This window comes from Roseateles sp. T103 (assembly GCF_057219915.1).
The window spans coordinates 112,400-210,562 of the sequence record NZ_JBXVVS010000006.1; the positions used below are offsets into that span (position 1 = coordinate 112,400).

Here is a 98,163-nt window from a genome sequence, read left to right on the forward strand (position 1 = left end):
AGGTGACCGCGGTGGAGGCGGCCAATGCGCCGGCCCTGTCCAACCTGGTCCTGACGCTGCGCCACATGGGGCGTGAAGCCGAGGCCGAGTTGCTGGCGCAGCGGCTGGCGCAGCTCCAGCCGGAGCCTCCTTACAAGTACTACGACCTCGGTCTGGCCGCGCTGCGCGCTGGCGACTTCAAGACGGCCAAGCGCCAGTTTCGCCGTGAGCTGGATCGCATGTCCTATTCGTCCGAGCTGCACTTTCTGCTCGCCATGTCGCACTACGCGCTGGGCGAGCTGAACGAGGCGCGCGACGAGCTGCTGCAGGCTCGCGAGCACAGCGTCGGTGAGCAGGAGCGCCAGCGCTATTCGGCCAAGCTGGCGGCGCTGCGCGCACAGTTGCCGTCCGCCGGGGGCGGACGACAGCGTCAGGCGGACCGGCAGCTCTAGGGCCTAGAGGGGCGTCAGGCCGTGGCGTGCCCGCGCGCGGGCGCAGGCCTCGTCGCCGATGCCCAGCGGCGCACGCAGGCCGAATTCGCGGCAGGGCGAGGGACGCCACTCGTAGATGCCGCAGCTGGCGCGCTGGCCCACCGTGCCGACCAGCGCGGCGCAGCGCGGTTGCGCATGATCGGTGCCGCGCATGCGCGCCAGGCCCGGGCGCAGTTCTACCGCCAGGCCGTCGGGCACGCAGCCGCCGGCGCTTTGCAGCTCTTCACTGCTGAAGTCGACGCGAAACGAGGCGCAGCAGGCGCCACAGCTGGTGCAGGGGTTCTCGCTCATCACAGGGCTGAGGCGGGTTCAGGACTCTGGCGCGCGCACCACGGTGACCGAGCATTCCGATTCGGCCACCACCTGGGCCGAGACGCTGCCCAGATAACGGCGCAGTGCCGAGTTGCCGCGCGCGCCCATGACGATGTGATCGACGCCGGTCTTGCCGGCGAACTCGATGATGGCCTTGGCGGCGTCGGGCGCCTCGAGCACATGGAAGGTCAGCCGCGCGTCTTCCAGCGTGAGCGCCTTGCTGATCGGCCGTGCCCAGTGCTTCAGCGCGATCAGCTGCTTGACGTGCACGCTCTTGCCCTCGCTGTCGGTGAGCTCGTCCATGCCGATGCGCGCGACGCGCATCACGCTGACACAGGCCAGGCGCGCGCCGGGTTCGGTCTGCACGATGCGGCGCACCGTCTCGCGCAGCAGCTCCAGCAGCGCCGGCGAACCCTGTGTGTCGACCGCCGCCATGATGATGGGGCTGCGCGCGATGTGCTCGGCGGCGGAGGCCGCCGGCGCGGCCGGCTCCGCTCCCATCGCAAAGAACCAGCGCTTCAGACGCTTGACCAGGCCGCTGGTATGCATGCGCGTGGCACGCGAGGTCAGCGTGATGCCCTCGGGGTGGCGCAGGTCCAGCGCGAGCTGCGCTGCGCTCTGGTAGCGACGCTCGGCCTTGACCTCCAGGCAGTGCAGCACGATCTCCTGGAACCATTCGGGCAGTTCGGGAACGATTGCACGCGGTGGCACCGGATCGACGTAGAGACGCCGGCGCAGACCGCGCACCGTTTGCGGCTGGCCAAAGGGCCGCTCGCCGGTGCTGAGGTGGTAGAGGATCACGCCCAGCGCGAAGAGGTCGCTGCGCGGATCGTTGCGCACGAACTGCACCTGCTCGGGAGACATGTAGGGACCGGTGCCCATGGGCAGCGAGAACTCTTCCTCCAGCAGGTCGGGCAGGTGGTCGTGTCGCGACAGGCCGTAGTCCACCAGCACCGCCGTGCCGTCGGGGCGGAACATGATGTTGCTCGGCTTGATGTCCAGGTGCACCACATGCTGGCGGTGCAGGTCCTGCAGGGCGTCGGCCACGCGCGCGCCGATGGCCACGACTTCTTCCAGCGGCAGCGGTGCCTCGTCCAGGCGCGGCCGCAGCGAGACGCCGGCTATGCGCTCCATCACGATGTAGGCCTGCCGCGTCCAGTCGCCGCGGGCGACGAAGCGCGGCACATGAGGCCCCTTGAGCACCGGCATCAGCATCTGCTCGACCTCGAAGCCGACGATGCTGGCCGGGTCCTCGCCGCCCATGATGCGCGGCACCTTCATGATCAGCGGTACTTCGGCTTCGCTGCCGTCGGCGCGGCTGACCCGCCACAGATGCGCCATGCCGCCCTGGTGCAGATGCTCCTCGAGCCGGAATCCATCGATCACCATGCCCGGCTCCAGCGGCCCGACGGGTTGCAGGTCTTGCTTGGAGTCGCGGGCTGGTGTGCTGCTCATGGCTGTGTGTTGCTGCTCAGTTGCCATGGCCGAGGCGTTCGGCCAGACGTTGCGCCACGCTGGCAGGCATGCCGGTGGCGAGGATGCGCGCCGCAGCGCTCTCGCAGTCGTAGGGAACCCGCTGGAAGCTCAGCATGCCGGTGCGGGTCTCGAAGCGGGCATAACAGGCGGCCGGATTGCCATCGCGCGGCTGCCCGCAGGAACCGGGCACGACCAGCCACTGCCTGTTGTCCAGCAGCGGGATCTCCACGCCCGGCACGGGCGTGAACTCGCCGGCCTTGCCGGTGCCCGAGAGGTGGTAGAGCATCGGCTCGTGCATGTGGCCGCAAAAGGTGTAGATGCAGGGCGAGGCCTGCATGCTGCGTACCGCTTCGGCGCGGCCCTGGATGTACTCCCACTCGGCGGGCGCATAGGCATTCGCATGCACGAACAGGCAGCGATCGAGGCGCACATGCAGGGGCAGCCGGCCGAGAAAGTCCAGTTGCTCGGCACTGAGTTGCTCGCGCGTCCAGATCACGGCAGCCCGTGCGTCTTCGCGCATCGTGCTGTGCGGACCCTTGACGACGGCGTCGTCGTGGTTGCCCTTCACCGCGATCGCACCCTCGGCCACCAGGGCCTGGACCTGCGACACCAGCCAGCCGGGGTCGCCGCCATAGCCTACGAAGTCGCCCAGCAGAGCCAACTGCTCGCAGCCCCAGGCGCGGGCGTCTGCCAGCACGGCCTCGAAGGCTTCGCGGTTGGCATGCAGGTCGGTGATCAGCGCAATCTTCATGGTGCGAGCATGCTACAGGGCGCTGACAGCTGGCTGATCAGGTGCAGGCCTTATGCTTGTGGCCACAGCCACAGGAGGACCTGCCTATGCAGTTCAACTCGAAGGCCTTCCGAGGCGCAGTCACTGCGCTGGCACTGCTGGCGGCGCTGCCGGCCGGAGCCCAGTGCTCGCGGCCGATCCGCGCGCCGGTGGCTGCACTGGGCTTGAGCGTGATCGTCGAAGATGGCCGTATCGGCGGTGTCTATCCGGACTTGCTGCGCAGTGCCGGTGGCGGCTGCAGCTTCGAGTTCTCGGTGGTGCCGCGGGCCAGGGTGGAGGCTCTGTTCGAGGCCGGGCAGATCGACATGCTGGTGCCGGCCAGCCGCAGCGCGAGGCGGGACGAGTTCGGCGTGTTCGTGCCCTTGATCCAGTCGCGCGCCACCTTGCTGTCGCTGCAAAGCGAGCGTGCGCCGATCGGGAGCCTGGCCGAGTTGCTGGCCGAGAAGGGCCTGCGCGTCGCGCTGGTGCGCGGTTTCGACTTTGGCGGCGAGTACCAGCGCATGGTCGAGGAGCTGCGCAAGCAGGGGCGCCTCTTGCTCGACCGCGATCCGGTCTCGGTTGCGCGCATGCTGGAGGCCGGCATGGCCGACGTCACAGTGATGGCGCCCTCGATCCTGAGCGGTTCCATGATGACCGATACGCGCATTCGTCACCTGCTCGGTCGCTTGAGGGTGGAGCCGCTCGAGGAGTTCCCGTGGACGGAGGCAGGCGTCTACCTGTCACGCAGCGCCTTGAGCGAGGCGGACCGCAATGCCCTGACCGTCCTCTTCGATCGCATGTCGCGCAGCGGCGCGCCCTGGCGCGCCTTCCAACAGTACTACCCGGCGAGCAGCCTGGAGGGCAGCATACGGCCACGCCGCAGCGGCTCAGCCGATCCGGCCCAGTAGCAGGTACTCCATCAGTGCCTTCTGGACGTGCATGCGGTTTTCGGCCTCGTCCCAGACGACCGACTGCGGCCCGTCGATCACCTCGGCGGTCACCTCCTCGCCGCGATGCGCGGGCAGGCAGTGCATGAAGAGCGCATCGGGCTTGGCCGCGGCCATCATCTCGGCATCGACGCACCAGTCCGCAAAGGCGGTGCGCCGCGTCTCGTTCTCGGCCTCGTAGCCCATGCTGGTCCACACGTCGGTGGTGACGAGGTCGGCGCCGCGGCAGGCTTCCAGCGGGTCCTTGAAGACCTTGTAGCAGCCGGCGTTCCGGATGCCTGCCACCGCGGGGTCGATCTCGTAGCCGCTGGGGGTGCTGACGTGCACGGTGAAGCCAAGGATCTCCGCCGCCTGCAGCCAGGTATTGGCCATGTTGTTGCCGTCGCCCACCCAGGCGACGACGCGGCCTTTCAGGCAGTCCATGTCGATCGCGCCCCGGCGGTCCATGCCGCGATGCTCAATGAAGGTGAACAGGTCGGCGAGGATCTGGCAGGGATGGAACTCGTTGGTCAGACCGTTGATCACCGGCACGCGCGAGTGCGCAGCGAAGCGTTCGATCTTGCTCTGCTCGAAGGTGCGGATCATCACCAGGTCGACCATGCGGCTGATCACGCGCGCGCTGTCTTCGACCGGTTCGGCGCGGCCGAGCTGGCTGTCGCCGGTGGTGAGGTGCACCACCGAGCCGCCCATCTGGTACATGCCCGCCTCGAAGCTGACGCGAGTGCGCGTACTGGCCTTCTCGAAGATCATCGCCAGCGTGCGGTCGACCAGAGGCTGATAGCGCTCGTAGTTCTTGAAGCGGCGCTTGATGATGGCCGCGCGGTCGAACAGGTGGGCGTACTCCTCGGCGCGAAAGTCCTTGAACTGCAGGTAGTGACGCATCAGGCTGTCTCCAGGCTTCATGGCTTGGGCTGGCTCAGGAAGGCCTTGACCAGGGGCACGAGAATGGCAACAAGCTGCGCTGCCTCGTCCTCGCTCATGATCAGCGCGGGGACCAGGCGGATCACACGCTCAGCGGTGACGCTCATCAGCAGGCCTGCCTCGGCGGCCTGGGCGAGCAGGGCGCCGCAAGGGCGGTCGAGCTCGATGCCCAGCATCAGGCCCTGGCCGCGCACCTCGACCACGCCGGCCACGCCGGCGAGCTCGCGCTGCAGTGCGGCCTTCAGGGCGGCGCCGACCTTGGCGGCGTTGTCCAGCAGCCCTTCCTCTTCCATGATGCGCAGCGTCTCCACGCCGGCGCGCATCGCCAGCGGGTTGCCGCCGAAGGTGGTGCCATGGTTGCCGGGCTGCAGGATTTCTGCAGCGCGCGGGCCGCACACCACCGCGCCGACCGGCACGCCCGAGCCCAGGCCCTTGGCCAGCGGCATCACGTCCGGCACGATGCCGGCCCATTGATGGGCGAACCACTTGCCGGTACGGCCGATGCCGCACTGCACCTCGTCGAGCATCAGCAGCAGGTTGCGCTCGTCGCAGATGCGGCGCAAGGCCTGCAGGAATTCGATGCGGGCCGGGTTGACGCCGCCTTCGCCCTGGATGGTTTCCAGGAAGATCGCGGTGATATTGGGATGTGCCTGCAGTGCGGCCTCAACGGCCGGAACGTCGTTGAGCGGCACGCGCACGAAGCCCGGCACCAGCGGGCCGAAGCCGGCATGGACCTTAGGGTTGGCGGTGGCCGACAGCGTGGCGATCGAGCGGCCATGGAAGGCGCCCTCGAAGACCAGCACTTCCGGAGGCGTGATGCCGCGGTCGTTGCCGAACTTGCGAGCGATCTTCAGCGCGGCCTCGTTGGCCTCCAGACCGGTGCTGCAGAAGAAGGCCTTGCTCAGGCCCGAGAGCTCGCACAGCTTGGCGGCCAGCTGCTCCTGCAGCGGCACGAAGTAGTAGTTCGAGGTGTGGATCAGCTTGCCGATCTGCTCTTGCAGAGCCGGGACCAGCTTGGGATGAGCATGGCCCAAGGTGTTGACCGCAATGCCGGCCAGTCCGTCCAGGTATCGTCGGCCGTTGATGTCCCAGACCCAGCAGCCCTTGCCATGCGACAGGGCAAGGGGTACGCGGCCATAGGTTTGCATCACATGCGGCTCGGACGGGACGGCGGCGCTCATCGACTCTCCAGTTCTACCAATGAAACGAGCGCGCTCGATCGGCGCGCTCGGTTTGATTCTAAGGCGGCCCCGGCACGTCTGGTCCGTAGCGCCAAGAACTGCCGCAGCAACCGGATGCCGGCATCTGGATCTGCTGCGGCGCAGCACAAGCAGGGCACAATAGCGGCTTCGCCGCAAAGCCCGTGGCGGAGTGCTGCGCCCGACGGGGCGCGATCAAGCCGAACACGTCGACAAGCGTCCTTTCGTATGAGTCAGCCCCCAAAACCGCGCGAAGTGTTCATCCAGGGCCTCACCCAGGATGGACGGACCTTCCGTCCAAGCGATTGGGCTGAGCGTCTGGCTGGAGCGATGTCCTCGTTCAGGCCGGGGGGCATGCGGGGCGGGCCGGGCGCCCACATCGGCTACTCGCCCTACTGCGTGCCGCGCGTCATCAATGGCGTGAAGTGCGTCATCGTCAACGAGGCCTTGCGCGACATCGAGCCGATGGCCTGGGACTTCGTCATGAACTTCGCGCGGGACAACGGTCTGCAGGTCGCCGAGGCTTGCCTGCTGCCGGACGTGCCGGTCAAGCGCTGAACAGTCGCTGCTGCGGCCCCTCACGCCTGTCGATCAACTTTGAACCGCGTTTGGGTGACGCAGGCGCGCTCATTGCGCGAGGGTGGCTTGCTATGGTGGTCGGCCCTTGCTAAAAGCTGGCTTTGATCGGCATCTGTGCGCATCTCTCCTGCGCGCGATCTGCACCCAATCAGCTCACGACGCGATGCGAATCGACGACACCTTCAGTGTGCAGGACCAGTGCCTAGGGCAGCGTGCTGCCGCCGCTTTCGTATTCGTGACAAGGGCTCCCGCTGCCTGCGAGGCTGGATGATGGCGGGCGAGGTCGGGCGAAAAACCTGCTGGGTGATGCTGCGCGGCTTGGGCCGTGGAGGCGGTCACTGGGGTAACTTCCCTGATGTCTTTCGTGCCGAGATCGCTCGGCAGCTCGACGAGGTTGAATTGGTGACGCTGGATTTGCCTGGTGATGGTGAACTTCACCAGCTGACCAGTCCAAGCCGGGTGCCAGCGCTTGTGGATGCCTGCCGGGAGGAACTCCGGCGGCGGGGGCACCGGGGGCCTTTCCACTTGCTCGCCATGTCTCTGGGAGCCATGGTGGCCTGCGATTGGGCCACGCGCTATCCGCATGAGGTGAGCGCCACCGTGCTGATCAATACCAGCCTGCGGCCCTATAGCCCGCTCTACCGGCGCGTGCGACCGGTCAGTTACTGGAAGCTGCTCGCGCTGGGTCTGCTGCGCCTGGGGGTGCGCTGGCGTGAAGCCCGGGTACTGTCCCTGACTTCGCGCTTGGTGAGCGAGCCTGACTCGGTGATCGACCATTGGGTCGAGTTGCACAAGGCGCAACCGCTGGCGCTGCGCAACGGTGTGCGGCAGCTGCTGGCTGCGGCCCGATTCCGCGCCAGTCGTCTCGCCCCGTCGGTGCCCATGTTGTTGCTGTGCAGCCGGGGTGACGAACTCGTCGACTGGCACTGCTCGCGCGCGCTCAGCCGCGCGTGGGGCGTGCCGCTGCGCATGCATACGAAGGCGGGGCACGATCTGCCGCTGGACGATGCGCCTTGGGTGGCCAGCGCAGTGTCGGATTGGCTCCGGCTGCGTGCGCAGCATGAGGCCTTGCGCGGTGCCGGGGCGCGTGATTGCGGCATGGCCGCTGGCTCGAAGGGGCGCTGAGGACGGGCTGAAAAGCAGAAAAGCCCGCCGAGGCGGGCTTTCCCTAGGGTCTTTGCACCGATCAGGGAAATCAGGCGGCCAGTGCCTTGATCTTGGCCGACAGACGGCTCTTGTGGCGTGCGGCCTTGTTCTTGTGGAAGATGCCCTTGTCGGCCACGGAGTCGATCACGGCCTGAGCGGTCTTGAACAGCTCGGTGGCCTTGGCCTTGTCGCCAGCGACAACAGCCTTTTGCACGTTCTTGATGACCGTGCGGAATTTGGAGCGCAGAGCCGTGTTGGCGGCGTTCAGCTTGACGTCTTGGCGAGCGCGCTTGCGGCCCGAAGCCAGACGAACGGTCTTCTTAGCTTTGGAAGAGGTTGCCATGTCGTGAATCTACCCGGATGGTGCAAAGACCGCGAGTGTAGCACTTTTGACTGGCCTTGGTACAAGTGAAGGCTGCGCAGGGCCGTGGCGGCGGGGCGCGCAGGGATAATGCGCCCGCCTTGCCTTCCCCCCGGGCTTGCCTACACGCCATGAACCTGCTTCGATCTGCTTCACTGATCTCGGTGATGACCCTGGCCTCCCGTGTAACCGGGCTGGTCCGGGAGCAGACCTTGGCGGCGATGTTTGGTGCCAGCACGTTGACGGATGCCTTCCAGGTGGCGTTCCGGATTCCGAACATGTTGCGGCGCCTGTTCGCGGAAGGCGCCTTTTCGCAGGCCTTCGTGCCTTTGCTGGCCAGCACCCGAGCTCGGGATGGCGATGAGGCAACGCGCGATCTGGTCAATGCCGTGGCGACGCTACTCGCCTGGGTGCTGCTGCTGACCTGCGTACTTGGGGTGCTGGGCGCGCCGCTGCTTGTCTGGCTGCTTGGCGCCGGGCTGCCGACGCAGGGGCGCGAGGCCGCAGTCGTGATGACGCGCTGGATGTTTCCCTACATCGGCTGTATGTCATTGGTGGCCTTGGCGGCCGGGGTGCTGAACACCTGGAGGCGCTTTCTGTTGCCTGCCGCGACACCGGTTTTGCTGAACCTGAGCGTGATCGGCGCAGCCTGGTGGCTCTCGCCTTACCTGGAGCGTCAGGGCATTCAGCCGATCTACGCGCTGGCGATGGGCGTGATGCTTGGCGGCGTGCTGCAGTTGGCGGTGCAGGTGCCAGCTCTTGCTCGCATCGGGGTGCTGCCGCGGATCGGCGTCACGCCGCGGGCGCTGCGTCGTGCTGCCGCACATCCCGGTGTGGGGCAGATGCTGAAAGCGATGGCGCCCGCCTTGCTGGGGGTCGGCGTTGCGCAGCTGTCGCTGGTAATCAACACCCAACTGGCCATCTTCGTCGGTGAAGGAGCGGCGTCCTGGTTGACCTATGCCGATCGCTTGATGGAGTTCCCCACTGCCTTGCTCGGCGTGGCGCTGGGCGTGGTGCTGACACCGCAGCTTGCTGCGGCCCAGGCCAAGGGAGAGGCGCAGGCCTATTCGGAGCTGCTTGACTGGGGCTTGCGCATGGTCTTGCTGCTGGCGCTGCCCTGCGCAGTGGCGCTGCTCGTCTTCGCGGCGCCGCTGGTGTCAGTGCTCTATCACCGGGGTGCGTTCGGTGCTGCCGATGTGGCTCAAACATCAGCGGCGGTGATGGGCTACGGCGTCGGCCTGCTCGGCCTGGTGGGCATCAAGGTGCTGGCGCCCGGCTACTTTGCAAGACTCGATACCCGCACGCCTGTGCGCATCGCTCTGTTCGTGCTGCTGCTGACGCAGGCGATGAATGCCGTGCTGGTGCCCTGGCTGGGCGTTGCGGGGCTGGCCTTGTCGATCGGACTGGGGGCCTTGATCAACGCGGCCTGGCTGTTGCGCGGGCTGCTGCAGCTCGGCAGCTACCGCCCGGCAGCCGGCTGGACCGGCTTCGCGCTGCGCATCGTTGTCGCTTCGGCTGTGATGGGCGCGCTGCAATACCTGCTGGCGAGCAAGCTTGATTGGGTGCAGCTCGGACAGCACGAGCTGTGGCGAGCTCTCGCCATGGCGGGCAGCCTGCTCGCTTCAGCGGCGGTCTACTTCGCCGTGCTGGCCGTGCTGGGCCTGCGGCTGAGGCAGTTCGCGCGCAGGGCCTGAGGCGGCGGGGCCGATATCCCGCACGTACACTCGACGCATGAGCTCTCCGCTGCGCCTGCGTGCGCCGACACCCCACGAGTATTTCTCTGCCCTGGTGGCTGAGGACGCTGGGCTGAATCTGCTCGAAGCTGCCGCCTCGCTGGCCCAGGATGAGGACCCCGGTCTGGATGTCCAGGCGGTGATCCATGAGGTCGACGCGCTCTCGGCGCGGCTGCACCGAAGACTTGCGCCCGATGCGGCGCCCCTGCACCGGCTGCGCATGCTCAAGCACTTCTTGCATGACGAGATGGGCTTTGCCGGCAATGCCAACAACTTCTACGACGCCGGCAACAGCTATCTTCACCAGGTCCTCGCGACACGCCGCGGCATCCCCATCACCCTGGCCGTGATCTATCTCGAGCTGGCCGGTGCCATCGGGCTGCGCGCGCAGGGCATCGGCTTTCCGGGGCACTTCCTGCTGAGGTTGCATCTGCCCCAGGGTGACGTCGTGCTGGATCCGCTGACTGGCGACTCGCTGTCGCGCGAGGATCTCGAGGAGGCCTTGCTGCCTTACCGGGCGCAGGGCTCGGGCGAGATCGGAGCGCTGCCGCTCGAGCAGCTGTTGCGGCCGGCAACGCCGCGGCAGATCCTGGCGCGCATGTTGCGCAACCTGAAGGAGGTCCATCGCAGCCACGGCCACTGGGAGCGTCTGCTTCGCGTGCAGCAGCGACTGGTGCTGCTGCTGCCGCAGGATGCGGCAGAGCGCCTTGAACTCGCGGGCGTCGAGGAGATGCTGGGTTTGTGGGGGCTGGCCTGCGGCGACCTCGAGCGCTATCTCGCGCTGGCGCCAGATGCGGGCGATCGTCTCGAAGTGCTGGCGCGTCTGGCCGGCTTGCGCGGACGGTCCGGGCCGAGCTTGCACTGAGCGCAAGCGGCTGCAGCGCCCGGTGACGCTTAGAATCGCGGCGCTTCGAACCTGCTGTCACCGATGAAGTCTGCCGCTACGCCCTGCAGGGCGCCATTGCGCTCTCGCCATGTCCTGGAACCCTTGTCGGGCCCGCCGGCTAGAGGTGCCCGGATTTGAAGCAGATTCCGCTTTCGCTGGGGCCGGAGCCTGACTTCAGCTTCGCCAACCTGTTGACCGGGGCAAACGCGGCGGCGCTGGAGCAGTTGCGCGGCCTGAAGCCCGGCGCGCCTCCTGTCTTCATTTGGGGACCGGCAGGTTGCGGCAAGACGCATCTGTTACGCGCGTTGGCCGGTGCCTGGCAGGCGGCCGGTGCGCAGGTAGGCTGGTACGACGCCAGCACACGCACCCCCTGGGATTTGCCTGCCAACGCCAGCCTGCTGCTCCTGGACGATTGCCAGGATTTCGATCAGGTCCAGCAGCATGCAGCCTTTCAACTCTTTGTCGAGGCGGCGACGCAGGGGCTGGCCGTCGTCGCCACCGGTACTGCCCCTCCGGTGGATCTGCCGCTGCGTGAGGACCTGCGTACCCGCTTGGGCTGGGGGCCGACCTATGCATTGCAGCCGCTGGCCGAGCCTGAGGTGCGCGCCGCGCTGCGGCGCGAGGCGGACCGACGGGGCATCTTTCTGTCGGACGAGGTGATGGACTACCTGCTAACGCGCTTCGCGCGCGACCTGAAAAGCCTGATGACCCTGCTCGACCGGCTCGACGAATTCGCATTGGCGCACAAGCGCGCCGTCACCGTGCCGCTGCTCAAGCAGATGCTCAGCACCGCAGACAATCCGACCCCATGAACCTGACCCTCTTCGATCTTGACGGTACGCTGATCCCGCACGACTCTGACCACGCCTTCGGCAGCTTCATGGTCGACATCGGCTGGGCCGATGGCGAGGCTTGGCGGCGCCGCAACGATGAGTTCTTCGCCGAATACCAGGCCGGCGTGCTGAATCTGGACGCCTATATCGACTTCGCCACCTCGGTCTGGCGCACGCGACCGCTGGAGGAGGCCTTGGCCGCGCGGCGGCGGTTCATGGCCGAGGTGATGCAGCCCATGCTGACCGAGACGGCGATGGCGCTGGTGCGCCGCCACTCCGAGGCTGGTGATCTGCTTGCCGTGGTGACGGCGACGAATGAATTCGTCACTGCGCCGATCGCGGAAGCGTTCGGAATCGAGCACCTCATCGCGGTGAAGCTGCAGCGCGACGCAGCCGGGCGCTACACCGGTGCCATCGACGGTGTGCCGTCCTTCCAGGCGGGCAAGATCAAGCGTGTGGACGAATGGCTGGCCGGGCTCGGGCGACAATGGGCCGATTTCGAGCGTGTGACCTTCTACAGCGATTCGATCAACGACCTGCCGCTGCTCGAGCGTGTCAGTCGACCGGTCGCCACCAACCCCACTCCGGCGCTGGAGGCGATTGCCCACGAGCGCAGCTGGCCTGTGCTGAGACTCTTCGCATGATCAAGAAATTCATCGACAAGCTGCTGGGCAAGCCCTCGGCCACGGCGCCCAAGACCTCCAAGAGCCCGCTGGGCAAGCGGCAGGACGTGCCTGCCAGCGAGCATGGCATCGACCCGGCCTTGCTCGACGAGCGAGCGGTACGCGTGGTGCAGACCCTCAAGGATGCCGGCTACGAAGCCTATATCGTCGGTGGCGCGGTGCGCGATCTGATCCTCGGCCAGCGGCCGAAGGACTTCGATGTCGCGACCGATGCCACGCCAGAGCAGGTGAAGAGCCTGTTTCGCCGTGCCTTCATCATCGGTCGGCGATTCCGCATCGTCCATGTGGTGTTCGGGCGTGGCCGCGAGCACGAGGTGATCGAGGTCTCCACCTTCCGTGCGCTGCTGGGTAGCGACGAGGCCGAGCAGGTGGCTGGCAATGAGAAGACGTCCAAGGACGATCTGGTCGGCAAGTCGCACGCGGTGGATGCCAGCGGCCGTGTGCTGCGCGACAACGTCTGGGGCCCGCAGATCGAGGACGCGGCGCGGCGCGACTTCACCGTGAACGCGATGTACTACGACCCACAGCGCCAGCTCGTGGTCGACTACCACGGCGGCATGGCGGATGCGCGCAAGCGCGTGCTGCGCATGATCGGCGATCCGCTGACGCGCTATCGCGAAGATCCGGTGCGCATCATCCGCGCGGTGCGCTTTGCTGCCAAGCTGGGCTTCGAGCTCGAGCCCAAGACACGCGCGCCGATCAAGGCGAATGCGGCTCTGCTTGCCAACGTGCCGATCTCGCGCATGTTCGACGAGATGATCAAGCTGCTGCAGACGGGGCATGCGCTGGCAAGCATCGAGGAACTGCACAAGCAGGGCCTGGCTCGCGGTGTCTTCCCGGTGCTGGATGCAGTGCTGGACGAGCACGGCAAGCTGGGTGACGGCGTGCGCGGCCGTTTCGTACGGCGTGCATTCGAGGATACCGACAAGCGTGTCGCAGAGGGGCGCAGCGTTGCGCCGAGCTTCATGCTTGCCTGTCTGCTTTGGCATGAGGTGCAGTCGCGCTGGGCCAAGCTGCGCGAGAGCGAGGCGCCGATACCGGCACTTCAGCAGGCCATCGACCAGGTCTTCGACGCGCGCATTGGCGACATTTCTGGACGCGGCAAGCTCGCGGCCGATATGCGCGAGATCTGGATGATGCAGCCGCGCTTCGATCGCCGCAGCGGCAGCGGTCCGTACAGTCTGGTCGAGCAGGCGCGCTACCGTGCCGGCTTCGATTTCCTGGTGCTGCGCGCCGATGTTGGCGAGGTCGACTTCAGCCTGGTGGACTGGTGGGAGGACTTCGCCCTCGGCGACGAGGATGAGCGCAAGGCTCTGCTCGAGCAGGTGCGCGAGAGTCAGCGACGTGGGCCCAAGGTGCATCGTGTGCCGCGAACGCAAGGCGCAGAAGCGCCGCCGGCCGTGGCGGAACCGGCGCCGGAAGGGGAGCCGCTGCCAGTGGCGGCAAAGAAGCGTCGTCGTCGTCGCAAGCCGAAGTCATCGGCGAACGGGCAGGGTGGGGCTGGCGCTGCATCGAACGATACCGCTGCATGACGCTGCGGCCGGCGCCTGGGCCCGCTACCGCCTTTGTCGGGCTGGGCGCGAACCTGGGCGACACCCGCGCCGCGCTGTGCTCTGCGCTGGCGGCGCTGGCGGCATTGCCGGACACCGTGGTGACGGCAGTGTCTTCGGTCTATCGCAGTGCGCCGGTCGAGGCTGATGGCCCTGACTTCCTCAACGCCGTGGCCCGCATCGAAACCGCGTTGCCCGCGGCGCGTCTGCTGGCCGCACTGCACCTGATCGAGGCGCAGCATCAGCGTGAGCGCCCCTACCGCAATGCGCCGCGCACGCTGGATCTGGACCTGCTGCTTTACGGCGACGAGTGCAGCGACGACGCGACGCTGTGTCTGCCCCATCCTCGCTTGCATCTGCGGGCTTTCGTGCTGCTGCCGCTGCTGGAGCTCGCTCCGGCTATGACCGCGCCCGGCATCGGCCCCCTGATCGAGCGATTGCCGGCAGTTGCCGAACAGGCCATCGAGCGCCTTGCCGACCCGCTGCGCTGAAGCTGCTGCGCCGGGCAGTGCCGGGCGAGCCGGTACACTCGCTTAGCAGATGACGGTTACGCCGTTGTGACATTTTGATGACAAGGGGTGCCATTGGCTGCCGTGAGCTGCAGCCAATGGCGGCAGGAGAGTCCGCAATGCTGTTTGGCAAGTTGCTGCCCCGCGAGGGCAATTTTTTTGAGCTCTTCAACGAGCACGGCGCGAAGATCGCTGAAGGTGCGCGCGCCTTCATGGCAATGATCCAGAACTACGCCGATGCGGACTTGCGCGAGAAATACGCCGCCGAGGTGGATGCCGCCGAGCATCACGCGGACCGCATTACCGCGGAGGTCAACCGGTTGCTGCACCGCACCTTCATCACACCCATAGACCGCGAACAGATCCACGGCCTGATCAACGCCATGGACGATGTGCTGGATCTGCTGCAGGACTCCAGCGAAACGCTGTCGCTCTACGATGTGCGCAGCATCCCGGACGAAGTGCTGCGGCTGGGCGAGCTGTCGGCCCGCTGTTGCGAGCGGGTCCAGCATGCGGTGTCGCTGCTGCCCAAGCTGAGCCAGCCGCAGACGGCCGAGGCGGCGATCAAGACCTGCGAAGAGATCGACAAGCTGGAATCGGATGCCGATCGCGTGATGCGCTCGGCGATGTCCACGCTGTTCCGCGAGCAGGAAGACGTTCGCGAACTCATCAAGCTCAAGGCGATCTATGAGCAACTGGAGTCCATCTCCGACCGCTGCGAGGACGTGGCCAACCTGATCGAGGGCATCGTCCTCGAGAACTCTTGATCGGTCGGGATCCCCATGGACTCGATACAGACTGCGTTCTGGGTCGTCGCGCTGCTGGTCGTGCTGGCGGTGATGTTCGACTTCATGAACGGCTTCCACGATGCTGCCAATTCGATCGCGACGGTGGTCTCCACCGGCGTGCTCAAGCCGCAGCAGGCGGTGCTGTTCGCCGCCTTTTTCAATGTGCTGGCGATCGCGTTCTTCCAGCTGAAAGTGGCCGCCACGGTGGGCAAGGGCATCGTGGAGCCCGGTGTGGTCGATCACCATGTGGTCTTCGGGGCGCTGATCGGGGCGATCGCCTGGAACATCATCACTTGGCTCTACGGAATTCCGTCGAGCTCGTCGCATGCGCTCATCGGCGGCATCGTCGGCGCGGTGATCGCCAAGGCCGGTGCGTCCAAGCTCATCGGTGCCGGCGTGCTGAAGACGGTGCTGTTCATCTTCGTGTCGCCGCTGCTGGGCTTCTTGCTCGGATCGCTGCTGATGGTGGTGGTCGCCTGGTTGTTCCGGCGGACTTCGCCCTTGCGTGTGGACAATTGGTTCAGGCGCCTGCAACTGGTGTCGGCCGGCCTCTACAGTCTCGGGCACGGCGGCAACGATGCGCAGAAGACCATCGGGATCATCTGGATGCTGCTCATTGCGGCAGGCTATGTCGGCGCGGGTGACTCGATGCCGCCGTCCTGGGTGATCTGGGTCTGCTACATCGCCATTGGCGTCGGCACCATGTTCGGCGGTTGGCGCATTGTCAAGACCATGGGACAGAAGATCACCAAGCTCAAACCCGTCGGCGGCTTCTGCGCTGAGACGGGGGGCGCGATCACGCTGTTCCTGGCCACCTCGCTGGGCATCCCGGTGTCCACGACGCACACGATCACCGGGGCCATCGTCGGCGTGGGCTCGGTGCAGCGGGCATCGGCGGTGCGCTGGGGCGTGGCGGGCAATATCGTCTGGGCCTGGATTTTCACCATCCCGGCCTCGGCCTTCATGGCCGGCGCGGCCTACTGGCTCAGCTTCACCTTGTTCTGAGCCTGCGGCAGCTCAGCGCGTGGGTTCGTCCGGCGTTGTGGCGACCTGGAACTCGAAATAGCGCTGGGCGCTGAAAGCGATCGTCGCCATCAGCGCCGCGCCGCCGATCAGCAGGGCGGCCACTGCTGCCAGCACCGCGCCCCAGCCGCTGGATGGGCCCTCCCGGCCAGCGTTGTGCCTCGCGTCCCAGTTGGCGTCCTTGGTCAGGCTGTAGATGATGGCGCAGAGCGCAGCTTGGCTGAGCATCAAACCCAGCAGCGGTAGCAGCAACCAAGCCAGGCGATCATCCTGGCCGAGCACCTCCATGCGCTGCAGGCCATACAGCCCGAGGCTCATCGGGATGGGGTGCAGCCAGGCGAGTTTGTCCGTCGTGCCGTGGAGATAGAGCCGGTGCACGCCGAAGCCGCCCAACAGCAGGGCCAGCCAAGCGGCGATGGTTTTGGACTTGTAGGCGCTGAGCTGGCTCATGCCACCTCCGGGCTGGTCTGTGCGCCTTCACCGAGCTGCCGCTGCATCAGCACCACGTCCAGCCAGCGACCGAACTTCCAGCCCGAGTCCTTCAGCACGCCCGTGTGCTGGAAGCCCAAGGCGGCGTGCACGCCGATGGAGCCCTGGTTTCCGGCGTCGCCGATCACGGCGACCATCTGCCGCGCGCCAGCCGCCTCGCAGCGTGCGACCAGTTCGGCGAGCAGCAGCCGGCCGATGCCGCGCCCCTTGCTGTCCGGGTGCAGATAGATCGAGTCCTCGACGCAGAAGCGATAAGCCAGGCGGGGGCGGAAGTAGTTGGCGTAGGCATAGCCCAGCACGTGTCCCTGCGATTCGGCGACCAGCCAAGGCAACTGGCGGCTCAGCACTTCCTGGCGACGGCGCGCCATTTCGGCGATGTCTGGCGGCTCGGTCTCGAAGGTGCCCGTGCCATTCAGCACGGCGTCTTGGTAGATGGCCTGAATGGCCGGGAGGTCCGCTTCGGTGCTGGAGCGGATCAGCAGAGCAGCTGCTGGGGCGGGCATGGGATTGCTGACAGTGTTAGGAGATTTTTTCGGTGGGCCGAGTTTATAATGCGCGGTTTTGGCGTTGGCCTTTCCGGCTTTAATGAGTCGGTGGCGTATCTACAGTGCCAAATATGGCGGTTCTTCACGGCTGTTGCTTTACGGCCGTCGGACCGCTCCCCGATCTGCTCGCCCTGAGTGTCTCCTGGTGCGGTGGAACGCTTTAGACAGAGATCAGCAAAGGATTCATCATGGTCGTGATTCGACTCGCACGCGGCGGCTCCAAGAAGCGCCCTTTCTATAACATCGTCGTCGCCAACAGCCAGAACCGCCGTGACGGCCGCTTCATCGAGCGCGTGGGCTTCTACAACCCGGTGGCTTCCGGTGCAGCCGAACCGCTGCGCATCGCGCTGGATCGCGTGAGCTACTGGACCGGCGTCGGCGCTCAGGTCTCGCCGACCGTGGCCCGCCTGCTGACCCAGGCCAAGAAGGCTACGGCCTAAGCAAGCGCGTGGCGTTCGATCTGCAGCGCACCGTGCCGGCCGTCTCCGATGAGGCGGCGTGGCCCGAGGACGCGATCGAGATCGGACGCATCGCGGACGCCTGGGGCATCAAGGGCTGGTTCAAGGTCCAGGCCTATTCGGCCGATGCCCAGGCGCTTTTCTCTTCGCGCCGTTGGTTTCTCAAGCCCGGTGACGACAGGAAACCGGCAGCGGCCCTGCCGCCTGCCGCCAAAGCCGGGACACTGCCTTCCGTGCTGAAGATTCTCTCGGTGCGTGACCACGGCGAGGGCATTGTGGCCAGCGCCGAGGGGGTCGCGGACCGCAGTGCTGCCGAAGCGTTGCGTGGTGCGCGCATCTTCGTCTCGCGAGCTGCTTTCCCCAAGACCGATCCGGATGAGTACTACTGGGTGGACCTGATCGGGCTGGCAGTGCTCAACCGCCAGGGCGAGGCGCTTGGTACGGTGATCGACTTGCTCGACACCGGTCCGCACAGTGTGCTGCGCATCGCGCCGCCCGGGCTGACCCCTCCGATCAAGCCTGACCAGGAGCGCCTGGTTCCCTTCGTCGCCGCTTTCGTTGACCAGGTGGATCTCGAGCAGCGACGCATCCTGGTCGACTGGGGCCTGGACTACTGAGCTGGCGACAAGCCGGTGGCGCACCCATCATGCGCTTCGACGTCATCACGCTGTTTCCCGAACTCTTCGATGCGCCGCTTCGCTGCGGTGTGACGCGTCGCGCTTTCGAGAGTCGTCAGGTGGATGTGCGGCTGTGGCAGCTGCGCGACTTCGCCGACGATGCCTATCGCCGCGTCGATGATCGGCCCTACGGAGGCGGTCCCGGCATGGTGATGCTGGTCGAGCCGCTGGAACGTGCATTGGCTGCTGTCAAGTCCGATCGCGGTGATGCGCAGCCTGCGGTGATCCACTTCACGCCGACAGGCAGGCGTATCGATCAGCGCCTGATCGACGAACTCGCGCAAGGGACTGGTGGCGTGCTGCTCTGCGGCCGCTATGAGGGTATCGATCAGCGCTTTCTCGACCGTCATGTAACGCTTGAGTTGAGCCTGGGCGACTTCGTGCTCTCTGGTGGTGAACTACCCGCGCTGGCCCTGCTAGACGGCATTGCGCGGCTGCAGCAAGGGGTGCTGAACGACGCGGCCTCGCACCAACAGGACAGCTTCTCAGCCGATGGCCTGCTGGACTGTCCGCACTACAGCCGGCCCGAGCTGCTCAGCGGCCTGCCAGGGCAGGTCGAAGACCTGCCGGTGCCACCGGTGCTGCTCTCGGGCCATCATGCGCAGATCGCGCGCTGGCGTCGGGAGCGGTCGTTGGAGCTGACCTGGCGCCGTCGTCCGGAACTGATCGAGGCTGCACGCCGTGCCGGCAGCCTCAGCCAGGCCGATGAGAGGTTCCTGGCCGCATTAAGTCGCCAGGGCTGAGTCCGGCCGGGAGCGGCGCCAGTCTATGGCTATAATGTCGGGCTTTTCGATCCTCTGCCGGGCCGTCAGCGATCGCTGTGCGGGCCGAGATGCCGCGGCGTAGGCCGTGGTGTCGGGACCGCTGCTCTTCCTGCCATGTCGGCGGGCTGGGCCCAAGGCGCCGTCATGATCACTAGGAGAAACCTGTGGACCTGATCCAAACCCTCGAGCAAGAAGAAATTGCTCGCCTGAACAAGACCATCCCGGCATTCGCGCCCGGCGACACGGTGATCGTCAGCGTCAACGTCGTCGAAGGTACGCGCAAGCGCGTGCAGGCCTATGAAGGCGTGGTGATCGCCAAGCGCAACCGCGGCCTGAACAGCAGCTTCATCGTGCGCAAGATCTCCAGCGGCGAAGGCGTGGAGCGCACTTTCCAGCTGTACAGCCCGCTGATCGCCTCGATCGAGGTCAAGCGCCGCGGCGATGTGCGTCGCGCCAAGCTGTACTACCTGCGTGAGCGTTCGGGCAAGTCGGCCCGCATCAAGGAGAAGCTGGCCTAAGCCAGGTTTTGTCTGCGGCCTTGGCCATCGGCCGACAACGCAGACAAAAGCGAGCAACTCGCTCGCCGCATCGAAGCCGCCTCCGGGCGGCTTTGTCGTTTCCGCCCTATGCTGTGGCCATGTCCCGCCCGCTGATCACGAATCCCCAGCAAGTCCCGGTGCTCGCTGTCGACGACCACCTGGCTCCGGTGCCTGTCGAGGCGCTGCAGCCGCAGGCGTTGCGCCACCGCTTCGCTGCCCCGCCGGACTGGCAGCCCGAGTTTCCCGGCGATGGCGGTCGCCTGGCCGAACGCACACCTGCCGAGGCGGCGGTGCTGGTGCCGCTGGTGATGCGCGATCAGGGACCGCGGGTACTGCTGACCAAGCGCACAGCGCACCTGCGCGACCATGCCGGGCAGATCAGCTTTCCCGGTGGCCGTGTCGAGCCCGACGACGCCGATGCCATAGCCACGGCCTTGCGTGAAACCGAGGAGGAGATCGGACTGGCTCGTCGTCATGTGGAGGTGATCGGCCGCCTGCCGATCTACACGACGGTGACGGCCTTCCACGTCACGCCCGTCGTGGCGCTGGTCGAGCCGGGCTTCGATTTGACGCTGGACGACTTCGAGGTTGCCGAGGCCTTCGAGGTGCCGCTGCAGTTCCTGATGAACCCGGCCCATCACCGCCGCCATCGCTTCAGTATGGGTGGGGCGGAGCGGCAGTTCCTCTCGATGCCCTGGCGAGGCGAGGGCAGCGACGCCGGCCCAACTGACGAGTACTTCATCTGGGGCGCCACCGCGGCGATGCTGCGCAATCTCTACCGCTTCCTCTCGGCCTGAGCGCGCCGGGCCCTGCGGGCGGGCCGCTATCATCCCGGGCCATGAACTTCTTCGCGGTCCTGTTCGCGCTGCTGATCGAGCAGCTCAAGCCCTTGCCCCACGGCAATCTGGTTCATCAGGGCATCATCAGCTGGGTGCGCTGGACAGGGCGGAACTTCGATGCGGGTCAGCCACGCCATGCCAAGGTCGTCTGGGTGATCACGGTGTTGGGCCCGGCCCTGCTGACGGCGCTGATCTATGTAGCGCTGCAGCACTTCAGCATGCTGTTGGCGCTGGCGTTCAATGTGCTGGCGCTGTATCTCACGCTGGGCTTCCGCCAGTTCAGTCACTACTACACCGACATCCGCGATGCCCTCGATCGCGGCGACGAATTCGAGGCGCGCCGCCTGCTCGCGGAGTGGCGCCACCTGGATGCCAGCGAACTGCCGCGCACCGAGCTGATACGCCATGTCATCGAGCACTCGCTGCTCGCGGCGCATCGCCATGTCTTCGGCGTGTTCTTCTGGTTCATCGTGCTGTCCACGCTGGGCCTGGGGCCGGCCGGTGCGGTGCTCTACCGCATGGCCGAGTTCGCGGCGCGCTACTGGGCCTTCAAGAGTCGCACGCTGGACGCGCCGACCAACGAGCGCCTGATGCAGCTGTCGCGCTACCTGTTCGGGCTGGTCGATTACCTGCCGGCGCGGCTGACCGCCACCGGCTTCGCCATCGTCGGCAATTTCGAGGAATCGGTGAACAGCTGGCGCCGCGATGCCGGGCTCTGGCTGCAGCCTAACGAGGGCATCATCCTGGCCGCAGCCGCCGGCGCTCTCGGTCTGCAGCTCGGTGGTGCAGCGGCCCCCGGCATCACGCCGGACCGGAGCAAGACCTTCCAGGCTGGCGGTGACGCCGATGCCACCAGCGCCGCGGGTTCGACCGCCGGCCAGCCCCCGCAGCAGGGTCACCTGCAAAGCGTGGTGGGGCTGGTCTGGCGCTCGGTCGTGCTGTGGATGCTGCTGCTGGCGCTGCTGACGCTGGCCAACCTGCTGGGCTGAGCGCGTCCGCGCCCGGCCTACTTCAGCAGGGTCTGCTGCATGAACAGGATGGTCGCGTAGAACTGGAAGTCCGCGTTCTCCTTGCGGGCGAAGCCGTGCCCCTCGTTCTCGGCGCGCAGATACCAGACCGGCGTGCCGTTCTCCCGCACCTTGGCGACGATCTGCTCGGCTTCGGTGTAGGGCACGCGAGGATCGTTCTTGCCCTGCACGACGAACAGCGGCTTCTTGATCTTGTGCGCGTTGGTCAGCGGCGAGATGCGGTGCAGGAACTCGCGCATCGCCGGGTCGCGCTCGTCGCCATATTCGACGCGGCGCAGGTCGCGGCGGTAGCTCTCGGTGTTGTTCAGGAAGGTGACGAAGTGCGAGATGCCGACGATGTCGATCGCACCGGCGACGCGCTCGGCATAGTGCGTTGACACTGCCAGCGTCATGTAGCCGCCGTAGCTGCCGCCCATCACCAGCACGCGCGAGGCGTCGAGTTCGGGCTGCGTGGCGATCCAGTCGAGCAGGGCGCCGATGTCCTTGACCGAATCCTCGCGCTTGAAACCGTTGTCCAGCGCCAGGAAGCTCTTGCCGTAGCCCGAGGAGCCGCGCACATTGGGCTGGATCAGCGCAATGCCTAGCTCGTTGATGAAGTAGTTGTAGCGCGCCATGAAGCCCATCGTCGCCTGCGCCTCCGGGCCGCCGTGGATGGCCACCAGCACCGGGCGCTTGCCCGGGAAGCGCTGGCGGTCGGGCACCGTCAGCAGCCCCGAGATGCTCAGCCCGTCGAAGCTCTTCCAGCGCACGATCTTCTGCTCGGCGAAGCGGCTCGGGTCCAGCCCCGGCGGACTGTAGGCGCGGGTCCATGCCTGCACCTTGCCGCTGCCCAGGTCCAGGCTGTAGAGCTGGCTCGGCCCCTGTGCGTTGCTGATGCTGAAGGCGAGCTGCTGCTGGGCCGGGTGGAACTGGCTGCTGCCCACATTGCCCACCGGCAGCGCCGGCGCCGGCAGCTCGGCCAGCGTCTGCGTGTCGAAGAGTCGCAGCTCGTCGCGACCGTCCACATTGGCCTGCACCGCCAGCCGCTTGCCGTCCGCGCTCAGCGAGGCCGCACTGATGTCCCAGGGGATGTGCGCGCTCAAGCGTGTCAGCTTGCCGCTGGCCAGATCGAGAGCGGCCAGCTCGCGGAACTCGCTGAAGCGGTCGCTGATGACGAACAGGGCCTTGCCGTCCTGGCTGAAGGCCGCCGGCACGTGCGTGGCCTTGAGTTGCGCCTCGTCGTTGCGCGGCAGCAGCTGCTTGCGTTCGCCGCTTTGCAGATCGATGGTCCAGATGCGCGACTCGTTGGCCGAGATGTACTGCGTCATCGCCAGCATGCGCTCGTCGGGCGAGGCGCGGCCGGCGAACCAGCCGCCGCCCGGCAGCACGGCCAGCTGGCGCCGCTGCTGCGGCTGCTGCGGGTCCATCACCGACAGCGTGGTGTCGATGCGCGCGCGGCTGCCGCCCTGGGCCGTGCGGTCCAGCGGCACCGAGCTGTAGACCAGCTGGCCGCTCTTCTTGAGCCACAGGTTCATCGCGTGCCGCTCGTTCGGGTCGGTGAGCAGCACGGCGTCGCCGCCTTCGACAGGCAGGCGGTAGAGCTGGCCGACTTCCGAGCCGCCCGCGCTGCGCTCGAAGACGATGTAGCGGCCCTCGCGCGGCTCGAAGGCAGCGCGGCTGACCGGATCGGCGCCGTCGGTGAGCTGACGGCCGGCCTGCATCGCCTGTTCGACCAGGAAGAGCTGCGCGGTGTTGGCACCGGCCTTGCGGTGGCTGACCAGCATCGCCGCCCGCGTGGGATGCCAGTCGGCGAAACCGTGACCGCGGAAGTCGGTGTAGCGCTCGACGCGCTCGACCAGGCTCAGCGGGATGGGCGGGATGCCCTGTACCAGCAGATTGGCATTGGGCGTCAGCACCGCTGCCGTGGCAGCAGCGGTATCGGCGGGCTTGCCGCTGCCAGGATGGAGATGGGCGCAGCCGGTCAGCGCACTCAGCGCGATCAGGGCCGCGGCCTGCAGCAGGCGCGCTTGTGTTTGGGACATGGCGAGAAGCAAGGACGTTGTCGAAGCGCGCATTCTGGCGCCTGCCCGGCAGTCCTGCTCTCGGTGCTGCCCCGGAGCTTGCGCGTCAGGCGCACAAGCTCCGCAGTGCCTCAGCTCAGGCCAGGGCCTGGATGCCGGCAATGGCCCAGTCGCGGCTGCCGTCGGCCGGGCGAACCAGATGCCAGACCTCGTCGAAGGGCTCGGCGGCTGCCTCGCTCTGTTCGCGGATCAGGCCGTTGAAGCGCACGCTGACGATCTGGCGGCCATCTTCCTCGGCACGATCCAGCACCTGGGCCTGCAGCTGCAGCACGTCGGTACGCTGCTCGCCCTGGCGCTCCAGCAGATCCTGCTGGATCACCGCATACATCTCGGGCGTGGTGAAACGGCGCAGGTCGTCCTGATCGCGCGCGTCGTTGGCGGCCTGCAGGCGGATGAACACGCGCTTGGCGATCTGCTCGAAGGCCTGGGTGTCGAAGCCGTCGTCCTGCGCGGTGGCGGCCGGGGCCGCTGCCCGGGGGGCGGCCACCGGCGCGGGCGTGCCCATGCTACCCAGCGCCTGAGTGGTGCCCGGACCGGCACCAGCGAACTGCATGCCTTGCGGTGCCGCTGCTGCCTTGCGGGCAGCAAAGCGACGCATCACGAAGCCGATCACCACCATCAGCACCAGGCCCAGCAGCAGCATGGTCATGAAGTTGGCGAGCTCCGCGCCGAAGCCCAGGTGGCTGGCCAAGGCGGCCAGACCCAGGCCGGCCGCGATGCCGGCCACAGGGCCCAGCCATGAACGCTTGGGCGCGGCGGCAGCAGCGGCCCCGGCGGCAGCGGGTGCGGCCGCCTGCGCGGGCGCGGCGGCCTGGGCGGGTGGCTGCGTGGGCGCCTGGTTGGGTGTCTGGGCCGGGGCCTGGTTCGGCGCCTTCTGCGCGGGCATGCTGCGTTGCATGCCGCCGCTGCTCAGCTTCTTGGCGTCGGCATGGCCGGCAAACAGGCCCAGGCTCAGCGCGGTGCTCAGAACGGCAACGAGGATTCGGTTCACGGTGTCTCCTTTGGGGTGCTATGCAAGGCCTTCGGATCGCGTCGGCATCGCGGGCGCATGGTATCTGAGGACGATCTGCCCGCGCTCAAGCGTCGCGCACATCGCCCAGGACATTGCTGCCGAAGTCCTCGCGCGCAAGATAGCGCAAGACCTTGGCCGCAGCGCCAGCAGGGCTATCGAGCTGGCCTTCGCTCTTGAACGAGGCGAAGCGCGGCTGGTCGGGGAAGCGTTCCGGGTCGCCGCCGCGCAGCTGCGCCTGCATATCGGTATCGATGATGCCCGGCGCCAGCGAGACGATGCGTGCGCCGCGCTCGCCGTGTTGCGCCTGCTCGTCCAGCGCCACGGCACGCGAGAAGTTGTCCATGCCGGCCTTGGCCGCGCAGTAGGGCGCGCTGCCCGCCATGGCGCGTCGGCCCAGGCCGGAGGAGATATTGAGCACGCGGCGCTCGGCGGACCCGTCGCGGGTGGCATGCAGGAAGGCGGCGGTCAGCAGCACGGTGGCTTCCAGCCCCACGCGCAGCGCGCTGGACAGTTCGGCCAGACCGACGCCGTCCACCGGCCCTGGCGGCGTGATCACGCCGGCGTTGTTGATCAGGCAGGCCAGCTCGATCTTGTTGGCAGCCTGCTCCTGCATCAGCCAGGCCTGCAGCGCCTGGGCCACCGGCAGCGGCTCGGCCAGGTCCATGGCCCACTGCTGCAGCGCGCAGCCGGCGGCGTCGGCCTCGGCCTGCAGCGTGTCGTTGCGCTTGCGCGAGATGCACAGCAGGCGGTGCTGCGGTGCGAGCAGCTGACGCGCCATCGCCAGGCCCATGCCGCGCGAGGCGCCGGTGATGATGTAGAGCTTGTGGGCCATCGGTGTTCCTCTGTGGATGAATCGGTCGTGCTTGTGCTCAGAAAGGTGGCGGGCTCTCCACGCTCAGGCCCAGCTCGGGCAGTTCCAGCCGGCAGGCATGCAGCAGCAGTCGCTCGGCGCGCGCGCATTGTGCCGGCGATGCGTAGAGCGTGTCGCCCAGGATCGGATGCCCCAGCTCGCGCATGTGCACGCGCAGCTGGTGGCTGCGGCCGGTGACTGGCTCTAGCGCGACGCGCGTCGTTTGCTCATCGACGGCGATCACCTGCCAGCGCGTCAGCGCCGGCTTGCCATGCTCGCGGTCGACTTTCTGCAGGGGCCGATTCGGCCAGTCGGCGATCAGCGGCAGGTCGACCTCGCCCTGCGCACCCACCGGCGCGAGCACGCCGTCCAGCACCGCGATGTAGCGCTTGGCGACGCGCCGCTGCGCGAAGGCGATGCTCAGTTCGCGCTGCCACAGCGGCCCGCGCGCCAGCAACAGCAGGCCCGAGGTCGCCATGTCCAGGCGATGCACGATCAAGGCCTCGGGAATCTCGCGCTGCACGCGGTGAATCAGGCAGTCCTGCTTGTCAGCGCCACGACCCGGCACCGCCAGCAGGCCAGCCGGCTTGTCGACGACGAGCAGGCGCTCATCGGCATGGACGATGCGCAGCGGCGCATCCGTCGCCAGGACCGCTTCGCTCATCGCGGACGGAAACGCGCGATCCAGCCCGATTGCAGCGCGGATTCCGGGTTGGAGCCGGCCGCACGCACGGCAGCCAGCGCGGCCTGCTCGTCCAGCCCCAGGCGCATCAGCAGGCAGGCCGCCAGCGTGCCGGTGCGGCCGATGCCGGCCGCGCAGTGCAGCAGCGCCGAATCGCCCAGCCTCAGGCCATGGGCGAGCTGATCGACGGTGGCGACGAAGGCAGCAGGGTCGCTGCCCAGGCCGAAGTCGCGCATCGGCAGGTGCTGCCAGCGGAAGGGCAGGCGGCCCTCGGCGATGGCCTTGTGATAGGCCGGCGAGAGCGCGGCCACTTCCTCCATCGGGTTGAGGCAGACCACCAGGTTCAGACTGCGCGACCGTGCCTCGTCGAGAAAGCTGCCGAAGGATTCGAAGCGTCCGGGCATGGACTGCAGCCAGATGCGGCCGCGTATCGGTGCGGGAAGGGGCAGGGCACGAAAGGGCATGGCCGGGGCGATCAGGAAACGATATAGGCCGCCGCCGCCGTCGCCAGCAGCTTGCCATCGTCGGCGAAGAAGTTCATGCGTGTGGAGGCCACGCGGCTGCCCAGACGCAGCACCTCGGCGCTGGCGTGGAAGCGCGGGCCGGTGGCCTGGCGCAGGTAGTCGACCCGCAGGTCGATGGTGCCCAGCTTGCTGAAGCGGTGCAGTCGCGCCAGCGGCGCCTCATCCAGATGGCGGGCGCCGATCGCTGCCATCACGGCCAGGCCGCCCATCGCGTCCAGCGTGGCGCTGATCACGCCGCCGTGCAGCCGGTTGTAGGCGAAATGTCCGATCAGCTCCGGCCGCATCTCGATATGGGCCTTGACCAACTCCGCTTCCAGGCTGTCGATGCGCAGACCGAGCACGCGGTTGAAGGCGATATGCTGTTCGAAGATCTCGCACAGGCCTTTGACGAACTCGGCTTCGAAGATGCTGGAGATGCTGCTGCTGCTTTCGCTCTTGTTGTTGCTGGTCATGCTGACGCCATCCGGGGCTTGGAGAATCGGGAGCCTGGGCCTTGCGCCAGCCCGGCGCTGCGAGCTTAGCCCATCCGCGTCAGCCGGACGCCGCCGGCCGGGGCGCTGCAGTGCATGAACAAGTCAAGATGGAAGCGATGAACCGAACAGACGACGTCGACATCAAGGCCACCCCGCAAGCCGCCGGTGGCGATTCGCGCAGCTCGGAGCAGCGCCTGCAGGACTGGATCGCGGCAGCGCGACCGTCTCAGCCGCTGCCCTGTGCGGTGGTGCATCCCTGCGACGAAGCCTCGCTGCAGGGGGCGCTGCAATCGGCCCAGGCTGGCCTGATCGCGCCACGCCTGATCGGGCCGGCGCGGCGCATCCAGGCGCTGGCTGCATCGCTGGGACTGGACATTGCCGGCTTGCCGCTGCTGGACGTGCCGCACAGCCATGCCGCCGCCGAAGCCGCTGTCGCGCTCGCCGCGCGCGGCGAGGTGGCGATGCTGATGAAGGGCAGCCTGCACACCGACGAGCTGATGGGCGCGGTGCTGGCCGAGCGCACGCTGCGCACCGAGCGTCGCATGTCGCATGTGTTTCGCTTCGAGGTGCCGGCCTATCCCAAGCCACTGCTGATCAGCGATGCGGCGATCAATATCGCGCCCGATCTGGAGGCCAAGGCCGACATCGTGCGCAATGCCATCGACCTGGCCCATGCGCTGGGAGTGGCCGCGCCGCGCGTGGCGCTGCTGTCGGCGGTGGAGACGGTCACGCCCAAGCTGGCCTCCACCATCGAGGCGGCGGCGCTGTGCAAGATGGCAGACCGCGGCCAGATCCGCGGCGGCGTGCTCGACGGACCGCTGGCCTTCGACAACGCGATCTCGGCCGAGGCCGCACGCATCAAGGGCATCGTCTCGCCGGTGGCCGGCGAGGCCGACATCCTGATCGTGCCTGATCTCGAGTCCGGCAATATGCTGGCCAAGCAGCTCGAATACCTGGCTGGCGCGGCCAGCTGCGGCATTGTGCTCGGTGCGCGGGTGCCGATCGCGCTGACCAGCCGCGCCGACGCGGCGCTGTCGCGCGTGGGTAGCGCGGCGCTGGGCGTGGTCATGGTCGCCTTCCTGGCGCGGCGCGAAGCCGAGCTGCTCGCCAAGGCGGGCGCATGAGCGGCGCCCGCGCCGTTGCCGGGCCGCTGGTGCTGGCGGTCAATGCCGGCTCTTCGTCGCTGAAGTTCGGCCTCTATCCGCGCGAGGGCGCGGCGCTGTGGACGGGCAGCTACGAGGGCCTGGAGCCCGGCGGCATGCCGGCGCTGAAGCTCGACAGGTCATGCGAGACGCTCGACGGCATCTCCGATGCGCGCGGCGGCTTCGACGTGGCGCTGGCGCACCTGCTGGCCACGCTGACGTCGCAGGGCCAGACGCCGGTGGCCGTGGCGCACCGCATCGTCCATGGCGGCGAGCGCTTCGTTGCGCCCTGCCGCATCGACGAGGCCGCGCTGGCGGAACTGCACCGGCTCGACACGCTGGCGCCGCTGCACCAAGCACACAACCTGGCCGGTGTCGCCGCCTTCGCCCGCGCGCTGCCCGGCGTGCCGCAGATCGGCTGCTTCGACACCGCCTTCCATGCCGGCCTGCCTGTGGTCGAGCAGCGCCTGCCCATCGACCGCACGCTGGCGGCGCAAGGCCTGCGCCGCTACGGATTCCACGGTCTATCCTACCAGTACCTGCGCGACGAGCTGCTGCAGCGCACGCCGGCCGCATCGGGGCGCGCGGTGCTGGCCCACCTGGGCAATGGCGCGAGCGTCTGCGCGATGCAGGGCGGTGCGAGCGTGGCCACCTCGATGGGCTTCTCGGCGCTGGACGGGCTGATGATGGGCACGCGCAGCGGCAGCCTGGATCCTGGCGTGCTGCTGCACCTGCTCGCCCAGGGCTGGGACCACCGGCGGCTGGAGCGCCTGCTCTACAAGCAGTCGGGGCTGAAGGGCGTGTCGGGCCTGAGCGCCGACATGCGCACGCTGCGCGCCAGCGAGCGGCCCGAGGCGGCCGAAGCGATCGCGCTGTTCACCCGGCGCCTGGTGCGCGAGCTGGGCGCGATGCTGGCCGTGTTGGGCGGTGTCGATCTGCTGGCCTTCACCGGCGGCATCGGCGAGCACGATGCGCAGCTGCGCGCCGACGCCGTGGCGGCGCTGGGCTTTGCTGGAGTCCGCCTCAACCAGGCCGCCAATGCGGCAGCGCAGGGCGACGCGATCACGCCTATCCATGCCAACGACAGCTGCGTCGAGATCTGGGTGGTGCCCACCGACGAAGGGCGGGTGGCGGCGCGCGCGGCGTTCGCGCTGCTCGGCGTCTAGTGTCGGCCTTTGCTCAGCGCTCGACCACGCGCTGGCGCTGCTCGACCACGCGCTGGCGCTGCTCGACCACGCGCTGGCGCTGCTCGCCCAGCCCGGCGATGCCCAGACGCAGTTCGTCGCCCGGGCGCAGGAAGCGCGGCGGTTTCATGCCCATGCCCACGCCGGGCGGCGTGCCGGTGATGATCAGGTCGCCCGGCTCCAGCGTCATCACGCGGCTGCAATAACTGATCAGCTGCGCGCAGCCGAAGATCATGTCGCGCGTGTTGCCGGTCTGGCAGCGCTGACCGTTGAGGTCCAGCCACAGGTCCAGCTGCTGCGGATCGCCCAGCTCGTCGGCGGTGACCAGCCAGGGGCCGACCGGGCCGAAGGTGTCGAAGCCCTTGCCCTTGCTCCACTGGCCGCCGCTGCGTTCGATCTGGAAGGCGCGCTCGCTGACGTCGTTGGCCAGCACATAGCCGGCCACATGCTGCAGCGCCTGGTCCTCATCCACGTCCTGCGCGCGGCTGCCGATCACGATGCCCAGTTCGACCTCCCAGTCCACCTTGCTGCCCTCGCGCGGATAGACGATGTCGTCGTCCGGGCCGTTCAGGCAGCTGGTCCATTTGGTGAACATCACCGGCTCGGCCGGCGCGGCCATGCCGGCCTCGCGCGCATGCTCGTGGTAGTTCAGGCCAATGCCTATGAACTTGCCGCAGCCGCTCCAGGGCACGCCCAGGCGCGGCTGCCCCGGCACCAGCGGCAGCTTCGCGCTGTCCATCGCGCGCAGCACCTGCAGCGCGGCCGGCGTCAGCGTGCGCGGCGTGATGTCGTCCAGCAGGCCCGAGAGGTCGCGGATGCGGCCCTGCGCATCCAGCAGACCGGGCTTCTCCTGGCCCCTGGGGCCGTAGCGCAGCAGCTTCATGCGGTGTGCTCTCTCGTCGGTTGATGGTCCTGCGCAGGATTCCACCACAAGGCGAGTGCGACCTCGGCCTGGTCTGCGCGCCCATCGCCCGGCCGGCGCGCACGGCGTGGCCCGCCGCCGCAAGGCCGACACTCAGGCGGCGCGACGCAGATGCCGGCGGCCGCGGACGCCGCCGCCGTACAGGTCCTTGGGGTCGTCCAGTTCGGGAATCAGGTCGATCTGGCGGCGCAGCGTCGGGTACTCGCGCAGCAGCCGGTGCAGCACGCACAGCGTCGAGTAGTCCTCCAGCGCGAAGCCGACCGAATCGAACAGCGTCACCGCCTGCGCGTTCGGGCGTGCGCCGGCCTGGCCGCGCACCACGTCGGCAAACTCGACGACGGGGAAGTCCGCCGGCATCTGCTGCAGCTCGCCCTCGATGCGCGACTGCGGCTCGAACTCCACCACCACCAGCGCGTCGTCGCGGCGCAGGATGTCCGGATGCAGCTCGGTCTTGCCTGGGCAGTCGCCGCCCACGGCATTGAGATGCATGCCGGGCTCGATCATGTCCGGCGTCAGCACCACGGCCTGGCGCTTGTCGGCGGTGACGGTGGTGACGATGTCCGCACCCTGGCAGGCCTCGAGCGCGGAGCTGGCGCGCAGCACACGCAGGCGCCGCGTCTCCGGGATGCTGGCGAGGTTCTGCACCAGCTTGGCGGTGGCGAGCGGATCGACGTCGTAGAGGCGCAGCTCCTCGATGCCCAGCAGCTGCGCGAACGCGATGGCCTGGAATTCGCTCTGCGCGCCATTGCCGATCAGCGCCATGCGGCGGCTGGACGGCCGGGCCAGCCAGCGCGCCGCCAGCGCCGACATCGCGGCGGTGCGCAGCGCAGTGGACAGCGTCAGCTCCGACAGCAGCAGCGGGTAGCCGGTGGCCACGTCGGCCAGCACGCCGAAGGCGGTCACCGTCAGCAGGCCGGCATCGGTGTTGCGCGGATGGCCGTTGACGTACTTGAAGGAGTAGAGCGAGCCGTCGCTGGTCGGCATCAGCTCGATGACGCCGTTCGACGAATGGCTGGCCACGCGTGCCGATTTCTCGAATTCGCCCCAGCGCCGGTAGTCGTCCTCGATCTGTGCCGCGAGTCGCTCGATCAGCGGGCCGACGCCCACCTGCTGCAGCAGGCGCTGCATGTCCGATACACCGATGTAGTCCACCATGATGTCAGGTCTCTCTCGCCGTGAAGGCGATCCATGAAGATTGAAGTTCGAAGGAGCCGCATGGCGCGGCAGGGTCGACGCAGCGGCGCTAAGGCACGCGCCAGGCCATCACCGGCCCGCCGTCGTCGATGCGCACATGGCTGGAGGGCTGGAAGCCGCATTCGAGCAAGGCCCTGAGCAAGGGCCGGGCCGCGGCGTCCGCCTGGCCCAGATGACGCTGAGCGGCCTCGCCCAGGAAGGCCAGATAGAGCGTTTGGCGAGGCAGCAGCGTGGCCAGCTGGCTGCGCCAGCCGGGCCCCAGCGCCGCCTCGGTGGCCGCCGGGTCCAGCGGGCAGAAGTGCGCGCCCAGCGCTTGCCAGAACGGCGACTGGCCGTGCTCGTCGCGCCAGCCGGGCAGCTCGACCACCAGCTGCTCGCCGAAGTCCTGCGGCCGCGCCGCGATCTGCTCGCGCGCCGCCTCGAGCAGGCGGTGCGCCGCGACGATCCGCTGCGTCTCGCCCAGCTCCGGCGCGAAGCGCAGCTCGCCGAGCTCCGCATGACCGGTGAGGTCGTTGCCCAGCAGCAGCGTGGTCTGCATGCGGAACATGTCGAGCTCTTCGGCCGCATGCACCACGCGGCCGACATGGAAGTGGTAGCGCGGCTGGTCCAGTCCCAGGCGCGGCACCAGCCGTGCCGAGGCGGAACCATCCGGCAGCTGCAGCCGCATGTCCTTGCCCTCGTCGTTCATCAATACCTTGCTCATGGCAGCTCCTCGGCGTGCAGCGGCGTGGCCAGCAGGCGCTCGCCCTCGCGGGCGCCCAGCGCGGCCAGCGCAGCCGGCCCCGGCGCCTCGCCGATCTCCGCGAGCACTGCCGCGAAGGCCTCACGCGCCGGCCGCAGCACGATGTGCCAGCGCCGGCTGCCGCCGCCGTCGGCCCGGCCCACGGTCAGCTCGCGCATCAGGCGCACGCTGCGCAGCGCGCTCAGCGGCGCCTCGACAGTGGGCCCGCCGTCGAAGATGTCCACATGGCTGTCGGTGTCGAAACCCTCGTCCTGCAGGATGGAGAAGGGCAGCTCGCCCACCGGATGCAGCTGACCGATGGCCCAGCGCGCCGCCTCGGGCAGCAGCGCCACATAGATCGGCGAGGGCGGCATCAGGTCGGCGATGAAGGCCTTGCTGCGCCCGCCGACCACCGCCTCGGCCCGCGGGTAGTCCAGGCCGAAGAAGTGCCGGCCGATCGCGTCCCAGAAGGGGCTCTGGCCCTGAGCGTCGGTCAGCCCCGGGCTTTCCGCGGCGATGCGCTCCGAGAAGCGCTTGGCATGCGCGCGGATGAACAGCAGCCGCGCGCGCGACAGCAGCTGCGCCGCCGGGCCGGCCTCGTAGTCCGGGTCCAGGTAGAAGGAGGTCAGCAGCGTCGCGCCGGTCAGGTCGTGGCACAGATGCAGCGTGTGCATGCGCTGAGTGATGCCCAGCCGGGCGTTGGCATGGACGACGAACTCGTTGCGGTAGCTGTAGAAGCGGTCGAAGAAGCCGGCGCTGGCGGCGATGCCCGAGCAGCCGACCAGCCGGCCGCGGCCGCTGGCGGCGGAACGGTCCTCCAGCACGAAGAGGTAGGTCTCCTCGCCGCTGGCGTCGTCCGGGCTGCCGAAGGCCTGCAGCGAGGCGTCGATGCGCGCGCGCAGCTTGGCCTCGTCGTTGGGCAATGAGTTGATGCCGTCTGCACTGGCCGCCGCCATGCGCAGCAGGTCCGGCAGATCGTCCGCGGCCACCGGACGGAGCAAGAGATGGTTCATGTCGCGATGTCTCCCGGGCTGGGGGCCGCGCGCCAGGCCTGCGCGCGCTTGCTGCGCTCGTCGCGCGGCGTATGGCCGAAGTGGGCCTTGTAGGCATTCGAGAAGTGCGGGCCGGAGGCGAAGCCGCAGCTCAGCCCGACCTGCAGGATGGATTGCGAGCCTTGCTGCAGCATGCGCTGCGCGCGCGCCAGGCGCAGCTCCAGGTAGTGGCGCGAAGGCAGGGTCTGCAGGTGGCGCCGGAACAGGCGCTCGAGCTGCCGGCGCGACACGCCCACCAGCCGCGCCACCTCCTCGGTGGGCAGCGGCTCGGCCAGATTGGCCTCCATCAGCGCCAGCGCCTCCGCCAGCTTGGGACTGCCCGCGCCGCGCTGTTCGCTCAGGCTGGCGCGCTGACGCTCGTCGCGGCTGCGCAGCGCCTTCAGGCCGAGCTCCTCCAGCAGCTCTTCGCCGAAGCGCTCGCCATGCAGGGCCGCCAGCCAGGCACAGGCCAGGTCCAGCACCGCCGCTCCGCCGGGGCAGCTGAGCAGCCGGCCGTCGGCGCTGAGCTCCCACAGCCCTTGCGACCAGGCCACCTGCGGATGGTCCTCGGCCAGGCTGTCGAGCAAGAACCAGTCGGCACAGGCGCGCTGGCCGTCCAGCAGCCCGGCGGCGGCCAGCCAGGCCGCGCCGGCGCCGATGCCGCCCAGCACGGTGCCGCGCAGGGCCTGCTGCCGCAGCCAGTCGAGCAGCCCGGCGTCGGGCTCGCCCGGCAGCGCCGCCAGCACGAACACCGCCTGCCAGGCGTCGGCCGCGCCGGTTTCCACCGTGTCGACCGGCAGCTCTGCCGACGAGGCCACCGGCCCGCCCTGAGCGGACAGCGTCGCCGCTTCGTAGCGCACCGCCGCCTGCAGCGTGTTGGCCCGGGCCAGCACATCGGCGAGTGCGCCCAGAGCCAGCAGCGGGAAGCCGGGCTCGAGCAACAGGCCGATGCGATGAACTGCTGCGCTCATGCTCGAACTCTACTCAGTGCCAGCCCGACAGCGCAGGCACGGCCAGCAACAGCAGCGCGAACACCAGGTACAGGCCCTGCAGCGGCAGCATCCAGCGCACCCAGGTGCCGAAGGGCAGGCCGGCCAGCGCCAGCACGCCGACGGTGATGCCCGAGGTCGGGATGATGGACGTGGTGAGCTCGCCGAACTGGAAGGCCAGCACCGCGGTCTGGCGGGTCAGGCCGACCAGATCCGCCAGCGGCGCCATGATGGGCATGGTCAGCGCGGCCTGGCCGGTGCCGGAGTGGATGAAGAAGTTGATCACCGACTGGATGACGAACATCTTGTGCGCGGCGAAGATCGGGTTCTCCGAGGCCACCAGCGGTGCCAGCGCGTTGAGCAGGGTGTCGATGATCTGGCCATCGCGCAACAGGATCACCGTGGCCTTGGCCAGCGCGATCACGAGTGCGGTGCCGACCAGATCGCGTGCGCCGTGCAGGAAGGCGGCCATGAACTCGTCGGCCGAGAGCCGCGCCACGATGCCCACGGTGATGGCCATGACCAGGAACAGCGCCGAGATCTCCTCGATGTACCAGCCGAAGCGCACCACGCCGCCGATCATCACCAGCAGCGAGCCGGCGAAGATCGCCAGCACCAGGCGATGGCGGCCGCTCATGCCGGCGAAGTTCTCGAAGCTGGCCAGATCCAGCGTGGCGCGACGCTGCTGGTCCATCTCGTAGGTGGGGCTGAGTTCGGGCCGGCGGCGGATGCGCACCGCCCACCACTGCAGGAAGGCGATGGTCAGCGCGGTGAACACCGCCCAGCACAGCGCGCGGTAGCCCAGGCCGGAGAACATCGGCAGGCCGGCGATGCCCTGGGCCACGCCGACGTTGAAAGGATTCAGGAAGGCGGTGGCGAAGCCGACCTGCGAGCCGACGAAGGGAATGGCCACGCCGGTCAGCGTGTCCAGCCGCAGCGCCAGCGCCAGCGGGATGAAGATCAGCACGAAGGGAATCGCCTCCTCGGCCATGCCGAAGGTCGCGCCGCCCAGCGAGAACAGCGTGACGAAGACCGGGATCATCAGCACGCGTACCAGCGGCGAGCGGTGGTGGGCACGGGCCACGGTCTTGATCGCCGCATCGATGGCCTCGGTCTTCTGCAGCACCGCGAAGGCGCCGCCGACGATCAGCACGAAGCCGATGATCAGCCCCGCCTCGACGAAGCCCTTGATCGGCGAGGTCAGCAGCGCGGCCAGGCCCTGCGGCCTTGCTTCCACCGCATGGAAGGTGCCCGGCACGATCTGCGGCTTGCCATTGACCAGCACGGTGTCGAAACGACCGCCCGGCAGCAGCCAGGTGGAGATGGCGATGATCACCAGCAGGGCGACCAGCAGGACGAAGGTATTGGGCAGACGCAGCTTCATCGGAAGACTCACAGGGACAGCAGCTTGCCGCTGCGGTAGGCCTCGCGGCCGGCAATCTTGGCCAGGCGCATGCCGCGGCTGGCGTAGCGACGGGCAGTGCGGGCAAAGCACCGGCCGCTGACGCGGGCGTGCAGCGGCACGCGCTCGTCGCTGAGCGGGTCGACCAGCTCAGCCACCAGTTCGCCGGCCTCGACCCAGTCGCCCGGCGCCTTGGCGAAGACGATCAGCCCGGGGCGCGGCGCGGTGATGGGCTCGACACCGGCCAGCGGCGTGATCGGGCAGTGCGCTGGCGGCACGGCGGCGACGCCCGCCACATGGCCCTGCTGGCGCAGGAACTCGATCAGCGCATCGGCATCCTGAGCGGCCAGCGCATCGCTGACGTCGGTCTCGCCGCGCAGTTCGACGGTTGCGGCCAGGCAGCCCAGCGGATCGATGGGGAAGCGGCCGTCGAAGTGCGCGGCCAGCTCCCACCAGCTGCGCGCCAGCGATTCGTCGAAAGGCTCGTCACCGGAGACCTCGGCATCCAGCAGCGCTGCCGCGCCCAGGTAAGCGGCCAGCGGCGCGATGGCCTCGGCCTGTGCGCTGCCGGCGTACAGATGCACCACGGCCTGGTTGTCGCAATGCAGGTCCAGCACCAGATCGGCATCGTGGGCCAGGGTCTGCAGCAGGCGCTTCAGCGCCTCGGCCTCGGTGGCCGGCTGCCATTGCGCCAGCAGCTCGGCGCAGGCGGCGCGCACGAGGCGGGTGTTGGCCGCGCGGTCCTCGCCCAGCCTGCCCGCCAGCAGCGGGATCAGCGCGGGCGTCAGGTGGCGGAAGCGGCGGTTGAAGTTCAGGCCGTCGGTCAGATCGAAGCGACCCAGCGCCGCGCCCTGCAGCTCTTGCGCCAGGCCTATGGGGTTGGCCATCGGCACCAGCACGATCTCGCCGGCTATCGCGCCATCGGCCTCCAGGGCCTGCAGGCGCTGCAGCAGCGCCTGCGCGACCAGCATCGGCGGCAGCTCGTCGGCATGCAGCGAGGCCTGCAGATAGGCTTTGCGGCCGCTGCGGCCGGCGCCGAAGTGCACGCTGCGCAGACGGCGCGTCGTACCGGAGCAGGCGTCCGGCAATTCGTGGAAGAGGGTGCGCATGGGGGGAGGGAATGCGGGCCTGCGGCGCCTTGGCGCCGCCGGACTCATTGCGGTTGGAGGGGCGTGAACAGCGGCAGCGACATGCGCACCGGGATGACATCGAGACGGGCGTTGAGCACGGTGTAGTCCTCGCCGCCGAGCGCGCCGCTGAACCAGCCGGTCAGTCCTGGCGCCTTGTAGAGCCGGAACTCGAAGCCCAGCTCGGGTTCGCGTTCCCCGGCCTGCGGCTTGGCCCGCCAGGCCAGGCCGCGCACTTCGTCGGCCGGGCTGTCGAGCAGCTGGGCCATCGCGGTGACGATGGTGCCTGCGCCGAGGATGTCGAGGTGGTAGGCCCCGGCGGGCAGATAGGGCTTGTAGTCGCTGGCGGCGGGGTCGATGCGCGGCTCGCGCAGCTTGTGCTCGGCGGGCGTGCTCTGGCCGCTGCGCAGATCGTGACGGTCGCCGCGGTCCAGATAGCTGAGCTTGGCGCCGCGCAGGTTGAAGGCGGGCAGGCTCGCATCGCTGCGCGCCTCGCTCAGGTCCACCAGCAGCGCGCCGGCCGCGCCGATGATCTCGACCGACCTGCCCTTGATGACGGCGGCGGAGTCCTCCTCGATGCCCAGGCCCACGCGATAGCCCAGCGACATCATCGCCGGCAGCATGCGGCCGATCCGACCACGCTTGAGGAAGTGCTGGTCGATGAAGAGCTCCGGTCCGATGAAGCCCAGGCCGCGGTCGTACTCCTGGCCCTGGCGCCATTGGCCGCGCAGGATGCGCAGATTGTCCTGTGCGTCGCGGAACATCATGCGGCTCATGATCGCCGCGCCGGCGCTGGTGCCGGCGACCACGCCGCCGCGGTCGAACACCTCGCGGATCGCCTGCAGCATCGCGGTGGGGCGGCCCTCCGGCTGCAGCGTCTCGACGATCAGCTCCTGCGCGCCGCCGGAGAAGAACACGCCCTGGGACTGGCGCACCTTGTCCAGCAGGGTCGGGTCTTTCAGCTGCGCCTGCAGATCGACCTGGCGCAGACGCGGCGCGACCGGGATTGCCTCGGCACGGGCGCCGCGGCGGTTCAGCGCGGCCACGATCTGCGCCGCGCTGCGCTCCGGATTGGCCGCTGCAGTGGCGAAGACGGCGATGCGCGCACCGCTGCCGCCGGCCTCGTCGACGATGCGTTGCCAGATCTCGTCGTTGCCGGTCTTGAGCGCGCCGCCGATCACGATGGCGGTTCCGGCGTGCGCGGCGCCCAGGCTCAGCGCTGCGCCGAGCAGGCAGGTGATGAAGGGGATTCGCATGGCTTCATCTTGTCAGCGGGCCGGTGCTGCGGCCAGCGGGTCGCACCGGGTCACGCGGCATTTCGGACCAAGCATGCAAGAGCATGTCGCATCGATGTAAGGCGCTCGGGATGGGCGTTTCGCCGGTTTGCCGCGATGCGACGCGGTATTGCGCGCATGCGACCGGCGCGCCAAAACCCCATAGGCATTTCATGGCCAGGCTTTCTAGAGTGGGCTGCAGCTCTCCCGGCGCACATCGCTGCTGCCACCCATTCCTTCAACCCGAGGTCCCCATGCTTCCTGCCCCCAAGTTCTCCAAGCATCTGCTGGCGCGCGCCATCCTGCTCGGTCTGGCCGCGCCCGCGCTGGTCGCGCATGCGCAAGACAGCTCGCAAAAGCTCGAGCGCATCGAGGTCACCGGCTCCAGCATCAAGCGCATCGACGGCGAGACGCCGCTGCCGGTGGAAGTGCTCAAGCGCGCCGACATCGACAAGGCCGGCGTGACCACCGCCGCCGAGTTGCTGCAGAAGATCAGCGCCAATGTCGGCGGCCTCACCGACGGCGCCAGCATCAGCGACCAGGCCGGCGCGCAGCGCGGCTTCAACGGCGCCAATCTGCGCGGCCTGGGCGTGTCCAGCACGCTGGTGCTGCTCAACGGCCGGCGCCTGGCCAACTTCGCCTCGCCTGGCGACAACGCCGGCGTGGACCTCAACAACATTCCGGCCGGCGCGATCCAGCGCGTGGAGATCCTCAAGGACGGCGCCTCGGCCATCTACGGTACCGACGCGATGGGCGGCGTGATCAACTTCATCACCCGCAAGGACTACCAGGGCGTGGACATGGGCGTCTATGTGCTGGGCACGCAGGAGGGCGGGGCCGGCAAGAAGACCGCGATGGTCTCCGGCGGCTTCGGCGATCTGGACAAGGACCGCTTCAATGTCTTCGGCGTGGTCGATCTGCAGCGGCTGGATTCGCTGCGCAGCTCGCAGCGCGACTTCATCCAGACCTACGACCTGCCGGGCCGTCTGGCCCCGCAGCTGTCCAGCAACACCTTCCCGGCCAATGTGGACCTCACCAGCGCGCAACTGACCGCGCTGAACAACTTCGTGCTCGCCAACCCGGCGACCGCACTGAAGGGCAGCAATGCCGACGGCACCTGGAATCCAGGCGGCCCGATCACGACGCAGCGCCGCGTCAACTTCGCCAAGGACTCCTGCACCGGCGGACTCAACCCGAACTCGCGTGCCGCCACCGGCCCGGGCGGCCGTGAGGGCTGCTCCTACAACTACATGGGCGACACCGAGATCTACCCCGAGTCGCAGAAGAGCAATGTGCTTGGCCGTGCCACCTTCCAGCTCAGCGATGCGCACCAGCTCTTCGCCGAGGCGTTGTTCAGCCAGGCCGAGACCGACTACGTCGCATCGCCGGCCACCTCGGGCCGCATCCGCACCTCGGCCGGCATCGTGCTGCCCGCCAGCCTGCAGGCCAAGACCGGCATCAGCTCGGCGGTGGACTTCCGCTTCCGTCTGACCGACGCCGGCGGCCGCGCCAACCGGGTGGAGAGCGAGGCCACGCGCCTGGTGCTCGGCGCCACCGGCCGCTGGGGCGAGTGGGACTACGACACCGCGATCAATCACAGCAGCAACAAGGCCACCGACACCAACATCTCCGGCTGGGTCTCCTATGACAAGCTGATCCAGGGCATGAGGGAGGGCAGGTACAACCCCTTCCAGCCGGCGACCGACGGCTCGGGCCGCGCCTTCATGGACTCGATCCGTCTGGATGGCGGCGCGCGCATCGCCAAGGGCAGCTCCGACAGCGTCGACGCCAAGCTCAGCCGTACGCTGGGCAGGCTGGCGGGCGGCGACATCCAGCTGGCTCTGGGGGCCGAACTGCGCCGCGAGAAGACCGAGTTCAGCGCCAGCGACGTGCTCAAGAGCAACGACATCACCGGCGACCGTTCCAGCTCGGGCGCGCTGCTGGCCGACACCTCGCACGAGCGCGATGTCGCCGGCGCCTTCGCCGAGCTGGTGCTGCCCTTCAGCAAGCAGGTCGAGGCGCAGTTCGCGCTGCGCCACGACCGCTACGGCGGTGTCTACGACGCGGCGACCCAGCAGACCTCGACCTCGCTGAGCACGACCAATCCCAAGATCGGCCTCAGCTACCGGCCCGACAAGACGGTGCTGGCACGCGCGTCCTTCGGCACCGGCTTCCGTGCGCCGTCGATTGCCGAGATGTTCCGGCCCATGCGCAGTGGCATCACGGCCAGCTTCGTGCGCGACCCGGTGTCGGGCGAGGTGGCGCAGATGGCCATCGACCGCTACGCGGCCTGCGACCCCAAGTTCCCCGGCGGCAGCACCGGCTGCGACCTCAAGCCCGAGAAGTCCAAGCAGGCCTCGATCGGCGTGGTCTTCGAGCCCAACCGCAACTGGAGCGGCGCGCTCGACTACTGGACCATCCGCAAGAGCGACCTGATCTCCGACATCGGCGAAGAGACCATCTTCACCAACCCGGTCTACTACAACGACCCGAAGATCGTGCGCCGCTTCAGCGACGGCTTCGTGGACCTGGTGATGGTGCGCAAGGAAAACCGCGGCCAGCTCAACACTTCGGGCCTGGATGTCTCGCTGGCCTGGCGCGGCGACGCCAGCACTATGGGCCGCTTCGGCTTCAATGCCTCGGGCACGCTGGTCACCGAGTACAAGTACAACACCGACCCGCGCTCGCCGATGGTCAGCGGCCTGGGCCGCTTCCGCGACGACAAGGCGGTGCAGCGCTGGCGTCACAAGATCAGCGGCGACTGGGACTACGGCAGCTTCGGGCTGACGCTGTCGAACACCTACTTCAGCGGCTACCGCGACCAGAACACGCCGGGCCTGGCTGCGCCGGAGTGGAACAACCGCGACGTCGAGGCCTACTCGCTGTGGGACCTGAGCGGCAGCTATCGCATCAACAAGCAGGCCAGCGTGCGCGTCGGTGTGCTCAACCTGCTGGACACCGCGCCGCCGTTCACCAACCAGTCGCGCTACTTCCAGGTGACCTGGGATCCGACCTATGGCGACCCGCGCGGCCGCAGCGTCTTCGTGAGCGTCAACTACGCGCTGCGCTGAAGCCGCTCCGTCGGCAGACAAGCCGGGCCGGGCCCGGCTTTTTTGCGTTCAGCCCGGCACTTCGTCCGGGAACAGCGAGGCCTGCTGAGGCGGCGGTGCTGCGGCGGCCGCGCGCCGCGCGCCCCGGCCGCTGCGCGGCAGCCCGGCCTTGCGCGAGCCGTGGCGCTGCTGGATCGCGTCGGCTTCCTGGCGGCTGTCGTCGCGGCGGCGCAGCGCGTAGAGCGCATCCTTGGTGCGCTTGAGGGCCGCGGCCTCGTCGACGATGGGCGCCGGATAGGCCGGTGTGCCCCACTCGGGCAGCCAGCGGCGGCGGTACTCGCCGCTGGGGTCCTGCTCCAGCGCCTGCTTGGTCGGCGAGTAGATGCGCAGCGTGTTGATGCCGGTGGTGCCGGACTGCATCTGCATCTGGCTCCAGTGGATGCCGGGCTCGAAGTCCAGGTAGAGCCGGGCCAGATGCAGCCCCGGTTCGCGCCAGTGCAGCCACAGCTGATAGGCGGCAAAGCTGACCAGCATCGCGCGCATGCGGAAGTTCAGCCAGCCGGAGGCGCGCAACTGGCGCATGCAGGCATCCACCATCGGAAAACCGGTGCGGCCCTCGCGCCAGGCGGCCAGCCGCGCCTCGTCCTCGGCGCTCAGCGGGCTGCCGTCGCCCGGGCGCAGGCCGTCGTGGCTGCGGGCGAAGTTGCGGAATTCGATGTCCGGCTCGTCTTCCAGCTTCTGCATGAAGTGGCAGTGCCAGCGCAGCCGGCCGGCGAAGCTGCGCAGATCGCGGGCCAGCCGGCGGTCGGCCGTGCGGCGCAGCGCGGCCTCGGTGGCCTGGTGCACGCAGCGCATCGAGATCGTGCCGTAGGCCAGGTGCTCGCTGAGCCGGCTGCAATGCGTCTCGGCGCTCAGCGGGCTGGACAGGCTGGCGCTGTAGCTCAGCGCACGACCCGCCAGGAAGCTGTCCAGCGTGGCCCAGGCCTGCGTCTCCGACGCGCTCGGCCTCGGCTGCGGTGCAGCGGGCAGGTCCAGCACCGGCAGCGTGGGTGTCAGTGCCAGGCCACGCCAGCCGCCGGGCATAGCGGCTTCGCGCGCGTTCATGCGCCGGTCCCACTGCGCGGCCCAGCCGTCGCGGCTGCGCAGCCGGCGCACCACGCCGGTCTGCGCGAACTCCTGCCATTGAACGCCGATGCTGCGGCACCAGCGCGCCACTGCGCGGTCGCGCACATAGGTCCAGCCGGAACCGGTCTCCTCGTGGCTGAACAGATGTGTGATGCCGTGCGCGCGGCGCAGCGCCTCCAGCGTGGCCACGACCTCGCCCTGCAGCACCAGCAGTGGCAGGCCGCGCGCGGCCAGCTCGGCCTGCAGCGCGGCCAGCGCCTCGCGGACGAAGCGCCAGTGCTGCGCGTCGAACTCGGGCGAGGCCAGCCAGTCCGGCTCGACGATGTAGACCGCCAGCGCGCGCTCGAAGCGTGCCGCCTCGGCCAGCGGCGCATGGTCGCGGCAGCGCAGGTCGCGCTTGAACCAGACCAGGGCGGTGGCTGTGCCCGGCTCAGTCATTGACGCGGCTCCACCAGCGCGAGAAGGAGCCGCACACCGGCGCCACCGCGCGGAAGTGGCGCGGCTCGGGCAGGGCCTGCACTTGGGGCGGCAGCCAGCGGTCCAGATGCGGGTTGGCCACGGTGCGGGCGCGGGTGCCCGGGCCGATGGCTGCGGCCAGCTCGGCCGCACTGCCTATCCACAGGCGTGGGCTCAGCGCGCTCATTCGCGCCAGCACCCAGTCCCAGCGGCGGCGGCTCCAGGGATGCCGGCGGTGCGCGTCGGTGACGATGAGGCCGACCACGGTGGCGCCTGCCGGTGGCTCGCCCAGCGCCCAGGGATGGGCCAGCCAGAGCTCGCCCTCGGCCGGCAGCGGGCCCGCCTGCGCCGGCGGCGGCGGGGCGCCCAGCAGCGGCGGCTCGTCCACGCCGGGGCCGTCGCCGGCGGGCAGCGCCTCGGGCGAGCGGGCCAGCGCGTCCCATTCGTCGCAGCTCAGATCGATGGCGCTGCCGGCGCTATGCCAGGCCGGCGGCGCGTAGCGGGCTACATTGGCCGCGTCGAAGAGATAGGGCTTGCTGCTGCCGGTGCCGGCCACCCACTGCCAGCTGAGGTGGTTGCTGGCCAGGTCGCCATCGAGCAGATGGGCATAGAGCCAGTCGGCGCCGGCGCGCCAGTGCACCTTGCGGCCATGCACCACATAGCTGGCCAGCCACATGCGCGCATGGTTGTGCAGGGTGCCGCTGGCATAGAGCGTGCGCACCGCCTGGTCGATCACCGGTACGCCGGTGGCGCCGCGGCGGATGTCGGCTGGCAGCTCGGCCGCATAGGCGTCCTCGGGCAGCGGGCCCTCGTGCAGGCTGTGCAGGATGGCGTCGCCGCGGTGCGCCCAGACGTGCCGGAAGTACTCGCGCCAGCCGAACTCGTAGACCAGCTTGTGCTGCGCCGGCAGCTGTAGCGCGGCCAGGCATTCCGGCACGCTGAGCAGGCCGTGGGTCAGGTAGGGCGACAGGCCGGTGACGGCGCCCTGCAGATGGTTGCGCGTGCGCGCATAGGCGGCGGCATCGACGGCCTGCAGCCGCGCCAGTGCGGCCTCGCGGCTGGGAAGCGGTGCCTGGCTCGGGGTCAGGCCTTGCGTGGCGCTCATGCATTGGCCTCGCGGATCGCGGCGGCCTGGGCGCGGATGCGCGCGCGTTCGGCCTCGTCCACCCTTGATAGGCCGCGCACCTGCAGCGCCAGGCGCGGGTGCTCGGCGAAGCGTGCCTCGTGGCGCAGCAGGAAGTCCCAGTACAGCGTGGTGAAGGGGCAGGCGCGCTCGCCCACCCGATCGTCGGGCCGGTAGCGGCAGCCGGCGCACAGCGGGCTTTGCCGCGCGATGTACTTGCCGCTGGCGATATAGGGCTTGCTGGCCATCAGGCCGCCGTCGGCGTACTGGCTCATGCCCAGGGTGTTGGGCAGCTCCACCCATTCCACTGCATCGACATAGACGCTCAGGTACCAGGCGTGCAGCTGGGCCGGCTCCACGCCGTAGAGCAGCGCGAACAGGCCGGTGACCATCAGGCGCTGGATATGGTGGGCGTAACCGTGCTCCAGCGTCTGCGAGATCGCGTCGCGCAGGCAGGCCATCTCGGTGTGGCCGCTCCAGTACCAGGCCGGCAGCGGCTGCTGCGCGTCGAGCGCATTGCCCTGGGCATAGGCCGGCATGCGGGTCCAGTAGATGCCGCGCACATACTCGCGCCAGCCGAGGATCTGGCGGATGAAGCCCTCGCCGCTGGCAATGGGTACGCGGCCGGCGCGCACCGCTGCCTCGGCGGCGTCCACCACCTCTTGTGGGCGCAGCAGCTTGAGGTTGAGCGCGGCCGAGAGCTGGGCGTGATAAAGCCAGGGCTCGCCCGGCCAGATCGCGTCCTGGTAGGGGCCGAACAGCGGCAGCCGTTCGCGGATGAAGGCATCCAGCGCCTGCAGCGCCTGCGCGCGGGTCAGCGGCCAGGCGAAGCTGTCGAGCCGGCCGGGATGGTCCGCGAAGCGCCGGCGCACCAGCGCGATCACCTCCTGCGTGATCGCGTCGGGTGCGAAGCGCGGCGGCTGCGGCAGGTCGAAGCCTGGGCCGGCGGGGCCGAAGGCCTCACGGTTCTCGGCATCGAAGTTCCATGCGCCGCCCAGCGGCTGGCCGGTGTCGTTCATCAACACCGCGAAGCGCTTGCGCAGCTCGCGGTAGAAGTACTCCATGCGCAGGCCCTTGCGGCCGCGCGCATGGGCGGCGAATTCCTGCGGCGTGGTGTAGAAGTGGCGGTCCTCGCGCAGCTCCAGCGGCACGCCGCTCGCGCGCGCGACCTGCTCCAGTGCCTCCAGCACCCGCCAGTCGCCGGGCCGTGTCAGCAGCAGGCGCTGCGGGCGCAGCAGCGCCAGATCGGCGCGCAGCTGGGCTGCCAGGCTCTCGTGCGTAGCCGGATCGTCGAGCCGCCGGTAATGCAGCGGCCGGCCCAGGGCCTGTAGCGCCTGCGCGAAATGGCGCATCGCGGCCAGGAAGAGGGCGATGCGCGGCTGGCTGCTCCAGACATGGGTGGACTCTTCGGTGACCTCGGCCATCCACACCGCGTCCTGCGCGGGATCGAAGCCGTCGAAGGCCGCGGCCTCTTCGTCTAGCTGGTCGCCCAGCACCAGCACCAGCTGGCGCAGCGTTTCAGCCATGGCTCGCGCCTCCCTTGGCACGGCGGCAGCGCTCGCTGCAGTACTTGATCTCGTCCCAGTTCTTCGCCCAGGCCTTGCGCCAGCTCATGGGCTTGCCGCAGGCCTGGCAGGGCTTGCTGGGCAGGAAGGACTTGTTGCCCTTGAACGTCGTCGGGCGGCTCATCGTCAGCTACGGCTTAGGGACTGCTGGAGGCAGCGCAGCATAGGCGGGCGACGGACGGGACGAGGCGCCACGCCTGAATGTCCGAGCGCAGACGAGGGCTGAGGGCGGCTGACGATTGGCCGAAGAGCAGAACGGCGAGGGAGCTGCTGCTCAACGCCGCTGGTCTGGCGGTCATTCGCGGCGTTCGCCCGCAAGCTCAAGAACCTGGGTGCGCGTTGTTCGTCTGGTCCCTTGCTCGGCCAAGGTCGAGCACCTGCGCCGCACGGCCCAGCTCGTTGCCGCTGCTCCTGCGATGCGCCACGCGCTGCCCTACGCGGAGGGCCTTGCGGTCATTCGCGGCGTTCGCCCGTAAGCGCAAGAACCTGGGTGGGCCGAGAGAGCGGCCCATAGGCCCACCCTGGCGTGCGCGCTGATCGAATGCTCATCGGTGCGGCTCTCCATGGGTCCGCATGGCAGGCGCGCAATGCGTCTGCGGCGGGGCTCACCGCGTCCTCCTAGCGTGGCACGCCCCATCCCTGCCAAGAGAGGAACACCATGCGCTGCACCACAGCCACCCAATGGCACCAGACAGGATTCATCAAGCACGTCGAGGGCGGCTACGAGGTCGCGGTGTTGGCCGAGCCTGCCGACCTGTTCGACTGCATGCCGCTGTCCAAGCGCGCCGACCCCGTGGTCTGGGGCCGCGTTGAGCGTCCCTGTCGTCTTCCCGCCAATCTCGACCACCTGCGCCGCACGGCTCGCTTCGTGGCCGGTGCCCCGGCGATGCGTCACGCGCTGCGCCTGGCTCTGCGCGCGGGCCTGCTCTCCGGTGACGCCGAGGCCCAGCGCGCCGCCCGCGAGGCGCTGGCCGCCATCGGGGACTGATGACATGGATGCAACCCTGACGACGATGCCGCGCCCGTGGCGGGTGCAGGAAACCGTCTGGCACAACGGCAACGGCTCGACCTACATCCTCGGGCCGACCGGCGAAGGACAGAACCGCCGCAGTGGTCGGCAGGTGCTCGTTGCTCGCGTGTTCGCCAAGCTCGACAAGGACGGCGACCCCGCCGCCGCCGACCAGTGGCTCAAGGCCCTGGCCGCCCAGGTCGCAGCGACCCCGGTGTTGATCGAGGCGTTGCGCCTGGCTGTCGACGCCGGCACGCTGCCCGCTGAGGTCGAGCAGGCGGGGCGGGATGCTATTGCTGCCGTCGGCGGTTAGCCGGCGCCGCCGGCAACCATCATGGCAGGCCGTTCACCGCTCCAAGATCAACCCCGTTTCGCTTGCCCGGTCTACTCATGTCGCCTGCGCCTTTCGCGGCCGCCCTCACGGCGTCGTGCGATGCGTCCCAAACTTGCGCGGGGTGAAAGTAGCAATCGCCACCAGTCCACTTCGGATGGCCGCTTCTTGCTGCGCTTGCGATAGCGGTGCGGTCTCCCAACGCGTTCTCCGAGTAACACGGCAACCATCGCGCAGTCCCACCGTTCACTGCCACGCAGAGGAAGAAATGGTTCTTCTTCACCATCAGGTGAGGCGCAACGGTACAGGCGGCACCGTGCGCGCTGAGTACCGCTGGGTCCATATGAAGCACTAGGCCGGGTTGAATCTCTGCATCCGAAATCACTTGGCTCTCCCCTGGTTCGTTCAACTTTCGCGGGTCACATAGTCAGGTCAATACCGCCTTCAGGCCCTCGTACCAAGCGAGGACTACCGCCCACGAAGCAGGTGCGGCGGCCACACCTTGAATCGCGTCGGCGACGCCACCGATTAAGCCGCCGAGCTTCAACCTGTTCGGCTTCTCCTTGTCGGCCTCGCCCTTGACCTGCTCCAACACCTCGACCACTTCGGCGCGCTGATCGGGCGCAAGGCCCTGGGCCTGCTGCAGAGCCTGGATCAGCGCATCAAGCGCCGCCTTCACCTCGCCGGGGGATACCTGGGTCACGACCGATTGGGTGACGGTCGCGGTGTTGCCGTCGCCGACCATGATTGCGCCGGTCGGCGCGTGGTTGTTGATCTGGACGCTCGGCGCAGATTGCCGAGCGGTAGCGTTACCCAGTGTCGTGATCGCCAAACCCAGGTGCCCCCTGTACTGCGCAATGGCTAGATCAATGACCTCCAGTGCAGACTTGTCGTCTAGCAGGCTGGAATTCAAAAGCCCCTGCGCACAAGTGTTTCGGTACTGCATGCGGGCAGCAAACGCGACTTCCCCCAGTTCACGCATTTGAGACTCCAGCAGCTCAAGCAGTTGCTGGCGCCTTGCGCTTGCGTTCCTTGTGGGTTCGGCATCGTTGAGCGTCTTGAGGGCACCGTACACCTGCTCGGCGGATGCTTTGAAGGCGTCGGCAGCAATGCGGTCCATCTGGAGTGCGGCGACGCTGGAGCGAAGCATGCCCCGCGCGTTGGCTTCGCCAACCGCCTTGAGGCAGTCCCGCTGAACGACGGCAATGGTCGTAGCTTTTATGCCGCCGCAGATGGCCTTGAAGTCTTCAACTGATTGGTTCGAGATCATGAACCAAGCATAGCGAGTGCAAGGCGAGTGTCTGCAGCCGGCATATATGCCGCACCGCCCCGCCAGGCACGCGCCTGGGCGCTGTTCGCCCGATGGGTCAGGGTAGGTACAGGGCCAGCGGCTCGACCGGCCCTACGGCCCCAGGCGCCCCCCGGTGTGGCCCTGGGGAGGCCGCCTACCCAGACTTGGCCGTTCCATTCCCCCGGCATTCCCCAAGCCTGAAATCCAAAAGCAAACGGCGCCCAGTTGAGCGCCGTAAGTCCTTGATTTACAAGGGAATTTTGTGGTGGAGAGGAGGAGGATCGAACTCCCGACCTTCGCATTGCGAACGCGACGCTCTCCCAGCTGAGCTACCCCCCCACAAGCGTTGAGAAGTATAGCGGCGTCTCCTGGCCTTGGAAGCCGGTGCGGCGCTGCGGGTTTTCGGCAGCCGGCGATGGCGCCGGTGCTGGGACACTGGGCGATCTGCTTCTTGTTGCCGCTGGAGCCTGCATGCGCCGCCACAGTCCGGAATGGTTCGATGCCGAGTACAACAACCGCGCCCGCGTGCCCGAGGCGCCGCGCATCCTGGAGCGCTGGGCCGAGGCCTCGGCGCTGTCGCGCGCCAATCTGGAGTGCCAGCTCGATCTGGCCTATGGCGAGGACGCCAAGGAAAAGCTCGACGTTTTCGTCGCGCAGACCGAGCACAGCCAGCCCGCGCCGGTGCTGGTGTTCATCCACGGCGGCTACTGGCGGGCGTTGGACAAGTCCGACCAGAGCTTCATCGCGCCGGTGTTCACCGACGAGGGTGCGATGGTGGTGATTCCGAACTATTCGCTATGCCCTGAGGTGGGCATGGAGCGCATCCCGCTGCAGCTGACACAGGCGCTGGCCTGGGTGTGGCGGCATGCGGCGGCGTACGGCGGCGACCCCAACCAGATCGTCGTCGCCGGCCATTCGGCCGGCGGGCATCTGGCGGCGATGTTGGCCTGCTGCGACTGGAAGAGCGTGGGCCACGAGCTGCCGCGGCATCTGGTCAAGGGCGTGCTGTCGATCTCTGGCCTGCACGATCTGGCGCCGATCGCGCGCACGCCCTTCCTGCAGCAGGACCTGAAGCTCAGCGCCGATAGCGTGCGCCGGCTCAGCCCGGTGCGCTTCCCGGCGCCCGAGGCGCCGGTCTACGCCGTAGTGGGTGGCAACGAGAGCAGCGAGTTCAAGCGTCAGGCCCAGCTGCTGCGCCAGGCCTGGGGCGAGCGCCGCGTCCCGGTGTGCGAGGAGCTGCCAGGCTTCGACCACTTCACCATCCTGCGCGACCTGGCCGACCCGCAGGGCCGCACGCATCAGCTGGCGCGCAGGCTGCTGGACCTGCGCTGGTATAGCGCGCTGCTATGAGCCGATTGAAGCTATGAATTGGTTCGTTGCCACGCCTTCGGTTAGCGTTCGCTGCGTGCTGGTCCTGCGCCGGTAGTTTTGGTGGCAGTTCGCCAGCCAGTCGCTGATCGATACAACCTCACATCACTGGAGAGCACCATGGGATTGAAGGGATCGAAGACCGAGCAGAACCTGAAGGACGCTTTTGCGGGAGAGTCGCAGGCCAACCGCCGCTACCTCTATTTCGCGAACAAGGCCGATATCGAGGGGCAGAACGATGTGGCGGCGCTGTTCCGCTCCACCGCCGAAGGTGAGACCGGCCACGCGCACGGCCATCTGGAGTTTCTCGAAGCCGTGGGCGACCCGGCCACCGGCCTGCCCATCGGTGCCACGCGCGACAACCTGAAGGCCGCCGTGGCCGGCGAGACGCACGAGTACACCGATATGTACCCGGGCATGGCCAAGAGCGCGCGCGACGAAGGCTTCGACGAGATCGCCGACTGGTTCGAGACCCTGGCCAAGGCCGAGCGATCGCACGCCAACCGCTACCAGAAGGCGCTGGACGCGCTGGTCGACTGAGCGGCTGAGCCTGACGGTGCGGCGCCTGCGGGCGCCGCACTTCCATGCGCTGGGCAAGCGGCCGAGCGCATGGGAGTGCGCCCACACGACCCCCCACGCCAGGAGCCCCGATGAGCACCCGCGAAGGCAATCTCGAAGCGCCCACCCGGCACCCGCTGGACTGGAAGAACCCGGAGTTCTACGACGAGGACAAATGCCTCCACGAGATGGAGCGCATCTTCGACATCTGCCACGGCTGCAGGCGCTGCGTGTCGCTGTGCCAGAGCTTCCCGACGCTGTTCGACCTGGTGGACGAGGGCAAGACCGGCGAGCTCGACGGCGTCGACAAGAAGGACTTCTGGAAGGTGGTCGACCAGTGCTATCTGTGCGACCTCTGCTACCTGACCAAGTGCCCCTACGTGCCACCGCACCCCTGGAACCTGGACTTCCCGCACACCATGCTGCGCGCCAAGGCGATCAAGTTCAGCAAGGGCGAGGTGGGGGCGGGCGAGCGGTTCCTGGCCTCCACCGACGTGCATGGCCAGTTCGCCGGCATTCCCATCGTCGTGCAGACCGTCAACGCGGTGAACAGGACCGGCCTGGCGCGCAAGGCCATGGATAAGATGCTGGGCGTGCATCCGGACGCGTGGATGCCGGAGCTGGCCAGCCAGCGCTTCCGCTGGGGCGCGGCCCCCTCGGCCGCCAGCGTGGTGACCAAGGGCGAGCGCACGCCGGGCAAGGTGGCGATCTTCTCCACCTGCTACATCAACTACAACGAGCCGGGCATCGGCCACGACCTGCTCAAGGTGCTGGCGCACAACGGCATCCCCTACGAGATCGTCGAGAAGGAGAAATGCTGCGGCATGCCAAAGCTTGAACTGGGCGACCTGGAGACGGTGGAGCAGCACAAGAACGCCAACATCCCGGTGCTGGCGAGGTACGCGCGCGAGGGCTATGCGATTCTTTCCGCGATACCCAGCTGCACGCTGATGTTCAAGCAGGAGCTGCCGCTGATGTTCCCCGACGAGGCCGACGTGCAGCGGGTGAAGGAGGCGATGTGGGACCCCTTCGAGTACCTGGTGGCACGCCACAAGGACGGCCTCTTGAAGACCGACTTCAAGACCGCGCTGGGCAAGGTCAGCTACCACATCCCCTGCCACGGCCGGGTGCAGAACATCGGCCGCAAGACCGAGGAGATGTTCAAGCTGATCGGCCAGACGGTGGAGGTCAAGCTCAACACCGTGGAGCGCTGCTCGGGCCACGCCGGCACCTATGGCGTGAAGACCGCGTATCACAAGACCGCGATGAAGATCGGCAAGCCGGTGTTCAAGGCCATGGCCAAGGACGAGCCCGATGTGATCAGCAGCGACTGCGCGCTGGCCGGCCACCACATCGCCCAGGGCATGGGCGAGGCCGGCACGCCGGCCAAGGCGCTGCAGCATCCCTTGAGCCTGCTGCGCCAGGCCTATGGGCTGAGCTGAAGAGGCATCACAGAGATTGAGACCAGGAGCAGCAGCCATGAGCACGACGACCAGCATCACGCCCGAAAGCCTGATGACGCTGGAGGCCTACGCCAAGTACCGCAAGACGCACAAGGCCGAGATCATTGCCCATCGCCGCCTGCGCAGCGTGCAGCTGGGCGAGCACATCAACGTGCAGTTTGAAGATGAGCGGACCATCCGGTATCAGATCCAGGAGATGCTGCGCATCGAAAAGATCTTCGAGGAAGAGGGCATCCAGGGCGAGATCGATGCCTACGCGCCGCTGGTGCCCGATGGCACGAACTGGAAGGCCACGATGCTGATCGAGTACCCCGATCCGCACGAACGCAAGCGCGAACTGGCCCGCCTGATCGGCGTGGAAGACCGCATGTTCGTCGAGGTCGAGGGCCACCCGCGCAGCTACGCGATCGCCGACGAAGACCTGGACCGCGAAAACGAGGAGAAGACCTCCTCGGTGCACTTCCTGCGCTTTGAGTTTTCACCCGCCGCCCGTCAGGCCGTGCTGGCCGGCGCCCGCGTGAAGCTGGGCTGCGACCACACCAACTACCCGGCCCATGTGGACATCGCGGCCGAAACGCTGGCGGCGCTGGCCGGGGATCTGAAGGCCTGAGGGGCTGGCTCTGCGCAGATTGTTGGGTGCTTGATTCGTCGCGTCTGCCTTCAGACCGGACTTGGTGGGCAAGCCGGGAGGAGATTCTGAATCGGCCAAAGAAGCGGTCATGCAGGGTCGACAAGCTTAGGGCACGTCGAGCAACATCCTGACCGGGTTCGCCCGGCCTTTGATAAGGTAGATCTGCACAAAGGAAGAAGCCCGTGAACGCCTGACGGCGCTAACGGGCTCCTCCTCGGTTGCCCAAGCGGCGAACCGAACTTCAGGGTTTGGCTGAGATCAGGCGCGGCGGCGGCGAGCAGCACCTGCGGCCAAAAGGGCCAAGCCTCCTAGCGCGAGGGAGCCAGGTTCGGGTACGTTGTTCAACGAACCAAAGGCACCGGAAACGATGACGTCTTGCTCGGCGTTCAAGCTCCGCCAGTAGTTGGCGTAGTCCCCATTGGGGAGAGGGTTCAGGTTGAGCACCGGCAGATCGCCGGGACTGCCGATGAACCAAGAGATGCCGATGTAGTCTGTCCAGTTCGGCTCAACGCCTGCCATCAAGAGGTCTTCGTTGGTGAGTGGATCGCCGTCATAGTCAACGGGGTTGCTCTGACTGGTGCCTTGCCACCAAGTCCATGTGAACTGCTTCCCGTCGGCAGGTCCGCCGGTCATCGTGCCATTGGTGTCGATCATCTTGCCGTAGCCGTCGGTGAAAGTCACGGTGCCGGTCCAGGTGGCACCAGACGCAAATGTCAGCTGCAGACCGGTCACGACATCAGCATGTGCCGGCGCTGCAAGCGACGCAGCCATGACAATGCTGGAAATTGTCAGAAGCTTCCTCATAGAGACTCCTCGCATGCGCAGTGATTGGTGGCGATCGCTAAGCAGTTCTCATGCCAAGAAGCAACGCTTGGGGTTTCTTGTTTAGTTTCAATTGCTTGCGAGAGAAATCTTGATGGGGTATTGCCGCCGGGTGGACGGCGGTAAATTTTTCCGACATCAATTGGCGCGCCTCCCGGCAGCCCGTTCAGCGTGCGCAGACCCGCCCGCTCACCACGGCAGCGCCTCGCCGCTGTAGCTGAAGAAGCCACCGCTGTCTTGCGGCGTCAGGCGGTCGATCACGCCGAGCAGTTCGGCGGCAGCGGTGGCGGCGGGGCGGCCGATCTCGGCGCCGCGGAAGGGAGCGGACAGCGCGGAGCTGACGGTGCCGGGATGCAGCGCGAGCAACAGCGCGCCGGGATGGCTGCGGCGCAGCTCGATCGCCGCGGTCTTGATCAGCATGTTCAGCGCGGCCTTGGAGGCGCGGTAGCCGTACCAGCCGCCCAGCCGGTTGTCGCCAATGCTGCCTACCTTGGCCGACATCATGGCCATGCGGCCGCAGTGCCGGTCGAGCAGCGGCGTGAAGTGATGCAGCAGCAGCGCGGGGCCGAAGGTGTTGACCGCGAAGACCGCCTGCAGGGAGTCCAGCCGCAGATCGCCGACTTTCTTCTCGGGCATCAGCGCCGGCCCGTGCAGCAGGCCCGCGGCATTGATGATCAGCTGGAAGGGCCCTTCGCTGGCCAGATGGGCCGCGGCCGCGGCCACGCCGGCCTCGTCCTGCAGGTCCAGCGCCGGCTGCGAGCGCCGGTGCAGCCCCAGGGCCAGCGCGCAGCGAGGATCGTGCTGCAGCTGCGCCAGCAGGGCTGCGCCGATGGCGCCGCTGGCGCCGATCACCAGCGCGCGATAGCCCTGCGGCAGCGAGGCCAGGCTCGGCGGCGCCGTCATAGCCAGCCCTGACGCCATTGCGTGGCATCGCGCAGCTCGCGCCAGCGGATACGCCGGCTGCGTCGCGAATGCACCGCTTCGATCTCCACCCACTCCAGAGCCGCGCCGGGTTCCTCAGGCAGCACCAGCTTGGAGACGAGGAAATGCTTCTCGCGGTCTTGCGGCTGCACGGCCGTCCATTTGCTCAGCAGCAGCTTCTTCGGATGTACGGCGGTCCTCATGGCAGGCACCTTAGCCCAGCGCGGTCCGCGCTGTGCGCCGGTGGCGCAATGCACCCGGCGGCAGGGCGGCCATGCTGCGCTGCGCCGAGCTGCTCCAGTCCGGGCTGGGCACAATGCCCGCTCTGCCTGCTTTGCGTCTGCCTCCCCATGACTGCTCCTGCCCCCGTGGCCCTGATCGGTGCCGGCCTTGCCGGTCTCAGCTGCGCCACTGCGCTGCAGCACGCCGGCCTGGCCGTTCAGCTGTTCGACAAGAGTCGTGGCCCGGCCGGGCGCATGAGTACGCGGCGCGGCGATGACTGGGCCTGCGACCATGGTGCCCAGTACTTCACCGCACGCGACGCGCGTTTCCGCGCCGAGCTGTCGCGCTGGCTGGCAGCCGGCGTGGCCGCGCCCTGGACGCCGCGGCTGCAGGTGCTGGGCGGCCTGGGCGATCACCATCCGGACGCGAGCATCGAGCGCTGGGTGGGCCTGCCGCAGATGACGGCGCCGGCGCGCTGGCTGGCGGCGCAGCTGCCGCTGGCATTGAGCTCGACCGTCACCGCGCTGCGTCGCGACGGCGCTGGCGCCTGGCAGCTGCAGACCGCTGAACAAGGCTGGCTGGCCCAGCCTTTCAGCGCCGTGCTGCTGGCGATGCCGGCGCCGCAGACTGTGACGCTGCTGCAGCCGCATGCGCCGGCACTGGCCGCGCTGAGCGCCCAGGCGCGCATGCGCGGCTGCTGGGCGCTGATGCTGCAGTACGCGGCGCCGCCGCAGCTGCCCTTTGACGCGGCCTTCGTCAACCGCGGTCCGCTGCGCTGGATCGCCCGCAACAGCAGCAAGCCCGGACGCAGCGGTGCCGAGACCTGGCTGCTGCATGCCGAGGCCGAGTGGAGCGAGGCCCATCTGGAGCATGCGCCAGAGCAGGTCGCGGCGCTGATGCTGCAGGCCTTTGCCGAGCATGGTGGGCCGGCGCCGCAGCGCTGGAGCGCGCACCGCTGGCGCTATGCCGACAGCGCCCCCGCATTGGACGATGGCTGCGCCTGGCAGCCGGATGCCGGCCTGGGCCTGTGCGGCGACTGGCTGAACGGCGGCAAGGTCGAGGGCGCCTGGCTCAGCGGCCTGAAGCTGGCCGAGGCGCTGCTGCGCAGCCGCGCGCCGACTCAGGCCGCCATGTAACGGCCGGGGCGGTGGTTGATGGCCAGCGCTGCATTGATCGCCGCCATGCCCAGCAGCGACAGAGCGATGTGCTCCCAGCTGACGAAGGCCAGGCCCAGCAGCAGGATGGCGCCGTCCAGCCCGGCCTGCACATAGCCGGCGCGCCAGCCGTAGCGCTCCTGCAGATAGAGCACCAGCACGTTCAGCCCGCCCAGGCTGGCACGGTGGCGGAAGAGGATCAGCATGCCCGCGCCGATCAGCAAGCCGCCCGCGATAGCCGCGAACCAGGGGTTCAGCGTCGCGAAGCTCAGCCAGCCTGGCAGCAGTTCCGCGAACAAGGCCATCAGCGTGACGGCCAGCACCGTCTTGACGGTGAAGGCCACGCCCATGCGCTTCCAGGCCAGCCAGTAGAAGGGCATGTTGATGCAGAAGAACAGCGCACCGAAGGGCAGGCCCAGGGCGTAGTGCAGCAGGAAGGCGATGCCGACCGTGCCGCCGGTCAGCATGCCGGCCTGCTTGAACAGCGCCACGCCCAGTGCGACGAAGAGCGTGCCGGTGAGCAGGCCCTGCGCGTCCTCGAAGCGGCTGTGGCGGAAGATGCGGCTGCTGACCTTGGCCGGCGGCGCCGCGCGGCCGGGATCATTCACTGCCCAGGCCGCCGAGGAAGTACTTGATCAGACCCTTGGCGGCAAAGCCCACCAGGCCGAAGCCCAGGCCCAGCAGCAGGATGAAGGTGCCGAAGCGGCCGGCCTTCGATTCGCGCGCGAGCTGCAGGATGATGAACACCATGTAGAGCATGAAGGCCGTGACGCCGAAGCTCAGGCCGAACTGCGCAATCTGCTCTTCGGTGTAGCCGAACATGGTGGGGCAGGGGTCTCGAAAAGATGTGTGGATCGTCAGTCGCGGGCGCTGATCAGGTCGCGGTAGGCATGCCAGCTGGCATGGCCCAGCCAGGGCAGCACGACGATCAGGCCGAGCAGCGTCAGCATGCCCAGCCCGGTCAGCGCCATCAGCAGGAAGGCCCACAGCGCCATCGCCTGCGGATGCTCCATCACCACGCGCCAGCTGGTGAACACCGCACCGAGGATGCTCAGCGAGCGATCGCGGCGATCGAGCAGCATCGGAATGGCGATCACGCTGGAGGCGAACACCGGTGCCGCGAGCAGTGCGCCCAGCGCCAGCCAGGCCTCGAACAGCAGCGAATGCTCGGCCAGCACCACATGGCGGGCGAAGTCGATCGGCTTGTCCACCGGCGCGCTGGCATAGCCGGTGATCAGCGCTGCCGAGCACAGCACCCAGCCGGTGCCGGCCAGCGCGAGCAGGAAGCCGAAGCCCATCAGCCGGCCGTCGTGCGGGCGCCAGGCGGCCAGCACCGTGGCCAGACCCGGCTTGCGGCGCTGCTCGATCTCGCGGCTCAGTGCGTACAGGCCGGTGGCCAGGATGGGTGCGACGAGCAGGAAGCCGCTGAAGGCCGCAGCCAGCAGCCAGAAGCGATCGCGGGCGAACCAAGCGATGAAGGCACCGCCCAGCGTCAACAGCAGGCCGTGCAGCAAGGACGGGCCGGGGCAGGCGAGCAGGTCCTGCCAGCCACGCGCCAGCCAGCCCAGCGGCCGCAGCACGGGCACGGGCTTGACGCCGAAGCGTCGGGATTCCTGCAGGGCCTTGTCGGTGCGCATGGTCATTTTCATCATGCCGTTCCTGTCTCCGTGCGAGCTTGATCGTGCTCAATTCAGCCCGGTGGCGCCGGGTCTTGTGTCTGTGCGTCGCTCAGCAACTGTCGCGCTGCTGCGTGCATGGCCTGGGGCGAGGCGCTGGCCGGCTCCAGCCGGATGGCCTTGTCCAGCTGCGGATAGTGGCTGCGCAGCGAGCGCTCGTAGCCGGGGTCGTAGTGCTCGCGCATCAGCTCGGCGAAGCACAGCGCCCACTCGCCGGCACGCGCCAGCGCCTGCCAGCGCTGCACGCGCTCGCGGCCGCGCAGCTCGACCAGCGCGTCGAGGATGGCGCAGAAGCGCTCGGGTGCGGCGCGGAAGTGCGCATAGTCCTCCAGCAGCAGCGTCACGCGCTCGGCCTCGGGCAGTTCCAGCCAGATGCATTGCGCGCTGGCGCGCATGCGCTCATGCAGCGCCTCGGGCACGCGCAGCTGGCCGATCTTGCGGCTCTCGCTTTCGATGAACACCGGCCGCGCCGGAGCTAGCGCGCGCAGCGCCGACCACAGCAGGCTGTCGAAACCCTTCTGGCTGGGCTGAGGCTGCGTGGGCAGCGCGCCAAGCACCGAGCCGCGATGGCAGGCCAGGCCCTCGAGATCCAGCACCTGCGCGCCTTCTTCGCGCAGCGCCTGCAGCAGGCGCGTCTTGCCGCTGCCGGTGCGACCGCAGATGACGCGGAACTCCAAGCCTGCCGGCAGCGTCTCCAGATCGGCGCGCACCTGGGCGCGGTAGGCCTTGTAGCCGCCCTGCAGCTGACGGGTCTTGAAGCCGATCTGGCCAAGGAACCAGTTCATCGCACCGGAGCGCTGGCCGCCGCGCCAGCAATAGACCAAGGGCCGGCAGCTCTTGGGTAGCTCGGCGGCGTGGGCCTCCAGATGGCGGGCGATATTGCGCGCCACCAGCGCGGCGCCGACCTTGCGCGCCTCGAAGGGCGAGGCCTTGTACATGGTGCCGACGATGCGGCGCTCCTCGTTGTCCAGCACCGGCCAGTTCACCGCGCCGGGCAGGTGGTCCTCGGCGTACTCGGCAGGCGAGCGCACGTCGATGATCAGGTCGTAGCGCGCCAGATCCGCCAGCGCTTCGCCGGCGGCGACGATGTAGCCGGTGGTCGTCGAGGTGCTCATGCCGGCAGCGAGACGGCGTCGAGCAGCTCGGTCTCGATCTGCAGCCGCATGCGGTTGTTCTGCAGTGCGGCGCCGTCGACGAGGAAGGTGTCTTCCACCCGCTCGCCCAGCGTGGAGATCTTGGCCAGCTGCAGATTGATGCTGTGCTCGGCGAGCACGCGCGCGATGGCGTAGAGCAGACCGGCGCGGTCGCTGGTGCTGATCGACAGCAGCCAGGAGGTTGCCCGTTCGTCAGGGCGCAGCGTGATGCGCGGTGTGAAGGGGAAGGATTTCACGCGACGCGAGAGTCGGCCACGCCGCGGCTCGGGCAGCGGCCCGTCCGCGGCCAGCGCACGGCCCAGATCGGCCTCCACCAGCGAGACCAGGTCGCGATGGTGCAGGCCGTCGTCCGGCTTGATCACCTGGAAGGTGTCCAGCGCATAGCCCTTGCGCGTGGTGTGCACCTTGGCGTCGAGGATGTTGAAACCGGCACTGTCGAAATAGCCGCAGATGCGCGCGAACAGATCGCGCTGGTCTGGTGCATAGACCAGCACCTGCAGGCCTTCGCCCACCGGCGAGGGCCTTGCGCGCACGATCGGGCTGTCCGTCTGCACATGGCGCCACAGCGAGCGCGCATGCCAGGCCAGATCGCCAGCATCGTGGCGCGCGAAGTAGCTCAGCGCCAGCGTGTCCCACAGCGGCCCTTCGGTGCCGGGCAGCGCGGAGTGCAGCGCCAGGATCTGGCGCGCCTCGGTCTGCCGGGCCTCGATGTCGGCTTGCTGGTTGGGCTTGGCGCCGCCCAACGCGCGCAGCGTCAGCCGGTAGAGGTCTTCAAGCAGCTTGCCCTTCCAGGCGTTCCAGACCTTGGGGCTGGTGCCGCGGATGTCGGCCACGGTCAGCAGGTACAGCGCGGTCAGGTGCCGCACATCGCCCATCTGCCGGGCGAAGGCGGCCACCACCTCGGGGTCGGACAGGTCTTCCTTCTGCGCCACGCGCGAGAAGGTCAGGTGCTGCTCGACGAGGAAGACCACCAGCTCGGTGTCCTCGCGCGACAGGCGGTGGTCGCGGCAGAAGCGCTTCACCTCGGTCGCGCCCAGCACCGAGTGGTCACCGCCGCGGCCCTTGGCCACGTCGTGGAACAGCGCAGCGATGTAGAGCAGCCAGGGCTTGTCGAACTGCGCGGCCAGCTGGCTGCAGAACGGGTACTCGTGCGCGTGCTCGGGAATGAAGAAGCGCCGCACATTGCGCAACACCATCAGGATGTGCTGGTCCACCGTGTAGACGTGGAACAGGTCGTGCTGCATCTGGCCGACGATGCGGCGGAACACCCACAGATAGCGGCCCAGCACCGAGGTCTGGTTCATCAGCCGGAAGGCATGCGTCTGCCCGACCGGCTGCTGCAGGATCTGCATGAACATCGCCCGGTTGGTTGGATCGCGGCGGAAGCCGCCGTCCATCACCTGGCGCGCGTTGTACAGCGCGCGCAGCGTGCGCGCCGACAGGCCCTTGATGCCCGGCGTCTGCTGGTAGACCAGGAAGGTCTCGAGGATGGCATGCGGCTCGCGCACGTAGAGATCGTCGCTGGCCACTTCCAGCATGCCGGCGCGGTCGAGAAAGCGCTCGCTGATGCGCCGCATCGGCGCATCGGCCGAGCCGTTGATGCGCTCCTCGAGGTTCAGCATCAGGATCTGGTTGAGCTGGCTCACCGCCTTGGCCGCCCAGTAGTAGCGGCGCATCAGCACCTCGGAGGCGCGCTGGCCGCCCTTGGCCTGGTAGCCGAAGCTCTGCGCCACCGCAGTCTGCTGGTCGAACACCAGCCGGTCTTCGCGCCGGCCGGCTACCGCATGCAGGCGGCAGCGGATCAGGCTCAGCAGACCCTCGTTGCGCTGCAGCTGGCGGCTCTCGAAAGGCGTGATCAGACCCTTGGCGGCCAGCTGCGGCCAGGTCTTGCCCAGGCCGGCGGCGCGGGCGATCCAGATCAGCACCTGCAGATCGCGCAGGCCGCCGGGGCTTTCCTTGCAGTTGGGCTCCAGCGAATAGGGCGTGTCGTCCTGCTTGATATGGCGCTGGCGCATCTCCAGCGTCTTGGCGCGGAAGAAGGCCTTGGCGTCCATGTGCTCGGCCAGGCGCTGCTCGAAGCGCTTGAACAGCGGGCGTGCGCCGGCCAGGTGGCGCGACTCGAGCATCGCCGTCTGGATGGTCACATCGCCAGCGGCTTCGTTGACGCATTCGCCGAGCGTGCGCACCGAGGAGCCGATCTCCAGCCCGACATCCCAGCAGCTGGTGATGAAGGCCTCGATGCTGTCCTTGACCGGCCCGGGCTGGTGCGCCTCGACGCCGTCGGGCAGCAGCAGCAGCACGTCGATGTCCGAATAGGGAAACAGCTCGCCGCGGCCGTAGCCGCCCACGGCGGCCAGCGCGGCGCCTTCGGGCAGGCCGGCCTGCGCCCACAGTGCTTGCAGCGTCGCATCGACATGGCGCGCCAGGCGCTTCATCAGCGCGCGGGCTGCGGCGATGGTGGGCTTGGCGTCGCGGAAGGCCTGCAGCAGCTCCTGCTTGCCGGCCTTGAACTGCTGACGCAGCTCGGCGGTGCCGACGGTCGGCGCGGCGTTGTCCATCACGCGCTGCGCCTCAGGCGCCGGTGATGAAGGCCGGCGGCGGCGGGCTGCCGTCGGACACGGTGAGCACCTCGTAGCCCGAGTCGGTGACGACGACGGTGTGCTCCCACTGCGCCGACAGCGAGCGGTCCTTGGTGACGATGGTCCAGCCGTCGCCCATTTCGCGGATCTCGCGGCGGCCGGCATTGATCATCGGCTCGATGGTGAACACCATGCCGGGCACCAGTTCTTCCAGCGTGCCGGGGCGGCCGTAGTGCAGCACTTGCGGCTCTTCGTGGAACTTCTGGCCGATGCCGTGGCCGCAGAACTCGCGCACGATGGAGAAGCCGGCGTTCTCGGCAAAGGTCTGGATCGCATGGCCGATGTCGCCCAGTCGCGCGCCGGGCTTGACCTTCTGGATGCCCTTCCACATCGCCTCGTAGGTGAAGGCGCACAGGCGCTTGGCTGCGATCGAACCCTCGCCGACGACGAACATGCGGCTGGTATCGCCATGCCAGCCGTCCTTGATCACGGTGACGTCGATGTTGACGATGTCGCCGTTCTTCAGCGGGCGGTCATTGGGAATGCCGTGGCAGACCTGATGGTTGATCGAGGTGCAGATCGATTTGGGGTAGGGCGTGTAGCCCGGCGGCTGGTAGTTCAGCGGCGCAGGAATGGCCTTCTGCACATGGACGATGTGGTCGTGCGCGATCTTGTCCAGCTGATCGGTGGTGATGCCGGGCTTCACATGCGGCGTGAGGATGTCCAGCACTTCCGACGCCAGGCGGCCGGCAATGCGCATCGCGGCGATGTCGTCCGCGCTCTTGATGGTGATCGTCATGCGCGGATTATCTCAAAGCAAGTCCGGCCAAGCCGTCTGCTGGCGGCCTGGCCCCGGCTGAGCTATCGCCAGGCCCCTCAGTCAGACCACACCACCAGCCCGCTCCAGGCCGTGCCCAGGACCACGAGACCGAAGGCGATGCGGTACCAGGCGAAGGGCACGAAGTTGTGGCTGGAGATGTAGCGCAGCAGCCAGCGCACGCAAATCCAGGCGCTGAGGAAGGAGAACAGCAGGCCGGTGGCGAACATCGGCAGGTCGGCCCAGCTGAGCAGCGCCCGTTCCTTGTAGAGGCTGTACAGGCCGGCGCCGATCAGCGTCGGGATGGCCAGGAAGAAGGAATAGTCGGTGGCCGCTTTGCGCGACAGGCCCAGCAGCATGCCGCCGATGATGGTGGCTCCCGAGCGGCTGGTGCCTGGCACCATGGCCAGGCACTGCACCAGACCGACCTTGAGCGCGTCCAGCGGCGTCATGTCGTCCACGCTCTCGATGCGCACCGTCCTGGCCTGGCGACGCTCGGCCCACAGGATGATCAGCCCGCCGATGATGAAGGCGCTTGCCACCACCGTCGGCGTGAACAGATGCGCTTTGATCGCCTTGCCGAACAGCAGCCCCAGGATCACCGCGGGGAAGAAGCCGATCGCCACATTGAGCAGGAAGCGGCGCGCTTGGGGCTCGCTGGCCAGGCCGGCGACAGTGCTGCGCAGCTTCTGCCAGTAGACGATGATCACCGCGAGGATGGCACCGGTCTGGATGGCGATGTCGAAGACCTTGCTCTTGTCGTCATGGAAGCCCAGCAGCGAGCCGGCCAGGATCAGGTGGCCGGTCGAGGAGATCGGCAGGAATTCGGTCAGGCCTTCTACGATGCCCATCACGGCGGCCTTGGCCAGCAAAACGAGATCCAAGAGAAATGCTCCCACTTTGAAGTGGCCGCGATGATAGCCGCCGGGCCGGGCGCAGCCTGCGCCGACGCATCCTTAGAATCGGGGCCTCCTTGATGACGCCCTGATGAGAATGCGCCGCGCGCGGCGCCTCGGGCTTGCGTGATGACCGCTGCTGCTTCCCATGCTTCCCCCGTCGTCATCGTCGGTGCCGGCCTCGCCGGTCTGACGGTGGCGCTGCACCTGGCTGACCAGGTGCCGGTCATCGTGCTGGCCAAGCGGGATCTCGGTGAGGCCGCCACCGCCTGGGCGCAGGGCGGCATCGTCGGCGTGCTGGGCAGCGACGACAGCATCGACAGCCATGTGCGCGACACCCAGGATGCCGGTGCCGGCCTGGTCGACGAGGCCACGGCCCGCTTCATCGCCGAGCGCAGCGCCGCCGCGGTGGGCTGGCTGGTCGCGCAGGGCGTGCCCTTCACCGCCGACGACACCGGGCCCATGGGCCTGCACCTGACCCGCGAAGGCGGCCATGCGGTGCGCCGCATCGCCCACGCGGCCGACGCCACCGGCAAGGCCATCCACGACCGCCTGCTCGCCGAGGCGCACGCGCATCCGAACATCGAGCTGCGCGAGCGCTGGATGGCGGTGGACATCATCAGCTCGCGTCATCTGAAGAGGGATGAGCCGCCGCGCTGCTATGGCGTCTATGCGCTGGACATCGACACGCGCCGCGTCGAGACGCTGGCGGCGCGCGCGGTGGTGCTGGCCACCGGCGGTGCCGGCAAGGTCTATCGCTACACCACCAACCCCGACACCTCCACCGGCGACGGCATCGCGATGGCCTGGCGCGCCGGCTGCCGGGTGGCGAACATGGAGTTCATCCAGTTCCACCCGACCTGCCTGTACCACCCGCAGGAGCGCAGCTTCCTGATCACCGAGGCATTGCGCGGCGAGGGCGGCCAACTGAAGCTACCCGACGGCACGCGTTTCATGGCCGCGCACGACGAGCGCATGGAACTGGCGCCGCGCGACATCGTCGCCCGCGCGATCGACTTCGAGATGAAGAAGCACGGCCTGGACCATGTCTGGCTGGACGCGCGGCCCATCGTCGAGGAGAAGGGCGAGGCCTTCCTGAAGGAACATTTCCCGACCATCTATGCGCGCTGCCTGAGCTTGGGGCTGGACATCACCCGGCAGCCGATCCCGGTGGTGCCGGCGGTGCACTTCACCTGCGGCGGCGTGGTCAGCGACCTGCACGGCTGCGCCGACCTGCCGGGGCTGTATGTTGTCGGCGAGACCGGCTACACCGGCCTGCATGGCGCCAACCGGCTGGCGAGCAACTCGCTGCTGGAATGCGTGGTGCTGGGCCAGACCTGCGCCGAGCACATCCTGCAGCAGACGCAGCCGCGCGCGGTCGCGCTGCCGGCCTGGGACGAGAGCCAGGTCGAGGATGCCGACGAGCAGGTGGTCATCGCCCACAACTGGGACGAACTGCGCCTCTTGATGTGGAACTACGTGGGCATCGTGCGCACCACCAAGCGGCTGGAGCGTGCGCTGCATCGCATCGCGCTGCTGCGCGGCGAGATCGACGACTACTACGCGAATTTCCGCGTCAATCGTGACCTGCTGGAACTGCGCAATCTGGTCGATTGCGCCGAACTGATCGTGCGCTCGGCATTGCTGCGCCATGAAAGCCGCGGCCTGCACTACAGCCGCGACTATCCGCGCACGCTGCCGGTGAGCTTCCCCACCGTGTTGATCGCCGATCATCCGCGGCGCGAGCGCGCCGAGGGCTGAGCGCGGCTCAGGCGCCGGCGTTGCGCGCGCGCAGCGCGGTGCGGGCCTGCACGAAGTTGAAGGCGTAGGCGACCGCTTCGCGGATTGCCGCGTCGATCTCCAGGCGCTCGTGCTCGGTCAGGTAGAAGGAGTAGTCCACCGCGTGGCGGATGTAGCGCGGCGGCAGGCGGTTCAGCGCCACGCAGGCCACATCGACCAGCAACTCGTCGTTGTTGATCGTCGGGAACTCAGGCGCAATCTCATTGACGCGGGCAAAGACCTCGCGTTCGTGGTGATTGAAGAGCGAGCTGAAATCGGCCATGACGGGAACACTCCGATAAGGCGGGTTGCGGGTTGGGGTCTAGCTTAGACGGTTTCGCGCCCCGGCAACCATGGAAAAAGTCCGCTCAGGCCGCGCCAATCCCGGCGACCAGACCCGAGGCCCGCGCCTTGGCATGCGCCGCGGTGAAGTCCAGCATGCGCGCTATGCAGCCCAGCGCCTTCAGCCGGATGCCTTCTTCCACCGTGATCGCGCCGACGCCTCGCTCCAGGCAGTCGACCACGCCCTGCAGGCCGTTCATCGCCATCCAGGGGCAGTGGGCGCAGCTCTTGCAGGTGGCGCTGTTGCCGGCGGTAGGCGCCTCGATCAAGGTCTTGCCCGGCGCCAGCTGACGCATGCGGTGCAGGATGCCCTTGTCGGTGGCGACGACGTATTCCTGGGCCTTGCCCTCGACCACTGCCTTGATCAGTGCCGAGGTCGAGCCGACGACGTCGGCCTGTGCGACCACGCTCTGCGGCGATTCGGGATGCACGAGGATCATGGCATCCGGGTGCTCCTTGCGCAGCAGCTCCAGCTCCAGGCCCTTGAACTCGTCGTGCACGATGCAGGCGCCTTGCCACATCAGCATGTCGGCGCCGGTCTGCTCCTGGATGTAGCGGCCCAGGTGACGGTCGGGCGCCCAGAGGATCTTCTTGCCCTGAGCTTTCAGCTCGCGCACGATGTCCAGCGCGCAGGAACTGGTCACCATCCAGTCGGCGCGGGCCTTCACAGCGGCGCTGGTGTTGGCATAGACGACCACGGTGCGGTCCGGGTGGGCGTCGCAGAAGGCGGCGAACTCATCGGCCGGGCAACCCAGGTCCAGCGAGCAGGTCGCGTCCAGGTCGGGCATCAGCACGGTCTTCTCCGGACTGAGGATCTTGGCCGTCTCGCCCATGAAGCGCACGCCGGCGACGATCAGCGTCTGCGCGTCATGGTCGCGGCCGAAGCGCGCCATTTCCAATGAATCGGCGACGCAGCCGCCGGTCTCCAGCGCCAGATCCTGCAGATCGCCATCGACGTAGTAGTGGGCGACCAGCACGGCGCCGCGCGCCTTCAGCAGCTCGGCCGCACGGGCTTTCAGCGCCTGGCGTTGCTCGGCATGCAAGGGAGCCGGCACCTTGGCCCAGGCATGGGCAGTGCAGCTCACGCCCTCGGCGTCCTGCCGGTCGTAATCGAAGAGAACCTCGTTCATGTCGGCATCCTAGCGCAGCCATCGCCGCGCCCCGGGCGTCTGGCCTTGAACCCGCGGCTTGGAAGGTCTTGCCGCTTGCGCTATGGTCGCGCAGCCTGTGTTTCCCTGTCCGATCAGCCCTTGCCGACCGAACATCGATGACGAGCGTTGAGACCCCGACTGCTAAACCCCCGGCTGCCGCACATGCAATGCAACCCAGCGAGCTGCCGCCCGACAGCGCCGACGCGGTGCTGGCCCTGCTGGGCCTGCTGGTCTGCGCCGACGAGCGTCTGCATCCCGCCGAAATCCAGACGCTGAGGCGCATTGGCCTGGCCGCGCATCTGGGCCTTGAAGAGGACGTCGTGCTGCGGCACATCGAGGCCATGCACCCGAGCGCTGCCGCGCTGCGTGGCGACGATGGCCGGCCGCGCCTGGCGCTGTGGCAGCGCTGGCTGGAGCGCCTTGCCGACCCGGCCCTGCAGCGCCTGGTGCTCAGCGTGGGCCTGGCCACCTGCATGGCCGACGGGCATCTGAGCCAGCTCGAGTCCAAGCTGCTGGTGCTCGCAGGCGAGTTCTGGCGTCAGGAGCCCGAGCCGCTGCTTGCGGCGCGTCCCGAGCTCGGCGTCAAGCTGCTGCAGCAGCGCAGCGAGCGGGCGCACAAGCGTCAGCTGCCGCGCTGGCTGCTGCCCAGCTGAGCGCCGCGCTTCAGCTCGCCGCGAAGAAGCGCCGGGGCGACATGCCCACGGTGCGCGTGACCATGGCGCTGAAGGCGCTGGCGCTGCCGTAGCCCAGCTCGGAGGCGATCACGTTGATAGGCCGTCCGCGCGCGGCCATCGCCAGCGCCTGGGCCAGCAGCAACTGCTCGCGCCAGCGCGCGAAACTGGTGCCGAGCTCGCTGCGGAACAGGCGCGTCAGCGTGCGCGCGCTGGCGCCCACTTCCTGCGCCCAGTCCTGCAGGCTGGCATGGCGACCCGGCGCGTCTAGCATCGCTTCGCACAGCCGCCTCAGCCGCGCGTCCTTGGGCAGGCTCACGCCCAGCGGCAGGCTGCGCGCGCGCCTCAGCTCGTCGAGCACCAGCTCGCTCAGCAAGGCTTCACGGCGCGTCGCAGTGCCGTTCTCCAGCATCTCGGCAAGCTCCACGGACAGCTCGCGCAGCAGCGGCGAGACCTCCAGCACCCGGCTGTGGCTCCACGCTTCGCCGGTGAGCAGCGGCTTGTGCAGATAGCAGGTGCGCAGATCGGCCAGCTCCACCGCGGTGACCGCATGCTCGACGCCGGCGGGGATCCACACCGCACGCGACGGCGGCACGATGAAGGTGCTGCTGGCGGTGCTGACGCGCACCGCGCCGCTGAGCGAGAACACCAGTTGCGCCCAGTCGTGGCTGTGCGGATAGATGTCCACCTGCCTGGCCATGCGCCGGGCTTTGACGCGCAGCGGGCGCTCCGCACTGGGCGCGTAGCGCAGCGGATCCAGCGGTGGCAGGCTGCGCCGCAGCGCGCGTGCCCGAGGGCGGGCCGGGGTGGTATGCATGGCGTAAATTCGACAGGACTTGACGGACTATCGTAGCCGCGCCGTCTGCCCCATGCCTAGAGTGCGCCCATGACCACGGCCACGCTTCCCCCGCTCGACGCGCGCCAGCAGGCGCGGCGCGATGTGCGCACCATCAGCCTGATCGGCGTCGCGCATGCCTGCTCGCACTTCTTCCACATGCTGCTGCCGCCGCTGTTCCCGGCCTTCATGCGCGACTTCGGGCTGAGCTACTCGGAGCTGGGTCTGCTGGTGACGACCTTCTTCGTCATCTCCGGCATCGGCCAGGCGCTGGCCGGCTTCATCGTCGACCGCACCGGCGCGCGACCGGTGCTGTTCGCCGCGGTGGCCTGTTTCGTGCTGGCCTCGCTGGCGGCCGGCACGGCACAGGGCTTCGGCGGGCTGATGCTGGCCGCGGCGCTGGCGGGCGTGGGCAACTCGCCCTTCCACCCGGTGGACTTCACCATCCTCAACAAGCGCGTCTCGCAGGCGCGGCTGGGCCATGCCTTCTCGGTGCATGGCATCAGCGGCAACCTGGGCTGGGCGGTGGCGCCGGTGTTCAGCATCGGCATCAGTGAGCTGACCGGCAGCTGGCGCTACGCCTACCTGGGCACCGCGCTGGTGGCGCTGGGTGTGCTGGCGCTGCTGCTGGCCAACCGCGAGGCCATCGACGACAAGGCCGGTGCCTGGGCGCACGAGAAGGCCGGCGCGAGCGCGACAGCGGTGAAGGACGAGCATCCGCTGGCCTTCCTGCGCCTGCCTTCGGTGTGGTTGTGCTTTTCCTTCTTCCTCTTCTCCACCGCGGCGCTGAGCGCGGTGCAGAGCTTCGCCAGCCCGGCGCTCAACGGGCTCTACGGCCTGCCGCTGAAGGCCACCGCCTTCGTCGTCACCGGCTACATGCTCTGCGGCGCGGCGGGCATGCTGATCGGCGGCTTCTGGGTGGCGCGCTCGGCCGCGCTGGAGCGCAATATCGCCATCGCGCTGATCGCCTCGGCGGTGCTGCTGATCGTCGCGGCACTGGGCCTGCTGCCGCCGCTGCTGGCCGCGGGCATCGTCGCGCTGGCCGGTTTCGGCACCGGCCTGGCCGGGCCTTCGCGCGACATGCTGATCAAGCGTGCCGCGCCGCCGGGCGCGACCGGCCGCGTCTACGGCACGGTGTATTCGGGCCTGGACGTGGGCTTTGCGGTCGCCGCGCCGATCTTCGGCGCGTTGTTGGACCGCGGCATGCCGGCCGGCGTGTTCCATGGCGCGGCAATTTCCTTGCTGCTGGGCGTCGCGGCCGCAGCCTTGGTGGGGATGGCCCGCAGGCGCTGACCGACCGTGCCAGCGGACGGCGCCGGTGCCGATGGGCGTTCATGGCCGCCAGCTCAAAAGTGATCGGGGCAGGGGGCGAAGGGGCGGTTAAAGTGCCGCCATGAACAGCTCCACGACTTCCCGCCTTGCCGGCCATGCCCTCGTCGAAGCGCTGATCGAGCAGGGCATCTCCACCGTTTTCGGCGTGCCTGGCGAAAGCTATCTCGCCGTGCTCGACGGCTTCCACGAGCATCGCGACAAGATCCGCTTCATTGCCTGTCGCCAGGAAGGCGGCGCCGCTTTCATGGCTGATGCGCAGGGCAAGCTCAGCGGCCGGCCTGGCGTGTGCTTCGTCACCCGCGGCCCCGGCGCCACCAATGCCAGCATCGGCCTGCACACCGCCTTCCAGGACAGCACGCCTATGGTGCTGTTCATCGGCCAGGTGGCCGGCGACCAGCGCGACCGCGAGGCCTTCCAAGAGGTCGACTACCGCCAGATGTTCGGCCCGGGCACGCTGGGCATGGCCAAGTGGGTGGGCGAGGTGCACGACCCCGACCGCCTGCCCGAGTACGTCTCGCATGCCTTCCACACGGCGATGCAGGGCCGCCCCGGCCCGGTGGTCGTCGTGCTGCCCGAGGACATGCTGACCAAGGAGACCAGCGCGCCGGTGCTGCCGCGCGTGCGTCCGGCGCAGGCCTGGCCCACGCCGCCGGCGCTGGCCGAACTGCGCGAGCGCCTGCTCGAAGCGAAGAAGCCCGTCGTCATCGCCGGCGGCGGCGGCTGGACCGCCGAGAGCTGCGCCGCGCTGCAGCGCTTCGCCGAAGCCTGGCAGCTGCCGGTGGGCTGCGCCTTCCGCTTCCAGGACCTGTTCGACAACCGCCATCCGCTCTATGCCGGCGACGTGGGCATCGGCATCAATCCCAAGCTGGCCGCACGCATCAAGGAGTCGGACCTGGTGATCGCGATCGGTCCGCGCCTGGGCGAGATGACCACCGGCGGCTACACGCTGCTGCAGGCGCCGCGTCCCAGCCAGACGCTGGTGCACATCCATGCCGGCGCCGAGGAGCTGGGCCGCGTCTATGCCGCCGACCTGATGATCAACGCCAGCATGGCCTGCGCCGCGCTGGCGCTGGAGGGCCTGCAAGCACCGGACAGCGTGCCCTGGTCTGCCTGGGCCGAAGGGATGCGCCAGGACTATCTGGCCAATCTGGTGCCCGAGCCGGTGAGCCCGCTGGACATGGCCGAGGTGGTGCGCCTGCTCTCCACCCAATGCCCCGAAGGCACGGTGTTCACCAATGGCGCCGGCAACTACAGCGGCTGGCTGCATCGCTTCCACCAGTACCCGGGTCTGCAGCACCATGGCCGCACCCAGCTGGCGCCGACCAGCGGCGCGATGGGCTACGGCCTGCCGGCCGCGGTGGCCGCCAGCCTGCTGCAGCCGCAGCGCTGGGTGGTCAATATCGCCGGCGACGGCGACTTCCTGATGAACGGCCAGGAACTGGCCACTGCCACCGGCTACGGCGCGAGCAAGCTGATCTCGGTGGTGGTGGACAACGGCACCTACGGCACCATCCGCATGCACCAGGAGCGCGAGTACCCGGGTCGTGTCTCAGGCAGCGACCTGTTCAATCCGGACTTCGTGCAGCTGGCGCTGGCCTACGGCTGGGCCGCGCACCGCGTCGATCACACCGAGGAGTTCGGCCCGGCGCTGCAGACGGCGCTGCACAGCGACAAGCCCACGCTGATCCATCTGCGCCTGTCTACCGACGTCTCGACCAGCCGCAGCACGCTGAGCGCGATCCGCGAAGCCGCGCGCAAGCGTCTGGGACAATGAGCGCATGGAAAAAATCGACTTCGAGCTGCGCGGCGACTACATAGCGCTGGACAAGCTGCTCAAGGCCACCGGCCTGGCCGAGAGCGGCGGCGCCGCGCGCATGATGATCAGCGAAGGGCTGGTGCAGGTCGACGGGCGCGACGAGTCGCGCAAGACCGCCAAGATCCGAGCCGGCCAGGTGGTGGCGCTGCACGGCGCGCGCATCTCCGTGCTGGCTGATCCCAGCCTGTAGAGCACAACAGCAAGCAAGACCACCCACCATGAACTTCTCCACCTGCGATTTCTGCGACGCCCACAAGAGCGACGACTCGGGCGAGTTCCGTGTGCTGCCCGGCGGCCTCTATGCCAGCTACGGCGCGCTGCCGCGCTTCGCCGGCCCGGTGACCACGGTGCGCTGCATCGAGGACAACAGCATGGTGAAGTCCCTGGTCGAATCCGCCGGCGACGGCCGCGTGCTGGTGGTCGACGGTGGCGGCTCGATGAAGCGCGCGCTGCTGGGCGGCATGCTCGCCGCCGCGGCGGCGAAGAACGGCTGGGCCGGCCTGCTGATCGACGGCTGCGTGCGCGACCTGGCCGAGCTGGCCGCCGCGCAGACCGGCATCCTCGCTCGCGCCCATGTGCCCATGCCCACCGATCGCCGCGGCCAGGGCGTGGTGGACGTGGTGCTGCAGCTGCACGGCGTGTGGATCCGCCCGGGCGACTGGCTCTATGCCGATGAAGACGGCGTGGTGATCAGCGCCAAGCCGCTGCACCAGACGGACTGAGCGCAACCCGCGCCGGTGTTCAGCCGGCGTTCAGCGTGGCTTTGCGCTCAGCAAGCCGCTGCTGGTGAAGAAATTGCCGCCGCCCAGATGGTGCAGCGCGCGCTGCGGCTGCGGCAGATCCTGCCAGCGGCCGTCCTTGAAGGCCCAGTCCTCGGCCCAGGCGGCGACCACCTCGGCGACGAAGAGGTCGTAAGTCTGCTGGATATGCGGCTCCGGGTAGAAGCGGCACTCCAGCCAGGCGAGACAGCCCTGGATCAGCGGCGCGGCGACGACTGAAGCCGGCTCGGCGGCGATCTCCCAGTGCGCGAACTTGTCGAGTTCGCGGCCCGTGCTGTTGCCCACGCCGACCACCATCTCGATCTGCGCGGCGCAGGGCACGCTGAGCACGAACTCGCCCGAGGCTTCGACGAGGCCGCGCGTGAAGGTGCTCTTGTCGATCACCACCGCTACCTTGGGCGGCTGGAAGTCCAGCGGCATGTTCCAGGCTGCAGCCATCACATCGCGTTGCTCGCCATGGGCGCAGGCGACCAGCACCGTGGGGCCGTGGTTGAGCAGTCGGCTGGCTTGGGCGAGGGGGACGGGAAGGCGCATGGCGTGTCGGTGCGGTGGGCGCTATGGGGGCTGTTGCTTCAGGGCCTGGCTGGCGGAGCTTCGTTGCCAGGCTGTGTGACGTAGGCCCGCCATTCTCCCTGGCTGCCCAGTGCGCGGAGATGGCCGCTCAGGCGCCGCTGAAAGTCGCAGTTGCCCAGGCTTGAATCGCTGAGCCAGGGGCCATCGAACAGGCTGTTCGCCTGTTGCCTGACTGTCTCCAGCTGCTGCTGCCGCCTCAGCCAATCGGCTTGCAGCTCCTGCAGCCGTATAGTCTTGGCCAGCGTCACGGCCAGGGCCCTCTCCAGCATTGAATCGCCGCCGGCCCAGAGCGTCTCGGCGAGCCTGTGGCAGCTGGCGCGCTCCGTCGCGGCATCGGCTGCCAGCTTGCGGCAGGCCGCCATGACGCCGCTGTAGCTGGGCATGCGCCAGGCGGCGTAGATGCCCATTAGCATCACCTGTTCGACCTCGCGATAGAGCCCGTCCTCGGTGGACAAGGGCAGGCTCAGCAAGGTCTGCAGCAGCTCCATGTTGTAGTTCCGGACCTCGGTCAGCCGAGGCTGGGTCGCGCCCAGGCGCTGCAGCACATCGGGCGCGTCGCCATGGGCGTCGAGGAAGGCGACGAGGTTGCCGGGGTCCTTGGCCAGCCGCTCCGCGCCAGCCAGCGGCTGGCAGCCGGGCAGGGCCTTGCAGGCGGGCGCGATCTGGCTGGCCAGCGCTGCCACATAGGGATCGGCACTGCCTCGGGCCAGGGTGCTGAGTTCGGTCAGCGCGGCCGCCGTGCTGCTGCTCTGACTGCGCGTCAGGAACAGCGCTGTCGCGCGAGAACGAATGTCGCCACGCTGAAGCAGGCTGGCGATCCATCGCTCTGGCAGTTGCTGCTGCAGTTGCTGGATCGCACGGTGGGCCGGCCATTGCTTCAGCTGCGCCTCGGCCTGCGCCTGGCTCTCGGGCGTGTCGCCGTCCGGTTCCTGCAGGGCGCTGATGAACTGCAGATAGGCCTGGGCGCCGTGGGAACACCATTGCCGGTCCAGCTGGCGCAAGGCTTCGACATCGAACTCGGCTGCCTGCTTCTGTGGCCTGACAGGCGGCTGCGGCGCCGCGCTTGCCAAAGGCGCGCTGCTCGCGGGGCCTGACGCAGGCGCTGCTGCAGCCGATGCCGCCGGCGCAGCTGGCGCGGCGGGCGGAGCTGCCTTGTCTTCCTTGCGCGGCTCATCCGGTACAAGCCAGCCGGCCACAAGCGCCAGCATCAGCGTCGCACCCAGTACAAGCAAGACACGCTTGCGCGTCGCCCGCGAAGTGGGTCGTGTCTCGCTTGGCTGCTCAGGCTGGCGTCGCATGCCGCGATGCTAACGCGCTGGCGGCATGGAAGCCAGGCGTGTTCAGCGCAGCACGGTCAGCAGCTGCTCCAGCCCGCCGCTGTTGATCGCCACCATGGCCTGTTCGCGCACCTTGGGCTTGGCGTGGAAGGCAACCGACAGGCCGGCTTCGCCCATCATCAAGAGGTCGTTGGCGCCGTCGCCGACGGCGATGGCCTGCTTCGGCGTGCAGCCGATCGCCGCGCAGCACTCCAGCAGCATGCGGCGCTTCTCGGCGCCGTCGCAGATCTCGCCCCAGGGCTGCGGGATCAGCCGGCCGGTGAGGGCGCCGTCGACGATCTCCAGCTCGTTGCTACGTACGAAGTCCATGCCCAGCTGCGCCGCGACATAGCGGGTGAAGAAGGTGAAACCGCCGGAGACCAGCACCAGCTTGATGCCGGCGGTCTTCAGCGAGGCGCAGAGCTCGCGCGCGCCGGGGTTGAAGCGCAGCCGCTCTTCGAGCACGCCGTCCAGCGCGCTGGCAGGCACGCCTTCCAGCAGCGCCAGGCGGCGGCGCAGGCTTTCTTTGAAGTCGGCGATCTCGCCGCGCATCGCGGCCTCGGTGATCGCCGCCACCTCGGCCTTGCGGCCGGCGGCATCGGCGATCTCGTCGATGCACTCGATACTGATCAGCGTCGAGTCCATGTCGAAGGCGGCCAGCTTGAAGTCGGCAAGCTTCAGCGGCGGCGCGAAGCCTTGGGTGACGAGCGGCGGCAGGGTCGGGTCTTGCATGGTGTCAGGGTCAGTCTTGCTTGATCGGTTGGCCCAGGAGCCTGAGTACTTCGCGCACCGCTTGCGCGCGGTCCTTGGGATCGGACAGCGCCTTGTCGATGCGCAGCTTGTCGTTGCCGACCAGCTTGATGTTGCGGTTCTTCTGCACCAGCTCGATCACGCGCATCGCGTCGATCGGCGGGTTGGGGCGGAAGTTGATGTTGATCACGCTCGGTGCCGCGTCGATCTTGGCCACGCCATAGGGCTTGGCCAGCACGCGCAGCCGGTGCGTGTCGAACAGGGTTTGCCCTTGTGCCGGCAGCTTGCCGAAGCGGTCGGTGATCTCTTCGAGCATCGCGTCGATGGCTTCAGGCTTCTCGGCCGTCGCCAGGCGCTTGTAGAGCGAGAGCCGCACATGCACATCGCCGCAGTAGGCGTCGGGCAGCAGGGCGGGCGCGTGCAGATTGATCTCGGTGGTGGCGGCCAGCGGGCTCAGCAGGTCCGGCTCACGGCCAGCCTTCAACGAGCGCACCGCTTCCGACAGCATCTCGTTGTAGAGCTGGAAGCCCACCTCCATCATGTTGCCGCTCTGGTTCTCGCCCAGCACCTCGCCGGCGCCGCGGATCTCCAGATCGTGCATGGCCAGGTAGAAGCCCGAGCCCAGTTCTTCCATCGCCTGGATCGCCTCCAGGCGCTGCGCCGCCTGCTTGGTCAGGCCCTCGACATCGGGCACCAGCAGATAGGCATAGGCCTGGTGGTGAGAACGGCCGACCCGGCCGCGCAGCTGGTGCAGCTGCGCCAGGCCGAACTTGTCGGCGCGGCTGATGATGATGGTGTTGGCGCTGGGCACGTCGATGCCGGTCTCGATGATGGTCGAGCACAGCAGCACATTGTGTTTGCCGCCGACGAACTCGCGCATCACCCGCTCCAGCTCGCGCTCGGGCATCTGGCCGTGGGCGACGACGATGCGCGCTTCCGGCAGCAGTTCTTCGAGGTTCTGGCGCCGGTTCTCTATCGTCTCGACCTCGTTGTGCAGGAAGTAGACCTGGCCGCCGCGCTTCAGCTCGCGCAGCACCGCCTCGCGGATCGTGCCCTTGTTTTCGTTGCGCACGAAGGTCTTGATCGCCAGGCGGCGCTGCGGGGCGGTGGCGATCACGCTCAGATCGCGCAGGCCTTCCAGCGCCATGCCCAGTGTCCGTGGGATCGGCGTCGCGGTCAGTGTCAGCACGTCCACCTCGGCGCGCATCGCCTTCATCGCCTCCTTGTGGCGCACGCCGAAGCGGTGCTCCTCGTCGATGATCAACAGACCCAGACGATTGAACTTCACGTCCGGAGAGAGCAGCTTGTGCGTGCCGATGACGATGTCGATGGTGCCGTCGGCCAGACCTTCCATCGCCGCCTTGATCTCCTTGGCCGAGCGGAAGCGGCTCATCTCCGCCACCTTGACCGGCCATTTGCCGAAGCGGTCGGCGATGTTCTGGTAATGCTGCTCGGCCAGCAGCGTGGTGGGCGCCAGGATCGCCACCTGCTTGCCGCCCATCACCGCCACGAACGCCGCGCGCAGCGCCACCTCGGTCTTGCCGAAGCCCACATCGCCGCAGACCAGACGGTCCATGGGTTTGGGCGAGATCATGTCCTGGATCACCGCATGGATCGCAGCGCGCTGGTCGGGCGTTTCCTCGAAACCGAAGCTGGCGGCAAAGGCCTCGTAGTCGTGCGGCGAGTAGCGGAAGGCATGGCCTTCGCGTGCGGCGCGGCGGGCGTAGAGGTTTAGCAACTCGGCCGCGGTGTCGCGCACCTGCTCGGCGGCCTTGCGCTTGGCCTTGTCCCACTGGCCCGAGCCCAGCTTGTGCAGCGGCGCTTCCTCGGCGCTGACACCGGTGTAGCGGCTGATCAGATGCAGCTGCGCCACTGGCACATAGAGCGTGGCCTTGTCGGCGTACTCCAGGTGCAGGAACTCGCTGGGGCCGTCGCCGAGGTCGATGTGGATCAGCCCCAGGTAGCGGCCGATGCCATGGTTCACATGCACCACCGGGTCGCCAACCTTCAGCTCCGACAGGTCCTTGATCAGCGCATTGACGTCGCTGACCTGCTCCTGCTTGCGGCGCCGGCGCGTGGTTGGCGTGGTGGCGAAGAGCTCGGTCTCGGTGAAGAGCTGCAGCACCTGCGCTTCAGCCGGCTCGTTCCAGAAGAAGCCGGCCGCCAGCGGTGCGGCGGTGATGGCGAACTTTTCGTCGCTGGACAGGAACTCGGCCAGGTCCTTGACCGAAGGCGGATCGATCCTGTTGTCGCGCAGCAGCTCCAGCAGGCTCTCGCGTCGGCCCTCGCTCTCGGCCAGCAGCAGCACGCGGTGCGGCGTGCTCTGCAGATGCGCGGCCAGGCGGGCCAGCGGCTCCTGCGCGCCGCGCTCGACGCTGACGTCGGGCAGCGGGCGGGCGTAATCGACCGGCTCGTTGCCGCGCACCGCCAGCACCGGGTGTGCATGGGTCGCGGCGAAGAACTCCTCGACCTTGAGGAAGATCTCCTCGGGCGGCAGGATGGGCCGCTCGGGGTCGTGCTGCAGGAAGCGATGGCGCTCGCGCGTGTCGGTCCAGAAGCGGCCCAGCGCCTCGTCGATCTCGCCATGCAGCGCGAGGGCAGCCTCGGCGCCCAGGAAGTCGAAGATGCTAGCCGTCTGCTCGAAGAAGATCGGCAAAAAATATTCGATGCCGCCGGTGGCGATGCCCTGGTCGATGTCCTTGTAGATGCGCGCCTTGGTCGGGTCGCCTTCCATCTTCTCGCGCCAGCGCGCGCGAAAAGCCTTGCGTGCCGCCTCGTCCATCGGGAACTCGCGGCCGGGCAGCAGCCGCACCTCGGGCACGGGGTAGAGGCTGCGCTGGCTGTCGGGGTCGAAGGTGCGGATCGAATCGACCTCGTCGCCGAACAGGTCCACGCGGTAGGGCACGGCCGAGCCCATGGGGAAGAGGTCGATCAGGCCGCCGCGCACCGCGTATTCGCCGGGCGAGACCACCTGGCTGACATGCGTGTAGCCCCCCAGCGTCAGCTGCGACTTCAGGCTGGCTTCGTCCAGGCGCTGCTTGGTCTTGAAGTTGAAGGTGGTCGCGGCCAGGAAGCTGGGCGGCGCCAGGCGCGTCAGCGCCGTGGTGGCGGGCAGCAGCACCACGTCCACGTCGCGCTGCTCATCGAGCCCCCTAGTCCGCCGCGCTGCGGCGTCCGCCCCCCCGAGGGGGCGCGCGGCATCTTGGGGCGGCCCGGCGACGCCGCCCCGCTTCTTGCCCTGCGCCTGCAGCAGCCGCCACAGCGTGGCCAGGCGCTCGGAGATCAGGTCCTGGTGCGGGCTGAAGCTGTCATAGGGCAGGGTCTCCCAGTCGGGGAAGACGGCCACGCGCAGCTCCGGCGCGAAGAACTTCAGCTCGTCCTCGAGCCGCTGCGTATCGGCCGGCTCGGCGCAGACGATGGCCGAGAGCCGGCCGGCGGCCAGCTGCGCCTGGGCGAAACGCGCCAGCAGCAGGGCATCGGCGGAACCGGGCGGGCGGGGTTGGTTGAACTTCTTGCCAGGGGCGAGGGCAGGCAGCTGCATGGAGACGGGGGCAACAGGCGGGGCACAAACGACAACAGCCCCGAACGGGGCCTGGGGCGAATTGTAGGCAGCCCCCTGACAGCGCGCTGGCAGCAGGCTGCGTGCCGGCCTTGCGCTGTCCCCTCGCCGCGGTTCGCTCGGGGCGCCAGGGATTGACGCCCCGGGTGGGCCGCGTGGCATGCTCGGCGCTCGGGCCGGGGGCTGGCCCAGTTCGGTGGCCAGGCGGGGGTGGTGATGAAGCTGGGGATCTATCTGTTCGACGCGGTGGAGGTGCTGGACTTTGCCGGCCCCTTCGAGGTGTTCTCGACCGCCTCGCGCCTGGCCGAGCGCGAAGGCGAGGCGCCACCCTTCGAGGTGTTCACGCTGGCTGTCGAGCCGGGGCCGGTGCAGGCACGGGGCGGCCTGCGTGTGCTGCCGACGCTGACTTGCCAGCAGGCTGGCGAGCTGGACGTGCTGATCGTGCCCGGCGGTGACGTCAGCGCCGAGCTGCAGCGTGCGGGCCTGGACGACTGGCTGGTCGCGCAGAGCTTGCGGCTGAAGGTGCTGGCCTCGGTGTGCACCGGGGCCTTTCTGCTGGAGAAGGCCGGCCTGCTCAACGAGCGCGCCGCAATCACGCACTGGGAAGACCTGGAGGGCTTGCGCGCTGCCTCGCTGGCCTCGGGCTCGCTGCTGAAGGTGCTGCCCAGCACGCAGCGCTGGGTGGAGGCGCGGCCCTGGGTGCACCAGGGCGGGCGCTGCCGTGTCTTCACCTCGGCCGGCATCTCCGCCGGCATCGATCTCAGCCTGCACCTGGTGGCCGAACTGGCCGGCATCGAGCTGGCGCTGCGCACCGCGCGGCAGATGGACTACGAATGGCGCGACCTGGGCAGCGCCTTCGTCGCCTCGGGTTTCGGTCGCGAGATCTGAGCGCTGGCGTGCGCCCGGCGCCGTTGCGTCGGGGCCAATGTGACAGCGCTGTCATGCCGCGGTCACGGGGTTTTCATCGCGGCTGCCTAGCCTGTGAGGCTGTGTTCACGCTAGCCGCCAGCCCGCTGGAAAACCCATGAAAAACTCCCAAGACCCGACCCGCAGCCACTTCAACGACGAGGATTCCAACACCTCGGCCAACCCCAGCTTCGACTCTGTGCTGAGCGCACGCCTGAGCCGCCGCAGCATCCTGCGCGGTTCGGTGGGCGGCATGGCCACCGCCGTGTTCGGCGCCACTGCGTTGAGCGCCTGCGGCGGCGGTGACGACGAAGTCACGCCGACCTTGTCGCCGCTCAAGGCCCTGGGCTTCTCCGCCGTGGCCAAGAGCCTGGAGGACAAGGTCAGCGTGCCGGCCGGCTACAGCTTCAGCATCATCTATGCGCTGGGCGATCCGCTGCGCGCCGCCACCGCCGACTACAAGAACGACGGCACCGACACCGACTACGAGAACCGTGCCGGCGACCACCACGACGGCATGGAGTGGTTCGGCCTGTCTGCCGACGGCAAACCCTCGACCACCGCAGCCGACCGTGGCCTGCTGGGCATGAACCACGAGGCCACCACTGACGAAAGGCTCTCGTCCTTCTTCCTGCATGCCAACGGCGGCACGTCGACGCTGCCGCGTCCCGCCTCCGAGGTGGACAAGGAACTGGCCATCCACGGCGTGTCGGTCGTGGAGGTGAAGAAGGCCAGCGATGGCAAGTGGTCCTATGTGAAGGACTCGGCCTTCAACTTCCGTCTCACCACCCAGACCGAAGTCGAGATCAGCGGCCCGGCGCGCGGCAACAAGCTGCTGGTCACCAAGTTCTCGCCCACCGGCGTGAAGACCCGCGGCACGCTGAACAACTGCGGCACCGGCAAGACGCCCTGGGGCACGCTGCTGACCGGCGAAGAAAACTGGGCCGGCTACTTCACCCGCTCCGCCACCGATGATGCTGCGCGCGGCAACGACAAGAGCGTCACCGCGCTGAAGCGCTATGGCCGCAGCCAGGGCGCCGCCTCGCGCCACGGCTGGGAGAGCGCCGGCAGCGAAGACAAGTACCAGCGCTGGAACAACAGCAAGCTGGGCGCCTCGGCCGACGGCAGCGACGACTACCGCAACGAGATGAACGGCATGGGCTACATCGTCGAGGTCGACGCCTACGACAAGAGCAAGGCCGCCAAGAAGCGCACCGGCCTGGGCCGCTTCGCGCACGAGAGCGCCGCCTTCGGCAAGCCGGTGGTCGGTCAGCCGCTCGCCGCCTATATGGGCGACGACTCGCGCGGCGAGTACATCTACAAGTTTGTCAGCGCCGCCAGCTGGGACGCTGCCGACGCCAACCCGGCCAACCGCATGGCAGCCGGCGACAAGTATCTGGACAGCGGCAAGCTCTATGTCGCCAAGTTCAATTCGGACGGCACGGGCCAGTGGATCGAGCTGGCGCTGTCGAACGCCGCGATCGCCGGCTACGCTGGCTATGCCTTCGCCGACCAGGGTGACATCTGCGTGAACACCCGTCTGGCCGCCGATGCCGTCGGCGCCACCAAGATGGACCGGCCGGAGTGGTGCTCGGTCAACCCGATCAATGGCGAGATCTACTTCACGCTGACCAACAACAGCAACCGCCGCGTCGAGCCGAGCAGCAGCTCGCAGATGGCGCCGGACAGCGCCAACCCGCGTGTCTATACCGACATGAAGGGCAGCTCGGCCCAGACCGGCAACCCCAACGGCCACATCCTGCGCATCAAGGAAGGCGCAGCCGGCTCCGCCGCCACCAGCTTCACCTGGGACGTGTACCTGTTCGCCGCCGAAGCCGGCGCCGCAGCGGGCACCGTCAACCTGTCCAGCCTGACCAGCGACCAGGACCTGTCCAGCCCCGATGGCCTGGTATTCAGCCCCTCGACCGGCATCTGCTGGATCCAGACCGACGACGGCGCCTACACCGACGTGACGAACTGCATGATGCTGGCCGCCATCCCCGGCCAGGTCGGCGACGGCGCGAAGAAGACGCTGAGCTACACCAAGTCCAACGGCAGCACGCTGGCGGTCGACACCTATGTGGGCAAGGCACCGACGGCCGAGACGCTCAAGCGCTTCCTGGTTGGCCCCAAGGACTGCGAGATCACCGGCCTGTGCGAGACCCCGGATGGCAAGGCGATCTTCGTCAACATCCAGCACCCGGGCGAGGGCACGGCGATGGCCAATATCGCCGACCCGAGCAAGTACACCAGCCAGTGGCCCAGCAATGCCGGCTACGGTGCCGGCAAGCGTCCGCGTTCGGCAACCATCGTGATCACCAAGAACGACGGCGGCCGCATCGGCAGCTGATCGTCGGGCGGAGGGCGGCCTCGCAAGCGCCCTCGATGCCGTGATCTTCCCCAGCACGCCCCGGTAAAGCCGGGGCGTGCTCGTTTCTGCGTGTCGCGCGGCCCTTGCTCTGCATCAAGCGACGTTCAGTGTCAGCCGCTGGCAGGGGGCGTGTCTGACTACACTGAATCGCAGGAGCGGACATGGACATTGCACTGCAGCTCATCAACGGTGGCGCCGGCACGCTGGCGTCCTATCTGGCCGCGCATGTGTTGCTGTGCCTGCTGCCGGCCTTCTTCATCGCCGGCGCGATGGCGGCGCTGATTCCCAAGGCCAGCATCACGCGCTGGCTGGGGCGCAGTGCGCCTGCCCATGTGTCCTATCCGGCGGCGGCAGCAGCGGGCTCGCTGCTGGCGGTGTGCTCCTGCACCATCGTGCCGCTGTTCGGCGGCATCTACCGCAAGGGCGCCGGCATAGGCCCGGCGATCACCTTCCTGTTCTTCGCGCCGGCCGGCAACATCATGGCGCTGGCCTACACCGGCAACATCCTCGGCGCCGAGTTCGCGCTGGCGCGCATCCTGATGTGCCTGCTGTTCGGCATCGGCATCGGGCTGCTGATGGCGCTGCTGTTCTGGCGCGAGGACGCGCAGCATGACGCGCAGACGGAGCGGCTCTTCGCGCAGCAGGCCAGCATCTCGGCGCCGGCGCTGGGCTTGCTGCTCTCATTGGTGGCGCTGCTGATCGCCGGCACCTTGCGGCTGTGGCCGCTGACGGCCGATCTGGCCCGCCTGGATCTGCCGCTGGCCTGGGCCGAGTCCTGGCAGGCAACGCTGCTGCGCTGGGTGCCGTTCGATGCCGCCAAGGGCGAGGAGGGCGTCAGCGTGCAGGGCTCGCTGCTGATCGCGCTGCTGCTGGCCATCGCCGCGGTGGCCTGGCGCGGGCTGGAGAACATCGTCGAAGGCGCCAACCGCTACACCTGGATCGCGCTGGGGCTCACGGCGGCCACGCTGCTGATCGCCGCGCTGCGCCTGGTGCCGGTCAGCGGTGGCCTGCAGCTGGTGCTCACCGGGCGCGTCGTGGCGGTCGGCGCGGCGCTGCTGGCGGTGTGGCATTACGCTCGCCAGCTGCAGGTCGATGAATGGCGTTCCTGGATGTGGGAGGCCTGGCGCTTCGTCAAGCAGATCTTCCTGCTGCTGCTGGTCGGCGTGTTCATCGTCGGCATGGTGCGCCAGCTGATCCGTCCCGAGTGGGTGCAGAGCCTGGCCGGCAGCAACACGCTGGCGGCCAATGCGGTGGCGGTGGGCTTCGGGGTGTTCATGTACTTCCCGACCCTGGTCGAGGTGCCGGTGGCGCGCATGTTCCTGGACCTGGGCATGCACCGCGGACCCTTGCTGGCCTATCTGATGGCCGACCCGGAGCTGAGCCTGCAGAGCATGCTCATGGTCTCGGCCGTGCTGGGCCGCGCGAAGACGGCCGCCTATGTCGGCCTGGTGGCGCTGTTCAGCATCGCCGCCGGTCTGCTCTACGGCGCCTGGGTGGACGGGCAGGCACGCGCCTCGCTGCTGCTGGCCCTGGTGCTGGCAGTGCTGTTGTTCATCGCCGCCTTTGCCTGGCTGAGGCGGCGCCAGCAGGGCGCGGCCGCCGTCTGAGCCACCGGCGCGCACGCCATCATCCATTCAACGTTTCATTGAACCTGGGAGAACGAGATGCTGACCGTCAAGATCCTCGGCGCGGGCTGCGCCAACTGCCGCAAGCTCGAGGCCGTGGCGCGCGAGGCCGCCGGCCAGGCGCAGCTCGAGGCCGAGTTCGTCAAGGTGACGGACATGAAGGAGATCATGACCTACGACCTGTTGGCCACGCCGGGTCTGGTCGTCAACGAGCAACTGGTCAGCAGCGGCCGCATCCCGACCGTGGCCGAGGTGCAGAGCTGGATGAGGAACGCCTGAGCGATGGAGGCCTGAGGCAGCGCGGCCCGCGCCGCGCCTCAGGCGCTGCTCTTGGTCTCGCCCGGCAGCTCGCGCGGCGCGCCGAACATGAAGCAGTCCACGAAGCTGAAGTACAGCGACGAGTAGAAGGCGGTGGATAGGAACAGCGCCAGCGCCACGCCGAGCAGGCCCATCACCGGCGCGGGCAGGGCCAAGAGGCCGGCGAGCACGCCGGTGAGCATGCTCAGGCCGATCAGCAGGCCCAGCCAGGCCAGGCCGTTGAGCGCGAACGCGCCCTTGTTGCGCCACACGCCCATCCAGCTGGAGAACAGCGCCTGCATCACCCCCTGGCCGCCCCAGTGCACCAGCGCTGGCGCATGCCAGAACAGCACCGACACCAGCGTCATCAGCGTCATCAGCGTGACCGCGCCCCAGAACAGGCGCGGGTCGGACAGCGCCGTGGCCACCGCCTCGGGGTCGGGCTTGCTCTGCTGCATCAGCGTCTGCAACTCCTCGAAGGCGCCGCCATCGATGGCCTGGGCCAGCAGCACGGCCAGCAGCATCAGCGTGGCATAGCCGGCGCCGAGCATCAGCTGCGCCTTGCGGCGCGGCACGGTGAGCTTCAGCGGTGCGACGAAGACCGCCGGTGTCGGCGTGATGTTCTGCAGCACCAGGTGCGTGGCGATCATGAAGCCCAGCGACACCAGCGGCAGTGCCATCAGCGTGAGGAAGCCCAGCGGCGGCAGCAGCGTGGGCAGCAGCAGGCCTATGGTCAGCGTCATCGCATACAGGCCGCTCAGCGCCATGGGCCGGCGGCGCAGCACCTTGAAACCATGGCGCATCCAGATCAGGCCGTTGCGTGCCGGCACCGTCTGCAGGTGCAAGCTCATCGTGCTACCGCTGCTCATCGTGCCTCCGCCATCGCGTGCCAGGGCTTGTCAATGCGCGCGCGCAGCACGCGCTCGAAGTGGCTGGGGTCGTGCGGCTTGAGCAGCGCGGCATCGCGCGGCAGGTGGAAATCCCACAGCCGCGACAGCCAGAAGCGCAGCGCGCCGGCGCGCAGCATGGCCGGCAGCAGGCGGTGCTCGGCACCGCTCAGCGGGCGCTCGCGCTCGTAGGCGGCGACGAAGGCGCTGGCGCGCGTCTCGTCCAGCGCGCCGCTGGCCAGGTCTATGCACCAGTCGTTCAGGCACACCGCCAGGTCGAAAAGCCAGGTGTCCACACCGGCGAAGTAGAAGTCGAAGAAGCCGCTGAGCTTCTCGCGGCCCGGCAGGCCTTCGAACATCACGTTGTCGCGGAACAGGTCGGCATGGATGGGACCCGCATGATGGGCCTGCAGGTCGGCATAGCCGGCGGACGCGGCGAGCTGCTGCTGGAAGGCCAGCTCGGACTGGATCAGCTCGGCCTGGCTGGCGTTCAGATAGGGCAGCACCACCGGCACCGTCTCGGTCCACCAGGGAAGGCCGCGCAGATTGGGCTGCTTGAGCGGGAAATCGCGCCCGGCCAGATGCATGCGTGCCAGCATCGCGCCGACCTGCTCGCAGTGGAAGACATCGGGCGCCAGCTGCGAGGCGCCGCGCAGCTTGTCCACCACCGCGGCCGGCTTGCCGGCCAGGCTGTGCAGGATCTCGCCGCCGGCGTCAGCCCTGGGCTCGGGCACCGGGATGCCGCGCTGGGCGAGGTGCTGCATCAGCCTCAGATAGAAGGGCAGCTGCGCGAAGGACAGGCGCTCGAACACGGTGAGCACGAACTCGCCGCGCTCGGTGTCGACGAAGTAGTTGGTGTTCTCGATGCCGCCGGTGATGCCGCGCAGGCTCTGCACCTGGCCCAGGTTCAGACGGCTGCACAAGGCCTGCGCCTGCTCGAGCGTGACTTCGGTGTAAACGGCCATGGGGTCGGAAGAGGGCGCCGCGGTGAAGGGCGCGGATCAATCAGAAGGTCAGGAGGCGCCAGACGCGCTGGCCTACGGTGCCACGGTTGGAGCCCGGACCGGCCATCAGGTCGCGGCTGCCGTCACCCATGACGATCTCGTAGGCCGGCGCCTTGCTGTTCTTGGACTGGACGGTGACTTTCTCGGTCTCGCCGCGCACGCGGCGCTCCTCGATGCGGGTGCGGTCGTCTTCCACGACGATGTTCTCCACCTTGGCGTCGGGCGCATCCGCGGCCATCGCAGGCATAGCGCACAGGCCGCTGGCGAGCAGGGCCAGCAGGCTGATCGGGCGGACAAGGCGGGTGGCGGTTCGCATCAGGCGATTCTATGCGTTGGCCTGGGTGTGTACCGGCGCGGGCCGTATCTCCGCAGCTGGGTCACTCGCCCGGCGTGAATGACAATCGCCGCATGAGCGAACAAGCACAGACGACGACCGAGACCAAGCCCATCCTGCTGCTGGTGGATGGCTCCAGCTTCCTCTACCGCGCCTACCACGCGATGCCGGACCTGCGCGGGCCCGAGGGCCAGTCCACCGGCGCGGTGCACGGCATCGTGGCGATGATGAAGAAGCTGCGTGAGGACATCGCCGCCGAGCATGCCGCGTGCGTGTTCGATGCCAAGGGTCCGACCTTCCGCGACGAGTGGTATCCGGAGTACAAGGCGCAGCGCGCGCCGATGCCCGATGCGCTGCGCGAGCAGATCGAGCCCATCCACGAGGTGATCCGCCTGCTCGGCTGGCCGGTGCTGGAGGTACCCGGCATCGAGGCCGACGACGTGATCGGTACGCTGGCGCGTGTGGCCGCCGAAAGCGGCCATCAGGTGGTGATCGCCACCGGCGACAAGGACCTGGCCCAGCTGGTGACGCCCGAGGTCACGCTGATCAACACGATGAGCAAGCCGCCCGAGCGTCTGGACGAGGCCGGCGTGCTGGCCAAGTTCGGCGTGCCGCCGGCGCGCATCATCGACTACCTGACGCTGATGGGCGACACGGTGGACAACGTGCCCGGCGTCGAGAAGGTGGGCCCCAAGACCGCGGCGAAGTGGATCGCCGAATACGGCTCGCTGGACGGCGTGGTCGCCGCCGCCGGCCAGATCAAGGGCGTGGCCGGCGAGAACCTGCGCAAGGCGCTGGACTGGCTGCCCACCGCGCGCAAGCTGGTCACGGTGCTGCGCGATGCCGACCTCGGTGCTCATGTGCCGCAGTGGCCTGCGCTCGACGAGCTGGCCTTGAAGGAAATCGACAAGCCGGCGCTGCTGGACTTCTTCACCCGCTATGGCTTCAAGACCTGGAAGCGCGAGCTGGAAGGCGAAGCCGCCGCGGCTGCTCCCAAGCCTGCCGCTGCGCCGCAGACTGGCGATCTGTTTGCCGAGATCGACCCGCCGGCCGGTGCCGCGCAGATCCACCGTCATTACGAAACGCTGCTGAGCTGGGCACAGTTCGACGACTGGCTGGCGCGCATCGAGGCTGCGCCGCTGACCGCGCTGGACACCGAGACCGATTCGCTGGACAGCATGCGCGCGCGCATCGTCGGCATCTCGCTGGCGGTCAAGGCGGGCGAGGCGGCCTACATCCCGCTGCGCCACGAGGGGCCGGGCGCGCCCGAGCAGCTGCCGCTGGACGAGGTGCTGGCGCGGCTCAAGCCCTGGCTGGAGAACCCGACGCGCCGCAAGGTGGGCCAGCACATCAAGTACGACACGCATGTGTTCGCCAACCATGGCATCGCGGTCGCCGGCTATGCCTACGACACCATGCTGGAGAGCTATGTGCTCGAGGCGCACAAGAGCCATGGCCTGGACGCGCTGGCCGAGCGCCACCTGGGCCGCCATGGGCTGAGCTACGAGGATGTCTGCGGCAAGGGTGCGCACCAGATCCCCTTCGCGCAGGTGGAGGTGGCTCGCGCGTCGGAGTACTCGTGCGAGGACGCCGAGATGTGCCTGCATGTGCACGAGCTGCTGCTGCCGCGCATCGAAGCCGACAAGGGCCTGGCCTTCGTCTACGAGAAGATCGAAATGCCGGTCTCGGCACTGCTGGCGCGCATCGAGCGCAACGGCGTGCTGATCGACGCGACGCGTCTGCAGGCGCAGAGCCAGGAGCTGGGCCAGCGCTTGGTGGCGCTGGAGCAGCAGGCTTACGAGCTGGCCGGCCAGCCTTTCAATATGGGCAGCCCGAAGCAGATCGGCGAAATCCTCTTTGGCAAGCTGGGCCTGCCGGTGGTGAAGAAGACCGCCACCGGCGCACCATCCACCGACGAAGAGGTGCTGGACAAGCTGGCGCAGGACTATCCGCTGCCGGCCAAGATCCTCGAGTACCGGGGCCTGGCCAAGCTCAAGAGCACCTATACCGACAAGCTGCCGCTGATGGTCAACCCGGCCACTGGCCGCGTGCACACCAACTATGCGCAGGCGGTGGCGGTCACCGGCCGGCTGGCCAGCAACGAGCCCAACCTGCAGAACATCCCCATCCGCACCGCCGAAGGCCGGCGCGTGCGCGAGGCGTTTGTTGCGCCACCGGGGCATGTGATCGTCAGCGCCGACTACTCGCAGATCGAGCTGCGCATCATGGCGCACATCAGCGAGGACCCGGGCCTGCTGCGCGCCTTCCAGGAAGGCCAGGACGTGCATCGCGCCACCGCCAGCGAGGTGTTCGGCGTGCCGCTCGCCGAGGTCAGCAGCGAGCAGCGCCGCTATGCCAAGACCATCAACTTCGGCCTGATCTATGGCATGGGCGCCTTCGGCCTGGCGCAGTCGCTGGGCATCGAGCAAAAGGCGGCCAAGGACTACATCGATCGCTACTTCACCCGCTTCGCCGGCGTGAAGGCCTATATGGACCGCACCCGCGAGGAGGCGAAGGCCAAGGGCTATGTGGAGACGGTGTTCGGCCGGCGCCTGTGGCTGCCCGAGATCAACTCCGGCAACGGCCCGCGCCGCAGCGGCGCCGAGCGCCAGGCCATCAATGCGCCGATGCAGGGCACGGCGGCCGATCTGATCAAGCTGGCAATGATCGCGGTGCAGGCCGAGCTGGACCGCCAGCACAAGGCCACGCGCATCGTGATGCAGGTGCACGACGAACTGGTCTTCGAGGTGCCCGCGGCCGAGCTGGACTGGATCAAGGCCGAGGTGCCGCTTCTCATGGCCGGTGTGGCGGCGCTCAAGGTGCCGCTGCTGGCCGAGGTGGGCGTGGGCAGCAACTGGGACGAGGCGCATTGATCCCTTGGCGCTCTAGCGATATGCCCATTCCTTCCGAGTACCAGCAGGCCTCGCTGCAGTTTGAGCGCTTCATGGTCGACGCGCGTGATGCCGCCGGCCTGGCCACGACGAACATGGCCTGGAACATGGTGGTGGGCGTGCTCCATGTCTTCCGTCGTCGCCTTAGCGTGCCGCAGGCGCTGCGCTTCGCCGAGGTGCTGCCGCCGGTGCTGTGCGCGATCTTCGTCAGCGGCTGGGCGCAGGAGCTCGAGCAGCATGCCGAGCCCTTGCCCTGGGGCGACCGCGAGGCACTGACCGAGGAAGTGCGCGCGCTGCGCCGCGAGCACAACTTCTCGCCGCCCGATGCGATCGCCGCGGTGGCGACAGCGTTGCAGCGCCAGGTGGATGTGCAGGCGCTGCAGCGCCTGCTCGATGAGCTGCCCGCTGCGGCGCGGGACTATTGGCGGAGCTGAGTCAGCCGGGCTCGGGCGGCAGCTGACTCAGCCGCGCCAGCGTGCCATCGGCCTTCATGCGCCGCAGCGCCGCATCGATCTGCGGCAGACGGCCGACATGGGGCGAGCTGCGCGCGAGCATCAGGCGCGTCTCGCTGCTTTCCAGCACCGGTGCCAGCTCGACGATCTCGGCGTCCAGGCCGGTGGCCCTCAGCGCCGCCTGGGTGGCGTTGGACGAGTCCACCAGCACATCGAAGCGCCGCGCTGCCAGCATGCGCAGCGCATGGCTGCGGCTGCTGGAGTAGCTGACCTCCCACTCCTTGTCCGGGAAGCGCGATCTGACCCAGCCGTTGCCGAGATAGGAGCCGAGCTTCAGGCCGCGCAGGGCCTCGGTGCCCTGGGCCTTGCCCAGGCGCTCGCGCAGCGCGCGGTCTTCCCGACGCACGAACATCGTGAAGCGGCCTTGCGTGACCCACTCCTGACTGGCCACGGCGTAGGCCAGACGCTCGTCGGTAGGCACGGTGACGAAACCATCGGCCTCGCCGTTGCGCACCATTTGTTGCGCGCGTGCCCAGGGGTAGCCTTCGTGGCGCACGGCCAAGCCCAGCCGCCGGCCCAGCAGCTCGTCCATGATGTCGACGAAGATGCCGCCCATCGCGCCGTCCGGCTGTCGTTGCGAGAACGGCGCAAAGTTGTCGAAGTAGACCAGCTGTAGGGGCGGAGCCGGCGAGCTCGTCGATGCTGCGCGGAGCGTCTGCGCGAGGCTGCTCATCACAGCAAATGCGAGAAGGCGACGACGAGGGGGCATGTCTCTGATGTACTGCTGCTTGGCAGAGTGCTGTCGGTGTGCGAGGGGATCGGCCTGAAGCAGATCAAACCGGCCTTGGGCCTAGGTTAGCATCGCCGCCCATGAACTGGCCCTATGAGCTGCAGATCGGCTGGCGCTACACCCGTGCCGGCAAGGGCGGACGCCGCAACCGCTTCATTTCCTTCATCTCCGGCGTGTCCATGCTGGGCATTGCGCTCGGCGTGGCGGCGCTGATCATCGTGCTGTCGGTGATGAACGGCTTCCAGAAGGAGGTGCGCGACCGCATGCTCAGCGTGATCTCGCATGTGGAGATCCTCAGCTACACCGGCGAGGCGCTGCCCGACTGGCAGGCTACCGCGGCGCAGGCCAAGGCCAACCCCGCCGTCGTCGCGGCGGCGCCTTTTGTGGCCACGCAGGCGCTGATCGCCCGCGGTGAGGACATGCGCGGCGCCATCGTGCGTGGCATCGCTCCGGCGCTGGAGGCCGAGCTGACGCCGCTGGCCGCCCAGCTCAAGGACGGCGCGCTGGCGCGGCTGAAGCCGGGTGAATGGGGCATGGTCATCGGCCTCGAGATGGCGCGCCAGCTGGGCGTGCGCGAGGGCGACAAGCTGACGCTGGTGGCACCGGGCGGACAGGTGACGCCGGCCGGCACGCAGCCGCGGCTGAAGGCCTTCACCGTGGTGGGCGTTTTCAATGCCGGCCACTACGAGTACGACAGCGGCTTGGCGCTGATCCATATCGAGGATGCGCAGCGCCTGTTCCGTGTCGCCGGGCCGACCGGCGTGCAGCTGCGTCTGAAGGATGTGCATGAGGCGCGTCGCGTGGCCGACCAGCTGGCGCGCCAGGTCGGGCCGGAACTGCGCGTGCGCGACTGGACGCGCACCAATGCCAACTGGTTCGACGCGGTGCAGATCGAGAAGCGGCTGATGAGCATCATCCTGACGCTGATCGTCGCGGTGGCGGCCTTCAACCTGGTCTCCACGCTGGTGATGACGGTGACCGACAAGCAGGCCGACATCGCCATCCTGCGCACGCTGGGCGCCAGCCCGCGCTCCATCATGGCCATCTTCATCGTGCAGGGTGCAACCTCGGGCGTGATCGGCACCTTGTCCGGCGTGCTGCTGGGCCTGGCCGTGGCCTTCAACCTGGACATCATCGTGCCGGCGATCGAGCAGCTGCTCAACGTCAGCTTCCTGCCCGGCAGCGTCTATCTGATCAACCACATGCCCAGCGATCCGCAGCGCGGCGACATCATCCCCATCGCCGTCACCTCCCTGGCGCTGGCCTTCGTGGCCACGCTCTACCCGAGCTGGCGCGCCAGCCGCGTGCAACCGGCGGAGGCGCTGCGCTATGAATGAGATCGTGCTGCAGGGCCTGGGCCTGGAGCGCCGCTTCCGCGAAGGCGGGCTGGACGTCAAGGTGCTGTCGGGTGTCGACATCACGGTGCAGCGCGGCCAGACGCTGGCCGTGGTGGGCGCCTCGGGCTCGGGCAAGTCCACGCTGCTGCATCTGCTCGGCGGGCTGGACAAGCCGACTGCCGGCCGCGTCACGCTGATGAGCCAGGACCTGGCGCAGCTGAAGGAGCCGGCGCTGGGCCAGTGGCGCAACCGGCACCTCGGTTTCGTCTACCAGTTCCACCACCTGCTGCCTGAGTTCAGCGCGCTGGACAATGTGGCGATGCCGCTGCGCGTGCGCCGCCTGCCGCAGGAGCAGGCGCGCGAGGCCGCCGCCGCGATGCTGGCCAAGCTGGGCCTGGGCCAGCGCCTGGCGCACCGGCCGGCCGAGCTGTCGGGCGGCGAGCGTCAGCGCGTGGCCATCGCACGCGCGCTGGTCACTAAGCCGGCCTGCGTGCTGGCCGACGAGCCCACCGGCAATCTGGACCGCGAGACCGCGCACACCGTCTTCGAGTTGATGCTGGCCACCGCGCGTGAGCAGGGCACCGCCTTCGTGCTGGTGACCCACGACCCCGAGCTCGCGGCGCGCTGCGAGGCGCAGCTGCGCCTGGCCGGCGGTGCGCTGCAATAGCTGCAGTAGCATTCGGGCCAACCCGGCGCCCCGGTGGGCGCCAGCAGCCTGATTCCCCCAGATGACCACCTCTTCGCGCTTCGTCCTCAAGCTCAGCTGCCCCGACCAGTCGGGCATCGTCCATGCCGTGACCGGCTTCCTGCTGGAGCAGGGCGGCAATATCGTTACCTCGGCCCAGCATGGCGACCACGACCACCAGCGCTTCTTCATGCGCATCGAGTTCGAGTGCGCCAAGCCGGTGGCGGCCGAGGCGCTGAAGACCGCCTTCACGCCGCTGGCGCAGCGTCTGCAGATGGACTGGGAGCTGGTCGCGCGCGAGAGCAAGACGCGCGTGCTGATCCTGGTCTCCAAGCTGGGTCACTGCTTGAACGACCTGCTGTTCCGCGTGCAGACCGGCCATCTGCCGATCGAGATCCCGGCCATCGTCTCCAATCACCGCGACTTCTACCAGCTCGCGGCCTCGCACGACATTCCTTTTCACCACTTTCCGCTGCTGAATGCCACGCCCGAGCAGAAGGCGGCGCAGGAGGCCAAGATCCGCGCGGTGATCGAGGAGAACCAGATCGACCTGGTGGTGCTGGCGCGCTATATGCAGATCCTCAGCCCGGAGCTGTGCCAGTTCCTCTCCGGCCGCGCGATCAATATCCATCACAGCTTTCTGCCCAGCTTCAAGGGCGCCAAGCCCTACCACCAGGCCTACGAGCGCGGCGTCAAGCTGATCGGCGCGACGGCGCACTATGTGACCTCGGACCTGGACGAGGGCCCGATCATCGAGCAGGAGGTCGCGCGCATCGACCACAGCATGCCGCCCGAGCAGCTGGTGGCGATCGGTCGCGACACCGAATGCGTGACGCTGGCGCGCGCGATCCAGTGGCATGCCGAACACCGCGTGCTGATGAACGGCAAGCGCACGGTGGTGTTCCGCTGAAGCAGCGCAGAACCACGGCATGTGGCTGGACACCCACTGCCATCTCGACGCGCCGGAGTTCGATGCCGACCGTGAGGCGGTCGTCGTGCGGGCGCGCGCGGCCGGCGTGAGCCAGATGGTGCTGCCGGCGGTGGCGGCTTTCGATTTCGACAGCGTGCGCGAGCAGGCCCACCAGTATGGCTATGCCTATGCGCTGGGCATCCATCCGCTGTACGTGATGGACGCCAAGGAGCAAGACCTGGCCCTGCTGGCCGAGCAGCTGGAGCGCCATCGCGACGATCCGCGCCTGGTGGCGGTGGGCGAGATTGGCCTGGACTTCTTCGTGCCCGGGATCGATGCGGCGCTGCAGGAGTTCTTCTACACCGAGCAGCTGAAGCTGGCGCAGTGCTTTGGGCTGCCGACGATCCTGCATGTGCGCAAGAGCGCCGACCAGCTGCTGCGCGGGCTGCGGCGATTCAAAGTGCCGGGGGGCATCGCCCATGCCTTCAGCGGCAGCCGCCAGCAGGCCGAGAGCTTCATCGCGCTGGGTTTCAGGCTGGGCTTCGGCGGCACGCTGACCTATGAGCGCTCGCAGCAGATCCGCCGTCTGGCGGTCGAACTGCCGGCTGACGCGCTGGTGCTGGAGACCGACGCGCCGGACATCCCGCCGCATTGGCTCTATGCCACCGCCGCCGAGCGCGCCGCCGGCAGGGCAACGGGGCGAAACGAGCCGGCCGAGCTGCCGCGTATCGGCGAATCGCTGGCGGCGCTGCGCGGCTGGACGCTGGAGCAGACGGCGGCGATCACCCGCGCCAATGCGCTCGCGGCCTTGCCGCGGCTGCACGCTCTGGAGCGGGCGCATGGCTGAGGCAGCGCCGCGGTTGCGCGGCCTGGCGCCGGTGTGCTCGCCCGAGGCGCGGCTGCTGGTGCTGGGCAGCTTTCCCGGCGAGGCCTCGCTGCGTGCGCAGCAGTACTACGGCCATCCGCGCAACCAGTTCTGGCCGCTGCTGGCGGCGCTGTGGGGTCAGGACTTGCCGGCCATGCCCTACGCGCAGCGCATCGCGGTGGCCAAGGTGCGCGGCCTGGCGATCTGGGATGTCTATGCCAGCTGCGAGCGCGAGGGCAGCCTGGACAGCGCGATACGCGCGGCCGAGCCGAATGACCTGGCCGGCCTGGTGCGCAGGCTGCCGCAGTTGCAGGCGATCGCGCACAACGGCGGCGAATCGGCGCGCAGCATGAAGATCACGCAGGCGCTGGGACTGCCCGTCTACAAGCTGCCGTCGACCAGCCCGGCCAATGCCTCGTGGAGCTTCGAGCGCAAGCTGGCCGCCTGGCGTGAGGTGTTCGCGCGCCATGGTCTACTTCCGGACCATGAGCAAGACGAGTAGCAGCAGCAAGAAGAGCAGCAGCGCGGCCGCGCCTGACTGGGTGCCGGCGACTTTGAGCGAGTACGACGGCGTGCGCTTCCTGCACCTGGATTCGATCTGGGTGCAGGGCGCGATGCGTATCAGGAAGCCGCAGCAGCTGGAACTGGAGTACATCCAGCGCATGATGGCCTGGATGCTGTGGCGACCGGCCGACGAGCTGCGCGAGGGCAGGGCGGTGCAGCTGGGCCTGGGCGCGGCGGCGCTGACGCGCTTCTTCCACAAGGTGCTGCGCATGCCGACGGTGGCCGTGGAGCTGAACCCGACGGTGATCTCCGCCTGCCGTGCCTGGTTCCATCTGCCCGAGGACGATGCGCGGCTGACCGTGCTGAACATGGATGCCCGCGCCTGGGTGGACGATCCGGCGAACCTGCAGAGTGTGGCGGTGCTGAACGTGGACCTCTACGACCACGACGCCGCCTCGCCGGTGCTGGACGACGAGGCCTTCTATGCGGCCTGCCGCGGTGTGCTGCAGGACGGCGGGCTGATGACGGTGAACCTGTTCGGTCGCGCCGCCAGTTTTGCGCGCAGCGCCGCGCGCATTGCCCGCGTGTTCGGCAGCGACCAGGTCTGGAGCCTGGCGCCGACGCGCGAGGGCAATACCGTCGTCGTCGCAGCCCGTCACGTCAAGGTTCCGGATCGCGATGAACTGGAGCGTCGCGCGGCTAACATCGAGTCGCTGTATGGCAGCTATGGCCTGCCGGCGCGCAAGTGGCTGCGCCTGGTGCGGCCGCTGCCGATGAGCATCCTCAACCAGCTTCAGGCCGAGCCCAAGACATGAGCAGCAGCAAGTCCAGCAGCAGTAAGAGCAACTCCAGCGCTGGCGTCAGCAGTGCGCCGTCGACGCGACCCGAGGGGCGGCTGGAGTGGCGCCAGCTGCTGCGCTGGATGCTCGAGGACGGCGTGATCGACGAGGAGCAGGCCAAGAGTACCGAGCAGCGTTTCGGTGCTGGCGACAGCTCCATGCATCCGCTGGTGCGACTGGGTCACGCCGGGCTGACCCGTGCCGGCACCAACAAGCCGCTGGATGTGGACCAGCTGACCGAATGGCTGGCTGGTCGCGCACATCTGCCCTATCTGCGCATCGATCCGCTGAAGGTGGACGTGGGTCGGGTGGCGGACATCATGTCGGTGGGCTATGCCGAGGCCAAGCGCTGCCTGCCGGTACAGGTGGGCATCAGCGACGTGACTATTGCGACCTCGGAACCTTTCGACACCAGCTGGGTGGCGCAGATCGAGTCGCACGCGCGCAAGCCGATCAAGCTGGTGATGGCCAGTCCGCTGGAGATCGCGCGCTATACGACGGAGTTCTTCACGCTGGCGCGTTCGGTGCGCAACGCGGCCAAGGCGGGCGAGGTCTCGCAGGTGGCGAGCTTCGAGCAGCTGGTCGAGCTGGGCAAGAGCAACAAGCAGCTCGATGCCAATGACCAGGGCGTGGTGCAGGTGGTGGACTGGCTGTGGCAGTACGCCTTCGACCAGCGTGCCAGTGATATCCATCTGGAGCCGCGCCGCGAGATGGGCGTGATCCGCTTCCGCATCGATGGTGTGCTGCACACCGTCTACCAGCTGCCCACGTCGGTGATGGGCGCGATGACTTCGCGCATCAAGCTACTCGGCCGCATGGACGTGGTGGAGAAGCGGCGGCCGCTGGACGGCCGCATCAAGACGCGCAATCCGGCCGGCGACGAGGTGGAGATGCGTCTGTCGACGCTGCCGACCGCCTTCGGCGAGAAGATGGTGATGCGCATCTTCGACCCCGATACGGCGGTGAAGGATCTCGACCAGCTGGGCTTCTCCAGCCACGATGCGGAGCGCTGGAAGCAGCTGGTCACTCAGCCGCACGGCATCATCCTCGTCACCGGACCGACCGGCAGCGGCAAGACCAGCACGCTGTATTCAACGCTCAAGCGGCTGGCCACCGACGAGGTCAACGTCTGCACCATCGAAGATCCGATCGAGATGATCGAGCCGGCCTTCAACCAGACGCAGGTGCAGTCGGCACTGGACTTCGGCTTCGCGGAAGGGCTGCGTGCGCTGATGCGCCAGGACCCGGACATCATCATGGTGGGCGAGATCCGCGACCTGGAGACGGCAGAGATGGCCATCCAGGCGGCGCTGACCGGCCATCTGGTCTTCAGCACCTTACACACCAACGATGCGCCGTCGGCGATCACGCGGCTGATGGACCTGGGTGTGCCGTCCTACCTGATCAGCGCCACGGTGATTGGCGTGCTGGCGCAGCGCCTGGTGCGCACGCTGTGCCCGAACTGCAAGCAGCCGGACCCGAGCGTGACGCGCGAGACGCTCAACGAGACGCTCAAGCATTGGCGCATGAACGGCGGCGTGAAGCCCTACAAGCCGGTGGGCTGCCTGGATTGCCGCAACACCGGCTATCGTGGGCGCGCCGGCCTCTACGAACTGCTCACTGTCAGCGAGGCGGTGAAGGCCAAGCTGCACCCGGTGCTGGATCTGTCGGCTTTGCGCCGCCAGGCCGTGCAGGAGGGCATGCGGCCCCTGCGACTGGCTGGTGCGATGAAGGTGGCCGAGGGCGCAACGACCTTGGAGGAGGTCTTGCGCGCGACGCCGCAGTGGGAAGGCTGAGGCGTCCGCCGTGCCCTGCAGATGGCTCGCACCAGAGTGGCAGCGAGGCGGTTCTGCTTACGTGTAAACCACACAGCTGTGCCTAGGTCCGCTGCCTAGAATGCCCCGTCATCAGAACTACTACAAGGTTTGTGAGCTATGCGGATCAAGAGTCAGAAGGACTTCTGGTCGGGGCTGATGTTCGTCGTGCTTGGGCTCGCTTTCGCCTGGGGCGCGACGGAATACAGCTTCGGTTCTTCAGCGCGCCCGGGGCCGGGCTACTTTCCATTTGGTCTCGGCATCCTGCTGGCCTTGCTTGGTGCTCTGGTGCTCTTCAAGGCGCTGACGATCGAGTCCCCCAACGGCGATCGAATCGGCGCCATCGCCTGGAAGCCGCTGCTCGTGATTGTTGGCGCGATCTGCCTGTTCGGATTCGCCTTGCCTCGGCTGGGACTGGTGCTGACCCTGCCGCTGTTGATCGCAGTTGCGTCATTTGCCGGCGATGAGTTCAAGTTGAGTGAGGTTCTGATCAATGCTGTCGTGCTGACCGCGCTGAGTTGGGTGATTTTCATCTGGGGCCTGGGTCTGGTGATTCCGACTTGGCCACCCTTTGTGACTGTTGGCGCGTGAGGGTCGAGCGATGGACTTGTTGAACAATCTGGCTCTCGGCTTCCAGACTGCGCTCTCGCTGCAGAACCTGGCCTACGCATTCTTCGGGGCCATGCTCGGCACGCTGATCGGCGTGCTTCCCGGCCTTGGCCCTGTGGCGACGATCGCCATGCTACTCCCGTCGATCTATGCGCTGGATGCGACGCCCGCACTGATCATGCTTGCGGGCATCTACTACGGCGCGCAGTACGGCGGGTCGACCACAGCGATCCTGATCAACGTGCCAGGCGAATCGAGCTCGGTCGTGACTGCCATCGACGGCTACCAGATGGCGCGCCAGGGGCGCGCTGGCGCCGCGCTTGCGGCGGCCGGCCTGGGTTCATTCTTTGCTGGGTGCGTGGGCACGATCATCATCGCGGCTTTCGCGCCGCCGTTGACCGAGCTGGCCTTTAAGTTTGGCCCGGCAGAGTATTTTTCATTGATGGTGCTCGGGCTGATCGGTGCTGTGGTGCTGGCCTCGGGGTCGCTGGTCAAGGCCATTGCGATGATCCTGCTGGGTCTGCTGATCGGTCAGATCAACACTGATGTGATCTCCGGCACGCCACGCTATTCGTTCGACATCGCGGAACTGACGGACGGCATCAACTTCGTGGTCATTGCGATGGGCGTGTTCGGCTTCGGCGAGATCATCGCGAACTTGGGCAAGCCCGCGGAGCATCGCGAGGTCTTCACGAAAGACGTGAAGGGGCTCTGGCCGACAGTGCAGGATTTTCGTGAGGCATGGCCTGCCGTCTTGCGTGGTACCAGCCTAGGCAGCATTCTGGGCGTGTTGCCGGGCGGTGGCGCGCTGCTGGCAGCCTTCGCGGCTTACACCCTCGAGAAGAAGCTGGCTCGCAATCCTCGCGTGCCATTCGGGAAGGGCGCAATCCAGGGGGTCGCGGGCCCGGAGTCGGCGAACAACGCCGGCGCTCAAACGAGCTTCATTCCGATGCTGACTTTGGGGATTCCGCCAAATGCGGTGATGGCGCTGATGGTGGGAGCCATGACGATCAAAGGCATCCAGCCGGGCCCACAGGTCATGACCAGCAATCCTGATCTGTTTTGGGGCTTGATCGCTTCGATGTGGATCGGCAATCTGATGCTCGTCATCTTGAACCTGCCTCTGATCGGGATCTGGATCAAGCTGCTGACGGTGCCCTACCGATTTCTGTTTCCGGCGATCGTTGTGTTCTGCTGCATCGGCAGCTACACCCTCAACAACAACAGCTTTGATGTCTTCATGACGGCAGCGTTCGCTGTAGTCGGCTACCTGTTCTACAAACTTGGCTGCGAGCCTGCTCCTCTTCTGCTGGGCTTCATCCTTGGCCCGATGATGGAAGAGAACCTTCGGCGAGCACTACTGCTCTCGAGAGGTGACTGGTCAACCTTCATGACTCGTCCGCTCTCTGCTGGTCTTTTGATCGCCGCGGCGTTAATGGTGGTCATCGTCATGCTGCCCTCGATCAAGAGTAAGCGGCAGGAGGCATTTCAAGAGGAAGACTGATAGTCAACGCGGCATCACGAGAGGGCGCCAAGAGTGGCGCCCTCTCCAATTGATGCGCGAGCTTGCGCGCAGATAAACTTCTGTGCTACAGTGCGCAGCTCTGCCGACGATGGCTTGGTGAACTTGAAGTTCAGCGCGTCGCGTGTTGGTCAGAATCGAGTCAAGAAAAACTCAAAAATTTCTTGACGGCTGATTTGAAAGTCAGTCATAATTCGAATCTTCGCTGATCACTGATTGGCGACGCGAAAGACAGTAGTTGATCGCGATGTTCTTTAAGAATTCACAGCCGATAAGCGTGGGCGTTTGAAGGCGAG

96 protein-coding genes, 1 tRNA gene and 1 pseudogene (1 of these 98 running past the window's edge) are annotated in these 98,163 nt (G+C 68.2%); 49 read left to right on the top strand and 49 right to left on the bottom strand.

Annotated elements, in window-relative coordinates; genetic code table 11:
* A protein-coding gene (locus tag AC2EBS_RS16565; RefSeq protein WP_484729548.1) for a CDC27 family protein crosses the window boundary here: on the top strand, window positions 1–431 show its end. Its footprint begins 769 nt before the window's first position; the window shows 431 of its 1,200 coding nt (coding positions 770–1,200); its start codon lies beyond the left edge, outside the window; the stop codon is at window positions 429–431.
* A gap of 3 nt (window positions 432–434) precedes the next feature.
* Here the strand turns inward: AC2EBS_RS16565 and AC2EBS_RS16570 are convergent, their stop codons facing one another.
* From AC2EBS_RS16570 to AC2EBS_RS16580, 3 genes are read right to left on the bottom strand one after another with little or no spacing between them, the layout of a single operon-like run.
* Window positions 435–761 carry a YkgJ family cysteine cluster protein gene (locus tag AC2EBS_RS16570; protein ID WP_484729549.1) on the bottom strand — a complete coding sequence of 109 codons (327 nt, stop codon included), beginning with the start codon at window positions 759–761 and terminating at the stop codon, window positions 435–437.
* Between the two features lie 18 nt (window positions 762–779).
* Window positions 780–2,237, bottom strand: coding sequence for a serine/threonine protein kinase (locus tag AC2EBS_RS16575; protein WP_484729550.1), 1,458 nt, complete (start codon window positions 2,235–2,237; stop codon window positions 780–782).
* Window positions 2,238–2,253: 16 nt separating this feature from the next.
* On the bottom strand, window positions 2,254–3,009 hold the full coding sequence (locus AC2EBS_RS16580; protein ID WP_484729551.1) for a metallophosphoesterase family protein: 756 nt from the start codon (window positions 3,007–3,009) through the stop codon (window positions 2,254–2,256).
* Window positions 3,010–3,095: 86 nt separating this feature from the next.
* On the opposite strand from AC2EBS_RS16580, the gene AC2EBS_RS16585 reads away from it, so the two are divergent.
* Window positions 3,096–3,935: a substrate-binding periplasmic protein gene (locus tag AC2EBS_RS16585; protein WP_484729552.1), complete on the top strand. Its 840-nt coding sequence runs from the start codon at window positions 3,096–3,098 to the stop codon at window positions 3,933–3,935.
* Here AC2EBS_RS16585 and argF read toward each other — a convergent pair.
* On the bottom strand, window positions 3,915–4,877 hold the full coding sequence (argF, locus tag AC2EBS_RS16590; RefSeq protein ID WP_484729553.1) for an ornithine carbamoyltransferase: 963 nt from the start codon (window positions 4,875–4,877) through the stop codon (window positions 3,915–3,917). The genes AC2EBS_RS16585 and argF overlap by 21 nt on opposite strands.
* Window positions 4,874–6,076: an acetylornithine/succinylornithine family transaminase gene (locus AC2EBS_RS16595; RefSeq protein WP_484729554.1), complete on the bottom strand. Its 1,203-nt coding sequence runs from the start codon at window positions 6,074–6,076 to the stop codon at window positions 4,874–4,876. Before AC2EBS_RS16595 ends, argF begins: the two co-directional genes overlap by 4 nt.
* Before the next feature lie 246 nt (window positions 6,077–6,322).
* On the opposite strand from AC2EBS_RS16595, the gene AC2EBS_RS16600 reads away from it, so the two are divergent.
* Both AC2EBS_RS16600 and AC2EBS_RS16605 read left to right on the top strand, forming a co-directional pair.
* Window positions 6,323–6,652 (top strand): DUF3579 domain-containing protein, encoded by a 330-nt coding sequence (locus AC2EBS_RS16600; protein WP_484729555.1) that lies wholly within the window; start codon window positions 6,323–6,325, stop codon window positions 6,650–6,652.
* A gap of 288 nt (window positions 6,653–6,940) precedes the next feature.
* Window positions 6,941–7,798 (top strand): alpha/beta fold hydrolase, encoded by an 858-nt coding sequence (locus AC2EBS_RS16605; RefSeq protein WP_484729556.1) that lies wholly within the window; start codon window positions 6,941–6,943, stop codon window positions 7,796–7,798.
* 70 nt (window positions 7,799–7,868) lie between these two features.
* On the opposite strand, the gene rpsT is transcribed toward AC2EBS_RS16605, so the two are convergent.
* Window positions 7,869–8,162, bottom strand: a complete 294-nt coding sequence (gene rpsT / locus AC2EBS_RS16610; protein WP_484729557.1) for a 30S ribosomal protein S20 — start codon at window positions 8,160–8,162, stop codon at window positions 7,869–7,871.
* A gap of 149 nt (window positions 8,163–8,311) precedes the next feature.
* Here rpsT and murJ point away from each other — a divergent pair, with 149 nt between their 5' ends.
* The 8 genes from murJ (at window position 8,312) to AC2EBS_RS16650 (ending at window position 16,167) form a co-directional block, all read left to right on the top strand.
* On the top strand, window positions 8,312–9,874 hold the full coding sequence (gene murJ, locus AC2EBS_RS16615) for a murein biosynthesis integral membrane protein MurJ (protein WP_484729558.1): 1,563 nt from the start codon (window positions 8,312–8,314) through the stop codon (window positions 9,872–9,874).
* 37 nt (window positions 9,875–9,911) lie between these two features.
* The gene (locus tag AC2EBS_RS16620; RefSeq protein ID WP_484729559.1) at window positions 9,912–10,778 is read left to right on the top strand and encodes a SirB1 family protein; all 867 of its coding nucleotides are present in this window, start codon (window positions 9,912–9,914) and stop codon (window positions 10,776–10,778) included.
* A gap of 155 nt (window positions 10,779–10,933) precedes the next feature.
* Window positions 10,934–11,611, top strand: a complete 678-nt coding sequence (gene hda / locus AC2EBS_RS16625) for a DnaA regulatory inactivator Hda (RefSeq protein ID WP_484729560.1) — start codon at window positions 10,934–10,936, stop codon at window positions 11,609–11,611.
* Window positions 11,608–12,276, top strand: coding sequence for a histidinol-phosphatase (locus AC2EBS_RS16630; RefSeq protein WP_484729561.1), 669 nt, complete (start codon window positions 11,608–11,610; stop codon window positions 12,274–12,276). The genes hda and AC2EBS_RS16630 overlap by 4 nt, the downstream gene beginning before the upstream one ends.
* Entirely contained in the window at window positions 12,273–13,847 is a 1,575-nt protein-coding gene (gene pcnB, locus AC2EBS_RS16635; RefSeq protein ID WP_484729562.1) for a polynucleotide adenylyltransferase PcnB, read from the top strand. The genes AC2EBS_RS16630 and pcnB overlap by 4 nt, the downstream gene beginning before the upstream one ends.
* Window positions 13,844–14,356, top strand: a complete 513-nt coding sequence (folK, locus tag AC2EBS_RS16640; RefSeq protein WP_484729563.1) for a 2-amino-4-hydroxy-6-hydroxymethyldihydropteridine diphosphokinase — start codon at window positions 13,844–13,846, stop codon at window positions 14,354–14,356. Before pcnB ends, folK begins: the two co-directional genes overlap by 4 nt.
* Window positions 14,357–14,493: 137 nt before the next feature.
* Window positions 14,494–15,141 carry a DUF47 domain-containing protein gene (locus tag AC2EBS_RS16645; protein WP_484729564.1) on the top strand — a complete coding sequence of 216 codons (648 nt, stop codon included), beginning with the start codon at window positions 14,494–14,496 and terminating at the stop codon, window positions 15,139–15,141.
* Window positions 15,142–15,156: 15 nt separating this feature from the next.
* On the top strand, window positions 15,157–16,167 hold the full coding sequence (locus AC2EBS_RS16650) for an anion permease (RefSeq protein WP_484729565.1): 1,011 nt from the start codon (window positions 15,157–15,159) through the stop codon (window positions 16,165–16,167).
* A gap of 12 nt (window positions 16,168–16,179) precedes the next feature.
* On the opposite strand, the gene AC2EBS_RS16655 is transcribed toward AC2EBS_RS16650, so the two are convergent.
* Both AC2EBS_RS16655 and AC2EBS_RS16660 read right to left on the bottom strand, forming a co-directional pair.
* Complete coding sequence (locus AC2EBS_RS16655) at window positions 16,180–16,635, bottom strand: TM2 domain-containing protein (RefSeq protein ID WP_484729566.1); 456 nt, start codon at window positions 16,633–16,635, stop codon at window positions 16,180–16,182.
* Entirely contained in the window at window positions 16,632–17,177 is a 546-nt protein-coding gene (locus AC2EBS_RS16660) for a GNAT family N-acetyltransferase (RefSeq protein WP_484729567.1), read from the bottom strand. The genes AC2EBS_RS16655 and AC2EBS_RS16660 overlap by 4 nt, the downstream gene beginning before the upstream one ends.
* Window positions 17,178–17,407: 230 nt before the next feature.
* On the opposite strand from AC2EBS_RS16660, the gene rpsP reads away from it, so the two are divergent.
* From rpsP to AC2EBS_RS16690, 6 genes are all read left to right on the top strand, one after another.
* A complete protein-coding gene (gene rpsP / locus AC2EBS_RS16665) occupies window positions 17,408–17,659 on the top strand; it encodes a 30S ribosomal protein S16 (RefSeq protein ID WP_484729568.1) in 252 nt (83 codons plus the stop codon).
* 8 nt (window positions 17,660–17,667) lie between these two features.
* On the top strand, window positions 17,668–18,294 hold the full coding sequence (gene rimM / locus AC2EBS_RS16670; protein ID WP_484729569.1) for a ribosome maturation factor RimM: 627 nt from the start codon (window positions 17,668–17,670) through the stop codon (window positions 18,292–18,294).
* Between the two features lie 29 nt (window positions 18,295–18,323).
* On the top strand, window positions 18,324–19,097 hold the full coding sequence (trmD, locus tag AC2EBS_RS16675) for a tRNA (guanosine(37)-N1)-methyltransferase TrmD (RefSeq protein ID WP_484729570.1): 774 nt from the start codon (window positions 18,324–18,326) through the stop codon (window positions 19,095–19,097).
* A gap of 185 nt (window positions 19,098–19,282) precedes the next feature.
* Complete coding sequence (rplS, locus tag AC2EBS_RS16680; RefSeq protein ID WP_088481338.1) at window positions 19,283–19,636, top strand: 50S ribosomal protein L19; 354 nt, start codon at window positions 19,283–19,285, stop codon at window positions 19,634–19,636.
* Window positions 19,637–19,755: 119 nt separating this feature from the next.
* Window positions 19,756–20,454, top strand: a complete 699-nt coding sequence (locus AC2EBS_RS16685) for a CoA pyrophosphatase (RefSeq protein WP_484729571.1) — start codon at window positions 19,756–19,758, stop codon at window positions 20,452–20,454.
* Window positions 20,455–20,495: 41 nt separating this feature from the next.
* A complete protein-coding gene (locus tag AC2EBS_RS16690; RefSeq protein WP_484729572.1) occupies window positions 20,496–21,485 on the top strand; it encodes a CobD/CbiB family protein in 990 nt (329 codons plus the stop codon).
* A 17-nt stretch (window positions 21,486–21,502) separates the two neighbouring features.
* Here AC2EBS_RS16690 and AC2EBS_RS16695 read toward each other — a convergent pair whose 3' ends face one another.
* From AC2EBS_RS16695 to AC2EBS_RS16720, 6 genes are all read right to left on the bottom strand, one after another.
* The gene (locus AC2EBS_RS16695) at window positions 21,503–23,545 is read right to left on the bottom strand and encodes a S9 family peptidase (RefSeq protein WP_484729573.1); all 2,043 of its coding nucleotides are present in this window, start codon (window positions 23,543–23,545) and stop codon (window positions 21,503–21,505) included.
* A 115-nt stretch (window positions 23,546–23,660) separates the two neighbouring features.
* Window positions 23,661–24,575, bottom strand: coding sequence for a Tim44 domain-containing protein (locus tag AC2EBS_RS16700; protein WP_484729574.1), 915 nt, complete (start codon window positions 24,573–24,575; stop codon window positions 23,661–23,663).
* Window positions 24,576–24,660: 85 nt separating this feature from the next.
* On the bottom strand, window positions 24,661–25,428 hold the full coding sequence (locus AC2EBS_RS16705; RefSeq protein ID WP_484729575.1) for an SDR family NAD(P)-dependent oxidoreductase: 768 nt from the start codon (window positions 25,426–25,428) through the stop codon (window positions 24,661–24,663).
* 37 nt (window positions 25,429–25,465) lie between these two features.
* Window positions 25,466–26,110 carry a pseudouridine synthase gene (locus AC2EBS_RS16710; protein ID WP_484729576.1) on the bottom strand — a complete coding sequence of 215 codons (645 nt, stop codon included), beginning with the start codon at window positions 26,108–26,110 and terminating at the stop codon, window positions 25,466–25,468.
* Window positions 26,107–26,592: a protein-tyrosine phosphatase family protein gene (locus tag AC2EBS_RS16715; RefSeq protein WP_484729577.1), complete on the bottom strand. Its 486-nt coding sequence runs from the start codon at window positions 26,590–26,592 to the stop codon at window positions 26,107–26,109. Before AC2EBS_RS16715 ends, AC2EBS_RS16710 begins: the two co-directional genes overlap by 4 nt.
* 11 nt (window positions 26,593–26,603) lie before the next feature.
* Window positions 26,604–27,104: a thioesterase family protein gene (locus AC2EBS_RS16720; protein ID WP_484729578.1), complete on the bottom strand. Its 501-nt coding sequence runs from the start codon at window positions 27,102–27,104 to the stop codon at window positions 26,604–26,606.
* Between the two features lie 206 nt (window positions 27,105–27,310).
* Here AC2EBS_RS16720 and AC2EBS_RS16725 point away from each other — a divergent pair.
* Both AC2EBS_RS16725 and AC2EBS_RS16730 read left to right on the top strand, forming a co-directional pair.
* A pseudogene (locus AC2EBS_RS16725) lies at window positions 27,311–28,249 on the top strand (bifunctional enoyl-CoA hydratase/phosphate acetyltransferase); the annotation flags it as partial.
* Complete coding sequence (locus tag AC2EBS_RS16730; RefSeq protein ID WP_484729579.1) at window positions 28,246–29,433, top strand: acetate/propionate family kinase; 1,188 nt, start codon at window positions 28,246–28,248, stop codon at window positions 29,431–29,433. The pseudogene AC2EBS_RS16725 and the gene AC2EBS_RS16730, both read left to right, overlap by 4 nt.
* 13 nt (window positions 29,434–29,446) lie before the next feature.
* Here AC2EBS_RS16730 and AC2EBS_RS16735 read toward each other — a convergent pair whose 3' ends face one another.
* The 8 genes from AC2EBS_RS16735 to AC2EBS_RS16770 all read right to left on the bottom strand — a co-directional run bounded on the left by AC2EBS_RS16735 (window position 29,447) and on the right by AC2EBS_RS16770 (window position 38,093).
* Window positions 29,447–30,334 carry a fumarylacetoacetate hydrolase family protein gene (locus AC2EBS_RS16735; RefSeq protein ID WP_484729580.1) on the bottom strand — a complete coding sequence of 296 codons (888 nt, stop codon included), beginning with the start codon at window positions 30,332–30,334 and terminating at the stop codon, window positions 29,447–29,449.
* Window positions 30,335–30,466: 132 nt separating this feature from the next.
* Entirely contained in the window at window positions 30,467–31,528 is a 1,062-nt protein-coding gene (locus tag AC2EBS_RS16740) for an ornithine cyclodeaminase (protein WP_484729581.1), read from the bottom strand.
* Window positions 31,529–31,616: 88 nt separating this feature from the next.
* Complete coding sequence (locus AC2EBS_RS16745) at window positions 31,617–32,270, bottom strand: arginine N-succinyltransferase (protein ID WP_484729582.1); 654 nt, start codon at window positions 32,268–32,270, stop codon at window positions 31,617–31,619.
* Window positions 32,267–33,301 carry an arginine N-succinyltransferase gene (locus tag AC2EBS_RS16750; protein ID WP_484729583.1) on the bottom strand — a complete coding sequence of 345 codons (1,035 nt, stop codon included), beginning with the start codon at window positions 33,299–33,301 and terminating at the stop codon, window positions 32,267–32,269. The genes AC2EBS_RS16745 and AC2EBS_RS16750 overlap by 4 nt, the downstream gene beginning before the upstream one ends.
* Window positions 33,298–34,290, bottom strand: a complete 993-nt coding sequence (locus AC2EBS_RS16755) for a GlxA family transcriptional regulator (RefSeq protein ID WP_484729584.1) — start codon at window positions 34,288–34,290, stop codon at window positions 33,298–33,300. The genes AC2EBS_RS16750 and AC2EBS_RS16755 overlap by 4 nt, the downstream gene beginning before the upstream one ends.
* A gap of 13 nt (window positions 34,291–34,303) precedes the next feature.
* A complete protein-coding gene (locus tag AC2EBS_RS16760) occupies window positions 34,304–35,692 on the bottom strand; it encodes a YfcC family protein (protein WP_484729585.1) in 1,389 nt (462 codons plus the stop codon).
* A gap of 8 nt (window positions 35,693–35,700) precedes the next feature.
* Window positions 35,701–36,819, bottom strand: a complete 1,119-nt coding sequence (locus AC2EBS_RS16765; RefSeq protein ID WP_484729586.1) for a deacylase — start codon at window positions 36,817–36,819, stop codon at window positions 35,701–35,703.
* A 44-nt stretch (window positions 36,820–36,863) separates the two neighbouring features.
* The gene (locus AC2EBS_RS16770; RefSeq protein WP_484729587.1) at window positions 36,864–38,093 is read right to left on the bottom strand and encodes a cyanophycinase; all 1,230 of its coding nucleotides are present in this window, start codon (window positions 38,091–38,093) and stop codon (window positions 36,864–36,866) included.
* 272 nt (window positions 38,094–38,365) lie between these two features.
* On the opposite strand from AC2EBS_RS16770, the gene AC2EBS_RS16775 reads away from it, so the two are divergent.
* Window positions 38,366–41,182 (top strand): TonB-dependent receptor, encoded by a 2,817-nt coding sequence (locus tag AC2EBS_RS16775; protein ID WP_484729588.1) that lies wholly within the window; start codon window positions 38,366–38,368, stop codon window positions 41,180–41,182.
* Between the two features lie 48 nt (window positions 41,183–41,230).
* On the opposite strand, the gene AC2EBS_RS16780 is transcribed toward AC2EBS_RS16775, so the two are convergent.
* Genes AC2EBS_RS16780 through AC2EBS_RS16795 form a run of 4 tightly spaced genes read right to left on the bottom strand, consistent with a single transcriptional unit; the run spans window position 41,231 to window position 45,554 of the window.
* Window positions 41,231–42,724 carry a cryptochrome/deoxyribodipyrimidine photo-lyase family protein gene (locus tag AC2EBS_RS16780; RefSeq protein ID WP_484729589.1) on the bottom strand — a complete coding sequence of 498 codons (1,494 nt, stop codon included), beginning with the start codon at window positions 42,722–42,724 and terminating at the stop codon, window positions 41,231–41,233.
* Window positions 42,717–43,847, bottom strand: coding sequence for an FAD-binding domain-containing protein (locus AC2EBS_RS16785; protein WP_484729590.1), 1,131 nt, complete (start codon window positions 43,845–43,847; stop codon window positions 42,717–42,719). The genes AC2EBS_RS16780 and AC2EBS_RS16785 overlap by 8 nt, the downstream gene beginning before the upstream one ends.
* Entirely contained in the window at window positions 43,844–45,391 is a 1,548-nt protein-coding gene (locus AC2EBS_RS16790) for a cryptochrome/photolyase family protein (protein ID WP_484729591.1), read from the bottom strand. Before AC2EBS_RS16790 ends, AC2EBS_RS16785 begins: the two co-directional genes overlap by 4 nt.
* The gene (locus tag AC2EBS_RS16795; RefSeq protein WP_484729592.1) at window positions 45,384–45,554 is read right to left on the bottom strand and encodes a DUF2256 domain-containing protein; all 171 of its coding nucleotides are present in this window, start codon (window positions 45,552–45,554) and stop codon (window positions 45,384–45,386) included. Before AC2EBS_RS16795 ends, AC2EBS_RS16790 begins: the two co-directional genes overlap by 8 nt.
* 534 nt (window positions 45,555–46,088) lie before the next feature.
* On the opposite strand from AC2EBS_RS16795, the gene AC2EBS_RS16800 reads away from it, so the two are divergent.
* A complete protein-coding gene (locus AC2EBS_RS16800; protein ID WP_484729593.1) occupies window positions 46,089–46,418 on the top strand; it encodes a hypothetical protein in 330 nt (109 codons plus the stop codon).
* A 4-nt stretch (window positions 46,419–46,422) separates the two neighbouring features.
* A complete protein-coding gene (locus AC2EBS_RS16805; RefSeq protein WP_484729594.1) occupies window positions 46,423–46,752 on the top strand; it encodes a hypothetical protein in 330 nt (109 codons plus the stop codon).
* 445 nt (window positions 46,753–47,197) lie between these two features.
* On the opposite strand, the gene AC2EBS_RS16810 is transcribed toward AC2EBS_RS16805, so the two are convergent.
* Window positions 47,198–48,040 carry a hypothetical protein gene (locus AC2EBS_RS16810; RefSeq protein ID WP_484729595.1) on the bottom strand — a complete coding sequence of 281 codons (843 nt, stop codon included), beginning with the start codon at window positions 48,038–48,040 and terminating at the stop codon, window positions 47,198–47,200.
* A gap of 284 nt (window positions 48,041–48,324) precedes the next feature.
* A tRNA-Ala gene (locus tag AC2EBS_RS16815) sits at window positions 48,325–48,400 on the bottom strand.
* A gap of 132 nt (window positions 48,401–48,532) precedes the next feature.
* Here AC2EBS_RS16815 and AC2EBS_RS16820 point away from each other — a divergent pair.
* The 4 genes from AC2EBS_RS16820 (at window position 48,533) to AC2EBS_RS16835 (ending at window position 52,060) form a co-directional block, all read left to right on the top strand.
* Window positions 48,533–49,411, top strand: coding sequence for an alpha/beta hydrolase (locus AC2EBS_RS16820; protein WP_484729596.1), 879 nt, complete (start codon window positions 48,533–48,535; stop codon window positions 49,409–49,411).
* 138 nt (window positions 49,412–49,549) lie between these two features.
* On the top strand, window positions 49,550–49,969 hold the full coding sequence (locus AC2EBS_RS16825; protein WP_484729597.1) for a rubrerythrin family protein: 420 nt from the start codon (window positions 49,550–49,552) through the stop codon (window positions 49,967–49,969).
* A gap of 110 nt (window positions 49,970–50,079) precedes the next feature.
* Entirely contained in the window at window positions 50,080–51,429 is a 1,350-nt protein-coding gene (locus AC2EBS_RS16830) for a (Fe-S)-binding protein (protein WP_484729598.1), read from the top strand.
* Between the two features lie 37 nt (window positions 51,430–51,466).
* The gene (locus AC2EBS_RS16835) at window positions 51,467–52,060 is read left to right on the top strand and encodes a DUF3501 family protein (protein WP_484729599.1); all 594 of its coding nucleotides are present in this window, start codon (window positions 51,467–51,469) and stop codon (window positions 52,058–52,060) included.
* A 279-nt stretch (window positions 52,061–52,339) separates the two neighbouring features.
* Here the strand turns inward: AC2EBS_RS16835 and AC2EBS_RS16840 are convergent, their stop codons facing one another.
* From AC2EBS_RS16840 to AC2EBS_RS16850, 3 genes are all read right to left on the bottom strand, one after another.
* A complete protein-coding gene (locus AC2EBS_RS16840; RefSeq protein WP_484729600.1) occupies window positions 52,340–52,885 on the bottom strand; it encodes a PEP-CTERM sorting domain-containing protein in 546 nt (181 codons plus the stop codon).
* A 207-nt stretch (window positions 52,886–53,092) separates the two neighbouring features.
* A complete protein-coding gene (locus AC2EBS_RS16845; RefSeq protein WP_484729601.1) occupies window positions 53,093–53,806 on the bottom strand; it encodes an SDR family NAD(P)-dependent oxidoreductase in 714 nt (237 codons plus the stop codon).
* Window positions 53,803–54,027 (bottom strand): TIGR02450 family Trp-rich protein, encoded by a 225-nt coding sequence (locus AC2EBS_RS16850; RefSeq protein ID WP_484729602.1) that lies wholly within the window; start codon window positions 54,025–54,027, stop codon window positions 53,803–53,805. The genes AC2EBS_RS16845 and AC2EBS_RS16850 overlap by 4 nt, the downstream gene beginning before the upstream one ends.
* A gap of 147 nt (window positions 54,028–54,174) precedes the next feature.
* Here AC2EBS_RS16850 and AC2EBS_RS16855 point away from each other — a divergent pair, with 147 nt between their 5' ends.
* Window positions 54,175–55,182 carry an NAD(P)/FAD-dependent oxidoreductase gene (locus tag AC2EBS_RS16855; RefSeq protein ID WP_484729603.1) on the top strand — a complete coding sequence of 336 codons (1,008 nt, stop codon included), beginning with the start codon at window positions 54,175–54,177 and terminating at the stop codon, window positions 55,180–55,182.
* Here AC2EBS_RS16855 and AC2EBS_RS16860 read toward each other — a convergent pair.
* The 7 genes from AC2EBS_RS16860 to AC2EBS_RS16890 form a co-directional block, all read right to left on the bottom strand.
* Window positions 55,167–55,808, bottom strand: coding sequence for a YitT family protein (locus tag AC2EBS_RS16860; RefSeq protein ID WP_484729604.1), 642 nt, complete (start codon window positions 55,806–55,808; stop codon window positions 55,167–55,169). The two genes, AC2EBS_RS16855 and AC2EBS_RS16860, sit on opposite strands and share 16 nt — an antisense overlap.
* A complete protein-coding gene (locus AC2EBS_RS16865) occupies window positions 55,801–56,022 on the bottom strand; it encodes a DUF2788 domain-containing protein (RefSeq protein WP_484729605.1) in 222 nt (73 codons plus the stop codon). The genes AC2EBS_RS16860 and AC2EBS_RS16865 overlap by 8 nt, the downstream gene beginning before the upstream one ends.
* Window positions 56,023–56,057: 35 nt before the next feature.
* The gene (locus AC2EBS_RS16870) at window positions 56,058–56,852 is read right to left on the bottom strand and encodes a DUF2189 domain-containing protein (protein ID WP_484729606.1); all 795 of its coding nucleotides are present in this window, start codon (window positions 56,850–56,852) and stop codon (window positions 56,058–56,060) included.
* Between the two features lie 38 nt (window positions 56,853–56,890).
* The gene (gene mnmH, locus AC2EBS_RS16875) at window positions 56,891–57,991 is read right to left on the bottom strand and encodes a tRNA 2-selenouridine(34) synthase MnmH (RefSeq protein WP_484729607.1); all 1,101 of its coding nucleotides are present in this window, start codon (window positions 57,989–57,991) and stop codon (window positions 56,891–56,893) included.
* On the bottom strand, window positions 57,988–60,588 hold the full coding sequence (locus AC2EBS_RS16880) for a [protein-PII] uridylyltransferase (RefSeq protein WP_484729650.1): 2,601 nt from the start codon (window positions 60,586–60,588) through the stop codon (window positions 57,988–57,990). The genes mnmH and AC2EBS_RS16880 overlap by 4 nt, the downstream gene beginning before the upstream one ends.
* A 13-nt stretch (window positions 60,589–60,601) precedes the next feature.
* Window positions 60,602–61,408, bottom strand: a complete 807-nt coding sequence (gene map, locus AC2EBS_RS16885) for a type I methionyl aminopeptidase (RefSeq protein WP_484729608.1) — start codon at window positions 61,406–61,408, stop codon at window positions 60,602–60,604.
* A gap of 77 nt (window positions 61,409–61,485) precedes the next feature.
* Window positions 61,486–62,310 carry an undecaprenyl-diphosphate phosphatase gene (locus AC2EBS_RS16890; protein ID WP_484729609.1) on the bottom strand — a complete coding sequence of 275 codons (825 nt, stop codon included), beginning with the start codon at window positions 62,308–62,310 and terminating at the stop codon, window positions 61,486–61,488.
* A 141-nt stretch (window positions 62,311–62,451) separates the two neighbouring features.
* Here AC2EBS_RS16890 and nadB point away from each other — a divergent pair, with 141 nt between their 5' ends.
* Window positions 62,452–64,083: an L-aspartate oxidase gene (gene nadB, locus AC2EBS_RS16895; protein ID WP_484729610.1), complete on the top strand. Its 1,632-nt coding sequence runs from the start codon at window positions 62,452–62,454 to the stop codon at window positions 64,081–64,083.
* A gap of 7 nt (window positions 64,084–64,090) precedes the next feature.
* Here the strand turns inward: nadB and AC2EBS_RS16900 are convergent, their stop codons facing one another.
* Together AC2EBS_RS16900 and nadA are read right to left on the bottom strand one after the other, a co-directional pair.
* Window positions 64,091–64,384 (bottom strand): late competence development ComFB family protein, encoded by a 294-nt coding sequence (locus tag AC2EBS_RS16900; protein ID WP_484729611.1) that lies wholly within the window; start codon window positions 64,382–64,384, stop codon window positions 64,091–64,093.
* Window positions 64,385–64,469: 85 nt separating this feature from the next.
* Window positions 64,470–65,573 carry a quinolinate synthase NadA gene (gene nadA / locus AC2EBS_RS16905; RefSeq protein ID WP_484729612.1) on the bottom strand — a complete coding sequence of 368 codons (1,104 nt, stop codon included), beginning with the start codon at window positions 65,571–65,573 and terminating at the stop codon, window positions 64,470–64,472.
* Window positions 65,574–65,761: 188 nt separating this feature from the next.
* Here nadA and AC2EBS_RS16910 point away from each other — a divergent pair, with 188 nt between their 5' ends.
* Complete coding sequence (locus AC2EBS_RS16910) at window positions 65,762–66,247, top strand: tellurite resistance TerB family protein (protein ID WP_484729613.1); 486 nt, start codon at window positions 65,762–65,764, stop codon at window positions 66,245–66,247.
* 10 nt (window positions 66,248–66,257) lie between these two features.
* Here AC2EBS_RS16910 and AC2EBS_RS16915 read toward each other — a convergent pair whose 3' ends face one another.
* A complete protein-coding gene (locus AC2EBS_RS16915; protein ID WP_484729614.1) occupies window positions 66,258–67,082 on the bottom strand; it encodes an AraC family transcriptional regulator in 825 nt (274 codons plus the stop codon).
* A 69-nt stretch (window positions 67,083–67,151) separates the two neighbouring features.
* Here AC2EBS_RS16915 and AC2EBS_RS16920 point away from each other — a divergent pair, with 69 nt between their 5' ends.
* The 4 genes from AC2EBS_RS16920 to rraA all read left to right on the top strand — a co-directional run bounded on the left by AC2EBS_RS16920 (window position 67,152) and on the right by rraA (window position 70,970).
* The gene (locus AC2EBS_RS16920) at window positions 67,152–68,393 is read left to right on the top strand and encodes an MFS transporter (RefSeq protein WP_484729615.1); all 1,242 of its coding nucleotides are present in this window, start codon (window positions 67,152–67,154) and stop codon (window positions 68,391–68,393) included.
* 100 nt (window positions 68,394–68,493) lie between these two features.
* A complete protein-coding gene (locus AC2EBS_RS16925) occupies window positions 68,494–70,206 on the top strand; it encodes a thiamine pyrophosphate-binding protein (RefSeq protein WP_484729616.1) in 1,713 nt (570 codons plus the stop codon).
* 4 nt (window positions 70,207–70,210) lie between these two features.
* Complete coding sequence (locus AC2EBS_RS16930) at window positions 70,211–70,438, top strand: RNA-binding S4 domain-containing protein (protein ID WP_484729617.1); 228 nt, start codon at window positions 70,211–70,213, stop codon at window positions 70,436–70,438.
* A 28-nt stretch (window positions 70,439–70,466) separates the two neighbouring features.
* Window positions 70,467–70,970 (top strand): ribonuclease E activity regulator RraA, encoded by a 504-nt coding sequence (gene rraA / locus AC2EBS_RS16935; protein WP_484729618.1) that lies wholly within the window; start codon window positions 70,467–70,469, stop codon window positions 70,968–70,970.
* A gap of 30 nt (window positions 70,971–71,000) precedes the next feature.
* Here rraA and AC2EBS_RS16940 read toward each other — a convergent pair whose 3' ends face one another.
* The 4 genes from AC2EBS_RS16940 to mfd form a co-directional block, all read right to left on the bottom strand.
* On the bottom strand, window positions 71,001–71,561 hold the full coding sequence (locus AC2EBS_RS16940; protein ID WP_484729619.1) for a flavin reductase family protein: 561 nt from the start codon (window positions 71,559–71,561) through the stop codon (window positions 71,001–71,003).
* 38 nt (window positions 71,562–71,599) lie between these two features.
* The gene (locus AC2EBS_RS16945; protein ID WP_484729620.1) at window positions 71,600–72,670 is read right to left on the bottom strand and encodes a hypothetical protein; all 1,071 of its coding nucleotides are present in this window, start codon (window positions 72,668–72,670) and stop codon (window positions 71,600–71,602) included.
* Between the two features lie 270 nt (window positions 72,671–72,940).
* On the bottom strand, window positions 72,941–73,648 hold the full coding sequence (serB, locus tag AC2EBS_RS16950) for a phosphoserine phosphatase SerB (protein WP_484729621.1): 708 nt from the start codon (window positions 73,646–73,648) through the stop codon (window positions 72,941–72,943).
* A gap of 10 nt (window positions 73,649–73,658) precedes the next feature.
* Entirely contained in the window at window positions 73,659–77,207 is a 3,549-nt protein-coding gene (mfd, locus tag AC2EBS_RS16955; RefSeq protein ID WP_484729622.1) for a transcription-repair coupling factor, read from the bottom strand.
* A 234-nt stretch (window positions 77,208–77,441) separates the two neighbouring features.
* On the opposite strand from mfd, the gene AC2EBS_RS16960 reads away from it, so the two are divergent.
* From AC2EBS_RS16960 to AC2EBS_RS16975, 4 genes are all read left to right on the top strand, one after another.
* Window positions 77,442–78,113, top strand: coding sequence for a DJ-1/PfpI family protein (locus tag AC2EBS_RS16960; RefSeq protein WP_484729623.1), 672 nt, complete (start codon window positions 77,442–77,444; stop codon window positions 78,111–78,113).
* A 136-nt stretch (window positions 78,114–78,249) separates the two neighbouring features.
* Window positions 78,250–80,481 (top strand): PhoX family protein, encoded by a 2,232-nt coding sequence (locus AC2EBS_RS16965; RefSeq protein ID WP_484729624.1) that lies wholly within the window; start codon window positions 78,250–78,252, stop codon window positions 80,479–80,481.
* A gap of 182 nt (window positions 80,482–80,663) precedes the next feature.
* Window positions 80,664–82,109 (top strand): permease, encoded by a 1,446-nt coding sequence (locus AC2EBS_RS16970; protein ID WP_484729625.1) that lies wholly within the window; start codon window positions 80,664–80,666, stop codon window positions 82,107–82,109.
* 57 nt (window positions 82,110–82,166) lie between these two features.
* Window positions 82,167–82,406, top strand: a complete 240-nt coding sequence (locus tag AC2EBS_RS16975; protein WP_484729626.1) for a thioredoxin family protein — start codon at window positions 82,167–82,169, stop codon at window positions 82,404–82,406.
* Window positions 82,407–82,444: 38 nt separating this feature from the next.
* Here AC2EBS_RS16975 and AC2EBS_RS16980 read toward each other — a convergent pair whose 3' ends face one another.
* Genes AC2EBS_RS16980 through AC2EBS_RS16990 form a run of 3 tightly spaced genes read right to left on the bottom strand, consistent with a single transcriptional unit; the run spans window position 82,445 to window position 84,631 of the window.
* The gene (locus tag AC2EBS_RS16980; protein ID WP_484729627.1) at window positions 82,445–83,293 is read right to left on the bottom strand and encodes a BPSS1780 family membrane protein; all 849 of its coding nucleotides are present in this window, start codon (window positions 83,291–83,293) and stop codon (window positions 82,445–82,447) included.
* Window positions 83,290–84,276: a homoserine kinase gene (locus AC2EBS_RS16985; protein WP_484729628.1), complete on the bottom strand. Its 987-nt coding sequence runs from the start codon at window positions 84,274–84,276 to the stop codon at window positions 83,290–83,292. Before AC2EBS_RS16985 ends, AC2EBS_RS16980 begins: the two co-directional genes overlap by 4 nt.
* Window positions 84,277–84,316: 40 nt before the next feature.
* On the bottom strand, window positions 84,317–84,631 hold the full coding sequence (locus tag AC2EBS_RS16990; protein ID WP_484729629.1) for a hypothetical protein: 315 nt from the start codon (window positions 84,629–84,631) through the stop codon (window positions 84,317–84,319).
* Between the two features lie 92 nt (window positions 84,632–84,723).
* Here AC2EBS_RS16990 and polA point away from each other — a divergent pair, with 92 nt between their 5' ends.
* Both polA and AC2EBS_RS17000 read left to right on the top strand, forming a co-directional pair.
* On the top strand, window positions 84,724–87,522 hold the full coding sequence (gene polA, locus AC2EBS_RS16995) for a DNA polymerase I (RefSeq protein WP_484729630.1): 2,799 nt from the start codon (window positions 84,724–84,726) through the stop codon (window positions 87,520–87,522).
* Between the two features lie 20 nt (window positions 87,523–87,542).
* On the top strand, window positions 87,543–87,974 hold the full coding sequence (locus AC2EBS_RS17000) for a DUF2267 domain-containing protein (RefSeq protein ID WP_484729631.1): 432 nt from the start codon (window positions 87,543–87,545) through the stop codon (window positions 87,972–87,974).
* 1 nt (window position 87,975) lies between these two features.
* Here the strand turns inward: AC2EBS_RS17000 and AC2EBS_RS17005 are convergent, their stop codons facing one another.
* Window positions 87,976–88,725: a substrate-binding periplasmic protein gene (locus tag AC2EBS_RS17005; protein WP_484729632.1), complete on the bottom strand. Its 750-nt coding sequence runs from the start codon at window positions 88,723–88,725 to the stop codon at window positions 87,976–87,978.
* Between the two features lie 137 nt (window positions 88,726–88,862).
* Between AC2EBS_RS17005 and AC2EBS_RS17010 the strand changes: the two genes are divergently transcribed.
* The 9 genes from AC2EBS_RS17010 (at window position 88,863) to AC2EBS_RS17050 (ending at window position 97,849) form a co-directional block, all read left to right on the top strand.
* Window positions 88,863–90,119 (top strand): lipoprotein-releasing ABC transporter permease subunit, encoded by a 1,257-nt coding sequence (locus AC2EBS_RS17010; RefSeq protein WP_484729633.1) that lies wholly within the window; start codon window positions 88,863–88,865, stop codon window positions 90,117–90,119.
* Entirely contained in the window at window positions 90,112–90,786 is a 675-nt protein-coding gene (locus tag AC2EBS_RS17015; RefSeq protein WP_484729634.1) for an ABC transporter ATP-binding protein, read from the top strand. The genes AC2EBS_RS17010 and AC2EBS_RS17015 overlap by 8 nt, the downstream gene beginning before the upstream one ends.
* Before the next feature lie 61 nt (window positions 90,787–90,847).
* A complete protein-coding gene (purU, locus tag AC2EBS_RS17020) occupies window positions 90,848–91,714 on the top strand; it encodes a formyltetrahydrofolate deformylase (protein WP_484729635.1) in 867 nt (288 codons plus the stop codon).
* Window positions 91,715–91,733: 19 nt separating this feature from the next.
* Window positions 91,734–92,561 (top strand): TatD family hydrolase, encoded by an 828-nt coding sequence (locus AC2EBS_RS17025; RefSeq protein WP_484729636.1) that lies wholly within the window; start codon window positions 91,734–91,736, stop codon window positions 92,559–92,561.
* Complete coding sequence (locus tag AC2EBS_RS17030; protein WP_484729637.1) at window positions 92,554–93,081, top strand: DNA-deoxyinosine glycosylase; 528 nt, start codon at window positions 92,554–92,556, stop codon at window positions 93,079–93,081. The genes AC2EBS_RS17025 and AC2EBS_RS17030 overlap by 8 nt, the downstream gene beginning before the upstream one ends.
* Window positions 93,065–93,898: a spermidine synthase gene (locus AC2EBS_RS17035; protein WP_484729638.1), complete on the top strand. Its 834-nt coding sequence runs from the start codon at window positions 93,065–93,067 to the stop codon at window positions 93,896–93,898. Before AC2EBS_RS17030 ends, AC2EBS_RS17035 begins: the two co-directional genes overlap by 17 nt.
* Window positions 93,895–95,718, top strand: a complete 1,824-nt coding sequence (tfpB, locus tag AC2EBS_RS17040) for a type IV pilus assembly ATPase TfpB (RefSeq protein ID WP_484729639.1) — start codon at window positions 93,895–93,897, stop codon at window positions 95,716–95,718. Before AC2EBS_RS17035 ends, tfpB begins: the two co-directional genes overlap by 4 nt.
* A 138-nt stretch (window positions 95,719–95,856) precedes the next feature.
* The gene (locus AC2EBS_RS17045; protein WP_484729640.1) at window positions 95,857–96,327 is read left to right on the top strand and encodes a tripartite tricarboxylate transporter TctB family protein; all 471 of its coding nucleotides are present in this window, start codon (window positions 95,857–95,859) and stop codon (window positions 96,325–96,327) included.
* A 10-nt stretch (window positions 96,328–96,337) separates the two neighbouring features.
* Window positions 96,338–97,849 carry a tripartite tricarboxylate transporter permease gene (locus tag AC2EBS_RS17050; RefSeq protein ID WP_484729641.1) on the top strand — a complete coding sequence of 504 codons (1,512 nt, stop codon included), beginning with the start codon at window positions 96,338–96,340 and terminating at the stop codon, window positions 97,847–97,849.
* Window positions 97,850–98,163: the final 314 nt, after the last annotated feature.

Coding starts and splice junctions, on each gene's coding strand:
- AC2EBS_RS16720 (WP_484729578.1), bottom strand. CDS start 27,104: ATGACCAGCAACAACAAGAGCGAAAGCAGCAGCAGCATCTCCAGCATC.
- murJ (WP_484729558.1), top strand. CDS start 8,312: ATGAACCTGCTTCGATCTGCTTCACTGATCTCGGTGATGACCCTGGCC.
- AC2EBS_RS16735 (WP_484729580.1), bottom strand. CDS start 30,334: ATGAAGCTGCTGCGCTACGGCCCCAGGGGCCAGGAGAAGCCCGGTCTG.
- tfpB (WP_484729639.1), top strand. CDS start 93,895: ATGAGCAGCAGCAAGTCCAGCAGCAGTAAGAGCAACTCCAGCGCTGGC.
- AC2EBS_RS16835 (WP_484729599.1), top strand. CDS start 51,467: ATGAGCACGACGACCAGCATCACGCCCGAAAGCCTGATGACGCTGGAG.
- AC2EBS_RS16695 (WP_484729573.1), bottom strand. CDS start 23,545: ATGTCCCAAACACAAGCGCGCCTGCTGCAGGCCGCGGCCCTGATCGCG.
- AC2EBS_RS16750 (WP_484729583.1), bottom strand. CDS start 33,301: ATGAACCATCTCTTGCTCCGTCCGGTGGCCGCGGACGATCTGCCGGAC.
- AC2EBS_RS16930 (WP_484729617.1), top strand. CDS start 70,211: ATGGAAAAAATCGACTTCGAGCTGCGCGGCGACTACATAGCGCTGGAC.
- AC2EBS_RS16645 (WP_484729564.1), top strand. CDS start 14,494: ATGCTGTTTGGCAAGTTGCTGCCCCGCGAGGGCAATTTTTTTGAGCTC.
- AC2EBS_RS16970 (WP_484729625.1), top strand. CDS start 80,664: ATGGACATTGCACTGCAGCTCATCAACGGTGGCGCCGGCACGCTGGCG.
- AC2EBS_RS16825 (WP_484729597.1), top strand. CDS start 49,550: ATGGGATTGAAGGGATCGAAGACCGAGCAGAACCTGAAGGACGCTTTT.
- AC2EBS_RS16660 (WP_484729567.1), bottom strand. CDS start 17,177: ATGCCCGCCCCAGCAGCTGCTCTGCTGATCCGCTCCAGCACCGAAGCG.
- rpsT (WP_484729557.1), bottom strand. CDS start 8,162: ATGGCAACCTCTTCCAAAGCTAAGAAGACCGTTCGTCTGGCTTCGGGC.
- AC2EBS_RS16840 (WP_484729600.1), bottom strand. CDS start 52,885: ATGAGGAAGCTTCTGACAATTTCCAGCATTGTCATGGCTGCGTCGCTT.
- AC2EBS_RS16975 (WP_484729626.1), top strand. CDS start 82,167: ATGCTGACCGTCAAGATCCTCGGCGCGGGCTGCGCCAACTGCCGCAAG.
- rraA (WP_484729618.1), top strand. CDS start 70,467: ATGAACTTCTCCACCTGCGATTTCTGCGACGCCCACAAGAGCGACGAC.
- AC2EBS_RS16830 (WP_484729598.1), top strand. CDS start 50,080: ATGAGCACCCGCGAAGGCAATCTCGAAGCGCCCACCCGGCACCCGCTG.
- AC2EBS_RS16925 (WP_484729616.1), top strand. CDS start 68,494: ATGAACAGCTCCACGACTTCCCGCCTTGCCGGCCATGCCCTCGTCGAA.
- AC2EBS_RS16920 (WP_484729615.1), top strand. CDS start 67,152: ATGACCACGGCCACGCTTCCCCCGCTCGACGCGCGCCAGCAGGCGCGG.
- AC2EBS_RS16855 (WP_484729603.1), top strand. CDS start 54,175: ATGACTGCTCCTGCCCCCGTGGCCCTGATCGGTGCCGGCCTTGCCGGT.
- AC2EBS_RS16595 (WP_484729554.1), bottom strand. CDS start 6,076: ATGAGCGCCGCCGTCCCGTCCGAGCCGCATGTGATGCAAACCTATGGC.
- serB (WP_484729621.1), bottom strand. CDS start 73,648: ATGCAAGACCCGACCCTGCCGCCGCTCGTCACCCAAGGCTTCGCGCCG.
- AC2EBS_RS16770 (WP_484729587.1), bottom strand. CDS start 38,093: ATGCGAATCCCCTTCATCACCTGCCTGCTCGGCGCAGCGCTGAGCCTG.
- AC2EBS_RS16820 (WP_484729596.1), top strand. CDS start 48,533: ATGCGCCGCCACAGTCCGGAATGGTTCGATGCCGAGTACAACAACCGC.
- AC2EBS_RS17025 (WP_484729636.1), top strand. CDS start 91,734: ATGTGGCTGGACACCCACTGCCATCTCGACGCGCCGGAGTTCGATGCC.
- AC2EBS_RS16690 (WP_484729572.1), top strand. CDS start 20,496: ATGAACTTCTTCGCGGTCCTGTTCGCGCTGCTGATCGAGCAGCTCAAG.
- AC2EBS_RS16740 (WP_484729581.1), bottom strand. CDS start 31,528: ATGGTGGACTACATCGGTGTATCGGACATGCAGCGCCTGCTGCAGCAG.
- folK (WP_484729563.1), top strand. CDS start 13,844: ATGACGCTGCGGCCGGCGCCTGGGCCCGCTACCGCCTTTGTCGGGCTG.
- AC2EBS_RS16630 (WP_484729561.1), top strand. CDS start 11,608: ATGAACCTGACCCTCTTCGATCTTGACGGTACGCTGATCCCGCACGAC.
- mnmH (WP_484729607.1), bottom strand. CDS start 57,991: ATGAGCACCTCGACGACCACCGGCTACATCGTCGCCGCCGGCGAAGCG.
- AC2EBS_RS17035 (WP_484729638.1), top strand. CDS start 93,065: ATGAGCAAGACGAGTAGCAGCAGCAAGAAGAGCAGCAGCGCGGCCGCG.
- AC2EBS_RS17000 (WP_484729631.1), top strand. CDS start 87,543: ATGCCCATTCCTTCCGAGTACCAGCAGGCCTCGCTGCAGTTTGAGCGC.
- AC2EBS_RS16960 (WP_484729623.1), top strand. CDS start 77,442: ATGAAGCTGGGGATCTATCTGTTCGACGCGGTGGAGGTGCTGGACTTT.
- AC2EBS_RS16710 (WP_484729576.1), bottom strand. CDS start 26,110: ATGAGCGAAGCGGTCCTGGCGACGGATGCGCCGCTGCGCATCGTCCAT.
- AC2EBS_RS16775 (WP_484729588.1), top strand. CDS start 38,366: ATGCTTCCTGCCCCCAAGTTCTCCAAGCATCTGCTGGCGCGCGCCATC.
- AC2EBS_RS16805 (WP_484729594.1), top strand. CDS start 46,423: ATGGATGCAACCCTGACGACGATGCCGCGCCCGTGGCGGGTGCAGGAA.
- AC2EBS_RS16980 (WP_484729627.1), bottom strand. CDS start 83,293: ATGAGCAGCGGTAGCACGATGAGCTTGCACCTGCAGACGGTGCCGGCA.
- trmD (WP_484729570.1), top strand. CDS start 18,324: ATGCGCTTCGACGTCATCACGCTGTTTCCCGAACTCTTCGATGCGCCG.
- AC2EBS_RS16800 (WP_484729593.1), top strand. CDS start 46,089: ATGCGCTGCACCACAGCCACCCAATGGCACCAGACAGGATTCATCAAG.
- AC2EBS_RS16650 (WP_484729565.1), top strand. CDS start 15,157: ATGGACTCGATACAGACTGCGTTCTGGGTCGTCGCGCTGCTGGTCGTG.
- AC2EBS_RS16990 (WP_484729629.1), bottom strand. CDS start 84,631: ATGCGAACCGCCACCCGCCTTGTCCGCCCGATCAGCCTGCTGGCCCTG.
- pcnB (WP_484729562.1), top strand. CDS start 12,273: ATGATCAAGAAATTCATCGACAAGCTGCTGGGCAAGCCCTCGGCCACG.
- AC2EBS_RS17050 (WP_484729641.1), top strand. CDS start 96,338: ATGGACTTGTTGAACAATCTGGCTCTCGGCTTCCAGACTGCGCTCTCG.
- AC2EBS_RS16785 (WP_484729590.1), bottom strand. CDS start 43,847: ATGAGCGCCACGCAAGGCCTGACCCCGAGCCAGGCACCGCTTCCCAGC.
- AC2EBS_RS16730 (WP_484729579.1), top strand. CDS start 28,246: ATGAGCGGCGCCCGCGCCGTTGCCGGGCCGCTGGTGCTGGCGGTCAAT.
- AC2EBS_RS16765 (WP_484729586.1), bottom strand. CDS start 36,819: ATGCGCACCCTCTTCCACGAATTGCCGGACGCCTGCTCCGGTACGACG.
- polA (WP_484729630.1), top strand. CDS start 84,724: ATGAGCGAACAAGCACAGACGACGACCGAGACCAAGCCCATCCTGCTG.
- AC2EBS_RS16910 (WP_484729613.1), top strand. CDS start 65,762: ATGCAACCCAGCGAGCTGCCGCCCGACAGCGCCGACGCGGTGCTGGCC.
- AC2EBS_RS16715 (WP_484729577.1), bottom strand. CDS start 26,592: ATGCCCTTTCGTGCCCTGCCCCTTCCCGCACCGATACGCGGCCGCATC.
- AC2EBS_RS17045 (WP_484729640.1), top strand. CDS start 95,857: ATGCGGATCAAGAGTCAGAAGGACTTCTGGTCGGGGCTGATGTTCGTC.
- AC2EBS_RS16900 (WP_484729611.1), bottom strand. CDS start 64,384: ATGGCCGATTTCAGCTCGCTCTTCAATCACCACGAACGCGAGGTCTTT.
- nadA (WP_484729612.1), bottom strand. CDS start 65,573: ATGAACGAGGTTCTCTTCGATTACGACCGGCAGGACGCCGAGGGCGTG.
- AC2EBS_RS16745 (WP_484729582.1), bottom strand. CDS start 32,270: ATGAGCAAGGTATTGATGAACGACGAGGGCAAGGACATGCGGCTGCAG.
- AC2EBS_RS16755 (WP_484729584.1), bottom strand. CDS start 34,290: ATGAGCGCAGCAGTTCATCGCATCGGCCTGTTGCTCGAGCCCGGCTTC.
- rpsP (WP_484729568.1), top strand. CDS start 17,408: ATGGTCGTGATTCGACTCGCACGCGGCGGCTCCAAGAAGCGCCCTTTC.
- AC2EBS_RS16965 (WP_484729624.1), top strand. CDS start 78,250: ATGAAAAACTCCCAAGACCCGACCCGCAGCCACTTCAACGACGAGGAT.
- AC2EBS_RS16880 (WP_484729650.1), bottom strand. CDS start 60,588: ATGGACAACGCCGCGCCGACCGTCGGCACCGCCGAGCTGCGTCAGCAG.
- AC2EBS_RS17005 (WP_484729632.1), bottom strand. CDS start 88,725: ATGAGCAGCCTCGCGCAGACGCTCCGCGCAGCATCGACGAGCTCGCCG.
- AC2EBS_RS16845 (WP_484729601.1), bottom strand. CDS start 53,806: ATGACGGCGCCGCCGAGCCTGGCCTCGCTGCCGCAGGGCTATCGCGCG.
- AC2EBS_RS16915 (WP_484729614.1), bottom strand. CDS start 67,082: ATGCATACCACCCCGGCCCGCCCTCGGGCACGCGCGCTGCGGCGCAGC.
- AC2EBS_RS17010 (WP_484729633.1), top strand. CDS start 88,863: ATGAACTGGCCCTATGAGCTGCAGATCGGCTGGCGCTACACCCGTGCC.
- AC2EBS_RS16865 (WP_484729605.1), bottom strand. CDS start 56,022: ATGTTCGGCTACACCGAAGAGCAGATTGCGCAGTTCGGCCTGAGCTTC.
- AC2EBS_RS16940 (WP_484729619.1), bottom strand. CDS start 71,561: ATGCGCCTTCCCGTCCCCCTCGCCCAAGCCAGCCGACTGCTCAACCAC.
- AC2EBS_RS16605 (WP_484729556.1), top strand. CDS start 6,941: ATGATGGCGGGCGAGGTCGGGCGAAAAACCTGCTGGGTGATGCTGCGC.
- AC2EBS_RS16790 (WP_484729591.1), bottom strand. CDS start 45,391: ATGGCTGAAACGCTGCGCCAGCTGGTGCTGGTGCTGGGCGACCAGCTA.
- AC2EBS_RS16810 (WP_484729595.1), bottom strand. CDS start 48,040: ATGATCTCGAACCAATCAGTTGAAGACTTCAAGGCCATCTGCGGCGGC.
- AC2EBS_RS16870 (WP_484729606.1), bottom strand. CDS start 56,852: ATGATGAAAATGACCATGCGCACCGACAAGGCCCTGCAGGAATCCCGA.
- AC2EBS_RS16620 (WP_484729559.1), top strand. CDS start 9,912: ATGAGCTCTCCGCTGCGCCTGCGTGCGCCGACACCCCACGAGTATTTC.
- AC2EBS_RS16600 (WP_484729555.1), top strand. CDS start 6,323: ATGAGTCAGCCCCCAAAACCGCGCGAAGTGTTCATCCAGGGCCTCACC.
- AC2EBS_RS16575 (WP_484729550.1), bottom strand. CDS start 2,237: ATGAGCAGCACACCAGCCCGCGACTCCAAGCAAGACCTGCAACCCGTC.
- AC2EBS_RS17030 (WP_484729637.1), top strand. CDS start 92,554: ATGGCTGAGGCAGCGCCGCGGTTGCGCGGCCTGGCGCCGGTGTGCTCG.
- AC2EBS_RS16585 (WP_484729552.1), top strand. CDS start 3,096: ATGCAGTTCAACTCGAAGGCCTTCCGAGGCGCAGTCACTGCGCTGGCA.
- AC2EBS_RS16705 (WP_484729575.1), bottom strand. CDS start 25,428: ATGGCCCACAAGCTCTACATCATCACCGGCGCCTCGCGCGGCATGGGC.
- AC2EBS_RS16685 (WP_484729571.1), top strand. CDS start 19,756: ATGTCCCGCCCGCTGATCACGAATCCCCAGCAAGTCCCGGTGCTCGCT.
- purU (WP_484729635.1), top strand. CDS start 90,848: ATGACCACCTCTTCGCGCTTCGTCCTCAAGCTCAGCTGCCCCGACCAG.
- AC2EBS_RS16760 (WP_484729585.1), bottom strand. CDS start 35,692: ATGAAGCTGCGTCTGCCCAATACCTTCGTCCTGCTGGTCGCCCTGCTG.
- AC2EBS_RS17015 (WP_484729634.1), top strand. CDS start 90,112: ATGAATGAGATCGTGCTGCAGGGCCTGGGCCTGGAGCGCCGCTTCCGC.
- AC2EBS_RS16850 (WP_484729602.1), bottom strand. CDS start 54,027: ATGAGGACCGCCGTACATCCGAAGAAGCTGCTGCTGAGCAAATGGACG.
- map (WP_484729608.1), bottom strand. CDS start 61,408: ATGACGATCACCATCAAGAGCGCGGACGACATCGCCGCGATGCGCATT.
- AC2EBS_RS16570 (WP_484729549.1), bottom strand. CDS start 761: ATGAGCGAGAACCCCTGCACCAGCTGTGGCGCCTGCTGCGCCTCGTTT.
- argF (WP_484729553.1), bottom strand. CDS start 4,877: ATGAAGCCTGGAGACAGCCTGATGCGTCACTACCTGCAGTTCAAGGAC.
- AC2EBS_RS16780 (WP_484729589.1), bottom strand. CDS start 42,724: ATGACTGAGCCGGGCACAGCCACCGCCCTGGTCTGGTTCAAGCGCGAC.
- mfd (WP_484729622.1), bottom strand. CDS start 77,207: ATGCAGCTGCCTGCCCTCGCCCCTGGCAAGAAGTTCAACCAACCCCGC.
- AC2EBS_RS16655 (WP_484729566.1), bottom strand. CDS start 16,635: ATGAGCCAGCTCAGCGCCTACAAGTCCAAAACCATCGCCGCTTGGCTG.
- AC2EBS_RS16985 (WP_484729628.1), bottom strand. CDS start 84,276: ATGGCCGTTTACACCGAAGTCACGCTCGAGCAGGCGCAGGCCTTGTGC.
- AC2EBS_RS16795 (WP_484729592.1), bottom strand. CDS start 45,554: ATGAGCCGCCCGACGACGTTCAAGGGCAACAAGTCCTTCCTGCCCAGC.
- nadB (WP_484729610.1), top strand. CDS start 62,452: ATGACCGCTGCTGCTTCCCATGCTTCCCCCGTCGTCATCGTCGGTGCC.
- AC2EBS_RS16580 (WP_484729551.1), bottom strand. CDS start 3,009: ATGAAGATTGCGCTGATCACCGACCTGCATGCCAACCGCGAAGCCTTC.